The organism is Streptomyces sp. NPDC046887, from assembly GCF_040644755.1.
Lineage (GTDB): Bacteria > Actinomycetota > Actinomycetes > Streptomycetales > Streptomycetaceae > Streptomyces > Streptomyces lichenis.
This window is the reverse complement of record NZ_JBEYXH010000016.1, coordinates 57,672-159,640: the sequence shown is the minus strand read 5'-3', so window position 1 is coordinate 159,640 and position 101,969 is coordinate 57,672. Positions and strand designations below refer to the sequence as shown.

Genomic DNA, 101,969 nt, shown 5'->3' with positions numbered 1-101,969 from the left:
GACCAGCAGGGCGACCGGCCCGGTTGACGACCCGGGCCGGTCCGCGGAAGGGGTGTTACTCGTTGCCGTCGGTGTCGGCGGCGGCCTGCTCGTCGAAGGGGTTTTCGACGAGGGCGTTGGAGTGGGTGGCGGACAGGTGGGCGAGCTGGCCCTGCTCGGCGATCGGGGTGAACACCTTGTTCTGGTCCATGAGTTGGTCCTCCGTCGGTTCGGATGGTTCCGCTGGTGCGGATTCGCGCGGCGGTCGCCGTGCGTCATGAGTGACACTAGTGAAAATGATTGTCATCTTCAATGCCTGGTGCGTCAGGCAGAGGGTGATCCGGGTAACACACCGGCCAGCCGCCCTCCGGATCGCGCCCCACTCGCCCCACCACACCCAGGGCGTCGGCGAGCAGGCGGGGCGTCACCACCTCCTCCGGCGGTCCGTCGGCGACCAGCCGGCCGTCCCGCAGAGCGACGATCCGGTCGGCGAACCGGGCGGCGTGGCCGATGTCATGGAGGACCGTGACCACGGTGAGGTCGCGTTCGGCGCGCAGCCGCACCACCGTCGACAGGACCTCCAGCTGGTGGCGGAGGTCGAGATAGGTGGTCGGTTCGTCCAGCAGCAGCACCCGGGTGTCCTGCGCCAGGACCATCGCCAGGCGTACCCGCTGGCGTTCACCGCCCGACAGGGCGTCCACCGGCCGCTCGGCCCAGTGCGCCACGCCCGCGTCGGCCATCGCCCGGACGCACACCGGGTCGTCGGCCTCGCGGAGCATGCCGAGTGGTCCGCGTACCGCGTACCGGCCCTGGCGCACCAGCTGCCGCACCGTCATCCCGGGCACGGCCGGGGCCGACTGGTGGAGCAGGGCGACCCGGCGGGCGGTGGTCCGGCGGGAGAGCCCGGCGACCGGGTCACCGTCCAGCAGCACCCGTCCGGCGGTGGGTTTCAGCAGCCCGGCGCAGAGCCGCAGCAGGGTGCTCTTGCCGCAGCCGTTGAGCCCGACGAGGGCGAGGAGTTCACCGGGGCGGACGGTGAGGTCCACCCCGCGCAGCACCGGGCGGCCGGGGTAGCCGAAGCGGAGCCCCTCGGTGCGGATGCCGCCGCCGGGCGGGGCCTGGGGCGTGCCGGAGGTGGTCTGGTCGGTCGGTGCGGTGGTCATGGCGTCCTCCCGCCGGGGGCGGATCGGGTACGGGGGCGGGGGCGGATGGGGCGCGCGGCGGAGGCTCATGGGTCGAGCCCTCTCCCCCGGTGGGCGACGGCGAGCAGCAGCAGGGCGCCCACGCCGGTGGTGACCGCCCCGGTGGGCACGGTCAGCCGGTCGGCGTCCAGGGCCCCGGCGGCCAGCCGGGAGAGCCATTGGGCCGCCGCGTCCGCCCAGCCGACGGCGGCCGCGCCGAGCAGGGCGGCGCCGGGCAGCGCGGTGCGCAGATCGGCGCCGAACAGCGCGAAGGCGAGGTGCGGGACGAGCAGCCCGACGAAGCCCAGCGCGCCCACGGCCGGAACGGCCCCGGCGGTGAGCGCCACCGCGCAGACCAGGGCGGCGGCGCGGGCGCGCCCGGTGGCCAGGCCCGCCGCGGCGGCCTGCTCCTCGCCGCAGCGCAGCAGGGTGAGCGGACCGGCGAGCAGCCAGGCGGCGACCGCCCAGACCAGGGTCCAGGGCCAGAGCAGCTGCCAGTGGGCCCAGACCCGGCCCTCGGTGGAGCCGACCAACCACTGCACCACGCTGCCCAGTTCGCCGGGGGCGACCAGCAGCACCACGGCGGTCAGTCCGGAGAGCACCGCGGAAGTGAGGACACCGTGCACGGCGGTACGGGCCGGGTCGGAGCGTTCCCGTCCGGCCAGCGCCCAGAGCAGGGCGGCGCCCGCGAAGCCACCGGCGCAGGCGGCGACCACCACGGCGGCGGGGTGCTCCCAGCCGGCCAGCCCCAGTCCGGTGGCGGTGACCGCGCCGAGCACCGCACCGGGGGTGACCCCGGTGACCTCGGGCCCGGCCAGCGGATTACGCAGCGCGGCCTGGAGCACGGTCCCGGCGAGGCCCAGGGCGGCGCCCGCCACGGCGGCCACCAGGGCGCGCGGCAAACGGAGTTGGAGCAGCACATGGCGGGCCGTGGCGTCGCCGCCGCCGCGCAGTACCTGCCAGACGTCGGCCGGGGCGAGGGCCCGCCCGGCGGTGAGCCCGGCGACCGCGGCCGCCGCCGCGAGCACGGCGAGGGTGGCCAGAAGGGCCGGGGCGGGGAGCGTACGGGCGCGGGCGGCGGCCGCGGCGAGCGGTGCGGCGCTCATCGGGCGGCCCCCTCGCTCCGGCGCCGGCCGCCGAGCAGCAGGGCGCCGGCCGGGACGCCGAGCAGCGCGGTCCAGGCGCCGACCGGGGTCTCCACCGGGGCCAGGGCGAGCCGGGCAGGCAGGTCGGCCAGGAGCACGGTGGCCGCGCCGAGCGCCGCCGACCAGGGCAGCCAACCGACCGCGGTGGCACCGGGCCGCAGCCGCCGCGCCAGATGCGGGGCGAGGAAGCCGACCCAGGCGACCGGCCCGCAGACCGCGACCACCGGGGCGATCAGCAGTGCGGCGAGCGCCAGGGCGGCGAGCCGGGCGCGGCGGACCCTGACCCCGAGGGCCCGGGCGTCGTCGTCGCCGAGGCGGAGCACCGAGAGCACCGGCGCGCACAGCAGCAGGGCGGGCAGGCAGACCACCAGCCAGGGGGTGAGGCCGGTGACGTCGTCCCAGGTGCGGGCGGAGAGGCTGCCCAGCAGATAGCGGTAGACCAGCTGGAGGTCGAGCTGGTCGGCGAGGACCATCAGCACCAGCAGCGCGGACTGGAGGGCGGCGGTGACCGCGGCGCCGGTGAGCAGCACCGCGGAGGGCGAGCGGCCGAGGCCGCCGGCGAGCAGGGTGAGCGCTCCGCCGAGCACGGCCCCGGCGAGCGCGAGCAGGGGTTCGACGGCGGCCGGCAGGGACAGGGCCAGCACCAGGGGGGCGGCGACACCGAGGGCGGCACCGGAGGAGACGCCGAGCAGTTCGGGCACGGCCAGCGGGTTGCGCAGCGCCTCCTGGAGGACGAGCCCGGCCGCCCCCAGGCAGGCCCCGGCGACCAGGGCCAGCACCAGCCTGGGAAGCCGCAGTTCGGTGACGACGACCCCGGCGAGGTCGTCACCGCCGAGCGCGGCGGGGAGCCGGCCCGGCGGGACGAACGGGGTGCCGAGGGTGAGGGCCGCGAGGGCGGCGGCAGGCAGCAGGACGGCGAGGGCCAGGAGGAGGGTGCGCCGCCGCACCGCGACGGGGGCGCGCTGCCGCGCCTCGGCGGGCACGCGCCGCCGTATTCCGGCGACGCGCCGCCGTGCCCCGGAGGGGGCGCCCTGCCGGGTCGTAGCGGGGACCTGCCGCTGGGTCGCGGCGGGCAGGCGCCGCCTGAGGGTCACCGGGCTCGCGGCGGGGACACGCTCCCGTAGCGCACCGCGAACTCGCTCCCCCAGCGCACCACGGGCACGCTCCCCCGGCCCAGCGAGGACGCCCGTGGACCCAGCGTGGGCGCCCTTGCCGGGCTCATCGCGGGGGTGCTCCCCCAACGCACCTCGGGCGCATTCTCTCGACCCGGCACGGGCGCTGTCGCTCGGCTCATAGCGGGCGCTGTCGCTCGTCCATTCTCGGGTGCCTTCGCCCGGCCGATCGCGGGCGCCTTCGCCTGGCTCATCGCGGGTGCTGTCGCTTGGCTGATCGCGGGTGCTGTCGCTTGACTGATCGCGGGTGCTGTCGCTCGGCTCAAAGCGGGCCCCTTCGCCTGGCTCATAGCGGGTACCTTCGCTCGACTCATCACCGGCGCTGTCGCTCGGCTCATCGCGGGCGCGCTCCCTCCCCGTTGCACGGGTACGCCACCTCATCGCAGCGCGGCCCGGGCCTCGTCGAGGACGATGCCGAGCGAGCGGGTGCCGCGGCCCTTGGCCCACACCTCGGGGTCGACCTCGATGACCTTGCCGTTCTTCACGGCGGGGATGCGCTTCCACAGCGGGTTGGCGGCCAGCTTGTCGGAGAGCCGCTCACCGGGCTTGGCGGGGCCGCCGAAGGAGAGGGTCTCCACGAAGAGCACGTCCACGTCCCGGGCGAGGATTTCCTCCATGGCGTAGGAGCCGTCCACGCCCCGGCTCTCCCAGGGGTAGTGGGCCACCTTGGGCAGCAGTCCGGCGGCCACGTCGTTGCCGGGGGTGGCGACGCCGAAGTTCTCGTCGCTGCCGAACATCACCAGCGCGGTCTGGTCGCTGCGGTCCGCCTCGGCGGCGGCCAGCTTCTCGCGGAAGGCCTTCTCGGCCCGTTCGCCCTCCCGGGTCCGGCCGGTGAGCGCGGCCAGGTCGCGCAGATAGCCGACGCTGTCCTGCCACTTCGCGGGCTGCACCGGCCAGAAGGTGGTGGCGCCCTGGAGAGCGGGCGCGAGCTTGCCGTGGGTGTCCTCCAGCCCGATGACGAGGTCCGGCTTGAAGCCCACGATCGCCTCGGCTTCCGGGCTGAGGAAGCCGCCGGGGACGGTCGGGACGGCGGCCGCCTTCTTCGGGCCGAGGAACTTCTCGTGGGCCAGCAGCCGGGAGTTGGTGGCGGTGGGCGTCATACCCAGCTCGGCGAGCATGTCGTCGCAGAGGGCCACCAGGCAGACGATCCGCCGAGGCTGCTGCTTGGTGGTGACGGTGGTGCCCCGGGAGTCGGTGATGGTGCGGGCCGCCTTGATGGGCTTGATCTCGGTGCCGGTACGGGCGGTGGTTCCGGCGGGCTTGCCGTCGCCGGCACCGGTGTCGGCGGCGGTGCCGCAGCCCGCCAGGGTCGAGGCGATGACGGCGCTCAGCGCCAGCCGGCGCAGGGCGTACAGGGTGGTGCGGGACATGTCACTCCAGGGATGCGGCCCGGCGGTCGGGCCGGGGTGGTGAGGGGCAGCGCGATGCGGACGCCGACAGCGGCAGCGGCCGGGGGCATGCCCCGACGGAACGATGCCACATGATAATCATTACCAACAAGCCCTTTCTCACCTGCCTTGGAGGCCCGTCATGGCCACGCCCCTCTCCCCGCCCCTGCCCCCGCGCCTGCTGGTCGCCGATCAGGTGGCCGGCACCCTCACCGTTCTCAACCTCCCCGACGGCAGCGAGAGTTCGTCGCTGCACGGCTGCCACCTCGCCGAGCACGCCGGCTTCCTGGCGCTGCCCGGCGGCCGGGTGGCGTTCGTGGACGACCGGGCTGGGGAACTGCTGGTGCTGGACCCCTACGGCCCGGACCGAGGACGGCCACTGGTGGCGGCGGCCGTGCCGGTGGCGGTGCCCGCCGAGCATCTGGCCGCCGATCCCACCGGGCGGCGGCTCGCGGTCACCACCGGACTCGGCCGCAACGAGGAGCCGTGGTCCGATCTGCTGACCGCCGTGGACCTCGGCGCACCGGAAGGGCCTCAGGCGGTACGGATACGCACCCGCACCGGTGAGCCGGGGGTCACCGTCACCGGCGGGGGCGACCCGCTGGTGGTGCTGCGCCACCGCGAGCCGGGGCAGTTCGCCGCGTACCGGCACCGCGCACTGATGGCAGCCGCCCCGGCCTGCCCCCGGGTCGAGCCGGACGCCGTTCTCGCCCTGCCCGATGACGACGGGCACGGTGACGCCCATGACCCGGTCACCGGGCGGCTGTTCGCGGCGGCCGGCTCCGGGGTGCACCGACTCGCTTACCGTGATGGGCGGTTGACCGCCGAGGAGGCGCTGCCCTGGGGCGGCCCGGGACGCGGCTACTACCTTCGGCTCGACCCGGTGCGGCGGACGCTGTGGTCCTGTGTGCGCGGCGGGCCCGCCGATCCCGGGCGGTGGCCGGAGTGGAGCAACGACGCCTGGTGGTACGGGCTGGACTCCGGCCGCTCCGGCCGCTCCGGCCGCGTACCGCTCGGCCCGGGCCTGGTGTTCCGGCTGGCGGTGACCGCCCGGCACACCGCGTTCGCCCGGGTCCATCCGGACGGCGACGAGCTGGTGCTGCTCGCCGTGGACTCCCCCGGCGACCCCCGGGTGTCCGCGCGGGTGGGGCTGGCGCCGATGGCGGGCGCCCCGAGGGCCGGGGGCACCCCGTGGGACGGGGTCGAGCGGCGGGCGATCGCCGCCTCCCCGGCCGGTTCGCTGGTGGCCGTCAGCCGGGGCGGCCATGGGGAGATCGAGCTGGTGGACGCCGAGCGCCCGGAGTGGCGCCGCACCCTCACCGTGCCCACACCCCTGCACGAGGGCGGCCATCTGGCGCTGGTCCATCCCGACGACCCGGCCGCCGGGGATCCGGTAGGCCGGTGAGCAGGGGGGCGCAGTGAGCGCCGGGGCCGTGAGCGGGGGCCGGGAGCCGAGGGCCGGGGGCGGGGACGGGGAGGCCGGGACCGGGGGCGGGCGGGGGCCGGGACCCGGGGGGGGCAAGGGCCGGGGCGGGGGGCTGTTCGGAGGCTGGGCACGGCCCCATTGACGCTGCAGGTGCCGGCCCGTAGGGCGACTCCGGGTAGAGGGCAGCCGCGGGTGGGGCGCGGCCGGGCTCGGAGGGTGTTGTGCAACTTGTTGCATAAGCGGGTCGGCTCGGCGACACTGGGCGCGACGAACCGCCCGAGGAGGCTCCGTGAACCCGACCCCGACCCCGAACCCGTCCCCGTATCCGCATCTGCTCAGCCCGCTGGACCTCGGGTTCACCACTCTGCCCAACCGGGTGCTGATGGGTTCGATGCATGTCGGGCTGGAGGAGGCGGAGAACGGCTTCGCCCGGATGGCCGCCTTCTACGCCGAGCGGGCCCGCGGCGGGGTGGGGCTGATCGTGACCGGGGGTATCGCGCCCAACGAGGAGGGGCGGCCGTACGAGGGCGGGGCGAAGCTGACCACGCCGGAGGAGGCCGAGCGCCACCGCGAGGTGACCGATGCGGTGCACGCGGCGGGCGGGCGGATCGCGATGCAGATCCTGCACTTCGGGCGGTACGCCTACCACCCCGAGCTGGTCGCGCCCAGCGCGCTCCAGGCGCCGATCAGCCCGTTCGTCCCGCAGGAGCTGACCGACGAGCAGGTCGAGCGGACCGTCGAGGACTATGTGCGGGCGGCGGAGCTGGCGAAGTCGGCCGGCTACGACGGGGTCGAGATCATGGGCTCCGAGGGCTATCTGATCAACGAGTTCATCGCGGCGGCCACCAACCGGCGCACCGACCGCTGGGGCGGCTGCTACGAGAACCGGACGCGCTTCCCGTTGGAGATCGTCCGCCGTACCCGGGAGCGGGTGGGGCCGGACTTCATCATCGTCTACCGGCTGTCCATGCTGGACCTGGTGCCGGGCGGCTCCTCGCTGGAGGAGGTCGTCGCCCTCGCCAAGGAGGTGGAGGCGGCCGGCGCCACACTGATCAACACCGGGATCGGCTGGCACGAGGCCCGGATCCCCACCATCGCCACCTCGGTCCCGCGCGGCGCCTACACCTGGGTGACCCAGCGGCTGATGGGCGCGGTGTCGGTGCCGCTGATCACCTCCAACCGGATCAACACCCCCGAGGTCGCCGAGCGGGTGCTCGCCGAGGGGCGGGCCGACATGGTCTCGATGGCCCGGCCGTTCCTCGCCGACCCGGCGTTCGTCGCCAAGGCCGCCGAGGGCCGGGCGGAGACCATCAACACCTGCATCGGCTGCAACCAGGCCTGCCTGGACCACACCTTCAGCGGGAAGATCACCTCCTGCCTGGTCAACCCGCGCGCCTGCCACGAGACGGAACTGGTCCTCTCCCCCACCCGGCTGCGCAAGCGGGTCGCGGTGGTCGGCGCGGGCCCGGCCGGGCTGGCCTGCTCGGTCGCCGCGGCCGAACGCGGCCATGAGGTCACCCTGTTCGACGCGGCCGAGGAGATCGGCGGGCAGCTGAACACCGCCCGGCGGATCCACGGCAAGGAGGAGTTCGACGAGACGCTGCGCTACTTCCGCGCCCAGCTCGATCTGCACGGGGTGGAGGTGCGGCTCGGTACGTATGCCACGGCCGAGGCGCTCGGCGGCTTCGACGAGGTCGTGGTGGCCACCGGGGTCACCCCCCGGGTGCCGGAGATCGAGGGCGTCGGCCACCGCAGTGTGATCGGCTACCGGGACGCGCTGCACGGCACCGCGCCGGTGGGCGCGCGGGTGGCGGTCCTGGGGGCGGGCGGCATCGGCTTCGACGTGGCCGAGTTCCTCACCGACGGCGGCGAGGGCGCCGGACGGGACGCGGAGACCTACTTCCGGCAGTGGGGTGTGGACACCGGCTACGCGGGCCGCGGCGGACTGCGTACCCCCGAACGGCCCACCCCCCCGCGCGAGGTGCATCTGCTCCAGCGCAAGACGTCCAAGGTGGGCGCCGGACTCGGCAAGACCACCGGCTGGATCCACCGCACCGAGCTGCGGCACCGGGGCGTCACCATGGTCGCCGGGGCGGTGTACGAGCGGATCGACGACGAGGGGCTGCACCTCACGGTGGACGGTGAGCGCCGGGTGCTGCCAGTGGACACGGTGGTGCTGTGCACCGGCCAGGAGCCGCGCCGCGAGCTGTACGACGAGCTGGTGGCCGCCGGGGTGAGCGCGCACCTGATCGGCGGCGCCGATGTGGCGGCCGAGCTGGACGCCAAGCGCGCCATCGACCAGGGCACGCGGCTGGCGGCGCGGCTGTGAGCGGCCGGCACCGTCCCTAGGATGCGGTCATGTCACTGCCGCACGCCATCCTGACCGCCCTGCTGGAGAAGCCGTCCTCCGGGCTGGAGCTGACCCGCCGCTTCGACCGGTCGATCGGCTACTTCTGGTCCGCCACCCACCAGCAGATCTACCGTGAGCTGGGGAAGCTGGAGGAGGCCGGGCAGATCCGGGCGCTGCCGTCCGCGGAGCCGGCCAGGGGCGGGAAGAAGGAGTACGAGGTGCTGCCGGCCGGCCGGGCCGAGCTGGCGGAGTGGGTGGGCCGCAGCGAGGAGCCCAAGCCGATCCGGGACGCGCTGCTGCTGCGGCTGCGGGCCGCCGCGGTGGCCGGCCCGGACGCGGTGGCCGGTATCGAGAAGGAGCTGGGGCGCCATCTGGCCCTGCACGAGGCGCAGCTCGCCGAGTACCTGGACATGGAGCGCCGCCAGTTCGGCCCGGACCAGGACGGCGAGGCGGACCGGCTGCGCTATCTGGTGCTGCGCGGCGGCATCGAGCTGGAGCGGTTCTGGACCGGCTGGCTGACGGAGGCGCTGGCGACGCTGCGGACCCGGTGAGCCACACCTCCCGGGGGGTGAGCCACACCTCCCGGGGGGGGCTCAGGGGCGCATGACGATCTTGACGGCGCCGTCCGCCTTCTCCTGGAACATCTTGTACGCCTCGGCGCCCTCGGCGAGGGGGACGTGGTGGGTGGCGAAGCCGTCGACGCCGAGGGGGTCCTCGTCCACCAGGAGCGGCAGGATGTCGTCCACCCAGCGGCGGACGTTGGCCTGGCCCATGCGCAGTTGGACCTGCTTGTCGAAGAGGGTGAGCAGCGGCAGCGGGTCGGCGGCCCCGCCGTAGACGCCGGAGAGCGAGATGGTGCCGCCGCGGCGGACCAGTTCGACGGCGAGCAGCACGGCGGCGAGCCGGTCGGTGCCGGCCTTCTGGAAGAGCTTGGCCGCCCAGCTCTGCGGCAGCAGCCCGGCGGCCTGCTGGCCCAGGCGGGCGGCGGGGCTGCCGTGCGCCTCGGTGCCGACGGCGTCGATGACCGCGTCCGGCCCGCGGCCGCCGGTGCGGTCGCGGATGGCCTCGACGAGCTCCTCCTGCTGGTCGAAGCCGTTCAGGTCGAAGGTGTCCACCCCGCGCCGCCGGGAGCGCAGCAGCCGCTCGGGCACCAGGTCGACGCCGAAGACCTTCTCGGCGCCCCGGTGCAGGGCGATCCGGCAGGCCATGTCGCCGATCGGGCCGAGCCCCAGCACGGCGACGGTGCCGCCGGGCGGGATGGCGGCGTACTCGACCGCCTGCCAGGCGGTGGGCAGCACGTCGGAGAGGTAGAGGAAGCGGTCGTCGGCCGGGCCCTCGGGGACCTTGATGGGGCCGAACTGGGCCTGCGGGACGCGCAGGTACTCGGCCTGGCCGCCGGGGACCGCCCCGTACAGCCGGGAGTAGCCGAACAGCGCGGCGCCCATCCCCTCGTCGCGCACCTGGGTGGTCTCGCACTGGGTGGGCAGCCCCGAGGAGCACATCCAGCAGTGCCCGCAGGCGATCTGGAAGGGCACCACCACCCGGTCGCCCGCCTTCAGGTCCGGCACCTCCGGGCCGACCTCCTCCACGATGCCCATCGGCTCGTGGCCGAGGACGTCGCCGGGGGTCATGAACGGGCCGAACACCTCGTACAGGTGCAGGTCCGATCCGCACAGCCCGGTGGAGGTCACCCGGATGACCGCGTCCGTGGGCTGCTCGATCCGCGGGTCGGGCACGGTCTCCACCCGTACGTCCCTCTTGCCCTGCCAGGTCACGGCCCTCATCGTCCTCGTCCCTTCGCCGGTTGCCCGCAGCACGCGTGCGAGGGGCGACGAGTACCCAGGGGCGGGCTGGACGAACAGCCGAAGCGCGGTGTGCCGGGCGGGCGTTTCGGCCAGATTCGACGGGCCCCTCTTCCCTAGAGGTTTAGACCAATGGTAGGAGTGTTGTCACCCACACGGCAGGCTCGGCTACGCTGAGCTAAGGACATTGAGGGTTGAACCAATGGCTGAGTCCCGCGTCTCCACGCCGCTTCCGCTCTACCTCCGGGTCGCCGCCTCGCTCCGGGACGACCTGGCCCACCGGCGGATCGCCCCGGGGGCCCGGCTGCCGTCGGAGCGTTCGCTGGCGATCCGCTTCCGGGTGAACCGGCAGACCGTGCGCAGCGCACTGCAACTGCTGCGGCAGGAGGGCCTGGTGGCCACCGAGCGGCGGGGCACCTTCGCCGCCGCGGGAGCGGTGGACATCTCCGGCGGCCCGGTGCTCGTACCGGCACCGGCCGGGATCGCCGGCCCGGCCGGGGCGGCGGACTTCCCGTGTGGACCGGTCACCGCGTCGCTGGACGCGGTGACCGGGGTCTGCTGGGAGCCGGTGCCGGCCGGGCCCGCCGGACGGCTGGGACTGGCGGCCGGCGAGCCGTCGCTGGTGCACCACTACCGGGTGCCGGGCCCCCGCGGCGCAGTCCTCCAGGAGGCGCTGACCCGCTTCTCCCGCCATGCGCTGGCCGAGGTGCCCGAGCTGGCCCGGCTGCGGCGGACGGCGGACCGTCCGGCCGATCCGGACCTGCGTCCGCTGTACCGGTGGATGCGGCGGGCCGGGCTGCGGCTGACCCGGCGGGAGTCGATCGGGGTGGGCACCGGCATCCGTACCGGCACCGGCACCGGTGCGGCGTTCCTCTCGGTCCATCGGGAGGTACGCGACCAGCACGGCCATGTGCTGGAGCTGACCGACCTCCGGTTCGCGCCGGACCACGCGGGTCTGACCTACGAGTTCACCGGCTGAGCCGCCCCTCGGGGCCCCGGGGGGAGGAGGGGGTCAGACGATGCCCTCGGAGATCTCGGCCTGCTCCCGGGCGGAGCCGTACGCGGTGGCGGTGGGCACGCCGTAGGAGCGGCGGGCCACGTACCACCACACGCTGGCCAGGACCAGGACCACGGCCAGCGCGATCACCGCGTAGTTCATCGAGTCCACGGTGACCGGGGACTTCTGCGGCAGGCAGAACAGCACGGTGACGAAGGCGACCCAGACCACCGCGATCCAGCCGATCGGCTTGCTCCAGCGGCCCAGGTGCCAGGGGCCGCGCTGGAAGCGGTCGCCGGCGCGCAGCCGCAGGTAGATGGGGATGGCGTAGGCGGGGGTGATGCCGATGACGTTGATCGCGGTGACCGCGCCGTAGGCGGTGGCGGACCAGAGCGAGGGCAGGGCGAGCAGCGCGGGTACGGCGACCGAGAGCCAGACGGCGGCGACCGGGGTCTGGGTGCGGCTGCTGACCTTGCGCCAGATCTTGGAGCCGGGCAGGGCGTTGTCGCGGCTGAAGGCGAAGACCATCCGGCTGGCGGCGGCCGTCTCGGCGTTGCCGCAGAACAGCTGGGCGACGATGACCACCAGCAGCAGGGCGCTGGCGGCGCCGTCGCCGAGCGCGTCGATGAGGATCTGGGCGGGCGGTACCCCGGTGGCGCTGTTCTGGGTGCCGGCGTAGTCCTGGATGGCGAAGGTCAGCCCGGCGAGCAGGGCGAAGCCGGCGATCCAGGAGACCCAGATGGCGCGGACGATGCCCTTGGCGGCCGCCACCGAGGCGTTGGAGGTCTCCTCGGAGAGGTGGGCGGAGGCGTCGTAGCCGCAGAAGGTGTACTGGGCCAGCAGCAGGCCGATGGCGGCCACGTAGAACGGGTTGGCCCAGCCGGTGTCGTTGACGAACTCGGTGAAGACGAAGCTCGCCGACTGGTGGTGGTCGGGGACGATGGCGAGCGCGCCGACGATCACGGCGACACCGGCCAGGTGCCACCAGACGCTGATCGAGTTGAGCAGGCTGACCAGCCGGACGCCGAAGAGGTTCAGCACAGCGTGTACCAGCAGGATGATCAGGAAGATCACGAAGGTGGAGCCGGGGGTCGGTTCGAACCCGAAGCGCAGGTTGAGGAAGGCGCCGGTGAACAGGGCGGCGCCGTAGTCGATACCGGCGATGGCGCCGAGCAGCCCGAGCAGGTTGAGCCAGCCGGTGTACCAGCCCCAGCGGCGGCCGCCGAGCTTGTCCGCCATGTAGTAGAGCGCGCCGGAGGTCGGGTAGGCGCTGGTCACCTCGGCCAGGGCCAGGCCGATGAAGAGCACGAACAGGCCGACGCCGGCCCAACCCCACATCATGGTGGCCGGGCCGCCGGTGCTCAGGCCGAAGCCGTAGAGGGTCATGCAGCCGGACAGGATGGAGATGACCGAGAAGCTGATGGCGAAGTTGCCGAACCCGCCCATGCGGCGGGCGAGTACCGGCTGGTAGCCGAGTTCTCGGAGCCGCTGCTCCTCGTCCATGGGCGGAGCCTGGGGCTCCGGCCGGGCCGCCTGGATGCGGGACATGGCGCTACCTCCGGGGGTGGTGAGGACATACGGGGACGGGGGGGATGTACGGGGAAAACTGCGGGTCGGGGGCGGGTGCGGGTGGACGGGCGGGCCGTCAGCCGTCGCGGGCCGCCGACAGGCAGCGGGCGCGGGCCCGGGTGAACAGCTCCTCGGCCGCCGCCCGGTCGTCCGGCTCCCGGGTGCGGTACATCCAGGGCTGGGGGGTGTAGTACGGACCGATGGCCTGGAAGACGGGCCCGGCGGCGGCGAACCGCAGCGCACCCCACAGGGCGTGGGCCAGATGGTTGAGGTCGGTCAGCGAACGGGCGGCCGGATCGGCGTGCTGGAACCAGGCGAACAGCGCCCGTTCGGCGTCGCGGGCCGCGTCCTCGGCCACCCAGTGCAGGTCGAGGGCGCGTTCCTGGCCGCGTTCACGGCGGTAGCGCTCGACCCGGGTGTAGAGCGGCAGGGCGTGCAGCGGGGAGCCGGCCGGGGCCGAACCGGCGGCCCACTGGACGAAGTTGACGGCCTCGGAGAGGGACCCGCGCGAGCCCCGTCGGCGGGCGTGCAGGAACTGCAGCATCCGGTGGTAGGCCTCGCGGTTGTACGCGTCGCGTTTGTCGGCCTCGGCGAGCAGCCCCCAGGGCCCGGGCGGCAGCATCGGCCCGGGCGGGCGGACCCGGTGCTCGGCCATCGCCTGGTCCTCGTCCAGGACGGAGAGGGCCAGCAGGCAGATCCAGGGCACCGGGTCGTCGGGGGCGGTGTGCGCGGCGGTGCCGCAGGCGTGCCAGGCGGTCTGCCACAACTCCTGGGTGCGCGGGTGGCGTTCGCGGTGGGCGCGGACCGCGCGCTCGACGGACACCCGGGCCTGCATCACCTGGGCGGCGGTGCTGCCGGGCTGCTCGGTCCGCCAGGCCTCGACCAGGTCGGAGCCCGCGGCCACGGCGGCCAGCACCTGGGTGCGCTGGGTCCACGCCGGCCAGTCGGCGGTGGCGGCGAGCAGCTGGGCCATCGACAGCCAGCGCCCGGCCCGCAGGTCCTGCACGGTGGCGCGCAGGGGGTCGTCATGACCGGCCGGGTGGTAGACCGGCCGGAAGTCGGGGCCGGGCATCACTCCGTTCCCGTCGGCGGGCAGGCGGATCTCGGTGCGCTGGTCATGGTTCCTCGTGCGGGGCGTACAGGCGTGCGGGCGGGGGGTGTGCCGTGCTTGCGGTCGGCGCTCGCGCGAGGCGGCAGGCGTCCGGAACGGACCGCCGGCTACCGGCCGTTGATCGGCGATCACTATAGGGCCGATCGATGGCGCGTTGTGCACTTCGGTTCGACAATTGCCGACATTCGCGCGCGGATTCGGGCCGACACGGCCTGTCGGCTTGCCCGGACGGCCCGGTGAACGGTACGGGCGGATGAACTGCGGATGATTTTCCGTACCGTGGGCGGCACTTGACGGGGGCTCCGGTCTGGACCACTCTTCGAGCGACGATCATGGCCGGGAACGCGGCGGCCGATCACGGCCGGAGCGCGGCCGACGACCATGGCCCAAGGACCGGCGGGCGGGACGGGAGAGCGATGACGACGGGTCCGGTACTGGCCGTCGACCAGGGCACCTCGGGCACCAAGGCCCTGGTGGTCTGCCCGGAACGCGGGGTCATCGGCTCGGGGTTCGCTCCGGTGCGGCCCCGCCACCTACCCGGCGGACGGGTCGAGGTGGACCCGCGCGAGCTGCTGGACTCGGTGCTGGCGGCCGGACGGGCCGCGCTGGCCGGGGCCGGAGAGCCGGTGGCCGCCGTGGGGCTGGCCAACCAGGGTGAGACGGTGCTCGCCTGGGACCCGGCGACCGGTGAGCCGCTGACGGACGCGATCGTCTGGCAGGACCGGCGCGCCGAGGAGGTGTGCGCCGCGCTCGCCCCGAGGGCCGAGGAGCTGCGGACGCTGACCGGGCTGCCGCTGGACCCCTACTTCGCCGCGCCCAAGATGACCTGGATCCGCCGGAACCTCACCCGCGAGGGCGTGGTGACCACCAGCGACGCCTGGCTGGTCCACCGGCTCACCGGGGCCTTCGTCACCGACGCGGCCACCGCCGGGCGCACCCAGCTGCTCGACCTGGACACCGCCGCCTGGTCTCCGGCCGCCCTGGACGCCTTCGGGCTGGCCGGCGAGCGGCTGCCCCAGGTGGTGGACACGGCCGGGGCGTTCGGCTCCACCGGGGCGTTCGGCGCCGAGGTGCCGCTGACCGGGCTGATCGTGGACCAGCAGGCGGCGCTGCTCGCCCATGGGGCGCACCGCCCCGGCGAGGCCAAGTGCACCTACGGTACGGGGGCGTTCCTGCTGGCCCACACCGGCTCCACGCCCCTGCGCGGGGACTCGGGGCTGGTCTCCTGTGTGGCCTGGCGGCTGGCCGGCCGGACCAGCTACTGCCTGGACGGCCAGGTGTACACGGCCGCCTCGGCGGTGCGCTGGCTCACCGATCTGGGCGTGCTCTCCGGGGCGGCGGAGCTGGACGCGGTGGGCGGTACGGTGCCGGACGCCGGCGGGGTGGTGTTCGTCACCGCCCTGGCCGGGCTGGCGGCGCCCTGGTGGCGGGGCGAGGCCCGCGGCTCGCTCACCGGGCTGGGCCTGGACACCGGCGCCGGGCATCTGGTGCGGGCGCTGTGCGAGGGGATCGCCGCCCAGGTGGTGGAGCTGGTCGCGGCGGCCGCCGCCGATCTGGGCGCCCCACCGGCCGCGCTGCGGGTGGACGGCGGGCTGACCCGTTCGGCGCTGCTGATGCAGACCCAGGCCGATCTGCTGCAACTCCCGGTGGAGGTGGCCGCGTTGCCGGACGCCACCGCGCTGGGGGCGGCGGCGCTGGCCCGGATGGGCCTGGACCCGGGGCTGACCCTGAAGGAGGCGGCCCCCGGGGCCGCCCCCTCGGCCGTCTACGAGCCACGGATCGGCGCCGCCGAGGCGGCCGAGCGGATGGCCGCCTTCCGGGCCGCGGTCGCCGCGCTGCCCGACGCCCCGGCGGCCCCCTCCCCCGCCGCGCCGTGACCTCCGGGGAAGGGCGCCGGGCCGGGACCGCCGGGGACGGCTGCCGGGCCGGGATGGCCGAGGAAGGGCGCCGGGCAGGGATCTTTGGTGACGGGCACCGCCCGGGGACGGCCGGGGAAGGACGCCGGGCCGGGACCGCCGGTGAGGGGCGCCGCCTCGGGGTGGCCGGTGGGGGGCGCCATCCTGGGGACGCGGGGGACGGCCGCCGGGCCGGGCGCCCCGGCCAAGGGCACCGCCCCGGGGCCGTGACCCGGCGGGGTTCGCTTTCGGCCACCGGGGTGGACGGTGGTGGCGGGGAGCCGTACGACGTGGTCGTGGTGGGCGCCGGGGTGGTGGGCGCGGCCATCGCCCGCGAGCTGGCCCGCCATCCGCTCCGGATCGCCGTGCTGGACGCGGCCGAGGACGTCGGTGAGGGCTCCTCCAAGGCCAACACCGCGATTCTGCACACCGGTTTCGACGCGGTGCCGGGCACCCTGGAGGCCCGGCTGGTACGCGAGGGGCACCGGCTGCTCACGGCGTACGCGGCCGAGACCGGCATCCCCGTCGAACCGGTCGGCGCGCTGCTGGTCGCCTGGGACGGCACCCAGCTGGCCGCGCTGCCCGCACTGGCGGCCAAGGCCGAGGCCAACGGCCACCGCACCACCCGGCTCATCGACGCCGACGAGCTGTACACCCGCGAACCGCATCTGGGACCGGGGGCCCTGGGGGCGCTGGAGGTTCCCGGGGAGAGTCTGATCTGCCCCTGGACCACCGTGCTCGCCTACGCCGTCCAGGCCGTACGCGCCGGGGCGGACCTGCATCTGAACTGCCGGCTGGAGGGTGTCGCGGAGGACGTCTCCGGGACGGGGCCGGTGCGTGAACTGCTCACCAGCCGTGGCCGGTTGCGGACCCGGTATCTGGTGAACGCGGCCGGGCTGTACGCGGACGAGGTGGACCGGCTCCTCGGCCACCGGGACTTCACGGTCACCCCCCGACGCGGCCAGCTGCTGGTCTTCGACGCCTTCGCCCGCTCCCTGGTGCGGCACATCCTGCTGCCGGTGCCGACCGCGCTGGGCAAGGGGGTGCTGGTCGCGCCGACCGTGCACGGCAAGGTACTGCTCGGCCCGACCGCCGAGGACCTGGACCCGTCCGACAAGACGGCGACCGGGTCGACGGAGGAGGGCATGGCCCGTCTGCGCGAGCAGGGTGCGCGCATTCTGCCGGAGCTGGTCGCCGAGGAGGTCACCGCCGTCTACGCGGGGCTGCGCGCGGCCACCGGCCAGGAGGACTACCGGATCACCGCCCACCCGGGGCGGCGCTATGTCACGGTGGGCGGGATCCGCTCCACCGGGCTGACCGCCTCCCTGGCGATCGCCCGCCATGTGGCCGGGCTGCTGGCGGACAGCGGGCTGGACCTGGACTCTGGCGCGGTGCGGCCGCTGCCGCCGGTGCGGATGCCCAACCTCGGTGAGGCCTTCCCCCGACCGTACGCGGACGCTCGACTCATCGCCGCGGACCCGGCGTACGGGACGGTGGTCTGCCATTGCGAGCGGGTGACGCTCGGCGAGATCCGCGACGCGCTCGCCTCCGAACTGCCGCCCGTCTCACCGGGCGGGCTGCTCCGGCGCACCCGGGCGCTCGCCGGTCGCTGCCAGGGCTTCGCCTGCGGGGCGGCCGTCCGGGCGCTGCTGGAAGGGGCGGCCCGGTGAGGCGGGAGCGGACGGTGGATGTACTGGTGGTCGGCGCGGGGCCGGCGGGGCTGGCCTCGGCGGCCCGGCTGGCCTCGGCGGGAGCGGGTGTGGTGGAGGTGCTGGAGCGGGAGTCCGCGCCCGGCGGTGCCTTGCGGTATCTGCGCTCCCCCGGTCCGGGGCTGCCGCTCGGCGGTCCGGGGTACGCCCGGTGGCTGACCACGGCCGCGCTACGGGCCGGGGCGGTGCTGCGGACCGGGGTGTCCGCCACCGGCTGGGCGGATCTCCCCGGCACGGGAACGGGCACGGGGGCAAGGCCGGGGGCGGTGGAGACGACCGGGCCGGGAGGGCTGGAGCGGATCACCGCCCGGGCGGTGGTGCTGGCGACCGGGGCGCGGGAGCGTCCGCGCAGTGCCCGGCTGGTGCCCGGGACCCGGCCGGCCGGGGTGCTGACCACCGGTGAACTGCTCCGTACGGTCGAGCTGTTCGGGCAGCGGGTGGGTGAGCGGGCGGTGGTGGTCGGGGGCGGCCCGGTGGCGCGGCGGGCGGTCCTGGTGCTGCGCCGCTCGGGCACCGAGGTCGCCGCGGTGGTCGCGGAGGAGGCGGTCGGCGGGTGGCGGCGGTCCGCCGGGGGCCTCGGCGGGCCGGTGCCGCTGCTGCGCGGGGCGCGGGTGACCGGACTGGCCGGGCGGGGGCGGCTCAGCGGGGTCGCGGTGACCGGTCCGGACGGGCGTACGGCGGTGCTGGGCTGCGACACGGTGGTGTTCACCGGGGACTGGGTGCCGGATCAGGTGCTCGCCCGGTACGGCGGGGTGGTGCTGGACCCGGGCACCGGCGGACCGGCCGTGGACGCGGGTTTCCGTACCAGCGCACCGGGGGTGTTCGCGGTGGGCAACACCCTGCACGCGGTGGAGCACGCGCCGAGTGCCGCCGCGGAGGGCCGGGCGGTGGCCGGACCGGTGCTGGACTTCCTTCGCGGGGACCGATCCTGGTCCGTCGCCAGGGTGCCGGTCCGGGTGGCCGGGCCGCTGCGCTGGGCGGTGCCGAACCTGCTGGTGCCGGGCGCCGCCGCACCGGACGCGGTACGGCTGAGGGCGCTGCGGCCGCTGCCCCGGCCGGTACGGGTGGAGGTCCGCCAGGACGGGCGGCTGCTCGCCCGCCACCGGCTGCGCTCGCCCCTCGGACCGGACCGCTCGGGGTCGCTGCCCGGCGGATGGGCGGACCGGGTGGACCCGGCGGGCGGGCCGGTGCGGATCGCGGTCTGCTGAGCCCGGCGGTCGCGGTGAGAGCGGGGGCGGGTCAGCCTACGGGGTCGAGTCCGGCGGCCCGGGCGGCGGTGCGCAGCACCTCGCGGAGCATCTCCGGGGTGAGCCGGCCGGTGAAGGTGTTGCGCTGGCTGACGTGGTAGCAGCCGAACAGCTCCAGCGGCGGGCCGCCGTCGGCCGCCGCCAGGACCGTCCGGGCGCCATGGGCGAAGGCCGGGCGGGGGCGGGGTACCGCCCAGCCCGCCTCGGCGAGCGCGGGCAGCACCGCCTGCCAGCCGAAGGCGCCGAGCACCACCAGCGCGCGGGCGGTGGGCCGCAGCAGGGTCAGCTCGCGGACCAGCCAGGAGCGGCAGGTGTCCCGCTCCCCCGGTGTCGGCTTGTTGGCGGGCGGCGCGCAGTGCACCGGGGCGGTGACCCGGGTCCCGTACAGCTCAAGGCCGTCGTCCGGGCGGACGGCCTCGGCCTGGCTGGCCAGCCCGAGGTCGTGCAGCGCGGCGAACAGCACGTCACCGGAGCGGTCGCCGGTGAACATCCGTCCGGTGCGGTTGCCGCCGTGGGCGGCCGGGGCGAGCCCCACCAGCAGCAGGGCGGCGTCCTCGGGGCCGAAGCCGGGGACGGGCCGGGCCCAGTAGTCCCAGCCCGTGTAGGCGCGCCGTCCCTCCCGGCCCACCCGCTCCCGCCACTCCACGAGCCGGGGGCAGGCCCGGCAGTCGGCGACCAGCTCGTCCAGGTCGGGCACCGAGGCCGCGGTGGGCGCCGCCAGCGCCGGATGGCGGGGATCGTCGGTGCGGTCCTCCGGCGCGCCGGGCGGCGGGGTCGGGGGCGGTACGGGCATGGGCGGCGGGTCTCCCTTGCGAGCTTTCGGGTGGCGGGCGCGGGTATGCGCCTGCCCGGTCCTTCGGCGCCCACGCGGGCGGGCCCGGTCAGCGTGCGGCATGCTCGACCGCATGACGGCGAAGCGAAGCGCGGGCCTGCTGCTGTTCCGTACCCCGCCGGGCGGGGGTCTCCAGGTGCTCATCGCCCATATGGGCGGGCCGTTCTGGGCCTCCCGGGACGAGGGCGCCTGGTCGGTGCCGAAGGGCGAGTACGAGGAGGACGAACCGCCCGAGGACGCGGCCCGCCGGGAGTTCACCGAGGAGCTGGGGCTGCCGGTGCCGGCCGGGGAGACGGTGCCCCTGGGGTCGGTCCGCCAGTCGGGCGGCAAGGTGGTGACGGTGTGGGCCCTGGAGGGCGACCTCGATCCGGCCGAGGTGGTGCCGGGTGTCTTCACCATGGAGTGGCCTCGGGGTTCGGGCACCCAGCGGGAGTTCCCGGAGGTGGACCGGGTGGCCTGGTGCACGCCCGAGGAGGCGGAGCTCCGACTGGTGTCGGCGCAGCGGGTGTTCGTCGAGCGGCTGCGCGAGCATCTCGATGGCGGCCGGTGAGAGCGGGACCGGAGCGTGGCGGCCGCCGGGTGACGTTCGGTCAGGGTGACTGTCAGTGGGGTGCGCGAGAGTGGAGGTCCAACCGGTCGACAGGGAGTGTGGGATGACGGTGGTTCTTGACCCCCGGGAGCGCGCGGCCGCTCAGGCATACGTCAGGCTGATGGAGACGGCCCGGGCCGTGCTCACCGATCCGGACACCGCGCCGATGGCGGGGGTGTATCTGACCTCGCCGATGGCCGAGGCGGACGAGGCGCTGCGCCGCGCCGGGCTGACGGGCAATGAGGAGCGGCTGCTGCGCTGTGTGTCGGCGCTGCGCGGCGCGGATCCGGGTGGTTCGGCGTAGCCGGCGGCGCGGTTCCTGCCGGGGGCGCCCGGCCTGGCGCGGGGGCGCCCATGTGCGCGCCGACGCGCCGATCCGGGCGCCGAGACGGCACCCGGACGGCACTCAAGCACCCGGCTCCCGTGCGCGGGCGGCGGGCCCGGCTGGGGGCGTGGGGCCGCTCGCCGGGTACCCGGCGGCCCGGGGGCGGGGAGCCCCTGGGACCGGGGTCAGGGAGGGGCCGAGCCCAGGGTCAGGGAGCGGCCGGGCCCTGGGGCAGGGAGGGGCCGGGCCCGGGGTCAGCCCTCGACCCAGCCGTGGTCGGCGGCCAGCTCCACCAGGCGGGCGCGCACGCGCTTGACCTGGGCGGCGGTGAGGGTGCCGTCGGCGTCCAGCAGGGCCTCGGTCAGTTCGGCGCGGAACTCCTCGGTGGTCAGCACATCGACCCCGTCGTCGTCCACGTCGTCGTCGCCCGCCCGGGGCACGGCCACCCGGGCCGGCCGGGTGGTGGCCGGCGGCGGGGACACCAACCGGATCTCCGAGGCCTTGGGCCCCTTGTCACCCTCCTCCAGATAGAACTCCACCTCACGCCCGGCCTGGTACAGGTACTTCTCGTCCACCAGGTCGTTCGCGTGCATGAACACGTCCTCGCCCCCGTCGTTGGGGACGATGAACCCGTAACCGCGTACATCGTCGAAGCGCAGGATCTTGCCCACCGTCAGCACAGCCGTACCTCCACACACCACACACCACGGACCAGTCGGCCGGACGCGCCTGCGCGCCACGGCCCGCGAAGAATCTACCGCCATCCGGTGGAGGGCGGGAGGCCGGTGTCCCTCCGGCGCCCGGCGGCGGCCGTGATCCGGGCGCCCCAGGGGTCCGTGTCCGCCCGCAGCCGGGGCGATACCGGCGGCGGGTCATCCGCTCGCCGCGACACGCCGAGGTCGCCGCGCCCCTTCCGGCGAACGGCGGCATGGTGGGGAGGGAGGTGGCCGCCCCGGCGCCTCACCGGTGGCACACCGGGCACACCGAGTCCGAAGGGGACCGACATCATGCCGATGCTGCGCCGCGCCCGCGTCGCCGACCACGCCGCGCTCGTGGAGTGCGTGCACCGCTGGTGGGACGGCGGGGCCGCGCCCGCCGGAAGCCGCCACCCGGTGCCGGCGCTGCCGCGACTGTTCCTCCAGTCCTTCTCGGGGACCAGCCTGGTGGCCGAGGACGGGACCGGGATCAAGGCCTTCCTGGTGGGGCTGCACTCCGCCGACAACGACGAGCACGCCTATATCCACTACGTCGGGGTGGAGCCGGCGCTGCGGGGGCGGGGGCTGGCCCGGGGGCTGTACGCGGCGTTCTTCGACCGCGCGGGGGAGGCCGGGCGCCGGGAGGTGCGGGCCGCCACCTCGCACCGCAACGCCGGGTCGATCGCCTTCCACCAGGCGCTCGGCTTCACCCTGGACACCAGCGAGGCGGAGTGGGACGGGCTGCCGGTGCACCGCGACTACGACGGTCCCGGGCAGCACCGGGTGTGCTTCCGCAAGGCGATCCCCGTCTGAGCCGTCTGAGCCGTCCCCGCCGTCTGAGCCCGGTGCGCGGAGCCGTCAGGAGGCGGCGGTCACCGTCCGCTCCTTGGCGGCGACGGCCGTGCGGACATGCTCCTCGAAGGAGCGCGGGGGCCGTCCGGTGACCCGTTCGACCTCGTCGGTGACCCGGTCCTCGGCCCCCTCGGCGATGGCGCCGTCCAGACCGGCCAGCAGGGCCGCGAACTCCTCGGGCATGAAGGGGGCGTAGCGGGCCGTCATCTCGGCCACCGTGACCGGGCGGTGGCGCACCGGGCGGCCGGTGGCCTCGCCGAGGACCGCGGCCGCCTCGGCGTAGGAGAGGGGGCGGGGCCCGGTCAGCACCCGGTCGGTGTTGTGCGGCACGGGATCGGTGAGGGCGTACGCGGCGACGGCGGCGATGTCGTCGGCGTCCACGAACGCGACCCGGCCCTCGCCGGTCGCGGTCGTCAGCAGCCCGTCCCGGCGGATCGCCTCGGCGTGCTGGTGCTGGCCGGTGAGGTTCTGCATGAACCAGGACGGCCGCAGTACGGCCCATTCGGGGAACAGCTCCGGCAGCACCCGGTGGACGCCGCCGGCGCCCGGCCCGCCGGACTCCACCTGGGAGGAGCTGAGCAGCACCGCCCGGCGCACCCCGGCCCGGCGGGCCAGGTCGAGGAAGGGCAGCATCACGGGGACGGGGTCGAGTGTGCCCGGGGGCGGGATCAGATAGACGGCCGCGGCCCCGTCGACCGCCGGGCGGTGGGTGTCGGGATCGTTCCAGTCGAAGGTGGCGGACTCGGCGCCGGCGGCGGGTCGGGGCCGGCGGGCGGCCGCGCGGACGGGGTGTCCGGCGTCCACCAGCCTGCGGACGAGCCGGCTGCCGGTGGTTCCGGTCGCGCCGGTCACCAGGATCGTGGCGGGACGGGGCATCTGGGGTCTCCTCGGGACAAGGGCCGCTGGGCAGGGTTCAGGGGTGGTGGAGGGTGGGGGCGAAGGCGCGGGGGCCGCGAGCCGACTCCGGGACGGCGAGCGGGTTCCAGTAGTCGCGGTAGTGGGTGATGAGTCCGTCGACGACGGTGACCAGCGCGATATAGGACATCTCATACGGCTCCCCGGTGGCCACCAGACGGCCGGTGGCGCGCATCTCGGCGACGATCGTGCGGGGGTCGGCGGCCGGGGTGATCTCCAGATACGGGATGGCGCGCAGGTCGATGTGGTCCGGATAGCCGCGCATATAGCCGGCGACCGCGGCCCTCCCCTCCAGTCGGCGGGGCCAGCCCTCGGGGGCGAAGGGGAACTCCATCACCCCGTGCTCGTCCCACAGCCCGACCCAGCCGTCGATGTTCCCGGCGAGCAGCAGGTCCAGGCCGTGGCGGTAGAGCTCCCCGGGGTCGGCGGACCGCTCAGCGGTCGAGGGGTGGGGCTGGAGCGGACGGTGGGTCATCGCTGCCTCCTGAGGATGGAGAGGGTGAGGGAGACGAAGAGGAGAGGGGCTGGGGCGCGGATGCGGGGTCGGGGCGGTGGCCGATAGGATGCGGACCGTCGGTCCGTATCGCTGGGATCGACGATACGGACCGGCGGTCCGCTTTGCAACCACCCTCAGTCCGTCGTCCGTCATTCGCCATCCGTCGTCCGTCGTTCGCACCGCAGCCATTCGGCTCTTCAGCCCCTCAGCGCTTCACCGGAGGTCCCCATGTCCGAGCCACGCCGGCGCGCGGACGCCGTACGCAATCGGGAGGCCGTTCTGGACGCGGCCGAGGCCCTGTTCGCCCGGGGTGGCGCGGACGGGGTGAGCATGAACGCCGTCGCCGAGGCCGCGGGGGTCGGCAAGGGCACGGTGTTCCGCGCGTTCACCGACCGCACCGGCCTGCTCCAGGCCCTGGCCGAGCGGCGGTCCGCACCGCTGCGCCAGGCCGTGGAGTCGGGGCCGTCCCCGCTCGGACCCGGCACCCCGCCCCGGGAGCGGGTGGTGGCGGTGCTCGACGCCCTGCTCGGCGTCAAGCTGGACAACCAGGGCCTGTACCAGGCGCTGGAGGAGGCCGGAGGGGCGGCCAGCCCGTATCGGAGCCCCTCGTACGGGTGGTGGCACGACGTCCTGCGGGACGACCTGGCCCGCCTCACCGGAACCGCCGGCCAGGCGGACTTCCTGGCCCATGCGCTGCTGGCCGCCGTCCGGGCCGACCTGGTCGCCCATCTGACCGCCGAGGAGCGGCTGCCGGTCGCGGAGCTGCGGCGGCGGCTCACCGCGTACGCGCACGCGGTGGTCCCGCCCGAGCGGGAGTGAGGGACGGCGTCCCGCCGGACGCGGACCCGGCATCAGCTCCCGTACTGCTCGGCCTGGAGCTGGTACATGCGCCGGTAGCGGGATTCCGGGCGGTCCATCAGCTCCTGGTGGGAGCCGGACTCCACGATCCGCCCCTCGTGCAGTACGTGGATCACGTCCGCCGCCTGGACCCCGGCCATGCGGTGGCTGACCAGCACCACCGTGCGGCCCTCGGCGGCCAGGTCGCGGATGCGGCGGAAGGAGTCGACCTCGGCCTCCGGGTCGAGCGCGGAAGTGGGCTCGTCGGCGATGACCAGGCTGGCCTCGCGGTAGCGCAGTCGGGCCTGTCCTACGGTCTGCCACTGGCCGCCGGAGAGCTCCGAGCCGCCCCGGAACTGGCGCGCCAGCAGGGTGTCGTAGCCCCGGGGCAGCGTGGCGCCGAGCCGGTCCGCGCCGGAGTGGGCGGCGGCCCGCTCCAGGCGGCCGGGGGCCGGGTCGCCGCCGGGCTCGCCGATGGTGATGTTGGTGCGCACGGTGAACGGCCAGCGCTGGAAGTCCTGGTCGAGCACGGCGACATGGCGGAAGACGTCGTACCGGTCCGCCTCCGCCAGATCGGTGCCGCCCCACAGGACCCGGCCGCCGTCGGGCAGGTGCAGCCCGGCCAGGACCTTGACCAGGGTGGACTTGCCGGAGCCGTTGGCGCCCACGAGTGCGACCACGGTGCCGGCGGTCAGGGTGAGGCTGACGCCGCGCAGTGCGGGCTCCTCGCGGTCGGGGTAGCGGAAGACCACGTCCTCGAAGACGATCTTGCCGGGGAAGTCGGGCAGCGGGGTGCCGCCGGCCGGGATGGCCCGCCGGTCGGCCTCGGCGGTGAGCCGGTGCAGGTCCCGGACGTACAGGGACTCCTCGTGCAGGGTGTTGACATGGGCGATCAGCGCGCTGAGGTTGGCCGACCCAGTGCGTACGGCGAGGGCGGCGGTGCCCGCCATGGCGATGTCCATCCGGCCGGTGGCCAGCAGCGCGCCGAGCGCGGCGTAGGTGAGCAGGGTCGCGGCGCCGGAGAAGGCGGCCGCGGTCAGCTCGGTGACGGCCCGTCCGTGGGCCAGCCGGGTCTGCTCGGCCTCGGAGGTCTCCGCCATGTCCCGGTAGCGGTCGAGCAGATAGGGGCCCGCCCGGTGGACGCGGATCTCCTGGGCCGAGCCGCGGTCGGTGATCAGCCCGCTGACCAGCCGGGCGGCGCGCTCGTGCTCGATCCAGTTCATCCGGGAGGCGTAGCGGCGCTGCGCCACGTGCATGGCGCCCCAGCCGCGCGGCAGGGCGATCAGCACCAGCAGCGGCAGCAGGGCGGGATGGAGCACGGTGAGCACCCCGCCGGCGGCGAGGATGCCGAAGATGCCGTTGAGCGCGGCGACGCAGGCACCGACCATGGCACGGGCCGACAGCGCGCCGAACTGGGCGGAGTCCAGCAGCTTGCGGAACTCCCCGTCCTCGATGGCCGACAGCTCCACCGCGACCGCGCGCCGCAGATACCCCTCGGTGGCGAGGCGCTCCACCTTGGGCTCCAGCCGTCCGGTGGCCGCGGTGGAGAGCGAGGCGAGCACCGCGCCGACGGAGGCGAGGACGGCGACCGCGAGAAGCGCGGGCAGCGCGGCGCGCAGCCGTTCGCCGGCCGGGCCGGTGCCGAACAGGGCGGCCAGGATCTCGTTGGTCAGCAGCAGGCCGAAGGCCTGGGCCATGCCCTGGCCGACCTCGGTGAGTCCCACGGTGTACAGCGCGCGACGGTCGGCGTCCCGGGCGATCCGCAGGGTGGTGGCGAGCAGCCGCGGCAGCGCGCGCACGGCGGCGAACGGGGTGAGGTCGAGCATCGCGTACTCGTGCTTCACCCAGCCGAAGTCGTAGCGCAGCGCGCCGCCGAAGAGTTCGCGCTCCCCGGCGGAGACCGCCGGGGCGATCCGCCGGGGCCGGCCTAACGGTCTCCTGGTACGCCTCTCGCCCACGGCCGTCCCCTTCCCCACGCCTGTCATTCCCTGGTCTGTCGCCACGGAGCGCTCCCCCGCCGCCGACCGGGTGAAACGCCGTACGGCGGTGGCTACGCGCGGGCTGCGATCACGGGGCGAGGGGCGGTACCCCCATTGATGTGAGGCGGTTCGGACCATGGGCGCGTCGCTTCCCCCCTCGTGAACCGATGATCTTATTTTCCCGTTATGCGATGGATGGCGGAGAGGGCCCCGCGCCGACTGGGCGCGGTGGCGGCGGTGTGCGCGCTGTGCACCCTGGGCGCGGTGCAGACCATGACGGCCACCGCGGTGGCCGCGCCGATCGGTGACCGGTCCCCGGGAGCGATCGAACGCACGGCGGCCGACGGGGGGTTCGGGATCGTGGTGCGCGGGGACGCGCTGCTGGCCGGAGCCAGGGTGGACGGGGCGGTCGCGGTCGGCGGCGACCTGGCGTTCGGCGCGGACCAGCAGGTCGCCGCGCGCTCGCCCGGCACCTTCACCGCGGCCGGTGACGCCCGGCCCACCGCCCTGCTGGTCGGCGGCGCGGTCGACTTCACCGGCTCCGCCCGGCAGGGGGTGCTGCGGGTGCGGGGCGACGGCTACCTCAAGGTCGGCGATCTGTCGGGGGCTGCGGCGCGTACGGCGGCTACGGCACCCGGTGCGGCGACGACCGCCACCCGGCTGGTGGCGGCCGGGGCCGCGTACGGGTCCACCCCGCGGATCGAGCTGACGGCGGCCCAGCCGGACGCCTCGCTGGCGGCGCGCGGACTGGTCGACCTCGACCGGGTGTTCAGCGCGCACCGCGAGCGGGCCGACGCACTGGCCGGCTGCCCGGGCACCGTCACCCTCCGGGACGGCCGCGGGGCGCCGCTGGCCGAGGGCGCGGCCCTCGCGCCGGGCGCCACGGTGCGGGTGCGGCCGGCCGCCGACGGGACCAGTGTGCTGCGACTGAGCGGCCGGCAGCTCGCGGCCATCGGGCTGCTGGTGTTCGAGCGCCGCCCGACCGCGGCCAACCCGGTGGTGGTCGTGGTCGACACCGCGGACACCGGCTCCCGGCTGAGCTGGCGCACTCCCGCGCTCGCCGGGATCGGCGGGGCGGACGCCGCCTCCCTGCTGTGGAGCTTCGGCGACGCCCGCGAGCTGACCCTCGCCCCGGGCGGTGGCACCCTGGTGGGCGCGGTGCGGGCACCGCGCGCCCGGTTCACCGATCTGAGCCCGTCGGCCATGGAGGGCGAGCTGGTGGTCGGCGAGCTCTCCGCCGGGCGCCTCGCCGGACCGGCCGGGCCCGCCGTGGACGCGGGCAGCTACCGCACCGTCCCGTTCACGGCCCGCCCGGTGTGCGCGGGCGGATCCGGGACGGGGGCGGCGGAGCAGGGCGCCGGTACGGGGACGGGCTCGGCCGTCGGTGGGGAGACGGGGAGCGGTATGGGGACGGGTACGGGCAGCGGTGCGGGAACGGGCTCGGCTGCGGGCAGCGGTACGGGGGTGAGCGCGGCGTCGCAGGGTGGCGTACCCGGGGGCGGGGCGAGCCCTGGCGGCGGCACCGACCCCGTACCCGACGGCACCGATCCCGTACCGAACGGCACGGACCCCGTACCGAACGGCACCGATCCCGTACCGGACGCGACCGGCCCGGCGAAGGGCGGGCCCGCACCGGAGCCGGAGGTCTCGCAGGACGTGCCGCTGGAGAGCGCGCCGGAGTCGGAGGGCATGGAGCTGTCCCCGGAACCGGTCACGCCGGAGGAGGGGCCTGAGCCTGCCGCCACCCCCGTCCCGTCCTCACCACCCGTGGCCGGGGGCAGCAAGCCCGGTGGCCCGGCGGCCGACGGGGACAAGGGAGCCGAGGAGGCCGAGGGGCCCGCCGGTGCGATGGCGGACACCGGCTCACGGCCGGTGCTGTGGGTGGTGAGTGGAGCCGCCGCGCTCTTCGTCAGCACGGGGGTCGCCCTGGTCACGGTCGCCCGCCGCAACCGGCGCGGGCTGCGCGGCTGAGGGGCCGGGGGCGGGGGCCGACCGGATCAGCCGGCCCCCGCCCTGGCCCCCGCGCGCCGCGAGCCCCCGGCAGAGGCAGTCGGTGAGCCGGGCCGCGAGGAATCCGTCGGGGTCGAGGCGGGGGTTGACGATGGTGAGGTCCGGACCGACGGCCTCCGGGTGCCGAGCAGGATGGCGCAGTCGCCGCCGAGCACCACGGGGAAGCGGCTCGCGTCCGGCACGCTCGGCACCGCGTCGGCCGGCCGGGCGGAGTACCCGGCGATGGCGGCGGGGTGGAGCACCCCGGTCGCGGAGTCCCGCTCGGGGTCGTACGGCGGCGCTTCGATCCGGTGGGCGCGTACCGCCCCGTTCCGGGTCGCCGGTCCGGCGCCGAGCAGGGCCACCGGCAGGTCCTGGACGCCGGTGGGCCGCGGTCCGCGTACGGACGGGGCCTCGATGATCGCCGGTTCGCGCACGGTCCGGCTCCCTCGTCCACCGGTGCGGCGCCGGTGCTGCCGCTTGGCCGCCATCGCCGCCGCCATAAAAGACCAGGGCCCGGGTACCCGATCGGCTCTCCGGCAGGCCGACGAGGAGGACGGGACTCTGTGAGGAACTACTCGGAAGACGCCACCCGGCAGGACGGGCCGCGCGAGCCGTCCGGGCTGCGGCTGGCCGGGGGCGGCGAGGTGGCCGGCGACGGCGCCGCTCCGGCACCGCTGGGCGTCCCCGCCGACCCGGGCCCCCTGCCCAGGGACCATGAGCGGGGCCCCGGCACGGTCCTCCCCCGCGGCGGCGGGCACGGCACCGTCCGGGGCGCGGACTTCGGCGGTACGGCCGGCCGACGGGCCGACGCGCGGGCGGACGCGGACGCGGACAGCGAGGCGGACGCGGACGGTCAGGCCGACGCGGACCGGGAGGCCGACGCCGTGCTCGGGGCGGGTGCGGGTGCGGGGGTAGGCGGGCCGGTGGCCGGCGGGCTCGGCCATGTGGAGCGGGCCGCGCATCCGCCGGACCGCACCCAGGCCATCCTGGAGGCCACCAAGCATGTGGCGGGGCTGCTGAAGGCGGCCGGCCATCCGTTCGCGCTGGCCGGGAGTGTGGCCGCCTATGCGCACGGGGTGCCCGCCAGCTTCCAGCACGACACCGACTTCGCGATCACCCGGGAGGACTCCGAGGCGATCACCCGGGACCTGGAGAAGGCGGGCATCCAGGTCCGGGTGCCGCCGGAGGACTGGCTGATCAAGGCGCGCAGCCACGGTGAGGAGATCGACCTCATCTTCGAGCTGGCCCGCCATCCGGTCACCCACGATCTGCTGGACCGGGCCCAGACCCTGCCGGTGGACTCGGTGCGGATGCCGGTACTGGCGCCGACCGACCTGGTCGCCAGTCTGCTGGCCGCCTTCTCCGAGCACCACTGCGACTTCGGGCCGGTGCTGCCGATCGCCCGGGCGCTGCGGGAGAAGATCGACTGGGATCTGCTGCGGGACGAGAGCGAGGGCGCCCCGATGGCGGAGGCGTTCCTCTTCCTGCTGGAGCGCCTGAACATCATCGACGCGCGCACCGGTCCCGGTGCCGGTGCGCGAGAGGAGGCGCCATGACCGCCGCCGACACCGCCGAGTACCGCATCGCCCATCTGCGGGACCGGCTGGCGAGTGAGGACATCGCCGAACTGGGCGTCCGGATCGAGCAGCGCGGCACCGGTGTGGCGCTGTACGGGACCGTCTCCTCCCCCGCGTGCCGGGAGGAGATCCTGCGGCTGGCCGAGGAGGAGCTGGCCGGACTGCCGCTCCACACGGACCTGGTCGTGGTCCGGTCGGACGCCCCCGAGCACCCCGAGGAGCTGACGTGATCCGAGTTGCGGCGGTAGGCGACATCCACCTGGGCCCGGACGGTGCCGGGACGCTGCGCCCGGCCTTCGACACCCTGTCCGAGCGGGCGGACCTGCTGCTGCTCGCCGGGGACCTGACCCGGCACGGCACCGTCGAGGAGGCGGAGGTGGTGGCCGGCGAGGTGGCCGGGCTGGGTGTGCCGGTGGTGGCGGTGCTGGGCAACCACGACTACCAGAGCGACCAGGAGGCCGGGGTGGCCGCCGCCCTGGACCGGGTCGGGGTCACCGTGCTGGAGAAGGAGGGCACCGTCCTGGACATCGGCGGGGTCCGGGTCGGCGTGGCCGGGACCAAGGGGTTCGGCGGCGGGTTCGCCGGGCGCAGCGGGGGCGAGTTCGGCGAGCCGGAGATGAAGGAGTTCATCCGCTACACCCGGCGCTGCGCGGACGGGCTGCGCGACGCACTGGAAAAGCTGGCGGAGGCGGGGTGCGCGGTGCGGATCGCGCTGACGCACTACTCTCCGGTGCCGGACACCCTGGCGGGTGAGCCGTTGGAGATCTATCCGTTCCTCGGCAGCTATCTGCTGGCGGAGGCGGTGGACGCGGCCGGCGCCGACCTGGCGGTGCACGGGCACGCGCACATGGGCGCCGAGCACGGGATGACCAGCGAGGGCGTACGGGTGCGGAACGTGGCGCAGCCGGTGCTGGGGCAGGCGTTCGCGGTGTACCACCTGCCGGTGCGGGCCTCGGACGGTGCCGATCCCGGGGCCGGGACGGAAGCCGTCGCGGGGCGGCCGGCCGGGGTGCGGTAGGCGGTCGGCGCGGCGGAAGGACCGCCGGTACGCCGGTGAGGGGCCCCGCCACGGTGGCGCGGGGCCCCTCACCGCGTACCGCCTCAGGGGCGCCGCCAGTCGTCGCCGCGCAGATGGGAGCCGGCCATCGGGCCCATCCGCAGCATCCCGCCGTCCACGGCGTAGGAGGAGCCGGTGACATAGGAGGCCTCAGGGCCGGCCAGGAAGGCGATGACCGCGGCGACCTCCCGGGCAGTCCCGGGGCGGCCCAGCGGCACGCCGGGGCGGCGCTCCCGGCGTACGTCCCGGTCCTCCTGGCCGGTCATCGGGGTGGCGATCTCGCCGGGCGCCACCGCGTTGACGGTGATCCCGTACTCGGCCAGCTCCAGCGCCATCACCTGGGTGAGCAGCCCCAGTCCGCCCTTGGCGGCACAGTAGGGGGCGGCACCGACCCGGGGCTGGTGTGCGTGGACGGAGGTGACGTTGACGATCCGGCCGCCGTCGCCCTGGGCGATCATCCGCCGGGCGGCGATCTGGGAGCAGAGGAACGGGCCGATCAGGTCCACGTCCACCACGTCCCGGACGGTCTCGTACGACAATTCGAGGAACGGGGTCGCGGTGCCGGTGCCGGCGTTGTTGACCAGGACGTCGATCCGGCCGAGGGACCGGGCCAGCTCCTCGACGGCGCCGGCGGCCTCCGGCAGGTGGGTGAGGTCCAGCCGGGCGAGGGCGGCCCGACGGCCGGAGCCGCGCACCTCCTCGGCCGTCCGGTGGGCGCCCTCCTCGTCGGAGTGCCAGGTGACGCCGATGTCCATGCCCTGCTGGGCGAGGCGTACGGCGGTGGCCCGGCCGATGCCGGAGTCGGAGCCGGTGACGACGGCGACCGGGGTGCCCCGGCCCGCGGGAGTGTCCATCGGTGCCTCCCTGGGGTGGTGTGGATGTCCGGTGGGCGGTACCGCGGGCGGGCGTCGGCAAACACCGGCGTACGAGGGGTTCGGCGTCCGGGACCGTGCTGAACCGGCCATGATCGGGAAGGGGAAGGAGATGCCGGACGTATCAGGCCCCGTGATCAAGCTGGTGCGGCGGACCACCGAGCCCGTGGCGGCGCAGACCCTGCGCTCCACGACCGCCGCGGTGATCTCCTATGTGGTCGCCCTCGCCGTCCTCCCTCCCCAGCCCGCGCCGCTGACCGCCCCGCTCACCGCGCTGCTGGTGGTGCAGGTGACCCTCTACGCCACGCTCACCACCGGTATCCGCCGGGTGAACTCGGTGGTGGTGGGGGTGCTGATCGCCACCGGGTTCTCCACTCTGGTGGGCCTGAGCTGGTGGAGCCTGGGGCTGACGATCTTCGCCGCGCTGATCATCGGCCGGTTTGTGAAGGTCAGCGAGTTCGTCCCGGAGGTGGCGATCAGCGCCATGCTGGTGCTCGGGGTGTCCCAGGCGGCCACCCAGGCCTGGCACCGGGTGCTGGAGACCCTGATCGGGGCCGGGGTGGGCCTGCTGTTCAATCTGCTGTTCGCGCCGCCGGTGTGGGTGCAGACGGCGGGGGCGTCCATCGACGGGCTGGCGCGCGGGATGGGCCGGATGTTCCGGGAGATGGGCGGGGAGATCGGCGAGGGCCATATCTCCTTCCCGCACGCGGCGGCCCGGCTCCATGAGGCGCGGCGGCTGGACCACGACATCGTGGAGGTGGACGCCTCGCTGCGGCAGGCCGAGGACAGCCTGCGGTTCAACCCCCGGGTGCGGGAGGGGCTGCTGTCCCGGGTCGTGCTGCGCACCGGGCTGGACACCCTGGAGATCTGCGCCGTGGTGCTGCGGGTGCTGACCCGCTCGCTGACCGACCTGTCGAAGTTCCGCACCGAGGAGTCGCTGTTCGCCCCGGATGTGGCGGCCTCGCTGGAGGAACTGTTCGGAGAGATGGCCCTGGCGATCGAGTCCTTCGCCCAGCTGATCACCAGTCCGGTGTCGGACAGCGCGGAAGAGGCGGAGGACCTGCTCACCGGGGCGCTGGCGGCGAGCCGGGAGACCCGGGACCGGGTGGCGGACCTGCTCCTGGAGGACGTCCAGGAGCACCCCCGGCAGTGGCAGCTGCACGGGGCGCTGCTGGCCGAGATCGATCGCATCCTGGACGAGCTGGACATCGACAAGCGGACCGAGCGGCTCACCCAGGAGCTGGACCGCAACGCGGCCGAGCTGGGCGAGCGGCACCCGCGGCTGGCCGCGCTGCGCCGACGGCTGCGCGGCGCCGCGCGGGAGCGCCGTACCACCGTGGAGACCGGCTGAGCACGGGCGGGATGGGATCCTGGAGTGATGGACCCTGACACCGAGCCGGACGCCCTGTTCGGTCTGGCCGAGCTGCTGGACGACGGCGGCGCCCCGGCGGACACCCCCGGGGCCGGGACGCGACCGGCCGGCGCGGGGCTGCTGGACGTACGGGAGATCCACGCCGAGCCGGCGGCGGCGCTGTCCCCGCGCGGCCGGCAGGTCATCGCCCGCTTCCCCGGGGCCCGGTTGATCGAGGTCGGCTCGCACTGGAACATCCCGCACCTGCACGGCAACGAGGGCAACGCGGAGCGCTGGGTGCGGGTCAAGCGGCAGACGCTGGTGCTGGGGGTGCGCAAGTCGCTGACCGTACGGCCCAACGGGCGCTCGGCGGACTGGATCGCGCCGGGGGCGTCCAACGGCTGCGCGATGTCCTGCGCCTACTGCTATGTGCCCCGGCGCAAGGGGTACGCCAACCCGATCACCGTCTTCACCAACCTCGGGGACATCACCGGCGCCCTGGAGCGGCACATCGCCGCGCTGGGCCCCAAGGAGGAGCCCAACCAGTGCGACCCCCGGCGCTGGGTGTACGACATCGGGGAGAACGGCGACTGCTCGGTGGACGCGCTGATCAGCGACAACACCGCCGACCTGGTGCGCGCTTTCCGGGCCTGGCCGACGGCCATGGCCTCCTTCGCGACCAAGTACGTCAACCGGGACCTGCTCGACCTGGACCCGCGCGGGTCCACCCGGATCCGCTTCTCCCTGATGCCGCCCGGCGACTCGCGGCTGCTGGATGTGCGGACCAGCCCGGTGGCGGAGCGGATCGCCGCCGCCGGGGACTTCCTGGAGGCGGGGTACGAGGTCCACTTCAACCTCTCCCCCGTGGTGCTGCGCCCGGGGTGGGAGGCGGACTGGGCGGAGCTGCTGCGCCGGCTGGACGACGAGCTGCCCCCGGCGGTGAAGGCGCAGGCGGCGGCCGAGGTGATCATGCTGACGCACAACCGGGAGCTGCACGAGGTCAATCTGCGCTGGCACCCCAGGGCCGAGGACGCGCTGTGGCGCCCGGAGCTCCAGCAGGCCAAGCGCTCGGAGAACGGCGCGCTGAACGTCCGCTACCGCAACGAGGTGAAGCGGGCGGGCGTGGAGCGGCTGACGGAGCTGGTCGCGGCGCACGCGCCGTGGTTGCGGGTGCGGTACGCGTTCTGAGCGGGCCGCGCGTGCGGCGTGCCCCACGGTGCACCGCGGGGTCAGCCCGCGGCGTTGTCCACGCGCATCCGGACCTGGTCCTCCAGGCGCTCCAGGCTGTGGTCGAGCGAGCGGTTCACGGAGCTCTCCCCGGGGTCGTGGCTCTCGTCGAAGAAGGAGAGGTGCACGGTGACCTCGCTGGTGGCGCTGTCCAGCCCGGCGACCTGGAGCCAGCCCGCGTAGCTCCCCTGCTCGCGGGTGCCCCACTCCAGGCGCATCTGGTCCTTGTGGGCGCGCAGCAGGGCGGCGGTGTCCTCGTCGGTGCGGTCCTCGTGGACGGTGACGGCGGGCGGCTCCCCGGCCCGTACATGCAGCTCGCCGGGGAGCCAGGTGCCGAGCTGGTCGACGTTGGCGGCCTGGTCGAAGACGTGCTCGGGCAGGGCGGGCATGGTGCGGGTGCGCTCGTACTCCGTCATGGGATCGGCCCCTTCGCTCGCTCGGTCGTGGGGAGTGGCCGGTGACGAGTGCCCGCCGGGCGGGAAACGAAGCGGTGGCCGCGAGCGGAGCCCGGAAAGGGGAAAGCCCCGGCTGGACGGGGGAACCAGCCGGGGCAGTCTGTGGCGAACGGGGAGGTCCCACCGGATATCCCGGTATCTCCACCCGTTCGATGTATGAACAGTAAACCATCTGGCGGGATTCAGGCCACCTCGGGGGGTGCGGTTCCCGTCACACCGGCGAGGCGGGCGGCCGGGGGCCGGACGCCGGGCCCCGGGCGGCCGGACTCCCGCCGCCACCGGCCTGCTCGGCGGCGGCCTGGGCGGAGAGCGGGGTGGCGATGTCCTCCAGCGACCGCCCCTCGGCCGCGACCGCGAAGAACACCGCGACCAGTCCCCCGGCCACCATCAGCGCCGCTCCGATGCAGAAGGCGAGCACGGTGTCCCCGGGGTTCCCGCTCTCGGTCAGCTCGGAGAAGATCAGCGGACCGGAGATACCGCCGGCCGCGGTGCCCACCGCGTAGAAGAAGGCGATCGCCATCGCCCGGGTCTCCATCGGGAAGATCTCACTGACGGTCAGATAGGCGGAGCTGGCGCCCGCCGAGGCGAAGAAGAGCACCACGCACCAGCAGGCCGTCATGGTGGTCGCGGTCAGCCAGCCCTGGCCGAACATCCAGGCCGTGACGAAGAGCAGGGCGCCGGAGAGCAGATAGGTGCCGGCGATCATGGGGCGGCGGCCCCAGGTGTCGAAGAGCCGGCCGAGCAGCAGCGGGCCGAAGAAGTTGCCCAGCGCGATCACCGCGAAGAAGTAGCCGGTCGAGCCGGTGCCGACGTCGAAGAAGGTCACCAGGATGGCGCCGAACCCGAAGGTGATGGCGTTGTAGAGGAAGGCCTGCCCGATGAAGAGCGCCAGACCGAGCACGGCGCGCTGGGGGTAGGCGCGGAACAGCGTCTTGGCGATCGTGACGAAGCCGACGCTGTGCCGCTGCTTGATGGTGATGGCCTTTCCGGCCTCCGGCAGCGGTCGGCCGATCTCGCGTTCCACCTCCCGCTCCACGTCCCCGACGAGTTTCTCGGCCTCCTCCTCCTTCCCGTGGATGAACATCCAGCGGGGGCTCTCCGGCACATGCCGCCGCACCACCAGGATCACCAGGCCGAGGACGACACCCAGGGCGAAGGAGACCCGCCAGCCGATGTCGATGGGCAGGATGTCGGTGTTGAGCGCGACGACGGAGAGCAGCGCGCCGCCGACCGCGCCGAGCCAGTAGCTGCCGTTGATGATCAGGTCGACCCGGCCCCGGTACTTGCTGGGGATCAGCTCGTCGATGGCGGAGTTGATCGCCGCGTACTCACCGCCGATGCCGAAGCCGGTGAGGAAGCGGAAGAGGAAGAACCACCAGGTGGAGAAGGACAGCGCGGTCATCGCGGTGGCCGCCAGATAGACGGCCAGGGTGACCAGGAACAGCTTCTTGCGGCCGAACCTGTCGGTGAGCCAGCCGAAGAACAGCGCCCCGGTGCAGGCGCCGGCCACATACAGCGCGGCGGCCAGGCCGGTGACCTGGCCGCTGGAGATGTCCAGGCCGCTGCCCTCCTCGGACAGCCGACTGGCCATGTTGCCGACGATGGTGACCTCAAGCCCGTCCAGGATCCAGACGGTGCCCAGACCGATCACGATCATCCAGTGCCACCGCGACCACGGCAGCCGGTCCAATCTCGCGGGGACTTTCGTGGTGACGGTCCCGTCCACCGACTGGCCGAGCTCGCTCATGGTCACCTCCGGGGTGTAGTGGCGGGCGGCGGGTACCCGGCGGCGATTCCCGCGAAACGGGGCATGGGCCGGACGGCCGGGGTACCCGGCCCGCATGAACGACACGGTGCGGCCGCTGGCCGTGGTGACCGGAGCCTCCAGCGGGATCGGCCGCGAACTCGCCAAACAGTTCGCCGGGAACGGGTTCGACCTGGTGGTCTGCGCCGAGGACGCGGAACTGGACGGCGCGGCGGCGGAGCTGCGCGCCCTGGGGGCGCAGGTCACGGCGGTCCGGGCGGACCTCGCCGTCTACGACGGGGTGGAGCGGTTGTACGCCGCGATCGGCGCCACCCATCGCCCGGTCGCCGCAGCCGCGCTCAACGCGGGCGTCGGGCAGGGCGGTGCCTTCCTGGACCAGGAACTCGCCGACGCGGCCCGGGTCATCGACCTCAACATCACCTCGACCGTCCACCTGGCCCGGCGGCTGCTGCCGGACATGGTGGACGCCGACGAGGGCCGGGTGCTGATCACCTCGTCCATCGCCTCGACCATGCCGGGCTCGTTCCAGGCGGTCTACAACGCCTCCAAGTCCTTCCTGCAATCCTTCGCCCAGGCGCTCCAGGACGAGCTGAAGGACACCGGGGTCACCGTCACCTCGCTGATGCCGGGTCCGACCGAGACCGAGTTCTTCCACCGCGCCGGGATGGACGACACACCCGTCGGCAAGCAGCAGAAGGACGACGCCGCCCAGGTGGCGAAGGAGGGGTTCGAGGCGCTGATGCGCGGCCGGGACAAGGTGGTGGCCGGCTCGGTGAAGACCAAGGCCCAGGGGCTGGCCGCCAAGGTGCTGCCCGACCGGCTGAAGGCGGCCGGGCACCGGAGGATGGCCGAGCCGGACGAGGAGTGAGGAGGCCGGCGGCACGCTGCGGGGCGCGGGGTGGGGACACCGGCGTCCGGCCGTGGGGCTCGGGGTCAGAAGCTGCCGAAGCCGCCGCCGCTGAAGCCGCCGCCGTGACCGCCGCCGGAGTCACCGTGGCCCCCGCCGAAGTCACCGCCGACGCCGCCGTAGTCGCTCCCGGAGTGGCCGTGACCGCCGGGCCCGCGAGCCGTGCCGGAACGGGGGCGCTTGGGCGGCCGGGGCGGCACCTCGTGGGAGGAGCGCCAGCGGCGGCGGGTGACGGCGGCCCACCACTCCTCGAACGCCACCGAATCCCCGGCGGCCGAGCACTCCGTCACCACGCTCTCCCGGGTCGGCCGGTCCCAGCGCAGGACGGTGAGGCCCTCGTCGCCGAGCCCCAGCAGCGCCTTCTCCAGTTCGTAGACCGTCAGCGGCTCCGCCGACCGGCGGGTGGCCTCCGGCACCGGGGGCCCGGCGGGCAGATCACCGCGGTAGACCAGGACGGCCGCCCCGTCGCCGTCGACCGCCCAGCCCCACACCCGGCGGCTCGCCAGCTCGTGGCACCGGGCGTGCCGGGCGTGGGCGGCCGCGCGCAGCGCCTCCTGCTCGGCCCGCTCGGCCTCCCAGCGGCGGGTCTGCTCCTCGCGCTCCCGCCGCGCCTCCTCGGCACCCGCGACCAGACGGCGGCCGATCTCCTCGCGTACCGGCGCGTATCCCTCCTCGGCCTCCGCCAGGGCGGCGCGGAAGCGCTCCGCCGCCCGCTCCCTGCGGCGCCGCGCTCCCGGCAGGTGACGGACCGTCGGGCGGCGGGTGTACGACCGGTAGGTGTCCTCCGCGGCGTGTACCGCGCGTGAGAACCGCTCCCCCGCCGCCCGCCACTCGGCCTCCTCGGCCGGGGTCCCCCAGACGGCGTTCCAGCCCAGCATGCCGCTTCTGGAGTGCCCGACCGGGTGGTACGAGTAGCCGGTCCGCCCCAGCGGCTCCGGATAGCACGTCAGCTCGCCCACCTCGATGAGTACCCTCCGCTGCCCTTCGCCGGCCATGGGCGACCACCTCCCCGCGTGGAGCATCCCCCACGGCCCCGTGGTGGGAAACGGCGCCGGGTTCGGCCGGGGGCCGGAGGGTACCCGGCCACGCGCGGGGACGACGGTACGGACGGAGGTGCGGCGATGAGCGAGCCGGCGGACTTCTGGGGCTACTCGACCCCGTCGCAGGCCGAGGGCGAGCGGGAGCCGGAGGGCGGCGAGCACCCCGACGTGGACCGCTCGACACCCTCCCAGGCGGAGGGTGAGCGGACCGCCGACGAGGAGGCGGCACCTCCGCCCGGAGACGCGCCGCGGTAGTCGGGGCGGCCTCCGGCGACAGGCGTCCGGTGCCGCCGACCGGAGACGCGCCGCGGACGGCAGAGCGAGGTGCGGACCGCCCTGGCGAGCGCAGTACGCACGGTGCGCCGGGGCGGGGCCGGGGTGCTCCCTCCTGCGCCGTGTGCGCACTGACCGAGGTGGTGGACGGGCCTTCTGATCTGCCCGGCCGGTCCGCCGGAGGCGGCCGAGACCGCGGCGACCCGCCCCCGGCGGCCCTTCCTCGGCCCTGTGCGCCGGACGGGTGGGCATGCCCGGCGATCACGCGGGCACTCGCACACGGGAGCGGGTTGCCGAGGACCGCCGGGGAGATCACCGGCCGGGCGCCCGCTTCCCGTCTTGGAGGAGCTGTGGCCATCGATGCAGGTGAGGTCGGAGAGGAGCACGGGACTCCCGGGGCACCGGGAACCGTGCCGCACGCGGGCGGCGTACCGGGAGCCCGGCGGGGTCCGGGAGGTGCGCCGTGTGCGGTGTGAGCGGTGAGATCCGTTTCGACGGGGCCCGCCCGGACGTGGCGGCCGTGGAGCGGATGACGGACCGGCTGGCGGCGCGCGGGCCGGACGGCCGGGGCATCTGGTCGCAGGGTGCGGTGGCGCTGGGCCACCGCCGGCTGAAGATCATCGACCTGTCGGAGAGCGGCGCCCAGCCGATGACCGACGCGGCGGCCGGGCTGACCGGGGTCTTCAACGGCTGCGTCTACAACTACCGGGAGCTGCGCGAGGAACTGCGCGGGCTCGGGCACCGGTTCTTCTCCACCTCCGACACCGAGGTGGTGCTCAAGGCGTACCGCGAGTGGGGCACGGACTGCGTGGAGCGGTTCGCCGGGATGTTCGTCTTCGCCCTCGTGGAGCACGAGTCGGGGCGGCTGGTCCTGGGCCGGGACCGGCTCGGCATCAAGCCGCTGTACCTGTCGCAGGAGACCGGCCGACTGCGGTTCGCCTCCTCGCTGCCCGCGCTGCTGGCCGGCGGCGGGGTGGACACCTCGCTGGACCCGGTGGCGCTGCACCAGTATCTGAGCTGGCACGCCACGGTGGCCGCGCCGCGCACGGTACTCAACGGCGTCCGCAAGCTGCCGCCGGCGACCGTGCGGGTGGTCGAGCCGGACGGCACGCACCGCGACCACCGCTACTGGGGGCCTTCGTACACCCGCCGCCCGGAGCACGCCGGGATGGGCGCCGAGGAGTGGCGGGACGCGGTGCTGGACCGGCTGCGCACGGCGGTGCGGCGGCGGATGGTCGCCGATGTGCCGGTCGGGGTGCTGCTCTCCGGCGGCCTGGACTCCTCGCTGATCGTGGCGCTGCTCGCCGAGGAGGGGCAGCGGGACCTGGCGACCTTCAGCGTCGGCTTCGAGTCCGAGGGCGGTGAGGAGGGCGACGAGTTCGCCTACTCGGACCTGGTGGCCGAGCGGTTCGGCACCGACCACCACCAGCTGCTGGTCCCCTCCGACCGGGTCTCCACCGCGCTGGACGGGGCGGTCGCGGCGATGAGCGAGCCGATGGTCAGCCATGACGTGGTCGCCTTCCACCTGCTGTCCGAGCTGGTCTCCAAGGAGGTCAGCGTGGTGCAGAGCGGGCAGGGCGCCGACGAGGTGTTCGCCGGCTACCACTGGTACCCGGACCTGGCCGACGTCCCCCGCGCGGGGGAGCCGGAGCGGTACGCCGAGGTGTACTTCGACCGCTCGCACGCCGACCTGGCCCGGGTGCTGCGGCCGGAGCTGCTGCCGGAGCGGGACGTGGCGTCCGACTTCGTACGGGAGCACATGGCCGCACCGGGCGCCGAGACCGCGCTGGACGCGGCGCTGCGGCTGGACACCCACGTGATGCTGGTCGACGACCCGGTCAAGCGGGTGGACAACATGACCATGGACTGGGGTCTGGAGGCCCGGGTCCCATTCCTCGACCACGAGCTGGTCGAACTGGCGGCGGCCTGCCCGCCGGAGTTCAAGCTGGCCCAGGGCGGCAAGGGCGTGCTGAAGGACGCCGGGCGCAAGGTACTGCCGCGCGAGGTGGTGGACCGGCCCAAGGGCTACTTCCCGGTGCCGGCGATCCGCCATATGGCCGGGCCGGTGCTGGACCGGGTACGGGAGGCGCTGTCGGCGCCCGAGGCCCGGGCGCGCGGCGTGTTCCGCGAGGAGTACGTGGCCGAGTTGCTGTCCGCCCCCGACGATCACCGCACCCGGCGCGGGGCGAACGCCCTGTGGCAGGTGGCGCTCCTGGAGATATGGCTGCAGACACACGGGATCAGCTGACCTGGGCGGCCGCTCCGGCGGCCGTCCCGCTGGCGGACGCGCCCGGCGGACGCGACAACCCCCGTCCGCTCACCGCGCACGCCTGCTGGTATCCCTCGGCGGACCCGGCGGGCGAGCGGATCGCCTTCGTCTGCGACCGGACCGGGGTGCCCCAGCTGTGGACCGGCCCCGCGTCCGGCGATCGGGTACCCGATGGCTCGGACGGGCTGCGGCTGCTCGACGCCGGGCCCGATCCGGTGACCGAGGTGGCCTGGTCACCGGACGGCCGCTGGATCGCGTACACGGTGGCGCCCGGCGGCGGTGAGCTCACCCGGGTGCTCTGCGTCCGCCCGGACGGCACCGGCCGCCGGATCGTGGCGGGCGCCGAGCCGGACAGCTCGGCCTACCTCGGCTGCTGGGCGCCCGACGGCTCCGCGGTCGCCGTCACGGTGGCCCTGCCGCCGGGCGGGGCGGTCCGTCTGCTCTTCGACGCCGGCCGCCAGGACGGTCCGGGCTGGGCGGGGCTGGAGGGCCTGGCTCCGGATGGCGACCGGGACCCGTTCGCGGAGGGCGGGGCCGGGGGCGAGGGCGGCGACCCGTTCGCGGAGGACGGGGCCGGGGCCGGAATCGAGGACGGTGGGCGCGGCCGGGACCCGTTCGCGGAGGACGGGGTCGAGGGCGAGGGCGGCGGGCGGGACCGGCTGGGCGCCTATCTGGTCGATCCGGACGGCGTCCGCTCCCCCGAGCTGCTGGCCGCCGAGCGCGGCGCGGCCACGCTGCGGGTCTGCGACCTCAGCCGGGACGGCCGGTACGCGCTGGTGCGGCGCGGTCCGCGCGGGCGGCGGGAGGCGGTGGTGGTGCGCACCGCCGACCGGGGCGCCGGCTGTGTGCTGCGGGTGGCCGACGGCGACCCGTGGATCGGCCGGTTCTCCCCCGACGCCTCCACGCTGTGGCTGCGCAGCGACCATGAGCGGGAGTTCGCCGCCCTGCTGGCGGTCCGACTGGACGAGCAGGGCCGGTACGCCGGGTACTCGGTGGCCGCCGAGCGGGCGGACTGCGACCTGGAGCTGCTGGCCTTCGCCGGGGACGGCGGGACGGCGGTGCTGGCCTGGAACGTACGGGGGGTGAGCGAGCTGCGGCTGCTTCAGCCGCCCGCCGGGGGCGGCGGCGAGCAGGTCGCGGGCGGCGGCGGCCGGGAGGTGGAGCTGGCGCACGAGGTGGTGGTGCGGATCGCCGCGGCGGGGCCGGGTGGCGCGGTGCTGGCGCTCGCCGGGTCGCAGCGCCGGACCGGGGTGTGGTGGCTGCCGGGCGGCGCCGCGCCGCTACGCACGGCCTGGTCCTCGCGGGACGCGGATGCCGTGCCGCCGGGCTCGGCGCCCCCGGTGCGGCCGGTGGCGCAGAGCCCGGTGGCCCGGGACGGGCTGGTCCTGGGCGGCTGGTACTACCGGGCGCCGGGGCGGGACGGCGACCGTCCGGCGCCCTGTGTGGTCCATCTGCACGGCGGTCCGGAGGACCAGGAGCGGCCGGTGTTCTCCCCGCTCTACCACGAGCTGCTGGGCCGCGGCCTGGACGTCTTCGCGCCCGACGTACGCGGCTCCTCCGGGTACGGCCGGTCCTTCACCGACGCCGACCTGGGCACCGGGCGGTTCGCCGCCCTCTCGGACGTGGCGGACTGCGTGGCCCATGTGGTGCTGGCCAAACTGGCCGACCCGGCGCGGGTGGCGGTGATGGGGCACTCCTACGGCGGCTATCTGACGATGGCCTCGCTGGTCTGGCACCCGGAGCTGTTCCGGACCGGGGTGGCGGTGTGCGGGATGTCCGACCTGGAGACCTTCTTCGCCGGGACGGAGCCGTGGATCGCCGAGTCCGCCGCCCACAAGTACGGGCACCCCGAGCGGGACCGGGAGCTGCTGCGGTCGCTGTCGCCGATGAGCCGGGTGGACGCGCTGCGGGTGCCGCTGCTGGCGGTGCACGGCGAGCACGACACCAACGTCCCGCCGGGCGAGTCCGAGCAGTTCGTGCGCGCCGCCCGGGAGCGCGGGCACGCCGCCGAGCTGCTGGTCCTGCGCGAGGAGGGCCATGAGTTCCGCCGCGCCGACAACCGGCGGCGCTTCCGCCGGAGGGCGGGCGACTGGCTGGAGCGGCATCTGGGCTGAGGGAGCGGGGCCATTGGGGGCTGGGGGTAGGTCTCAGGCCCGGGTGCAGAGCGGGCCGGGGCTGCCTACAGTGACCGCACGGCCGCTTTCCGTATCGGAACCGGGGCGGCGGCCGTACGGTCAGCACCCGGTCCGCACCAGGAGGCGCCGACGATGCACCCCCCGCTCGCCTCGTACGCCGTCGTCGTCCCCACCATCGGGCGGCCCTGCCTCGCCGGCTGCCTCCGCGCGCTGGCGGACTGCTCGGGGCCGGAGCCCAGCCGGATCGTGCTGGTGGACGACCGCCCGGGTGCGCCGGGCGGCCCGCTGCCGCTCGCCGCGCTGGGCCCGCTGGCGGACCGGGCCATCGTGCTGCGCAGCGGGGGCCGGGGCCCGGCCGCCGCCCGCAACACCGGAACGAGGGTGGTCGAGGAGCCCTGGACCGTGCTCCTGGACGACGACGTACGGGTCACCGCGCACTGGCGCGAGCAGCTGGCCCGCGACCTGGCCGAGGCGGGCCCGGACACCGGCGGGGTGCAGGGCGTGCTGGAGGTGCCGCTGCCCGCCGGGCGGCCGCCCACCGACTGGGAGCGCAACACCGCCGGGCTGGCCGAGGCGCTGTGGGCGACCGCGGACATGGCGTACCGCACCGAGGCGCTGCGGGCGGTCGGCGGCTTCGACGAGCGGTTCCCGAGAGCCTTCCGGGAGGACGCCGATCTGGCGCTTCGGGTGGTGGACGCGGGCTGGCGGATCGTCCGCGGTGAGCGGCGCACCGAGCATCCGGTGCGGCCCGCGGACCGCTGGGTGTCGCTGCGGGTGCAGCGCGGCAACGCCGACGACGCGCTGATGGCCCGGCTGCACGGCCGGGACTGGTGGGAGCGGGCGGCGGCGCCGCGCGGCCGGATCCGGCGTCATGCGGCGCTCAGCGCGGTCGGCCTGGGCGCGCTGGTGCTGGCCGGCGCCGGGCGGCCGCGGGCCGCGCTGCTGGCCGCGGCGGTGTGGGCGCTGGGGACGGGCGAGTTCGCCCGGGCCAGGATCGCCCCGGGGCCGCGTACCGCCGATGAGGTGGCCACCATGCTGCTGACCAGCGCGCTGATCCCGGCCGCCGCCACCTGGCACCGGCTCAGCGGACGGTGGCGGCACCGGGCGGCGCCGGCCTGGGAGGGCACGTGGTGACCGGGACCGAGGGGCGGCTCCCGGTGCGGGCGGTGCTCTTCGACCGGGACGACACGCTGGTGGCGGACGTCCCCTACAACGGCGACCCGGCGCTGGTGCGGCCCATGCCGGGAGCGCGCGAGGCGGTGGCGCTGGTGCGCGCCCGGGGGCTGGGCTGCGGGGTGGTGTCCAACCAGTCCGGCATCGGCCGGGGGCTGCTCAGCCACGCCCGGGTACGGGCGGTGAACGCCCGGGTGGACGCGCTGCTGGGGCCGTTCGGCGCCTGGGTGTACTGCCCGCACTCCCCCGAGGACGGCTGCGGCTGCCGCAAGCCGGCACCCGGACTGGTGGTGGAGGCGGCCCGCCGACTGGGGGTGCCGACCGGGGCGTGCGTGGTGATCGGCGACATCGGGGCGGACATGGCGGCGGCCCGGGCGGCGGGGGCGCGGGCCGTGCTGGTGCCGACCGCGCGGACCCTCCCGGAGGAGGTGGCCGCGGCGCCGGCGGTCTGCCCGGACCTGATGGAGGCGGTACGGCTCGCGCTGTCCTACGCCGAGGCGTGGGCTCATCCGGAGTCGGCGGCGGCGTACGCGGAGGGGCGGACCCGGCCGTGAGGGTGCTGGTGGTCCGGCTGGACAGCTTCGGCGATGTGCTGCTCGCCGGGCCCGCGGTGCGTGCCGCCGCGCACCGGGCGGAGAGGGTGACGCTGCTCTGCGGGCCGCTGGGCGCGCCGGCCGCCCGGCTGCTGCCGGGGGTGGACGAGGTGCTGGTGTGGGAGGCCCCCTGGGTGGGCTTCGACCCGCCCGCGGTCGACCGCGCGGAGGTGGACCGGCTGGTGGACCGGCTCGCGGCGGCCCGGCTGGACGCGGCCCTGGTGCTCACCTCCTTCCACCAGAGCCCACTGCCCGCCGCCCTGCTGCTGCGGATGGCCGGGGTGCCGCATATCGCCGCGGACAGTGTGGACGCGCCCGGGGCGCTGCTGGACGTCCGTCATCAGCGGGCCCCGCACGCCCACGAGGCGAAGGCGGGGCTCGACCTGGCCGAGGCGGCCGGGTTCCCGCGCCCACCGGGTGACGACGGCCGGCTGCGGGTCCGGCACGCCGCCGGGGCACCGGAGCTGACCGGCCCCGGCCCCTATGTCGTGGTCCACCCCGGGGCGAGTGTCCCGGCCCGCCGCTGGAGTCCGGAGCGGTCCGCCCAGGCGGTACGGCTGCTGGCCGGGGCCGGGCACCGGGTGGTGGTCACCGGCGGGCCCGGGGAGCGGGAGACCACCGCGCTGGTGGCGGGCCGGGACGGGTTCGACCTGGGCGGCCGCACCGGGCCGCCCGAGCTGGCCGCGGTCCTCGCCGGGGCGGGCGCGGTGGTCACCGGCAACACCGGCCCCGCCCATCTGGCGGCCGCCGTCGGCACCCCGGTGGTCTCGCTGTTCTCCCCCGTGGTCCCCGCCGAGCGCTGGGGCCCCTACGGCGTGCCGCACGTGCTGCTCGGCGACCAGGCGGCGCCGTGCGCCGGCACCCGCGCCCGCCAGTGCCCGGTGCCCGGGCACCCCTGCCTGGACGGGGTGACGGCCGAGGACGTCGTCGCGGCGGTGGAGAAGCTGCTCGGAGCCGGGCGGTGAGGGGGCGGCCTGCGGCCGCGAGGAGTGGGGCGGTGGCCGAGACCGGTGGGCGGCCTGCGGCCGGAAGTGACGGGGCACGGGCCGCCGGGGCCATGACCGTCGGGGGCGAGCGGGCACCGGGGGCGCGGGGGGCGCCGGACGGGGGTGGGTTGGCGGGGGCGGGCGGGGGGCCGGGTGGGGGTGGGGTGCCGGGTGCGGGCCGGGCGGATGGCTCGGTGGGAGGGACGGGTGCGGGGTGGGCTGGGACGACTGTTTCGGTGGGAGGGACGGGTGCGGGCGGTGCGGGGCGGTCTCGGGTGCTGGTGTTGCGGGCGCTGGGGTTGGGCGATCTGCTGGCCGGGGTGCCCGCGTTGCGGGGACTGCGGCGGGGCTTCCCGGGGTGGGAGATCGTGCTGGCCGGGCCCGAGGCGCTGGCCGGACCGGTGGCGGCGAGCGGCGCGGTGGACCGGCTGCTACCCGCCTCGGCGCCCGGGCGGGCGGTGCCGACCCGGTTGGACTGGACCGGTCCCCCACCCGAGCTGGCGGTGGATCTGCACGGCAGCGGCCCCTCCAGTCATCTGCTGCTCGCCCGGCTGCGACCCCGCCGGCTGTGGGCGTTCGCCCATCCGGGCACCCCGGGGATCACCGGCCCGGTGTGGCGGGACGGCGAGCACGAGCGGGAGCGCTGGTGCCGGCTGCTGGGCTTCCACGGGGTCGCCGCCGACCCCGGCGATCTGCGGCTGGCCCCGCCGCCCGGGCCGTCGCCCGCCCCCGGGGCCGTCGTGCTGCACCCCGGCGCCGACGCCGGCTCCCGGCGGTGGCCCGCCCAGCGGTACGCGGCCGTCGCCGGTGAGCTGCTGCGGCGCGGCCACCGGGTGGCGCTGACCGGCGGGCCCGGTGAGGACGGGCTGCTGGCCCGTGTGGTGTCCGCGCTGCCCCCCGGGCCGCGTCCCCTGGTGTACGCGGGCGGGCTGCCGTACCCGGAACTGGCCGCGCTGTTCGCAGGGGCGGCGGCCGTGGTGAGCGGCGACACGGGGATCGCGCATCTGGCGGTGGCCCATGGCACCCCGTCGGTGACCCTGTTCGGGCCGGTCTCGCCGCGCCGCTGGGGGCCGCCGCCGGGGACCCGGCATATCGCTCTGTGGCGACCGGGCCCGGCCGGGGAACCGCCCGGCGACCCGCACGGGCAGGAGCCGGACCCGCGGCTGCTGCGCCTCCATCCCGAGGACGTACTGAAGGCGCTGGACGAGCACCCGGAGGTGGCGCGCCCGTGATCGGTCGGCCTGATGACGCCCCGAGCCTGCCCGACCGGCGCACCACCGTCGTGGTGCTCACCCACAACCACCGGGACGCGCTGCTGCGCACCCTGAGCCTGCTCACCGCGCTGCCCGGGCGGCCACCGGTCGCCGTGGTGGACAACGCCTCGACGGACGGCGGGCGGCTACCACCCGGCGCTGTTCGTCGGCGGCGAGGAGACCCTGCTCGCCTACGGCCTGGCGGCCCGGGGCTGGGGGGTGTGCCACACCCCTGAGGTGGTGGCGGTGCACGCGCCCTCCGACGGCGGGGAGCGGGCCGGGCGCCGCGCGGTGACGCGGCGCAACACGGTGCTCCCCACCTGGCTGCGCCGCCCGCTGCGCAGGGTCGTGCCGCCCGCGGTGGAGGCCCGGCTCGGCGCGCTCGCCGAGCCCCAGCCCACGTCCGCGGCCCGACGCTACGTGGGGTGACGGTCGGGGGCCGGATCCGGTCGTCGTTCGGGTGGGTTGCGCGCGGGTTTCCGGCGCATTCCGTATCGGTTCGGAAGGACGTCGGGGGGTACCCGCACCTCATGATCACCATCGGGGTCGAGGAAGAGTACCTGCTGCTCGATCCGGCGACCTGCCTCCCCGTACCGCTCGCCGACGAAGTGCGGGCGGACGCCGGCCTGGAACCCATCGTCGGCGCCTCCGAAGTGCAGTCCGAGCTCCTCCAGGCCCAGGTCGAGGTCGCCACCCCGGTCTGCACCGACCTGGAGGAGGTCGGCGGCCATCTGCTACGGCTCCGCCATGCGCTGGGCGCGGCCGCCGAACGCAACGGCTGCCGGATCGCCGCCTGCGCCACCGCGCCCTTCCGTGAGCCCGCGCCGGTGCCGGTCACCCCCAAGGCGCGCTATCTGGCCATGCGCTCCCAGGCCCCGCAACTGGTGGCGGAACAGCTGGTCAACGGCATGCACGTACACGCGGCGGTGCCGGACCGGGAAATGGGCGTGGCGGTATTGAGCCGCATCCGGGTGTGGCTGCCGGTACTGGTCGCCATGTCGTCCAACTCACCGCTCTGGGACGGCAAGGACACCGGGTTCGCCAGCTGGCGCACGGTCGTCTTCGGCCGCTGGCCGGTGAGCGGCCCGCCCCCCGCGTTCGCCTCGCTGGCCGACCACGAGCGCCGGGTCCGCAACCTGCTGGACACCGGGATCATCACCGACACCGGGCAGCTCTACTGGCAGGCCAGGCTCTCCGACAAGTACCCGACGGTCGAGGTGCGCTGCGCCGACGTACAGCTGCGAGCCGACAGCGCGGTGATGTTCGCCGGGCTGGTGCGGGCGCTGATCGCCACCGCGATCCGTGAGGAGAAGGCGGGCGCGCGGGTGCCCGAGTGCACACCTGAGCTACTCCAGGCGGCCAACTGGCACGCGGCCCGGCACGGACTGAGCGGGCAGCTGATCGACCCCGGTGGTACGGCCCGCCAGTCGGGGGACGTGCTGGCGATGCTGCTCGGTCATCTGATGCCCGCGCTGGAGGAGTCGGGGGACGCCCGGGAGGTGTCGGCGCTGGTGCACCGGCTGCTCCAGCAGGGGACGTCGGCCGACCAGCAGAGCCGGGTGCTGGCCGAGGGCGGGCGCGAGGCGCTGGCGGAACTGCTGACGGGCGAGACGGTGGCGCCGTAGCGGTCTGCGCACGCTGCTCGGCGGTGTCCGGGCCTGCCCGCTGCCCGGTGGGTCCTCCCCCAAGGACTTCGTCCAGGGGCAGAGGCCACCGGCCCCGGACCGGTCAGCGGCGGCGCAAGCCGCCCACCTCATAGGCCGGTGACCTTGGCGGCGGCTGAGACCTCGTGGACCAGGGTGAGTGTGCGGTGGCCGCCCGGGGGGAGGGTGACGGCCCAGTGGGCGATGCCTTCGGGGTCGACGGCGTCCGGCACGGGGGCGCAGGCCTCTTCGCGGAGGCGGGTCTCCACGGAGGCGTGCTCGGAGACCGGGACCCGTTCCCGGACCACGATGACGCGGTCGTCGTCCTCGCCGGGCGCGGAGAACCGGGAGAGGTGGAGGCGGACCGTGCGGGTGATCACGGTGCGCTGGGTGAGCCCGGAGGTGCCGCGGGCCTCCTCGACCTGGCGGATCACCCGGTAGTCGTCGCGGCTGCCGAAGGACAGCTCGACGGGGGCGCCGGCGGCGGTGAAGTCCAGGGTGGCACGGCCCGTGTATCCGCCGCCGAGGATCAGGTCCACGGGGCCGGCGAGCAGCGCGTGGCCGGAGCGGTTCTCGGAGCGGGCCACCCGGGTGACCACCGGGGACAGCTCGGGGGCGCAGATGAGGTCGAGGCGGGCGGGGGCGGTGGACGTGGTGAGCGGGACGCTGTGGGCGCGGCCGTCGGCGGGGATCGAGACGGGGGCGGTGGGGCGCAGGATCCGGGTCTCGCCGCCGTCGTCTACGGAGGGCAGGCCGAGGACGGGAGTGGGCCCGAGGGTCGCGGTGTCCTCCTCGCGGAGTTCGACGTCGACGGTGCGGCGCTCGGCGGCGGGGCGGTCCTGGAGGGTGAGGCGGTCCTCGTGGAGGCGCGGGGGTTCGGTGGCCGAGGCGGAGCGGGCGGTGGAGAGGGTGAGCTGGACGCCGGACCAGTCCTCGCCGGTGCGCTGCCAGACCATGGCGTCGGTGTCGAGGGTGAGCCGGTCTCCGTGGAGGGTGGCTCGGTAGGCGGGGCGCCAGAGGGCGCAGGGGGTGAGGTGAGTGAGGCGGAGGCGGGCCGGGCCGGTGGCGGCGGATTCCACGGTGAGCTCGACGTGGGCGGTGAGTTCGAGAGGCTCGTTCTCGGCGAGGCGCAGGGCCTGGCGGGCCTCGTCGAGTTCGGTGTCGAGGGTGGTGAGGCGGGCCCGTACGGTGCGGAGCTGTTCGGCGGAGGTGTCGCGTTGGGCATCGAGGCGGTCCAGTTCGCGGGCCCAGCGGTCCGGATCGGCCTCGCCGGAGCCGGCGCCTTCGGCGATGTCACGGAGGAGGTCGGTGGAGAGTCGGCCGAGCAGGTCGAGACGGGCGGCCAGGCGGTCGCGTTGGTGGTGGAGGGCGGTGCGGTCCTGCTTGAGGGTATGGATGCGGTGGCGGAGGAGGGAGTCGGCCGGGGCGGGGGACGGTGCGCGGGGGGTCCAGGTGCGGAGGATGCGGGTGTCGAGGACCTGGACGGGGTGGTCGGCGGTGAGTTCGGCGTGCAGGCTGCGGTCGACGGCGAGGGGGCTGATCGGGCCGAGGCGCAGGCGCTGGACGCCGGGGGTCAGGTCGAGCGGGGTGGTGCGCTCGATGTGGGCGCGGTCCTCCAGGCAGGTGACGGCGGTGACGGGGAGGGGGGTCGGCTGCTCGGGGGACATGGTCAGCTCCTGCGGTTGCCGCCGGTGAGGGCCTTGCCGGCCGGGATGCGGATCTCGTAGCCGCCGTCGAGGGCGGTGGTGGCGCCGGGGGGCAGGTCGAGGCGCCAGAGGCGGGTGCCGGGGGCGTGGTGGTCGGGGCCGGTGGCTTCGGGGGGTGTGATCCAGTCGGCGTGTTCCTCGATGCGGATGTCCGGGTCGGTGGTGACCGGTACGCGTTCGTGGATCTCGACGGTGACGGGGCGGGGGAAGCGGTTGGCCAGTTCGACGTGGACGCGGTGGTCGAGCACGGTGACGTTGTTGCGCAGACCGGTGGTGGACTCGCGCAGGGTGGTGCGGCGGACGACCTTGATGTCCTCGGCCGGGCCGAGGCCGAGGCGGCGGACGGCGCCGGGGGCGAGGGTGGGGAGGGCCGCGGTGAGCAGGTGGTCGTCGTCGACGGTGACCTCGACCGGTCCGGCGAGCAGGGCCTGGGCGGTGGCGTTGGAGAGCAGCAGGGTGGCGTAGACGGCCGGTTCGGCGGAGGGCGCGGTGAGGTACTCGGTGCGCAGGCCGACGGGGACGGTGGTGAGGGTGACGGTGTGCCAGGTGCCGTCGGAGGGGATGTCGGCGCGGGCGGCGGCATCGAAGCAGTGGTCGAAGGAGCCGGCCGACTCCCGGGGGCGTACCGCGTGTCCGGGCAGGGGCAGGGCGGTCACCGCCTCGGCGCGGCGGCGGTACTCGTCGGCCACCGGGTCGGCGGTGGCGGGGAAGAGGCGGCCCCGGCGGTCGCCCGGTTCCTGCGGGCCGCTCAGGACGAGGGAGGTGTAGTCGAGTTCGGGGGTGGTGGGGTGGGGCGGGGTGGAAGGCGGGGGTGGTAGAGCCGGTGCGGGTGGGGGTGGGGTGAAGGCGGAGAGTGGGGGTGCGCCGGGGGGCATGGCCATGGCCGGGGCGGCGCTCCGGGCGCGGGGGGCGCCGGGGCGGGTGGGGGCGGCGCCGGCGAAGGGAGGTGGCGGAGGTGCGGTCGGGGGGCCGCCGTAGGCCGCGGGGGCGGGGGTGGGCGCGGCACCGCCCACCGCTTCGGCGGGCGGGGTGGGGCGGGGGCCGGCGGCTTCGTAGCCGGTGAAGAGGTCGGTGAGGCCGGTCGGGGGTTCGCGCCAGCCGGAGGGGGCGGGCGGGGGCTGGCGGCGGCCGATGCGCAGGGAGCGGAGCGTGGGCAGGTCGGTGCGGCGCCGGAGGTCGGCGGTGGCCAGGGAGAGGCGTACGCCGGTCCAGTCCTCGCCGGTCCGCTGGGCGACCGAGGCGCGCATCAGGAGTCGGCCGCCGCCGTCGCCCTGGCGGTAGGAGAGGCGGTAGGCGGGGACCCAGACGGCGCCCGGGACGCCGTACTCCAGTTCCAGTTCCGCCTCGGTGGCCTGGGTGTCGAGGGTGAGCAGCGCGGAGACCTCGGTGCGCAGGTGGGCGGAGGGGGTGGCGGTGGAGGCGCGTTCCAGGCGGTCGACGGCTGTCTCGTAGCGGTGCTCGGCCTCGCGGTACTCCCGCTCCAGGGTGGTGAGGCGGGTGTGCAGGGCGGTCAGTCGCTCCTCGGTGAAGTCGGCGAGGGCCAGCCAGGCGTCGACCGGGGTGCGGCGGTGGGGTTCGTCGCGCTTCTTGGCGGGCGGGGTGGGGCGGAGGGCGGAGACCTCGTCGATCAGGCCGCGTTGCCGGTCCCGGCGTTCTTCGGCGGCACGGTAGGCGTCGTGCAAGCGCTCGGTCTCGTGGCGCAGGGCGTCGGCAGGGTCGGCGGCGGTCTCGGTGGGCTCGGCCTGGATCTCGATGCGGGCCTCGGTGACGCGGGTCCCGTCGGGGGTAAGGGCCCGGACGCGCAGTGAGCCGGGGTCCAGGGCGCGGGGCAGCCCGGTCACCCGGACCCGGCCGTCGGGCGGGACGGTGCCCCGGGCCCGTCGGCGGCAGAGGGCGCCCTGGGCGTACACGGTGACCGCGTCGAGGGTCGAATACCAGCTGACGGCCTGTGTGGTGGTCATGTCGACGCCCCCCGTGGTGTCCATGGTGGGCGCAGCCTACGGGGTTCGGTGGGTTGGGCCGCACGGAGGGTCACCACACCAACGGCGTACACCACCGCGCCGCCCGTCCCCGTTCGGACCAGCCTGGGGGCAGACCGCAGGGGCACTGGTCCGTCGTCCGGGATCGCCGGCTCGGCGCACCGCGTCGGCGCCCGGCCCCGCGTACGTCAGGAGATCCGCATGGACACCGCTTCAGCCTCGGCGGCGGAACACCGCTGGGAACATGTCGTCGTGACCGGTGGCGCCGGCTTCGTCGGTTCGCATCTGTGCGCCACGCTGCTGGCCTCGGGGGCGGCCGTCACCTGTGTGGACGACTTCAGCACCGGGCGGCGGGAGAACATATCCGCGCTGCTGGAGCGGCCCGGGTTCGTGTTGGTGGAGGCGAACGTCTCGGAGCCGTTCTCGGTGGGGCGGCGGCCGGATCTGGTGCTGCACTTCGCCTCGCCCGCCTCGCCGGCGGACTATCTGCGGCTGCCGCTGCACACGTTGGAGGCCGGCAGTTCGGGCACCCGGCGCGCGCTGGAGCTGGCGCATGAGAGCGAGGCCCGGTTCCTGCTGGCGTCGACCTCGGAGGTGTACGGGGACCCGCAGCAGCATCCGCAGAACGAGCGGTACTGGGGCAACGTCAACCCGGTGGGGCCGCGCAGTGTGTACGACGAGGCCAAGCGGTTCGGGGAGGCGCTGACCACGGCGGAGGCGGAGGCGCACGGCACCGACGCGGGGATCGTGCGGCTGTTCAACACCTACGGTCCGGGGATGCGCGGCCATGACGGGCGGGCGGTGCCCACCTTCGTACGGCAGGCGCTGGCCGGTGAGCCGCTGACGGTCACCGGGGACGGCAACCAGACCCGTTCGCTCTGCTATATCGACGACACCGTGGGGGGTGTGCTGAGGGCGGCCGCGGCGCGGCTGCGGGGGCCGGTGAACATCGGCAACCCGGATGAGCTGACCATGCTGGAGCTGGCGCGGCTGGTGATCGGGCTGACCGGTTCGGCGTCGGACATCCGCTTCATCGACCGGCCGGTGGACGACCCGGCGGTGCGCTGCCCGGACATCACCCTGGCGCGGGACAAGCTCCAGTGGGAGCCCCGGGTGAGCGCCGAGGAGGGGCTGCGGCGCACCATCGCCTGGTTCCGCGAGCACCCCGAGGGCCGCTGAGCCCGACCCCGTACTCCCCCATCCGCCGTCAGGCACCCGCCGTCGGGCACCCGCCGTCAGGCATTCGCCGAAAGGCCAGGGACTTATGCGCATCCTCGGAATCAACGCCCTCTTCCACGACCCCGCCGCCGCGCTGGTGATCGACGGGCACACGGTGGCCGCCGCCGAGGAGGAACGTTTCTCCAGGCGGAAGCACGGCAAGCGCCCGGTGCCGTTCTCGGCCTGGGAGCTGCCCGAGCAGGCGGCGGCCTGGTGTCTGCGGCGGGCCGGGCTGCGGCCCCAGGACCTGGACGCGGTCGCCTACTCCTTCGACCCGGAGCTGGCGCGTCCGGCCGGGGAGCTGGGACTGGACGACCCCTGGGACCATCTGCGGCAGGAGTACGCGCGCCAGGCGCCGGACTTCCTGCGCACCGCGCTGCCGGGGCTGGACCCGGGGATCGTGCGGTTCGTGCCGCACCATATGGCGCACGCCGCCTCGGGCGCGTTCGCCGCCGAGGGCGCGGACACCTCCTCCGTCCTGGTGCTGGACGGGCGCGGTGAGTGCGCCTCGCATCTGGCGGCGCGCCGGGTGCACAGCCGGCTGGAGCCGCTGTACGCGCAGGAGCTGCCGCACTCGCTGGGCCTGGTGTACGAGGAGCTGACCGAGCATCTGGGGTTCCTGCGCTCCTCGGACGAGTTCAAGGTGATGGCGCTGGCCTCGCACGGGCGGCCCCGGATGCTGGCCGAGCTGCGGAGGTATGTGCATCCGACCGGGGACGGCGGCTTCCGGGCGGCCGGGGTGCCGTGGGCGGAGTTCTGCGCGCGGCGGGGGCCGGAGGAGGCCTGGACCCAGGACCACGCGGATGTCGCGGCCAGCGCCCAGGCGGTGCTGGAGGAGACCCTGCTCGACCTGGTGCGCTGGCTGCACGGCCAGACCCATGACCGGCTGCTGACCATGGCGGGCGGGGTGGCCCTGAACTGCGTGGCCAACGCCCGGATCGCGGCCGAGGGGCCGTTTCACCGGGTGTGGGTGCAGCCCGCGGCCGGGGACGCCGGGACGGCGCTGGGCGGGGCGCTGCTGCTGGCGGCGCGGGAGGGCGACGAGCCGGAGCCGATGCCGGGCGCGGACCTGGGCCGGGACTGGACCGACGCGGAGCTGGGGGCCTGGCTGAAGACGGCGGCGGTGCCGTTCGACCGGCCGCCGGACATCGCGGCCACGGTCGCCGAGACCCTGGCGGACAACGGCATCGTCGCCTGGTTCCAGGGGCGTTCGGAGTTCGGGCCGAGGGCGCTGGGGCACCGCTCGCTGCTGGCGCACCCGGGCCACGCGGGCAATCTGGAGCGGCTGAACGACGTCAAGGGGCGGGAGCAGTTCCGGCCGGTGGCGCCGATGGTGCTGGCCGAGCGGGCCGGTGAGCTGTTCACCGGGCAGATCCCCTCGCCGTACATGCTCTTCACGCACGGGGTGGCCGACGGGTGCCGGGAGCGGATCCCGGCGGTGGTCCATGTGGACGGCACCGCCCGGATCCAGACCGTGGACGCGCGCACCGAGCCGCTGGTGGCGCGGATGCTCACCGAGTTCGAGCGGCGCACCGGGCTGCCGGTGGTGGTGAACACCAGCCTCAACACGGCCGGCCGGCCGATGGTGGACGACCCCCGGGACGCGCTGGAGTGCTTCGGCTCCTCGCCGGTGGACCTGCTGGCCATCGGCCCGTACGCGGTGCGGCGCGGGGACTTCTTCCGCTCCGACGACACCGACGACGCCTCACGGCGCCGGGGGGTGTGAGCCGTGGACATCCTGCTCTGGCATGTGCACGGGTCGTGGACCACGGCCTTCGTCCAGGGGCCGCACCGGTATCTGGTGCCGGTGACCCCGGAGCGCTGCCCGGACGGGCTGGGCCGGGCCCGGACCTTCGCCTGGCCGGACTCGGTACGGGAGGTGCCCCCCGAGGAGCTGCGGGACGCACCCGTGGACCTGGTGGTCCTCCAGCGGCCGCACGAGCTGGAGCTGGCCCAGCGGTGGCTGGGCGGGCGGCGGCCCGGGCGGGACGTGCCGGCGGTGTACCTGGAGCACAACGCGCCCGACGGGGACGTGCCGGAGACCCGGCACCCCTGCGCGGACCGCTCCGATCTGACGCTGGTGCATGTCACCCACTTCAACCGGCTGTTCTGGGACTGCGGGACGACCCGCACCGAGGTCGTCGAGCACGGCATCGTGGATCCCGGGCACCGCTACACCGGGACCGTGGAGCGGGCCGCGGTGGTGGTCAACGAGCCGGTGCGGCGCGGCCGTTACACCGGTACGGATCTGCTGCCCGTGCTGAGCGAGGCGGCGCCGCTGGATGTGTTCGGGATGCGGACCGAGGGGCTGGCCGCGCATCTGGGGCTCGGCGAGGACCGGGTGCGGACCGCCGACCTGCCGCAGCGGGAGCTGCACGGGGCGATGGCCGAGCGGCGGCTGTATCTGCACCCGGTGCGCTGGACCTCGCTGGGCCTCTCCTTGTTGGAGGCGATGCACCTGGGCATGCCGGTGGTGGCGCTGGCCACCACGGAGGCGGTGGAGGCGGTGCCGGCCGGTGCCGGGACGCTCTCCACCCGGCCCGAGGTGCTGGCCCGGGCGGCGCGCCGGTATCTGCACGAGCCGGAGGCGGCCGCCCAGGACGGCGCCCGGGCCCGGCAGGCGGCACTCGAACGGTACGGACTCAAGCGCTTCCTGGCCGACTGGGAGCGTGTGATGACGGAGGTGTGCTCATGACCTCGCTCGAACCGGCTTCCGCGGCCCGCCCGTTCGGGGCGGCCACGCTGGGGCGGCCCCCGGTCGGCGGCCCGGGCGGGCGAAGGCTGCGGCTCGCCCTGGTCTCCGAGCACGCCAGCCCGCTCGCGGCGCTCGGCGGGGTGGACGCGGGCGGTCAGAACGTGCACGTGGCCCGGCTGGCGAGCGCGCTCGCCGACCGGGGCCACCAGGTGGCCGTCTACACCCGCCGGGACTCCCCCGACCTGCCGGAACGGGTGGCGCTGCGTCCCGGGGTGGAGGTCCGCCATGTGCCGGCCGGGCCCGCCGAGCCGGTGCCCAAGGACGAACTGCTGCCGCATATGGTGGAGTTCGGCGACTGGCTGGCCCGGCAGTGGCGGGAGCGCCCGCCGGACCTGGTCCACTCGCACTACTGGATGTCCGGGGTCGCCTGCCTGCGCGCGGTGCGGGCCACCGGACTGCCGCTGGTGCACACGTACCACGCGCTCGGCGCCGTGAAGCGGCGCCACCAGGGCGAGGCGGACACCAGCCCGCCGGAGCGGGTGGAGCGCGAGCGGGAGGTGGGGCTCGGCTGCGACCGGATCGTGGCCACCTGCCATGACGAGGTGTTCGAACTGACCATGATGCGGCTGCCGGTGGAGAAGACCGGGGTCGTGCCGTGCGGGGTGGACACCGAGCAGTTCCGCCCGGACGGTCCCTCCGCGCCGCGCACCGGGGGCCTGCCGCACCGGCTGGTGCAGCTCGGCCGGCTGGTGCCCCGTAAGGGCGCCGGGGTCTCGCTGGCCGCCCTGGGCCGGCTGCCGGACACCGAGCTGCTGATCGTCGGCGGCCCGCCCGCCGACCGGGTGGAGGCCGATCCGGAGGTCCGCCGGCTGCGGGAGGCGGCCCGGCTCGCCGGGGTGACAGACCGGGTCCGCTTCACCGGGGGCGTGGCCCCCGACGCGGTGGCGCCGCTGCTGCGCAGCGCGGATGTGGTGCTCTGCCCGGCGGACTACGAGCCGTTCGGCATCGTCCCGCTGGAGGCGATGGCCTGCGGGCGGCCGGTGGTGGCCAGCGCGGTCGGCGGCCAGCTGGACACGGTGGCCGATCCGGCGACCGGCCGGCTGGTGCCGCCGCGCGATCCAGAGGCACTGGCCGCGGCGGTCGCCGCGCTGCTGGCCGACCCGGCGCGGCGGGCCGCGTGCGGGGCGGCGGGCCGGCGGCGGGTGCTCAGCCGCTACGGCTGGGGGCGGGTGGCGGCGGCCACCGAGCGGGAGTACGCCGCAGTGCTGGCGGCCCGTCCCGCGGTCACCGGGGTCACCGGGGTCACCGGGGCGGCGTGAGCCCCGGGCCCCGATCCCGTCCGACGGCCGCTCCCGCCGGACGCCGGCTTCCCGCCAGAGGTGGATTCCCGTCCGACGCCCGCTTCCCGTCCGACGCCGACTTTCCGTCGGAGGCCGACCTCCTGTCGGAGGCCGACTCCCCGTCCGACGCCGACTCCCCGTCCGACGCCGACTTCCCGCCCGACGCCGACTTCCCGCCCGACGCCGACCTCCCGCCGGGGGCCGGCTCCCCGCCCGACGCCGACTTCCTGCCGGAGGCCGACCTCTCGTCGGAGGCCGACTTCCCGTCGGAGGCCGACCTCCCGCCGGAGGCCGGCTCCCCGCCCGACGCCAGCTTCCCGCCGGAGGCCGACTTCCCGCCCGACGCCGACTTCCCGCCGGAGGCCGGCTCCCCTCCCCCGAGCCCTCTCCCCCTCCCTCGACTTCCCTCTCCTGGTCCCGCCCGGTTGTGCTCCGTCGACGTCCGAAGGAGGTGCGGGCCGCCTCGCCCCGAAGGGCAGGCCGCGCCCGAACGCCATGACAGATCCCCACGCACCGACCGGCCCTGCCGCCGGTCCCCCGCTCGCCGCGGCGCAGGCGCACTGCCGGGCGCTGATCGACGCGCTCACCGTCTTCCGGGAGCGGCACCTGGACACCGTCGACCGGTGGGGCGCCCATCTGGCGGCCGTACTGCCGGTCGGCGGGCGGCTGCTGGCGGCCGGCAACGGCGGCAGCGCGGCGCAGGCCCAGCATCTGACGGCCGAGCTGGTGGGCCGCTACCAGCGGGAGCGGCCGGCGTTCTCGGCCATCGCGCTGCACGCCGAGACCTCCAGTGTGACCGCGATCGGCAACGACTACGGCTTCGACCAGGTGTACGCGCGGCAGGTCGCCGCGCACGGCCGCCCCGGTGACGTCCTGGTGCTGCTGTCCACCTCGGGCCGCAGCGCCAACCTCGTCCTGGCGGCGGCGACCGCCCGCCGGGCCGGGCTGCGGGTGTGGGCGGTGACCGGCCCCGGGCCCAACCCGCTGGCGGAGGCGGCCGACGAGGCGCTGTGCGTGGAGGCCGCGACGACGGCGACCGTGCAGGAGGCCCATCTGGTCGCCGTCCATCTGCTGTGCGAGAGCTTCGACGCCGCGGTGGCGGCCGGTCCGCCGGCCCGCGCGGTGGGTGCCGCCTCGCCCGTCCTGGCCCATCGGAGGATGTCATGAGCGTACGCAAGCCGCTGGTCGTCGTCGGCGACGTCCTGCTGGACGAGGACATCGAGGGCGTCTCCACCCGGCTGGCGCCGGACGCGCCCGCGCCGGTGGTGGACGTCACCGGTGACCAGCGCCGCCCGGGCGGTGCCGGGCTCGCCGCGGCGCTCGCCTCCCGGGGCGGGCGGGACGTGGTGCTGGTGACGGCGCTGGGCGACGACCCGGCGAGCGACGCGGTGCGCCGCTCGCTGCGCGGCCGGGTGCGGGTGGTGGAGCTGCCGCTGCACGGCACCCTGCCGGTGAAGACCCGGGTGCTGGCGGGCGGCCGTCCGCTGGTGCGGATCGACCGGGGCGGCGGTGACCCGGGCGAGCCGGACCAGGCGGTGCGCGACACGCTGGCCGACGCCCAGGCGATCCTGGTGGCCGACTACGGACGGCATACCGCGAGCGCGGTGCGGGGGCCGCTGGCGGAGGTGGCGCCGAAGGTGCCGCTGGTGTGGGACCCGCATCTCAAGGGCGACGCGCCGGTGGCCGGGGCCCGGCTGGTGACCCCGAACGCGGCCGAGACCCGAGCGCTGTGCCGGGGCGGCGGCGAGTCGCTGCGGGACTACGCGGGGCGGGGCGCCCAGCTCGCCGAGCGGTGGAAGGCCGCGGCGGTGGCGGTGACGCTCGGCGAGCGCGGGGTGCTGCTGACCCGGCCGGGCACCTCCACGCCGATGCTGGTGCCCGCGCCCTACCGGGCGGACGGCGACTCGTGCGGCGCGGGGGACGCCTTCGCGGCGGCGACGGCGGCTGCACTGGCCGACGGGGCACTGCCGGAGGAGGCGGTGCAGCGGGCGGTGGAGGAGGCCGCGGCCTTCGTGGCGGCCGGTGGGGCGGGCAACCCGTCGCTCTGGCGGGCCCCGGCCCCGTCCCGTACCGAGGCGCCGGTGTCCGATCCGTTCGTGCTGGCCGAGCGGGTGCGCTCGCGCGGCGGCACGGTGGTGGCCACCGGCGGCTGCTTCGACCTGCTGCACGCCGGCCATGTGGGGCTGCTGGAGAGCGCCCGCCGGATCGGTGACTGCCTGATCGTGTGTGTGAACTCGGACGAGTCGGTGGAGCGGCTGAAGGGCCCGGGCCGCCCGCTCAACCCGCTGAGCGACCGGGTGCGGGTGCTGGCCGGGATGGGCAGTGTGGACGCGGTCGCCGTCTTCGACGGGGACACCCCGGCGGAGCTGCTGTCCCGGCTGCGGCCGGATGTCTGGGTGAAGGGCGGCGACTACTCGGCCGAGGACCTTCCGGAGGCGGAGGTGCTCCACGGCTGGGGCGGCCAGGCGGTGGTGCTGCCGTATCTGGACGGCCGCTCGACCACCGTGCTGGCCCGCCGGGCCGCCGAGGCCGCGGCGCCGGTCCGTCCTCCGGGGCGCTGAGCGGGCCCGCCGCGGGCGGGGATCACCCCAGTGCACGCCGGGTGCGGACGCGAGACGGCCGCACCCGGCGTACGGCTGTGTGCGGACGCCCGGCCGCCCGGTGGTACGTGACGGGGTGCCGGAGGCGCCGGATGCAGCGTCGCCCGGTGGGGTACGGGGCGCCCGGTGCTGGTCAGACGGCCGCGCCGACGGGGACGGGTTGCCGGGGTCCGTCGGGCGGGGCGTGGCGGGGCGCGGGGAGGGTCACGGTGAGCGGGGCGGCCGCGATCGAAGGGGCTTCCGGCAGGGGTGCGGGGTGCGTGCGGCGGCGGTGCAGCAGGTGGCCGGCCAGGACGGAGGCGGCGATGAGCAGTCCGCCGGCCACCAGGGCGCCGCGGGCCCCGGCGTACTCCATCAGCAGGCCCAGGGCGGGCGGCCCGGCCAGGCCCCATCCGGTGCGGACGCTGCCCCACACGCCGAGGACCCGGCCGCGCAGCCGGGCCGGCGGGTCGGTCTGCAGCACGGTGGTGCCCGCGGTGTCGGAGATCGACTCGACCACGGCCATCGGCAGCACCAGGACCAGCAGCATGGCCAGTGACGGGGAGACCCCGGCCACCACCTGGAGCAGGCCGCCGGCCGCGGCGAGGGTGCCGACCAGCCGTACCGAGGGCCTGCGCAGCCGGGCGCCGAGGACGGCGCCGAGGATCCCGCCGACCGCGAGCACCGTGGAGACGGTGCCGAAGGCGCCGGCGCCCCCGGCGAGCGGGCCGGTGACCAGGACGGCCAGGGTGAGCCCGTAGTTCCGGCCGAAGACGGCGCTGATGCCGGTGACCCCGGCGAGGGCGAGCAGCCGGGGGCTGCGGGCGAAGTAGCGCAGCCCCTCGCGCATGCTCAGGTCGTCCTCGTCCGGCGCCGGAGTCCTGGCCGGGGTGGGCGCGCGGGCGGGGAGGGCGCCGGGGGCGGGGCGGAGGAACGGGATGACGGCGGTGACGAAGAGGAACGACAGCCCGTTGGCGGCGTATGCGGCGGCGGTGCCGAGCACGCCGACGGTGATCCCGGCGAGGGCGGCGCCGATCAGCCGGCCGGCGCTGTGCACCAGGGAGCCGACGCCGATGGCAGACGGTACGTCCTCCGGTGGCACCAGGTCGTTGCCGAGCAGCGAGCAGGCGGGGCCGTCCACGGTGGCGATCAGTCCGGTGACGGCGGCCAGCGCCATCAGCACGCCCACGTTCAGCTGGTCGAGGGCGACCAGCACCGCGGTGGTGAAGGCGACCGCGCCCAGCAGTGCCTGGCTGACCGCGGCGGTCAGCTTGCGGGGCCAGCGGTCCACGGCGGCGCCGCCCGCCAGGCTCATCAGCAGGCCCGGCGCGGCCTGCACGGAGAGCGAGAGCCCGGTGGCGGCGGCGGAGCCGGTGATCTGGAGGACCAGCAGGTTTTGCACGGTGAGCTGCATCCACGTCCCCGCGTTGGAGACGAGGTTCGCGGCGGACCACCACCGCATGCCCGGGTGGCGCAGGGAGCGCCAGGGCGAGTGCCCTCCGGTGGGCCGTCGACGGGAGAAGCGCCGGGGGCGGTGGTCGGTGGCGGAGGGGACGGGCGTGGCGGGCGGAAGGGAAGAAGGCACGGTGCGGGGGGGGGTGGGTCGTACGGGCGCGGCGGTGGCCGGGGCACCCGGTTGGCGGCATCCGGGGCGCGGGGCCGCGGGCGCCGGCGGCGCCGTACGGCGGGGGCCACCGGATCGGACGGACGCCGGGCCCCTTCCCGAGGGAGGGCGGCCCGGCGGCGCGGACCATCGTGGCAGAAGTGCCCCGGCCGACGGTGCCCGGGGACGGCCCGGCACCGGGCCGGAGGGGCCCGCGGCCCTTGCGCCGTCTGGCCTCCGCGGTCCCCGGTGGGGTTGCTCACAGGAACCGTCCGGGGTGCCGGACGGGGTGGCCCGGGCCACAGTTGGGGGAGGTCCGGCGGTGGACCGGGAGCGGAGGCGCGGCGGGTATGGACAGTGGTGTGCGGGTGGATCTGCGGGGCCGGCAGGCGCTGGTGACGGGCGCGGCCCGGGGGCTGGGCGCGGCGATCGCCCGCCGGCTGGCCGGGGCGGGGGCGTCGGTGCTGGTCGCCGACGTCCGCAAGGAACCGGCCCGGGAGTTGTGCGAGGAGCTGGCCCGGGGCGGGGCCGAGGCGCGGTTCGTGGAGCTGGACGTCACCGACGCGGCGGCGGTGGCGGGGGTGTTCCGGGAGCTGGAGGAGGCCGGGCGGGCGGTGGACGTGCTGGTCAACAACGCCGCGGTGGACGTCTCCAAGCCGATCGAGCATCTGGCGGCGGCGGAGGTGGAGCGGGTGGTGGCCACCAATCTGCTGGGGCCGGTCTATCTGTGCCTGGAGGTCTACCGGCGGATGATCGCCCGGGGCGGCGGGCACATCGTGAACATCCTGTCCACGGCGGCGAACCGGACGTGGACGGAGGCGGGGCCGTACTCGGCCGCCAAGTCGGGGCTGCGGGCGTTCACCCACACCCTGTTCAAGGAGGCCCAGCGGGACTGCCCGGGCATCGGGGTGACCGGGATCATCGCGGGCGGAATGGAGACCCCGTTCATCCTGGAGCGGTTCCCGGACGCGGACACCTCGATGCTGCAGAGCCCGGAGATCGTGGCGGACACGGTGCTGTACGCGCTGTCGGTCCCGGCGGGCAGCGCGGTGGGCGAGCTGGTGGTGGTGCCGCGCCGGGAGCCGTCCTGGCCGTGAGCCGGACGGCGCCGCGCCGGGCCGGGGCGTCTCAGGTCAGGGCGTTGACGAACAGGAAGCCGACCACGATCAGGAACACCACCCCGACCACGCGCTGGATGGCGTAGCCGCGGGCGTTGGGCTCGGTGGCGTCGTAGTCCTTCACAAAGGGCTTCTGGAGCGGGCGGTTGAGCCGCCACAGCAGCTGCGGGCGGACCACCTGCACCACGCCCATGACGAAGAACAGGGCGAGGAAGGCGTAGAAGAAGGGGCTGGTGCCGCCTTCGGAGCCGGCGGCGAGCGGTATCTGACCTGGCATCATGCCCATCCGCTTACCCCCGAACGGCCCTGCGACGCGGGCCCGTTCAGTCCGCCGGCCGGCCGGTGCGCAGCATCCGCAGCACGGCGCGTTCGGCGGGGCCCTGGGTGGCCGGGACGCCGGGGGTGCCCTCGCCGCCGAGGCGGGGCAGCGCGGCGGCGACGGTGACGCCCTCCTCGTACAGCTCGATGACGCGCGGGTTGATGTAGGAGGCGCGGCAGACGGCGGGGGTGTTGCCGAGGTAGTGCGAGACCTCGCGGGCGGCGCGGGCGATGGCGCGCTTGCGGGCGCTCTCGCTCTGCGCGGCGCCCTGGGAGACGGCCAGCGCGACGGCGGCCATCACGGTGGCGTGCCAGGTGCGGAAGTCCTTGGCGGTGACGTCCAGGCCGGCGACCTCTTTGAGGTAGGCGTTCACGTCCTCGCCGTTGACGTCGTGCCAGTTCGGCCGTTCCCAGTAGGCGAGCAGGCGGTCGCCACCGCCGCGGCGGCGGTTGAGGGCGGTGAGGGTGCGGCGGGCCGTCGGGTCGACCACGGCGTGCACCTGCTCCTTGCCGTGCTTGCCGGGGTAGGTGAGGGTCACCTCGCCGGCCCGGCTCTCGGTATGGGCGCGGGTGAGGGTGGTCAGTCCGTAGCTGTTGTTGAGTTCGGTGTAGCGCTCGCCGCCGATCCGGAAGAAGCCGAGGTCGAGCAGGCGTACGGCGGTGGCGAGGACCCGCTGCCGGGTCAGTCCGCGGTCGGAGAGGTGCCCTTCGACGGTCTCCCGTACGGCGGGCAGGATCTCCGCCACATCGAGGACGTGCTCGTGTTTGGCGGCTTCCTGCTCGGCGCGGAACTGCGGGTGGTAGAGGTACTGCCGCCGTCCGGCGGCGTCGGTGCCGACGGCCTGGAGGTGGCCGTTGGCCCGGGTGCAGATCCACACCTCGCGCCAGGCGGGCGGGATGACCAGGGCCTTGATCCGGGCCAGTTGGGCCTTGTCGCGCAGGGGTGAGCCACCGGGGGTGAGGTAGCGGAAACCCCGGCCGTGGTGCCTGCGCCCGTAGCCGGGGTCGGTGGGGCGGCTGTGGTGGAGGCGCAACGCCTGCTCCTGAGGTGAGGCCACGGGCCGCCGGGGTACCGCGTGGACGTCGCGCCTGGGGGCGCGGCGTCCGGTCCGGACGCTCTGCGGTGGTGGGTGCCGGGGGGCGGGGGCGGGAGGGGGATCAGGCCGGTTTCAGCGGGTCGTGGCCGATGTCCATCAGCCCATGGCGCCAGTCGGCGCCGCCGGCCTTCGGATCGAGGGAGGAACCGCGCTGGGAGCGGACGATCTCCACCACCCGCTCCATGGTCTCGACGTCGCCGGAGGTGAGGTCGGTGCGGCGCTTGCCGAGGATCTCCAGGACATGCCGCCCGGTGGGCTTGCCGGCCCGGTCGGGCACCTCCTCGGTCGTCTCGCCCGCGGACTCGGTGGCCAGCCACTCCTGGAGTTCGCGGGAGGTCATGTTGACCACGGTGTGGAACTCGTCCCAGAGTGTGTCGCTGATCTCGGACACCGCCATGACGGCCTCCTTGTCGCTGTCGCTCCGTGCGTGGGCCGGTGGTACCGCCCGTTCGGCGGGTTGCCGCCGGTCGGTCGCGTGCCGGGTTTCCTGCCGGAGCCGGGGCAAACACGGGCCGGGGCGCGGTCAGCCGCCGTGGCCTCGGGACGCGGTCAGCCGCCGTCCGGGGGCGTACCGGCCGCGGCGCCGTCGCCCGGGGAGTCCTCGTCCGGGGAATCCCTGTCCGGGGAGTCCTCGTCCGCCAGGGGCTGCTCGGCCCAGATGGTCTTGCCGGTGGGGGTGTAGCGGGTGCCCCACTGCTGGGTCATCTGGGCCACCAGGAACAGCCCCCGGCCGCCCTCGTCCTCGCTGCCGGCCCGCCGCAGGTGCGGGGAGGTGTGCCCGGTGTCGGAGACCTCGCAGATCAGGGTGCGGTCGCGGATCAACCGGAGCTCGATGGGGCCGGAGGCGTAGCGGATGGCGTTGGTGACCAGTTCGCTGACGACCAGCTCGGTGGTGAAGGCGAGTTCGCCGTCCAGGCCCCAGTCGCCGACCTGCCCGGTGGCCAGGGCGCGGGCCCGGCCGACCGCCTCCGGGTCGTCGGCCAGTTCCCAGACGGCCACCTCGTCGCGGTCCAGCACCCGGGTGCGGACCAGCAGCAGGGCGGCGTCGTCCTCGACCGGGCCGGGCAGCAGGGTGGCGACGACCCGGTCGCCGAGGCTCTCCAGCGGGCGGCGGTGGTCGGCGAGCACGGCGTGCAGCGCGGCGACCTCGGCGTCCCGGTCGCGGCCCCGGCCCTGCACCAGGCCGTCGGTGTACAGGGCGAGGACGCTGCCCTCGGGCAGAGCGAACTCGGCGCTCTGGAAGGGCAGTCCACCGAGGCCCAGCGGGGGTCCGGCGGGGATCTCGGGGTGGTGCACGGCGCCGGTGGCCGGGTCGACCAGGGCGGGCGGGGGGTGCCCGGCGCGGGCCATGCTGCACCGTCCGGTGACCGGGTCGTAGACCGCGTAGAGGCAGGTGACGCCGAGCGCGTCGTCCTCGCCGCCGTCCGGGACGGCGGTCCGTTCGTGGGCGTCCTGGGTGACCAGCTCGTCCAGCCGGGTGAGCAGTTCGTCGGGCGGCAGGTCGAGCCGGGCGAGCGCGCGGACGCTGGTACGCAGCCGTCCCATGGTGGCGGCGGCCCGTACGCCGTGGCCGACGACGTCGCCGACGACCAGGCCGACCCGGGTGCCGGAGAGCGCGATGACGTCGTACCAGTCGCCGCCGACCCCGGCGCCGGAGTCGGCGGGCAGATAGCGGTGGGCGACCTCGGCGCCCGTGACCCGGGGCAGATGGCGCGGGAGCAGGCTGCGCTGGAGGGTGAGCGCGGCGGTGTGCTCGCGGGTGAAGCGGCGGGCGTTGTCGATGCAGACGGCGGCGCGCGCGACCAGTTCGTCGGCGACCGGCAGGTCCCCGGAGCCGAAGGGGTCGGGGTGGCTCTCCCGGCAGAAGGTGACGACGCCGAGCGCGGCGCCCTCGGTACGCAGCGGGACGGCGAGCCGGGAGCGGACGGTGTCGTCGGGGCCCGGTTCCTGGAGCAGCGGGTGGCCGGCGGCGAGGCAGCGGGCCTGGAGGCTGTCGGGTGAGAGGTCGACGGGGTCGCGGCGGCGGGCGGGCCGGGTGGTGGCCGGGCCGGGGCCGTCCCAGACCCGCACCAGCCGGCGGGCGGGCGCGGTGCCGGGGGCGGGCTGGTCGCCGGCGAGGACGGCGTCGAGCAGGTCCACGGCGACGGAGTCGGCGAACTGCGGCACGATGACGGCGGCGAGCTCCTGGGCGGTGCGGTCCATGTCGAGGGTCTTGCCGACCATGCCGCCGGCCCGTACCAGCAGGTCCAGGCGCTGCTGGGCGAGGTAGCGCTCGGTGATGTCGACGCTCTCCTCGCAGACGCCGAGGGTGGTGCCGGCCGGGTCGGCGAGGCGGTAGTAGGAGCAGGACCAGACATGGTCGTGGGCCAGGTCGGAGGGCGGGCGTCCGCTGTAGTGCAGGTCGGTGACGGGCTCCCCGGTGGCGAGGACGCCCCGCATGGTCTCCTCCAGGGTGGACGGGCGGCCGGGGGTGAGCACCCGCCCGTCGGCGGCCTGCTCGTCGGGGCCCATCCCGGTGTACTGGCCGTCGCCGCCCTCCTCGAACAGGGCGCGGTTGGTCCACACGACACGCAGCGTGGTGTCGTAGATGGCGAGGCCGACCGGGGACTGGGTGGCCAGTCCGCGCAGCATGGACTGCAGCGCCTCCCAGCGGTCGTTCTCGTCGGCGTCGGCGACCACCAGCAGCCGGCCGGGGCCGCCGCCGCGGGTGGAGGCCAGCGGCAGGGAGGCTGTGGCGACCCGGACGATCCGTCCGTCCCGGTGGCGCATATGGAGGACCTGGCGGCGGGCCTGCGCGGCGCCGGGCAGGTCGGTCGGCATCCGGTAGTGGCCGGGGCGCTCCACCACGAAGGAGCCGACGGTACGGCCGGCGGCCTCGTGCGGGCGGTAGCCGAGCAGCGCCTCGGCGGCCGGGCTCCAGCCGACGATGGTGCCGTCGTCGTCCAGCACGGCCGTGGCCGCGCGGGTGAGGTCGAGGGGGCCGCGGAAATCGGCACCCTCGTCCGCGTACACCGCGCCCATGGCACCTTCCTTCCCGTGTCCCCTCCCGTGTTCCCTCATCGTCGGACCGCTGTCCGGCGGGCACAACCGCGGTCCGCGGTGGGTGAGCGGGGTCATCGCGGGTCACTCCCGGGGGTGGGGCGGGTCGGCGGGGTCATCACGGGTCACTCCCGGGGGTGGGGCGGGTCGGCGGGATCATCACGGGTCACTCCCGGGGGTGGGGCGGGTCGGCGGGGTCATCACGGGTCACTCCCGGGGGTGCGGTGGATCGGCGGGTCATCACGGGTCACTTCCGGGGCGCCGGGTCTCGCCGGTGCGGGCGGCGAGCAGCAGGGCGATGTCGTCGGGGCGGGCGGTGGCGGTCCTGGCCTGCCGGATCAGCCGGTCGGCGGTGCCGGCGAGGGTGGTGCCGCGGATGGCGGACAGGGTGTCGCGCAGCCGTTCGATGCCCTGGTCGATGTCGGTGCCGGGCTGTTCGACCAGTCCGTCGGTGAACAGCGCGAGGACGGCGCCGGGCGCCATGGTCAGCTCGGTGACGGGGTACGGGGCGGTGGCGTCGATGCCCAGGACCATGCCGCCGGGCAGGTCGAGCACCTCGGTTCGGCCGTCCGGGTGGCGCAGCAGCGGCTGGAGGTGCCCGGCCCGTACCGCCCGGGTGGTGCCGGTGGCCGGATCGAGGTCGATGTAGCAGCAGCTGGCGAACTGGCCGGGGTCGAGGTCGATCAGCAGCCGGTTGGTGCCGCTGATGACGGCGGCCGGGTCGTGGCCGCTGAGCGCGAAGGCCCGGACGGCGCTACGGAGCTGGCCCATGGTGGCGGCGGCGGACACCCCGTGGCCCTGGACGTCGCCGATGACCAGGGCGATGCTGCGGCCGGTCTCGATCACGTCGTACCAGTCGCCGCCGACGTCCATGCCCTCGGTGCCGGGCAGATAGCGGCCGGTGGTGTCCACGCCGGGGAGCCTGGGCAGCCGGTGCGGCAGCAGCGCGGACTGGAGCCCTCGGGCGAGGGCGGCCTCGGAGTCGTAGCGGCGGGCGCGCTCCAGGGCCTGGCCGATGAGGCCGGCGAGCGCGGTGAGGACGGTGCGCTCCTCGGGGCTGAAGCCGCGAGGCCGGTCGAAGCCGAGGATGCAGGAGCCGACGGGCCGCCCGGAGGCGATCAGCGGCAGGAAGGCGCGGGCGCCGACATGGGCGTCCATGGGGATGCCGGGGTAGGCGGCGGCGAGGTGCTGCATGGACTCGAAGAAGATCGGGCGGCCGGTGGTGAGGGTTTCCACACCGGGTAGCCGGGAGTCCAGTCCGACGCCCTCGAAGCGGTCCAGGAAACCCTGGGGGAAACCGGTTTCCCAGGCGAGGTGCAGCTGGCGTTCGTTGTTGAGGACGTAGATGGCGAGCTGGCGGCCGCCGAAGGCGGGCAGCAGCTCGTCGGTGACGACGGCGGAGACCTGGCGGGCGGTGACCGCCTCGGTGAGGGCGATGGCGAGGGCGACCGGCCGGTAGAGCACGGACGCCCGGTCGGCCGGGGAGCCGAGTCCGCTGCCGGGCGAGACGGCCGAGCCGGGCGCGTAGGCGGGCTTCTCGGCGGTGGCGAGGGTGACGGTGAGCCCGTCGTGGCCGGGGTAGAGCGACACCGACAGCCAGGTGCCGGAGTCGCGGTGGGCCAGGAAGTGGACGGGCTCCCCGGAGAGCAGGGCGGCCCGGAAGCTGTCCTCGTAGGCGGGGTGCCCGAACCAGGGGAGCACATCGAACATCCGCCGCCCGATCAGCTCCGGCCGCCCCCGGCCGAGCAGGGTCTCGGCGCTGCGGCTGACGAAGGTGACGCGGCCGAGCCGGTCGATGGAGAAGATCCCGCGCGGCAGCCGGTCGGCGACGGCCGCGGCCACCGGGCCGGTCCCGGGATCCACCAGCGATCCCCGCACATGCCCGTCGGCCGGCGGCTCCTCCCCCGGCGCGGCGGGCCGGGTGGACAACTCCATCAGAAACGGCCGCCCCTCGCTCCCCCGCACCCAGATCCGCCGGGACGCCGGCCGCTCGGCGTCCGTCAGCTGCTGGGCCACCGTCCACAGCCCGTAGCTGTCCTCCGGCTCCAGCACCCCGGCCAGCGCGGCGGCGTCCAGGGGGCGGGTGGGGGCGCCTGGTCCGCCGGGTATGGCCCGGCCGTCGGGGGCGCCGTCCGTCGGCAGGGCGCCGTCCCCGGGCGGGGCGCCTGCGGGGCCGCGGGCGCGGTACCCCGGCGGGGCGCCGTCCTCGGGCACGGCGCTCCTCCCGGCCGGGATGCCGTCCTCGGGCAGGGCGCTGCTGCCGAGGATGCCGTCCCCCGGCACGGCGCCGCCCTGGCTGTGGGCCCCGGTCGGAGTGCTGCTGCCACCGGGGGTGCGGTCCTCAGGCGGGGAGCCGTTACGGAAGAGGGTGCCCTCGGGCCCCGGGGGGCCGTCTGTGGGCGGGGGCTCCGGCGGCGAGGTGCTGTCCTCGGGCGTGGTGCCTCCAAGGCCGGGGGTGCGGTCCCAGGGCGGGGCGTCGTCGGCGCCGGGGGCGCGGCGGTCCGTGGGCAGGGTGTCGTCAGGTCCCGAGGCGGGGTCGGCGGCAGCCGACTCGTCCTCTTCGACGAGCGGCACCGCGGGCTCCAGGGGGTCGGTCAGCTCGACCGGATCCGTCAGCTCCACCGGCCCGGGACGCCGGAGGGGCCCGGACCCTGGCCGGGGTTCGGCTTCGCCCGGTGCCCCCGGCCGGGTCGGGTCCCCCGGTGCGGCTGACACTGCCGGCTCCCGGTGAGGGGGCGATTCGGTCGACCGCTCACTGACGCCTGCCCGCTCCCCCTGCTCGGTGAGCCCGATCCGCCCCGGTGGGCCGGCAGGGGCTTCCGGGTCGGTCAGTTCGACGGGGTCGGCGGGGTCGGCGGGCTCGGCCGGGCCGGCGGGGGCGGCGGACGAGGGGCGTACGGGGTCGGGGGCCCGGTCCTGCGGGTGGGGGCGCGCCGGGAGAGGACCGTCCCCCGCCTGCTCCCCGTCCGGGTCGGGGCCGAGGAGGGTGCGGCCTTCCGGGGCGGGGCCCTCGGAGGCCACCACCTCGGGGGCGGGCGGATCGGGTGGGTCGGGAGGGGCCGCGCGGCCGGTGAGCATGGCGCGCAGGGCGGCGTCCGCGGTCAGGGCGCCGGTCGCCGGGGTCCAGTCCATCCGGCCGACGCGGAACGGCGGGGTGTTGCCCGCCGGGAGCTGGACGCCGAAGGGCTCGCCCTCCCAGGTCACCGGGGTACCGTGCAGCATCAGGTCGGCGAGGGCCGCACCGAGCCGCCCGGCGGCGTGGTGGGCCCGGCGGCGGTCGGCGGCGGCCACCGGGCGCCCCGGTGTGGGGGCGCGCAGCACCGCGAGCACGCCGTAGACGGACTGGCCGTGCACCACCGGCACGTACATCGAGCCGAAGGGGTACGGCATGCCGGCCATCAGCTGCGGAAAGCGCCGCATGGCGTCCTCGGCGTCGGCGAGGTGCACGCCCTCCCGGCCGCGGTAGGCCACGGCGACCGGAAAGGGCCGGTTGGCGTGCATCCGCCACCAGGGGCGGAACAGCCGGGCCGGCAGCCCGGCGAGGACGGCCAGCCGCAGCAGCCCCGGGGTGCCGCTGCGCAGATAGACGCCGCCCGCGAAGCCTCCGGTCGCTTCCACGGCCTCCACGGTGGCCCGGGCCAGCACCAGCGGCAGTCCGTCCGGTACGGGGCCGTCGGTGTGCGGTTTCCCTGGCATCGTCCCCCAGCCTTGCTCGGCGGCGGGTCGCGGCGCCGCGCGGTGCGGCGCCGGAGCTCATAGCCAGGATGCTCCCGGGCCGCGGGGTCACGCATTCCGAGCTCGGGGGGGGCGCCGGGCCAGGTGGACTATGTTGAGCACGAGCGGGACGAGAAGGAGGCACACCGGTGCCATCAGGTCAGCAGGCACGCGCCCAGTCGGCGGCGATCAGACCGGGCCGGGCCGGCCCGGCGGCGAAGGCCCCGCCCCCCGCTCCCCCGGCCGACCCGCCGGCCCGGGTGCGGGCGCTGTTCGGCGAGCACCGGCTCTCCCCCGCCCAGCGCCGTATCGCGCAGTATCTGATCGACCACCTCACCGAGGCCGCGTTCCTCTCCATCACCGACCTCGCCGAGCGGGTGGGGGTGAGCCAGCCCTCGGTGACCCGGTTCGCGACGTCGCTGGGGTACAGCGGCTATCCGGCGCTGCGCGAGGCGCTCCAGCCGATCGCGCTGAGCGCGGTGGCCGCCGCGCCCGACGCGGCCCGTGAGGAGCCGCGCCGCAACGAGTTGCAGGCCGCGGTGGACGCCGAGATCGAGAACCTGGAGCAGCTGCGGCGGCTGGTGGCCGATCCCGGGCCGATCGTCACGGTGGGGCGGGAGCTGGCCGCCTCGGTGCCGCTGACGGTGGTGGGGCTGCGGATCTCCGCCTCGCTCGCCGAGTACTTCGCGTATGCGGCCCGGCGCATCCACCCCGATGTGCGGCTGGTGACCCGGGGCGGGAGCGTGGCGTACGACGCGCTGCTCCAGTCGGGTGAGGCGGGGGGCGGCTGGGTGCTGGCGTTCGCGATGCCGCGGCACGCCAAGGAGACGCTGGCGGCGCTGCGGGCGGCCCGGCGCAGCGGGCAGCGGGTGGCCCTGATCACGGACCTGGCGCTGGGCCCGCTGGTGGACGAGGCCGATGTGACGCTCACCGCCGGGACCGGGTCGCGGCTGGTCTTCGACTCGTACGCGGCACCGGGGCTGCTGGCGGCCTCGCTGCTCCAGGCGATGGCGGACGCCAGCCCGGAGCGCACCCAGCGGCGGCTGGAGAAGTACGAGCAGGCCGCGGAGCAGCACGACTTCTTCCTGGAGGAGTAGGCCCCGGGGTCCCACGGCTCCCCTGGCTCCCACGGACCCCGTGAGGCAGGCGGCGCAGGGCGGGAAATCCATCCGAGAGGCCGGTATCAAGAGGATTTTCGGCCGTTTTCACGCCCTTCGTCGGCATGAAATTTTTCATGCCCTTGCTTACTCGACGGTAAATATATTTACTGCTCACACACCCCGGCGCAACGCGCCGGGAACGAACCGTGCCTCTCCCCCGAGGGGCAGGTACAGAGCACCGTGCACGGCACTCCCTCCTCGTGCCGTCCGGTGCCTGGCCGGGAGCCCGCCTTTGTGCGAGCCCCCGTGGCGGCCCCGGTCAACCCCTGGGCCGGGGCCGCCGAAAACATCCCTCCGCCGGCAGCGGCGTCAGCCCGTGGGGGCGACCACGGCGGGGGCGAGCGGGGTGGCGCTCACACGGACGTCCGGCGCGGCCACCGTGGCGGCGGCCGTGGCGGCGAGTCGGGCGCGGGCGGAGGCCAGCGCATGGTCGAGGTCCCGCGTTCCGGTGGTCACACAGAGCGTGTACGTCACATCGTCCAGCCGGCGCTGCATCTCCGGCGCCAGGACCAGCCCCTGGGCGGCGGTGCAGAGGGATTCGTAACGGGCGACGAGCTCGCGAAGCACAGCGGGATGCGCCAACAGCATGAACGTACCTGCCTTTCCCACGCCACGGGGCTACGGATGGGGAAGCCGGCGCCGTGGCGGGGCCGCGTACACCGCGGGCGGCTGCCGCCACCGGACCGTCCTCCTGGAGCCGGGCGATGGGCCGGGCCCCGGACCGGGGACCGCCCTCCCGCACATGGGTGTGCCCGCGCCTTCCGGCCCTCACACGACATTGTGATGCAACCGTGACGGATCCGCTCTGCGTGGACACGCTGCGTACGGGCAGAAGCGGTCCCCCGCGCGGGCGCCTTGCTCCGTTGTCGTGACGCTGCCCGGCGCCGGTATCGCGCCTGGGGGCCGGTGGTACGCATCGCACCATGGCTGTGAACCCGATTGAGATGCAGAAGGCCCTCGGAGGCGTCAACTACCCGGCATCGAAGGAGGACATCGTCGAGCAGGCGTCGAAGCACCAGGCCGGCCAGGAGGTCATGGACGCCCTGGGCTCGCTGCCCGACAAGGAGTACGACTCCCCCGCCGCCGTCAACAAGGAGGTCGGCAAGGGCTGAGCCGCGCGTACGGGCCGAGCCGCCGGCCGGGGCCGAGCCTCGCTGAGCGGCCCGCCGCCGTACCGGCTCATCCCGCCCCGCCGCACCGGTCCTCCCGGGCGGCGGGGCGGTCCGCGTCCGGCCGGGGCGCGCTCCACCGCACCTCACCCGGACGGACGACGCCGGGCGGTGGAACGGGCCGATCAGGGCTGGGCTGGAGGGGCCGCCGGGGGTTCCCGGCACGGGCGGGATGAGCCGACTCGCTCGGGAAAGTCGGAAAAGTCGGGCACCGCGGCAGGCAACCCGGTCCGGCACGCGGCCATCCTCTTCCAGTGGCAGGCCCGGAAAGTCCTGGCCGTGGCCCCGATCCCACTCCTGGAGTGAGCCAGCCCATGGTCCAACTTTCGGTCGTCGTCCCGTGCTTCGACGAGAGCGAGGTGATAGACGCCTTCCACACCGCGCTGCTCGACGCGCTGGCACCCACGGGGGTGTCCTTCGAGGTCTGCTACGTGGACGACGGCAGCAGGGACGGCACGGTCCAGCGGCTGCGCGCGCTCGCCTCCGCGGACCCGCGGGTGCGCTTCACCTCCTTCAGCCGCAACTTCGGCAAGGAGGCGGGACTGCTGGCGGGCATGCGGATGGCCAAGGGGGCCGCGGTGGTGCTGATGGACGCCGACCTCCAGCACCCGCCGGAGCTGGTGCCGCGCATGCTGGAGCTGCACCGGCAGGGCTACGACCAGGTGGTCGCCGTACGCGACCGGACCGGTGAAGGAGCCGTGCGCAAGGCGTTCAGCCGGGCCTACTACCGGCTGGTGCGGCGCTTCATGGACGTGGAGATCGCGGACGGGGCCGGGGACTTCCGGCTGCTGTCGCGGCGCGCGGTGGACTGCCTGCTGGCGCTGCCGGAGAGCAACCGCTTCTCCAAGGGGCTGTTCTCCTGGATCGGCTTCGACACGGTGAACTTCGCCTACCGGAACGTGGAGCGGGCCGCGGGCACCTCCAAGTGGCGCGGCCGCCATCTGCTCAACTACGGCATCGACGGGCTGCTGTCCTTCAACAGCCGCCCGCTGCGCCTGGCCATCCACGCCGGGCTGTGGCTGTTCCTCTCCGCGGTGCTCTACGCGCTGTGGATCGTGGCGAACGTGCTGCTGGACGGGGTGGAGACGCCCGGTTACGCGACGCTGATCACCGCCATCGTGGCGCTCGGCGGCATCCAGATCGCGATCCTCGGGGTGATCGGCGAGTACGTGGGCCGGATCTACCACGAGGCCAAGCGCCGGCCGCACTATGTGATCCGGGAGACCGAGGGGTCCACCGGAACGGTGCGGCGGGAGGAGCGCCGCCCGGCGCGTACCCTCTCGGGGCGCCCCGAGGCGCGGCTGGAGGCCGCGGGACGGGCGCGGCCCAAGCCGTGAGGACCGTCTCCGCCGCCACCGTCCGCCAGTTCGCCGTCTTCGCGCTGATCGGACTGGTCAACACCGCCGTCTACTACGCGGTGTACGCCACGCTGAACATCTGGTGGCCGTATCTGGCCGCGCATGCCGTGGGCTACACGGTCAGTGTGCTCGGCTCGTTCCTGCTCAACTCGTATCTGATGGTCCGCACCCGCCCCACCTGGCGCGGGCTGGCCCGCTATCCGCTGTCCGGCGCGGTCAACCTGGTCGGCAGCGGGGTGCTGCTCCACCTGGGCGTGAGCCGGCTGGGGATGGACGAGAACATCGCCGCGCTGGCCGCCGGTGTCGCGGTCACCCCGCTGTCCTTCCTGCTGGCCCGGTGGGCCATCACCAGCGGCGCGGGCGGCGGGCGGCGCGGGGCCGGCCGTGAACGGCCGGCCCCCTCCCCCGCCGAGCCGGTCAGGGAAGCCGCGTCCCGCGAGTGACCTTGTCCAGGTGGTAGTAGTCGGCGACGCACTGCGCCGGCCAGATCCGCTTGCCGCCCGCGGCGAAGGGCTCCAGCATCGAGCCCACCTTGGTCGGGGTGTACGGCATGACCCGCTCCCCCGCCGCCGCGCCCGCGCGCAGCACCGCGTCCTGGCGGTCCCAGCGCTCGGCGCGTACCCGCATCTTCCCGCCCAGCTCGGACAGCGGCAGGGCGAGCCCCACCACGGTCACCGCGCACAGCGCGGCGGCGAGCGCGGCGGGCAGCGCGCCGGCCGCCCCGTGCCGGCGCAGGGCCCGGCCCAGCAGGGCGCCGGCCGCGACCAGCAGCACCACCCACACGATCAGATAGTCGTTCCAGGTCCGCTCGGTGGTGATGACCCGGGCACCGAACACCGGGTAGGTGATCACGGTGCAGAGATAGCCGCTGACCAGGAAGACCAGGGCTCCGGCGCCCAGCAGCAGCCCGGGGCGGGCGGGCTCCAGGACCCGGTGGGCGCCCGGCCGGGGGCGGGCCAGCAGGCCGACCAGCACACCGGCGGCGACGGCGCCCAGGTAGGTCCAGGTGGTCAGGACCGTACCGAGGATGTGGACGAAGGCCTTGGCCGCGTCGATCAGGGTGTCCGGGGCCAGCATCGAGGCGGAGTCGGCGCCGAAGCGGGAGCGCCGGTGCCGGGACCCGGGCGAGGTGACCAGGATGAGGGTGCCGACCGCGACCCCGGCCATCCCGGCGGCGGCCCAGAGCCGGGCGTAGCGCCGGACCGGGGCGACCAGCAGCCGGTGGGCCAGCAGCACGAGGGCGGCGAGCACCACCAGGGCGACGACCGAGGCCTCTTCGGACAGCGTGCCCATGAAGACGCCGACCGCGAAGACCACCGCCAGGGCGACCGTACGGCCGCGCCGCCCGGAGGCCCGCAGCAGCGGGATGGCCGCGGCGGCGGCGAGCACCGGGGCGACGGTGTGCGAGACGGAGGCGGCCGGCCAGTAGAAGGTCTTGTACGTGTTGGGGGTGGCGAACAGGATGGCCGCGGTCGCCATGGCGGCGGCCAGCAGGGGGACGCCCCGCGGCACCGACTGGCCCGCCCGGCGCAGCACCAGCGAGGTGAGCGCCCACAGCAGCCCGAGCACCAGGACGCCGCTGACCAGCCCGTACCACTGGTGCCCGGCGACCGGGAACTCGGCGTAGGCGCCGACCAGCAGCCCGTTGCCGACCCGTCCGTTGTCGGTGAAGTAGAACTTGTGGACCAGGCCGAGCATGCCCTCGTCGCGGACGACGGGCAGGAAGCACCACTCGTCGGCGCTGGGCCGGACGTACCGGCCGAGGTAGGCGGCGGCGGCGAGCAGGGCGAGTGGCAGGGCGGCCAGGGCGTACGGCCAGAGACGGCCGGGCAGGGAGCGCGTGCCGCCGTCCGGGCCGGGCCCGGGCGCGGGTCCCTCGCCCGGGTCCTTCGGGACGGTGACACTCGATGCGCCGACGGCCATGTCTTCTCCACTGCCTTTCGCCGAAACCTCCGTTTGCGGTACCCAAGAGGGGTTTCCGGCCCTTCGCGTTGTGTGCCCGGGCTGTGATTTCGGCGCACGCGCCGTGCTCACCCACCGGCTCACCCGCCGGGTCGTCCACCGGTCTCCCACTGGACCGGTCCGGGCACGGGTGCGCAACCGGTCGCCGCCCAGGCGGCGGATCGGCGGGCACGGTGTCCCGGGTGTCGGGGGCGGTCAGCGGCGGTGGGCGGTGACCAGCCGGCAGCGGGGTGAGCCGTCGGGGCGGCGGCCGAGCGCCTCCAGGGCTGCCAGCTCCACGGTGAACCCGGCGGCCTGGAGATCCCGGGCCACGTCGGGGAGGCGGAAGGTGCGGTAGTACATCGTGAACGGGGGCCGCCACACCAGGTTGCGCAGCCGCATCGCGGTGTCGAAGCCCCACAGCTGCCAGTAGGGGGCGGAGCCGACCGGCGGGGGTGCGGCGACCGGGAAGGCGAACCGGCCGCCGGGCCGCAGCACCCGGTGGACCTCGGCGAACAGCCCGGGCCGCTCGGCGGGCAGGAAGTGGCCGAAGGCGCCGAAGCTGACCACCAGGTCGGCGGTGGGGCTCAGCGGCAGGGCGCGGGCGTCGCCGCGTACCCAGTGCAGCCGGGGCCCGGAGCGGGTGGGCGGGTGGTTGGCGCGGGCGCGCCGCAGCATGCCGTCGCTGAAGTCGAGTCCGGTGACCCGGTCGGTGCACAGCCCGCGCAGCACGCCGATGCCCGCTCCGGTGCCGCAGCACAGGTCCAGTCCGGTGCGGAAGGGCCCGTGCGGGCGCAGGGCCTCGGCGACGGCGTCCAGGACGGGGCCGGGGGTGCGGTAGGCGGTGCGGTCGAACGTGGGGGCGAGCAGGTCGTAGCCGCGGCGGGTGGAGGACAGCGCCTGGCGGGCGCGCTGGAGGAGGAGGGTGCCGGGGAGGGTGCGGCCGGATCCGTTCGAGCGGGGCATGGCGGTCAGCCTACGGTCCGGGCCCGGTCGGCCGCCCCGGTCTTCGACCTGCTCCTCCGCGGCCGGCCGGTCGTCAGATCATGCCGGCGTTCATGATGTCGAAGGGCAGGGCGCCGTCGGCGGCGGCGGATCCGCCGGGGCCGGGGGCGGCGAGTTCGGCCCAGATGACCTTGCCCTGGGGGGTGTAGCGGGTGCCCCAGCGGTCGGCGAGCTGGGCCACGAGGAACAGTCCGCGGCCGCCCTCGTCGGTGCTGGCGGCGTAGCGCAGGTGCGGGGAGGTGCTGGAGCGGTCGGCGACCTCCACGGTGAGGCCGCGGTCGTGCAGCAGCCGGACGCGGATGGGGGCGGCGCCGTAGCGGATGGCGTTGGTGAGCAGTTCGCTGAGGACCAGTTCGGCGGCGAAGCCGAGGTCGTCCAGTCCCCACTCGGCCAGCCGGGCCATGGCGGCGGCGCGGATGCGGCCGACGGCCTCCGGTTCGGCGGGCACGTCCCAGTCGGCGACCCGATCGGGGCCGAGGACCCGGGTGCGGGCGACGAGCAGCGCCACATCGTCCTTGGGGTGGGCGGGCAGCAGCGCGTCCAGGACGATGCGGCAGGTCTCCTCGGGGGTGGCGGCGGGGCGGCCGAGGGCCTTGGCGAGCAGGTCCAGGCCGACGTCGATGTCCCGGGTGCGGTCCTCGACCAGGCCGTCGGTGTAGAAGGCGATCCGGCTGCCCTCGGCGAGTTCCAGTTCGGTGGTCTCGAACGGTATGCCGCCCAGGCCCAGCGGCGGCCCGGCGGGCAGGTCGGGGAACTCGACCCGGCCGTCGGGGTGGACCAGGGCGGGCAGCGGGTGGCCGGCCCGGGCCAGCTGGCAGCGCCGGGAGACCGGGTCGTAGACGGCGTAGAGGCAGGTGGCGCCGACCATGCCGGTGCCGCCGTCGGCGGCGTCCAGGCCGGTCGAGTCGGCGCCGTCCTGGTAGGGCTGCTCCTCGTCCTGGTCGATGCGGCCGACCAGGTCGTCCAGCCGACCCAAGAGCTCGTCGGGCGGCAGGTCGAGGGTGGAGAAGTTGTGCACCGCGGTGCGCAGCCGGCCCATGGTGGCGGCGGCGTGCAGTCCGTGTCCGACGACGTCGCCGACGACCAGGGCGACCCGGCTGCCGGGCAGCGGGATGACGTCGAACCAGTCGCCGCCGACGCCGGACTGGGCGGGCAGATAGCGGTGGGCGACCTCCAGGGCGCTCTGCTCGGGCAGCGCGCGGGGCAGCAGGCTGCGCTGGAGGGTGACGGCCATGGCGTGCTCGCGGGTGTAGCGGCGGGCGTTGTCGATGCTGACGGCGGCGCGGGCGACCAGTTCCTCGGCGAGGACGAGGTCCTCGCCCTCGAAGGGTTCGGGGCGCTCCATGCGCCAGAAGTTGGCGACGCCGAGCACCACCCCGCGGGCCTTCAGCGGGCAGGCGATCAGCGAGTGGATGCCGAAGTCGACGATCTGCGCGGCCCGCTCGGGGTCCTGGGCGTGCCAGCCGAGGGCCTCGGAGAGGTACGGGACGAGTTCGGCGCGGCCGGTGCCGAAGCCGCGGGCCTGCGGGGTGGAGGGGACGAAGCCGATCATCTTGCCGCGCGGGTAGAGCGGGTGGTCGTCGCGGACCCCGGCGACGGCGGTGCGGCGCATGTCGGCGGCGGTGCCGGTGGGTTCCTCGCCGCGCAGTACGGGGTCGGCGAGGTCGACGGTGACGAAGTCGGCGAACCGGCCGACGGTGACGTCGGCGAGCTCCTCGGCGGTGCGGACCACGTCCAGGGTGGTGCCGATGCCGACGCCGGCGTCGTACAGCAGGTTGAGCCGGCGGCGGGCGCCCTCGGCGCGGCCGGTGAGCGCGTTCAGCTCGGTGGTGTCGCGGATGGTGGCGACGGTGCCGGCGGGGCCGCCGTGCCGGTCGGTGTGGCGCTGGTTGACGGCGAGCAGCCGGTCGGCGGCGGGGACCACCTCGTCGGTGGCGACCCGGCCGGAGCCGAGGAGTTCGGCCATGACGGGGTCGAGTCCGGGCAGCTCGCGGATGGCGCGGCCCTCGGCGTCGGTGGGCAGGCCGAGGAGGCGTTCGGCCTCGTCGTTGGCGAGCAGCAGCCGGCCGTCGCCGCCGACGATGACCACGCCCTCGCGGACGGCGTGCAGAACGGCGTCGTGGTGTTCGTACATCCGGGTCATCTCGGCGGTGCCGAGGCCGTGGGTCTGGCGGCGCAGCCGGCGGGCGACCAGGGCGCTGCCGGCGGTGGCGATGGCCATGCCGGCGGCGGCGGTGCCGAGGATGACGGGCAGCTGGCGGTTGACCACCCCGGTGACGTTGCGGACCTCCAGTCCGGCGGAGACCAGTCCGACGACGGCTCCCTTGTCCCCGCGGACCGGGACGATGGCCTGGACCTCCTCGCCGAGCGGGCCGTCGACGCTCTCCACGTGGACCTCACCGCGCAGGGAGGGCTCGATGGTGCCGACGAACCGCCCGCCGATGCGTTCGGGCTGGGGGTGGGTGTAGCGGATGCCTCGGGTGTTCATGACGACGATGAAGTCCACCCCGGCCGCCTTGCGGGCGCTCTCGGTGAGCGGCTGGAGGATGGCGCTGGGGTCGTCGTCCTGGAGCGCCTCGCGGATGCCGGGGGCGTGCGCGAACGATTCGGCGACCGCGACGGAGCGGTTGCGGGCCTCCCGGTCGCTGTCGCCGCGCGACTGGAGGACCAGTGCCAGGACGGCGCCCAGTACCAGCAGGACCACGAGGGTGACCTGCAGGAGGAAGACCTGTCCCGCGACGCTCCGCGGGCGGCGTCCGCGCCGGTCGGCCGGTGACCGAACCGAACTGCCGCGGAGTCGGTCGAAGAAGGGGGCCACGATCCCCTTTCTAACACCGCTCGGCCCACCGCGACCATGAGTCGCCCTCGGTGCCCGGACGGGTACGGCCCGCTGTCGGCGGCCGGGGCGCGGGAAACGCTCCGGGCGATGCCGGGAAACACCCCGGGCAACGCCGGGGAAACACCCCGGGATCAGCGCACTCCGTGCGGGCGGAACTGGACGCTGACGCGGGGGCCCGCGCCGCGCCGGGTCTTGGGGACGGCGTGCTCGAAGGTGCGCTGGCAGGAGCCGCCCATCACGATCAGGTCGCCGTGGCCGAGCGGGACCCGGCGGGCGGGGCCGCCGCCGGTGGGGCGCAGGGCCAGGTCGCGGGGTTCGCCGACGGAGAGGATGGCGACCATGGTGTCCTCCCGGCCGCCGCGGCCGACGCGGTCGCCGTGCCAGGCCACGCTGTCCCGGCCGTCGCGGTAGTGGCACAGCCCGGCGGTGGTGAACGGTTCGCCCAGTTCGGCGGCGTAGTGCGCGCTGAGCGCGGAGCGGGCCTCGTCCAGCACGGGGTGCGGCAGCGGGTCGGCCGCCCGGTAGAAGGCCAGCAGCCGGGGCACGGCCACCTCGGCGTCGTACATCCGGCGCCGTTCGGCCCGCCAGGGGACCTCGGCGGCGAGCCGCTCGTAGAGGGCGTCGGCGCCGCTCAGCCAGCCGGGCAGCAGATCGATCCAGGCCCCGCGGCCGAGGTCGGTGCGGCGGATCCCGGCGAGGGGGCCGAGGCGGATCTCGTCGGTCTGGTCGAACAGGGAGCTCTGGAGGTGCGCCGGCATGCTCCCAGCGTACCTCCGCATTCGAACGTACGAGCTAATCGATGCGTTCGCCCGGCCGGGGCCGTTCGGGTCATACGGGGGCCTGGTGGTCCCTCAGTCGGCCCACCTCCAGCCCCCGGGCGCGGCAGTCGGCGATCAGCCCGGGCAGGGCGCCCAGGGCCGCCCGCCAGGAGCCGGGGGCGCTGGTGGCGTCCGTGTCGTGCAGCAGCACGGTGCCGCCGCCGCGCAGCGAGCGGGCCACCTCGGCGCGGACCCCGTGGGCGGTGGCCTCGGCCGTCCAGTCCCGCCCCCAGGCGGACCAGAGCACCGTGCGCAGCCTGGCGGCCCGGGCGGCGGCCCAGCGGCCGCCGGTGAGGATGCCGTAGGGCGGGCGGTACCAGAGCGGCCACCGCCCGGCCGCCTCGGCGACCAGCGCCGCGGTCCGGGCCACCTCCCGCCGGTCGGCCACCGGGCGGGGCCGCCAGGGCCGCTCGTGGAGCCAGCCGTGCACCGCGAGTTCATGGCCCTCGGCGGCGATCCGCCGGCCCAGCTCCGGGTGGCGGGCCAGCCGCTCCCCGAGCAGGAAGAAGGTGGCCCGGACCCCGAGGCCGTCCAGGGCGCTCAGGAAGTGCGGGGTGCTCTCCGGGTCGGGGCCGTCGTCGAAGGTGAGCGCCACCCGCCCAGGGTCGCCCCGGCCGTCCAGCGCGGGCCACAGCACCGCCCGCGGCCCGGGCAGCCAGCTCGCGGCCGGCCCGATGTGCGCGGCGGCCACGGCGAGCAGGGCCGCGCTGCCGAGGGCGGTTCTGCCGGCCGCGGACCGGTGTGCGGGGCTGGCGGCTCTCACCAGTGGTCCTGGCGGGCGGTCGGGTCGGCCTCCTCGCCGGGGGCGGCGGAGTCCTCGGTGACCAGGGGCGAGCGGGCCAGTTGGACGCAGCCGGCCACCAGCAGGGCGAGGGCCAGCGCCTCGGGGGCCACCCGCCAGCCCAGATGGACGTCCTCGGCGAACAGGCAGACCCCGAGCACCACACTGAGCAGCGCGTCGCCCAGGGTGAGTGCCGGCTGCGAGGCGACCAGGCTGCCCGCCCGCAGGGTGACCTGGAGGAGCAGGAAGCTGCCGAGGCCGACCACGATCGCCGCGTACGGCATCCAGCTGGTGAGCACGGCGTCCACCCCGTCCGGCAGTCGGCCCAGCGCGTCCTTGAGCAGGGCGGCGGTGACGGCGAAGCCGGTGGCGGTGGCGGTGCCCAGCACGGCGGCCCGCGCGGAGGGCGGCAGCCGCGTCGAGACGGCCCCCAGCACCGCCATGAAGAGGCCGGCGCCCAGGGCCGTCCAGAGCCAGGCGGCCATGGGCACGGTGGCGCGCCCGTCGGTGGGGTCGGCCAGCGCGAGGAAGGCGCCGAGGCCCACCGCCATCGCGGCGAACGCCCAGCGGGTGCGGGCGTCGGGGCGGCGGTGGAACACGAAGCCGCCGACGACCAGGGTGAACATCAGCTCCGTACTCATCACCGGTTGCACCACCGACAGCGGCCCGGTGGCCAGCGCCAGTGCCTGCAGCACCCCGGAGACGCCGAGTAGCGCCGCGCCCCACACCCACACCCGACGGTGCACCAGACCGGTGAGCCAGGAGCCGTGGGCGGCACCGGCCGGGTCGGGGCCGAGCTCGGCGGCGGCGCGCCGCTGGAGGACGGAGGCTCCGGCGTTGCCGAGGGCGGCCAGCAGCGCCAGGCCGATGGACAGGGCGAGCACGGGGTCAGCCGAACCGTTTGGCCATGGCCCGGAAGAAGCCCGGGACCGCCCCGTGCAGCCGGGCGGGCAGGCCCAGCCAGGCGGGGACGAACACATCGGCGCGGCCCCGTACGGCGGCCCGCCACACGGTGTCGGCGACCTGGGCGGCGGGCACCGGGCGGGGGTGCTCGCGGTGGTACGGGACGCCGCGCCGACCGAAGAACGGCGTGTCCACCGCGCCGGGCAGCACCACCGTCACCCCGACCCGGGTGCCGGCCAGTTCGCAGCGCAGGCTGTCGGCGAAGGCCAGCAGTCCGCCCTTGGTGGCGGCGTACACCGCCTCGCCCGCCACGCCGACCCGCCCGGCCATGGAGCCGATCAGGACGATCTGCCCGGTGCCGCGTTCGGCCATCGGGGGGAGCAGCAGCCGGACCAGGTGGAGTACACCGGTGAGGTTGACGGCCACCAGCCGGTCCACCGCCTCCTCGGGCATCGCGCCGACCGGCCCGGCCCAGCCCACTCCGGCGGCGGCCACCAGGGCGTCGACCCGGCCGGCCCGGTCGAGCGCGTCGGCGGCCAGCTTCGCCACGCCCGCGCTCTCCGCCAGGTCGCCGGGGAGCGCGGTGCCGCCGGTGCGCGCGGCCACCGCGTCGAGCCGCGCCTCGTCCCGTCCGGCGAGCAGCAGCCGGCAGCGCCCGTCGGCGGCGAACCGGTCGGCGACGGCCGCGCCGATCCCGGAGGACGCTCCCGTGACGAGCGCCACCGGCCGGATGGCGGACGGTGGGTCCGTACGGGGGTGCGTGGGCGGCATGGCGGACCTCCGGGCTGTCGACGGCCGTGCCCTTCCAGCGTCCCGGTTTCCGGCGGCTCCGCCTCTCGGCGGGGTCCGCGTGGTGCCCTGTTCCCCTCGGGACCGCCTCGCGGAGGCGGCGGCGGAAGGCGGAGGAGGCCGCTGGCCCGAACGGATGGCGTACCCACCCGAACGGCTGGCGGTCGGCCCCTCCGGGCGGCGCCGGGCGGCACCGGTCCCCACGCTGGCGGGTCCTGCCGCGCGACGGGCGCGACGGCCGAGCGAAGGGGCCTTTGATGGGGCGGCGATGCCTGGTCCTGACCGCCGGTATGGGTGCCGGGCACGACGCGGTGGCCGGGGAGCTGGCCCGGCGGCTGCGGGCGGCCGGGCACCAGGTGCTGGTGCGGGATGTGCTGACGCTGCTGCCGCCGGGCACGGGGCCCGCGCTGCGCGGCTTCTACCGGTGCGCGGTGCGGCGGGTGCCCTGGGTGTACGCGCTGGTCCACCGGGTCTTCCTGGCCCCGGCGCGGGCGGGTGGTCGGCGGCGCAGGCCCGGTACCGGGCCGCTGGCGGCGCTCGCCGAGCGTCCGCTGCGCGCGCTGGTGGACCGGTGGCGGCCGGATGTGGTGGTCTCCACCTTCCATCTGGCCGGGCAGATCACCGGCCGGCTGCGGGAGCGCGGGGCGCTGGAGGTGCCGTGCGCGGTGTATGTCACGGACTTCGCGGTGCACCGGGCCTGGCCGGCCCCGGGCAACGACCTCTTCCTCTGTGTGAGCGAGCCGGTGGCCCGGCGGGTGCGGGCGGGCACCGGGCGGCCGGCGCTGGCCACCGGTCCGGTGGTGCCGCCCGCGTTCGGCCGGTCCGGGCCGCCCGGCCCGGCGGCCCGGCTGGCCATCGCCCGGGCCGCCGGGCGTCCGGTGGTCCTGCTCTCGGCCGGGGCCTGGGGGGTGGGCCCCGGACTGCTCCCGGCGGCGCGGGCCCTGGCGGGCGCCGGCTGCCTGCCGGTGCTGCTCTGCGGACGCGATGAGGGCCTGCGGCGGCGCGCCGGCCGGCTGCCCGGGGTGCTGGCCCTGGGCTGGGCGCACGATCTGCCGGGCCTGATGGGCGCGGCGCGGGTGCTGGTGGACAACGCGGCCGGGCAGACCGCGGTGCAGGCCCTCGCCGCCCGGCTGCCGGTGGTGGGCTTCCGCCCCATCGCCGGGCACGGCGCGGCCGGGGTACGGGAGATGGCCGCGGAGGGCCTGACGGTGTACGCCCCCGGCCTGCCCGCCCTGCTGACCGCCGTCGCCACCCTGGCCCCACCCGGCCCGCCCCGCGACCGCCTGGTACGGGCCGGGGCGGCCCTGTTCCAGGAGGACGCGGCGGCCGCGGTGGCCCGGCTGGCGGGGGCGCCCGCCACGGGTTGAGGTGCGGCGGGTGGTGGGCCCGGAAGCCCCGGCTGGGCCACCGGCGTCGTACGGCCGCGACGGCAGCGGTACGGGGAGGGGCGGGCCGACCCCGACCCCGTACCGGTACGGCAGCCGTCCGGGTCAGTCGACGGTGAGGACGATCTTGCCGGTGGTGCGGCCCTGCTCGCCCAGCTGGTGGGCCTTGGCGGCCTCGGACAGGGGGAGCACGGTGTCGACCACCGGGCGCAGCCGGCCCTCCGCCACCAGGGCGGCGATCTCCAGCAGGCCCTGGTGGTCCGGCTCCACCAGCATCCAGTCGGTGCGGACGCCGTCCGCCTCGCCGGGCACGTCGTCCGGGCTGGGCAGGGTCACCAGATGGCCGCCGGGGCGCAGCACCTTCAGGGAGCGGGACCCGGTGTCGCCGCCGACGTTGTCCAGCACCACGTCCACCTCACCGACCGCGTCCTCGAAGGCGCCGGCCCGGTAGTCGATCAGCACGTCGGCGCCGAGGGAACGCAGCAGTTCGTGCTTGGCGGCGCTCGCCGTGCCGATCACGTAGGCGCCGCGCGCCTTGGCGATCTGCACCGCCAGGTGCCCGACACCGCCGGCCGCCGCGTGCACCAGCACCCGCTGCCCCGGGGAGACCCGGGCGGTGTGCACCAGCGCCTGCCAGGCGGTGAGCGCGGCCAGCGGCAGCGCGGCGGCCTCCTCGTGGCTCAGCGCGGCCGGCTTGGGCGCGAAGTGGCGCGCGGGGGCGGTCACGTACTCGGCGTAGGCGCCGGCCTGCTTCGGGAAGCTCGGCATGCCGAAGACCTCGTCGCCGGGGCGCAGGACCGTCACGCCGGGGCCGACCGCCTCCACGGTGCCGGAGACGTCCCAGCCGACGATCGGGGTCTCGGCCCAGTCGACCAGCGCGCCACTCGCCCGGGTCTTCCAGTCCGCCGGGTTGACCCCGGCCGCGCGTACCCGTACCAGCACCTCGCCCAAGCCCGGTTCGGGTCGCTCGATCTCGCGCTCGACGAGCACCTCGGGGCCGCCCCACTCGCTGACGACGACGGCACGCATGGCAGGCATGGCTGGTTCCTCCTGATGTCGGTCGCCACCGGTTCGTTCCGGCGGCGTGCCTCCAGCATCGGTGGAGCGGGGCCGGTACGGTGCTGGCCGAACGGCCACTATGTGACAGAATTCGGCCATGCACCGTGTCGCCGTCCTCGCCCTCGAAGGCGTCCCCCCGTTCGAGCTGGGCATCCCCTCGCGCGTCCTCGGCAACGCCTGGGACGAGACGGGCCGCCGGCTGTACGAGGTGACCGTCTGCACCGCCGACGGTGCCCCGGTCACCAGCGACGCCGGCTTCACCGTGGCGGTGACGGCGGGTCCCGAGGCCCTGGAGCGGGCGGACACCGTGGTGGTGCCGCCCACCCACGCCATGGACGAGCTGACCCAGGGCGCCCCGCTGCCGGCGGCACTCGCCGAGGCGCTGGCCCGGATCCGGCCCGGCACCCGGCTGGTCTCCATCTGCACCGGCTCGTACGTCCTGGCCGCGGCCGGGCTGCTGGACGGTCGCCGCGCCACCACCCACTGGTACTCGGCGCCCGAGTTCCGCCGGGCCTTCCCCCGGGTGGTGCTGGACGAGGACGTGCTGTTCATGGAGGACGGCCATGTGCTCACCTCCGCCGGGGTGGCCGCGGGGGTGGACCTCTGCCTGTATCTGATCCGCCGCGACCATGGCACCGCGGTCGCCAACCGGGCCGCCCGGATGTGTGTCGTACCGCCGTGGCGGGACGGCGGCCAGGCCCAGTACATCGACCGGCCGGTGCCCGAGCCCACGGTCGCCACCACCACGGCGACCCGGGCCTGGGCGATGGAGCGGCTGGACAGCCCGCTGTCGGTGGACCGGCTCGCCCGGCACGCGCGGATGAGCGTGCGCACCTTCAGCCGGCGGTTCCGCGACGAGGTGGGGATGACGCCCGTCCAGTGGCTGACCGCGCAACGGCTGGACCTGGCCCGCCAGTTGCTGGAGACCAGCGACCTGGCGGTCGATCTGGTCGCCCTCCGGGCCGGGTTCGGTTCGGCGAACTCCCTGCGCCAGCACATGCGCAGCACCCTGGGCGTCTCACCGATCGCCTACCGGCGCACCTTCCGCACCGACGGGCTGGTCCTGGCCGGCGACTGACCGCCTCCGAGGTCAAGACCCACCCGGCGGCGCCGGAGCTCAGGTCATCGACGGGTCGCCCTTGAGCAGGGCGAAGACGGCACCGGCCGGGTCCTTGACCATGGCCAGGCGCCCGACGCCGGGTACGTCCATGGGCGGGATGAGGGTGCCGGCGCCGTGGCCGGTGGCGGCGGCGAAGGCGGCGTCGCAGTCGCGGACCCCGAAGTAGGGGTGCCACTCGGAGCCCGATCCGGCGGCCAGGTGCTCCGGGCCGAGCTGGAGCACCCCGCCGTGGGCGCTGTCCTCGCCGTCGCCTCCGCCGGGCGCGGAGAGCAGGGAGTACGTCGAGCCGTCGCCGGCGTCCATCTCCTGGTACGTCCAGGAGAACACCGAGCGGTAGAACTCCTGGGCGGCGGCCAGGTCGGTGGTGTACAGCTCCGTCCAGATCAGGGTGCAGGGCTCCATGACGGTGTCCAGACCGGTGATGCCGCCCGGCTCCCAGACGGCGAAGTCGGCGCCGGTGGGGTCGGTGAAGGCGGCCAGTCGGCCGGCGCCCGGGACCTCGTCCGGCTCCGTGCGGACGGTACCGCCGGCCTGCTCGACGGCCCGACGGGTGGCGTCGGCGTCGGAGGTGTGGAAGTAGACCGTCCAGGAGGGGGTGGCCCCGTGCTCGCTGAGCGGGCCGACGGCCGCCACGATGCCGCCGTCCCGCTGGAAGAAGCCGTAGCCACCGTCGCCGCCGGGCGCGGCGGACTGGTAGGTCCATCCGAAGACAGCCGCGTAGAAGGCGACGCTGGCGTCGATGTCGGGTGAGCCGAGGTCGATCCAGTTGGGTGTGCCGGGGACGGGACGGGTCGTCAGCATGGCGTGAACCTCCGGTGTGTGCGGGACCAGCGGGGGGCTTCCGGGGCGGACTTCCGGTGTGGCGGGCGGGCGGCCGGTGCCGTGGCGGGGTCCGGCGGGCGCCCCTTCCAGTAGAACGCGCACGGTGCGGCCCCGCGAAACGGCCGGTGCCGCGACGGTGGACGGGGTTCCCCCATCCGCGCTTCCCGGATGGCGCAATCTTCGCGGATGTCCTTTAGATGGTGCAGACCGCGCGCCAGTAGAGCGCGGAACAGGCGACACGGTGTGTGCCTCACCGGAGTCCGGCGAACGGAGCCACGCCATGACCACCGAAGATCCCACAACTCCCCCGAATCCAGGACCCGGTGACCGGTCCAGGCCGCCCGACGTGGGACCGGCCCTGCCGTCGTACCCGCCGTTCACCCCACCGCCGCCCCCGACGGCCGCGCCGCCGCGGGGCGCCGCGGCGGCGGGCAGCGCGGACGTCGGCCACTGGCGGGAGGAGAGCGGACCCGAGCGGATCGCGCCCCAGGAGCCGGGAGGGCCCGGCACCGCGTGGGCCGCGGCGTACCCGGGTGCGGAGGCGCTCGTCCCGGCGGGCGCGCCGGAGCCGGCCGGTGACACCCGGTCGGTCACCGGCCCGGCGTACGGCGTGATGCCGCCCGCCGAGGCTCCGTACGAGCCCGCGGGCCCCTTCCCGTACGGCCCCGCCGACCCGTTCCCGCGCGACCCGGCGGGAAGCCCCGCGCCCGGCGGACCGGTGGACCCCTTCCCGAACGACCCGGCCGGCCGGCTGCCGTGGGAGCCCGGCCGACCGCTGCCGCAGGAGCCCGGGACGGAGCCCCGCTCCGGGGTCGGCGACCGGTTCACGGCACGGGAGCCGAGGACCTTCGTCCTGCCGCCCGAGCGCGCGGCGGGCCCGCGTAGCGCCGCCCCCTTCGACGCCCTCACGCCGGGCGAACAGGCCGCGTTCGAGGCCGCGTTGGGCCCGGACCCGCTGATGGAGCCGCCCTCGGCGGCGGTGCCCGCGGAGTTCTCGGCGCCCTCGGTGGAGGTCGCGCTGCGGCAGTCCGCGGTGCGCCCCGACCGGCGCCCGCCGCTGGAGCCGGTGCCCCCGGCCGGCCGCCCCGAGTACCCGCCGCCCCGCGAGGCGGCGCCAAGGCTCGGCGGGCACCCCGGGAACGGGACTGCGGGCTCCGGCCTGCCGTACCCGGACGGAGCCCCGGACGCCGGGCGTGCCGCCACGGCGCGCCCGGCGGCCCCGGCAGCCGGTGCCGGCACGGCGCCGGACCCGGTCGCCGGAACGGATCCGACCGCGTCGCGGTACGAGGAGACTGCCTCCGCGGGAACCCGCGGGACGCCCGGATTCGCCCCGCTCACGGCCGACCTGGGCGCGGCCGGCGGTACCGCCCCTCCGGACGGGCCGCGCGACGGAGCCACCGCCACCACTCCCCCGACCCCCGCGCCGGTGCCGAGCGGCGCCCAGGAGGGTGCTGGGGACGGGGGCAGTGGGCCTTCGGCCGGTGGGTACGCGACCGGTGGCGGGTTCGAGGCCGGTGGCGGATACGAGGCCGCCGCGCCCCGGACCGCCGTCCACGAGCCGGATGCGCGCAGGGCCGGTGCGGACGAGAGCGGCACGTACGAAGGCGGTGCGCAGGAGCCCGGCACCTACCGGCCCGGTGCGGACGAGAGCGGTGCGCACCAGGGCCGTACCGGCGAGCCCGACGCGTACGAGAGCGGTCCGCACGAGCCCGGCGCGTACGGGTCCGACGCGGACAGCCCCGCCGTGCACGAGAGCGGCGCGCACCAGAGCCGTCCGGACGAAGGCGGTGCCCGCGAGCCCTGGGCGTATGAGACGGACGCGCACCGGGCCGCCGGGAACGCGGCCGACGACGCGGCGGCCCCGGTGCCCGGGAGTGGCGCGGCGGGCGGGACGGATGACGCGGCCCGGGCCGTCGCCGACTTCGTCGGCCTCGCGGACTCCGGTGACGTGGACGAGATGAGCGACGAGCGCATAAGGACGATCATCTGGACGGCGGCCACCTACCGCCCGCTGGAGGAGGTCGCCGCGCTGGTGACCATGCTCAAGCGGACCGGGGCCGTGTCCAATCCGGGCGACGAGGCGCTGCGCGCGGCCGCGGTGGCCCGGCCGCTGGAGGAGGTCCGGCAGCTGGTGGCCATGCTCAACGAGGCCGGCCACCCGATCGACGAGTCCGACACCACGCTGCGGGCGGCCGCGGTGGGCCGGCCGATCGAGGACGTGGTGCAGCTGGTGAGCATCCTGGGCACCGCGAAGGGCGGCGGGGCAGCCGCCGGGAAGCCGGTCGTCGACCCGGTGGGTCCGGGCGCGGCTCCGGCACCCGAGCCGGCGGCGGCCGTGCCTCCGGCACCGCCCACCGAACCGGTGGCCGCCACCGCGGCGAAGCCGGCCGCGGCGGCCTCGGCCCCCTCGGTCCACGTACCGGAGAACCCCAACGTCCGCCCGCCGCGCTCGGTCACCGCCTCGGCGGCCCCGGCGGAGCCGAAGGTCCTCGTCCCCGAGGAGCCCGCGGACCGGGCCGGGCGGGCCGGGCACAGCGCTCTGCGCTGGCCGGCCGCGGCGGCGCTGCTGGCGTGCGGGCTGATCCATCTGCCGGTGGATCTGGCGGGGGTGCGCTCGGGCGGCGGCGGCATGGTGTCGCTGGCGGTGACCGCGCTGTGCATGGTGACCGCGGTGGTGCTGGTGATGCGGGAGTCGGCGCGCGCCTGGATGGCCTCGGCGGTGACGGCGGTCGGGGTGTTCCTGGTGCACACGGTGGCCGGTGCGGACACCTTCGCGCTGCTCGAACGGAGTGTGGGCGCGGCGTTCGCCTGGTCCGGGACGGCGGCGCTGGTCGCCTCGGTGCTGGTGGTGCTGATGGCGGGCAGGGTCCTGCTGCGGCAGCGCCGGGAGCCCGACCCGGCCGAGGAGGCCTGACGGACCGGGTTCCGCGCCCTCGCGGACCACCGCGAGCCGAGGAAGCTCCGCCACGACGGGAGCCGCTCGACCGAGCGGCTCCCGTCGGCGTGTTCGGCGTTCCTCGCGCGGGGGGTGAAATCAGCTCCTCAACCTCGTCGCCAACTACCTTGTGAGCAGGCGCACTTGACGGCCGATGCGGGCGGGAGACGCGGGGCCGGCGGCGATTGGCGGGCACAAGTCCGTTTCATCCTCCGTTCAGCGGCGACCCGAAAGGACGAATCCAGTCCACCACCCCGACGAACCAGGAGAGTTCCATGAGTGACTGGCGCCACCGGGCCGTCTGCCGCGACGAGGACCCCGACCTGTTCTTCCCCATCGGGAACACGGGTCCCGCGCTGCTCCAGGCGGAGGAGGCCAAGGGCGTGTGCCGGCGTTGCCCGGTGCGTGAATCGTGCCTGGAGTGGGCGATCGAGTCGGGCCAGGAGGCCGGGGTCTGGGGCGGGATGACCGAGGACGAACGCCGGGCCCTGAAGCGGCGCACCGCGCGGCGGCGGCAGCGCAGCCACGCCTGACTCCGGCCGCGGGGCGGTCACCGGGTGTGACGGACGGTGCCCCGATCGAGGCTGGCCAGGGCGGCTGCGGGCGTTTTACGGTGGTCTGACGGTCATCGACCCTTCCGGAGCCCCATGCCCAGACCCCGTACCGCCCCCGCGGCCGCCGTGCTGAGCGCGGCCGCCCTGCTGCTCGCCGGTTGCGGGGCCGTCGGGGGCGGCGGTGCCGCCGAGCGGTTGTCCGCCGGCCCCGCCGGGGCACCCTCCGCCACCTCGGTCGTCTCCCCGGCCGCGTCCCCGGCCCTCGCGAGCACCACCGCAAGACCCCCGGCCGTCGCGAGCGCCACCGCGGAGCCGCCGGGCACCGCCTCCGACAACCGGCCGCCCCCGGTCACCGCCGAGCCGGCGCCGGACGATCCCGCGCGTACCCGGCCCGCGGTCCTGGCCATCCCGTCGATCGGGGTCGAGGAGCTGCGGGTGGTCCCCTACCAGGGCACCACCGACGACTGGCCCGGAACCAGGATCCAGGACCGCGGGGTGGCCGCCAGCCCGTACGGGGAGAAGGGCGGAGTGGGCCCGGGCGAGGTGGGGAACTACCTGGTCACCGCGCACCGCCTGTCCGCCGGGGGCCCGCTGCGCGCTCTGCCCGAGCTCCGGCCCGGCGACACGGTACGGGTCACCTCCGGCGGCACGGTCCACGCGTACCGGATCACGGAGACCCGTCAGACCTCCTTCCGTTCCGAGCGCTCCCTGGCCGAGCAACGGGCCGCCGTCCCGGGCGAGCCCGGCGAGCGGGCCACCCGGGCGATGATCACCCTCTCCACCTGCGCCACGCCGGAGGACGACGCGGCCGGCAACCACTGGCGGGACGAGAAGGGCAATCCGGAGCACCGGATCGACAAGATCGGCGTGCTGGTCTCCTCGAAGAAGGCCTAGCCGGGGTACGCCGCACCGGCGCGGGAGCGGTCGCCACGGGCGTCAGGGGAGATCGGCGCCCCGGTCACCCTGGCCACTCTCGTGGCCCTGGCCGCCGGCGTCCTGGCCCTGAGCGCCCGCCTCCTGGTCCTGGCCGGCCCCTTCCTCGGAGCCCTGCCCCAGTCCGCCCTGGTCCTGGCCTCCCTGATCCTGGCCGCCCTGCCCCTGGTCCTCCTCACCGGCACCGCCCTGGTCCTGGCCCTCCTGGCCGCCCTGGCCCTGGCCCGGGGGCTGCTCGCCGTCGCCGATGGTGGCGCCGACCGCGGCGAGGGCGGTGGTCACCGGCTGGAAGAAGGTCTCGCCACCGGCGTCGCAGTCACCGCTGCCGCCGGAGGTGAGGCCGACGGCGTCCCCGTCACGGGTGAAGAGCGAGCCGCCGCTGTCGCCGGGCTCGGCGCAGACATCGGTCTGGATCAGGCCGGTGACCGTGCCCTCCGGGTAGTTGACAGTGGCGTTCAGCCCGGTGACCTGACCGTCGCGGAGGCCGGTGGTGCTGCCCATCCGGAACACCTGCTGGCCGACCGCGGCCTCGGCCGCGCCCCTGATGGCCAGCCGCTGCCCGTCGCCGAGGTCCACCTCGTCGGGCGCCTCGGCGGCCGGGTCGTCGTAGGTGACCAGTCCGAAGTCGCCCTCGCCCGGGAAGACGGACTCCTGGGCCGAGCCGAGGACGGCGCCGTTCCCGTCGGACCACTGCTGGGCGGCCACCGTGCAGTGCCCGGCGGTGAGGAAGCCGCGGGCGCCGTCCGAGGTGGTCACGTTGAAGCCGAGCGAGCAGCGGGCGCCGCCGCCGAAGATGGCGTCCCCGCCATCGGCGAAGGGCCGGAACTCGCCCTTCGACCTGCGGATCTCGGCCACGCCCTCGCCGAGCCCCCGGACGGTGGACTCCAGCCGGTCCCAGCGGGCGCCGGTGACCGTGCGGTCGGCGGTGACCAGCACCTGGTTGGTGCGCGGGTCGACGGCCCAGGCGGTGCCGGGGACCCCCGCCTTGGCCGACAGGGTGCGGGTGGCGCCGGCCAGCGCGGCCGCCCCGTTCCGTACGGTCTTCGCGACGGCCCCGGCCGCCTTGACGCGTTCGGCGAGGGCGGGGTCCTTACCGGCCACGTTGACCACCAGCCGGCGGGTGCCGGCGTCGTAGTAGGCGCCACCGTAGGAGTCGCCGAGGGAGCCGGCGAGCTGCTTGGCCGTCTGTGCGGCCGAGGCCGCGGTCATGGTCCGGACGGTCGGCCGGTCGTCGTCCTGGCCGGACTGGGAGGCGTTCGCCTGGGGCAGCAGGATCGCCGCCGCGGCGATTCCCACCGCTCCCGCACCCGCCAGTACCGCTTTCCGCTTGGGTATCCGCCTGTGACTCAACTCCACCGCTCCTGCCGCTGGTTCGGACTCCGGTCGCCGACGGCGACCGGGGGGACGCGTCCGCTCTCAGGTACGGGCGGGGCGGGTGCGGCGTTCAGCCGGTGCGGGGATGATCGGCCCGGTGCGCCGGCCGGGGCGTCATCGGTGCGTATCTCGATGAGTACACATGGGTACGGAATGGTAAAAATATGACATGAGTGGACGGAGCGGACGGTCCGGGCACGCCCTCCTCGGGGTGCGCACCGTGGCCGGTCAGGTGCTCCTGCTCCAGGTGGTGGCCGCCGTCCTGCTGATCGCGGCGGCGGTGGCGGCGGTGGTGTGGCAGACCCGCGCCGACGGCGAGGACGACGCCCGCAACCGCTCGCTGGCCGCGGCCGAGGCGTTCGCGGACGCTCCCGGGACGGCGGCGGCGCTCGCCTCGCCGGACCCGGGCGCCGCGCTGCAGTCCTCGGTGGAGCGGGCCACCCGGCACACCGGGGTGGACTTCGTCACCGTGCACGCCCCGGACGGGGTGCGGTACGCGGACGAGGACCGCTCGCTGGTGGGGCAGCGCGCCGAGGGGCTGGAGGAGGCGGCCGGGCGGCCGGCGTACACCGAGATCTTCACCGGCTCCCCGAACGACGCGGCCCGGGCGGTGGTGCCGGTCACCGGCCCGGACGGGCGGGTGGTCGGGCTGGTCACGGCGGGGGTGACCATCGCCAGCGTGGGGGACGCGGTGGACCGCCACCTTCCGGTGCTGCTGGGGTCCGCGGCGGCGGCGCTGGCCCTGGCGGTGGGCAGCTCGCTGCTGGTGAGCCGGCGGCTGGGCCGGCAGACCCGGGGGCTCGGGCCGTCCGAGATGACCCGGATGTACGAGCACCATGACGCGGTGCTGCACGCGGTACGCGAGGGGGTGCTGATCATCGGCGGGGACGGCCGGCTGACGCTGGCCAACGACGAGGCCCGCCGGCTGCTGGACCTGCCGGCCCGACCGGAGGGCCGCGAGGTCTCCTCGCTCGGGCTCGACGAGGGCACCGCCGAACTGCTCTCCTCGGGCCGGATCGTCACCGACGAGGTGCTGCTCGCCGGTGACCGGCTGCTGGCGGTGAACACCCGGCGGACGGCGCCGCACGGCAGGGCCGGCGGCACCGTCGCCACCCTGCGGGACACCACCGAGCTGCGCGCCCTGTCCGGAGTGGCCGAGGGGGCGCGGGAGCGGCTTCAGCTGCTGTACGAGGCGGGGGTGCGGATCGGCACCACGCTGGATGTGGTGCGTACCGCCGAGGAGCTGGCGGAGGTGGCGGTGGGGCGGTTCGCCGACTTCGCCACGGTGGAGCTGCTGGACCCGGTGCTGCGCGGCGAGGAGCCGACGGGTGAGCGGACCGAGATGCGCCGGGCGGCGGTGCGCGGGGTGCGCGCCGACCACCCACTGCAACCGGTGGGCGATCTGGTGCGGTGCGCGCTGCCGACGACGCCGATGGCGGCCGCGCTGGCGAGCGGGCACGCGGTGCTGGAGCCGGACCTCTCGCTGGCCGACGGCTGGCGGGCACAGGACCCGGCGGGCGCGGACGCGGCGCTGGCGTACGGGGTCCATTCGCTGCTCGCGGTGCCCTTGCAGGCCCGCGGGGTGGTGCTGGGGATGGCGAACTTCTGGCGGTCGGAGCAGCCGGCGCCGTTCGAGGCGGAGGATCTGGCCTTCGCCGAGGAGCTGGCGGCGCGGGCCGCGGTGGCCATCGACAACGCGCGCCGCTACACCCGTGAGCACGCGATGGCGGTCACCCTCCAGCGCAGTCTGCTGCCGCACAGCCTGCCCGAGCAGGACGCGGTGGAGGCGGCCTACCGGTATCTGCCCGCCCAGGCGGGGGTCGGGGGTGACTGGTTCGACGTGATCCCGCTGCCCGGTGCGCGGGTGGCGCTGGTGGTGGGGGACGTGGTGGGACACGGGCTGCACGCGGCGGCCACCATGGGGCGGCTGCGGACCGCGGTGCACAACTTCTCGGCGCTGGACCTGCCGCCGGACGAGCTGCTGGGCCATCTGGACGAGCTGGTGTCCCGGATCGACCAGGAGGAGGGCGGCGCGGGGGTGGCCGCGGTGACGGGCGCGACCTGTCTGTACGCGGTGTACGACCCGGTGTCCGGGCGGGCCTCGGTGGCGACCGCCGGGCACTTCGCACCGCTGGTGGTGGGGCCGGACGGGGCGGTGCGCAGCCCGGAGGTGCCGGTGGCCCCGCCACTGGGGCTGGGCGGTGCGCCGTACGAGACGGTGGAGCTGGACCTGGCCGAGGGCAGCCGGCTGGTGCTGTACACCGGCGGGCTGGTCGAGCACCGGGAGCAGGATGTGGAGACGGGTCTGTCGATGCTGCGCTCGGCGCTCGGCGGCCGTCCGGAGCGTTCTCCGGAGGAGACCTGCCGGGCGGTGGTGGAGGCGCTGGTGCCCTCGCGGCGGCGGGACGACATCGCGCTGCTGGTGGCCCGTACCCGGCTGGTGGACCGCTCCCGGGTGGCGGACTTCGACGTGGCGCCGGATCCGGCCGCGGTCGGCGAGGTGCGGGCGGCCTGCGGGCGGCAGCTGGAGGCGTGGGGGCTGGCGGAGATCGGCTTCACCACCGAGCTGATGCTGAGCGAGCTGGTCACCAACGCGATCCGCTACGGCTCGGCGCCGATCCATGTGCGGATGCTGTACGAGCGGTGGCTGACCTGCGAGGTGTCCGACGGCAGCAGCACCTCCCCGCATCTGCGGCGGGCCTCCGACACGGACGAGGGCGGGCGCGGGCTGTATCTGGTGTCGCAGTTCGCCCAGCGCTGGGGCACCCGCTACACCGCGCAGGGGAAGGTCATGTGGACCGAGCAGTCCCCGGCGGACGGTGACCGGCAGCCGGTGGACGCCCTGCTGGACGACCTGGCCTGGTAGCCGCGGGCCGTCCGGGACAGGCGCACCGATCTGTCCCTTTTGACAGCTGGCGCACCTTTGGGGCTTTAGATCCCTATGGGTCAAGTTAGGGAAACATAGACTGACTTATCCCACCGAGGGCGGACCCGTGATGTCCATCACCGCCCGGAAATGACATGCGCATTTCCGAAATTGATCCAATGCTTATACGGCAGCGCATTTGACGGGCCGCCAGAAAAGGCGGGGAGATCCAATTCCCGGAATTCGCCGACTACCGGCCGTGCGGCGGTAGATCGGCGCTTGTTCTGCCCCGATTCCCTCGCCTACGGTCACGCTCATTCCGGGTGGAACGCCGAATCCTGCCGCCGTCCGGACACGCACCCACTCACCCACACGCACGGCAGGAGCGGGGGACCCAGGTAAGCGCCGGACCGCACAGCCGCGGAACGGCTTGGGGTGAAGTCGCGGAATTCCGCGGCCGGGCAACTCCAGCCCGAACCCGACAGCTCACCTCGTAGGCGCCGGAGAGGAAAGCACCATGCCCGCAATGGGTAAGCACCGCCGTGTCCGCAACAGCGCCCTGGCCCGCCGCGTTCTCGCGGTCGGCACCGGTGGCGCCGCGCTCGCCCTGCCGGTGATCGGCGCGGCCACCGCCCACGCCGCTCCCGCCGCCGCCCCGGCCGCGGCCGTCGTCCAGGCGAAGACCGCCGCCCCCGCCGCCGCCAAGGCCGCCCCCGCCACGTACTCCGTGGTCCTCGGCGACACCCTGTCCACGATCGCCCGCTCCCATGAGGTGGCCGGCGGCTGGAAGAGCCTGTACGAGGCCAACCGCGCCGCCGTCGGCGCCGACCCCTCGCTGATCCGCCCGGGCCTGAAGCTCAGCGTCGCCCAGGCCGCCGCCGCGACGAAGCCGGAGGCCGTGCCGGCCGTCGCCAAGGCCGCCCCGGCCGCCGCGAAGCCCGCCGCCGCCAAGACGGCGTACGCCGACAACCTGGACGGCTGGATCCGCGAGGCCCTGGACGTCATGGCGCAGAACGGCATCCCCGGCAGCTACGAGGGCATCCACCGCAACATCATGCGCGAGTCCTCCGGCAACCCGCTGGCCATCAACAACTGGGACGTCAACGCCGTCAACGGCACCCCGTCCAAGGGCCTGCTCCAGGTGATCGACCCGACCTTCCAGGCGTACCACGTGGCCGGCACCTCGACCGACAGCTACGACCCGGTCGCCAACATCGTCGCCGCCTGCAACTACGCGGCCGACCGCTACGGCTCCATCGACAACGTCAACGGCCCCTACTAGGCCGATGGCAGGCGGCTCCCCGTGTCAGGCGGTACGGGGAGCCACCGCCGTGAACCTGCCGGAAGGCCGGCCGCCCCGCGCGGCCGGCCTTCCGGCATGAGCTGACGGGGGTCTCACTCCGGGCGCTCGGCCGTGACCAGCCAGGCGGTGGAGCGCAGTCGCAGCGGGCCGTCCCCCTTCTCGTACCGGCGCAGCGCCCCGGTCAGCCGCCGGCCCGCCTCCTCGCGCGCCTCGGGCCCCACCTGCGACAGCAGATGCCGCCCCGGCCCCATCCCCAGCATGAACGCGGCCACCTCCTCGGCGTCGGCGCCCCACTCCCCGTACGCCTCCACCCGGTGGACACCGGGGTTGGCGTAGCCGCCGGCGGCGAGCACCGACCGGATGGCGGCGGGATCGGCCAGGGAGAACATCCCCGGCTTGCCCGCGGCCCCGAAGCCGCCCATGGGCACGATGTCCTTCAGCGAGGTGAGGGCGGCCAGCCACTCGTTCGCCTCGGGCTCCGCCGGGCAGACGAAGGCCAGCCGCCCGCCGGGGCGCAGCGCCCGCCCGATGTTGCCGAAGCCGGCCGCCGGATCGGCGAAGAAGGTCAGCCCGAAGCGGCTGATCGCCCGGTCGAAGGAACCCGGCTCGAACGGGTACACCTGGGCGTCGCCGCGGAGGAACTCCGCGTTCCGGATCCCCTCCCGCTCGGCGGTGGCCCGGGCCCGCTCCAGCATGGGGGCGGACAGGTCCAGGCCGGTGGCGCCGCCGGTCGCGGCGCGTTCGGCGGCGAGCCGGGTGGTGCGCCCGGAGCCGCAGCCGACGTCCAGCACCCTGTCTCCCGAACCGATCGCGGCGGCGTTGAGCAGCGGTGCGCAGTACCCCTCGTTGACCGCGTCCCAGCGGCCTTGGTGGCGGGCCCAGTGCTCGCCCTCGTAGCCGTTCCAGGCCTCGGCCTGCTCGGTGTTGGCGATGGGCGGCTCGGTCGGGGTCGGGTTCACGGCGGCACTCCTCGGGAGGGGGCGGGGCGGTGCCGGGTCCCGGTGGGGGACGCGGCCCGGGCGGTACGGAGCGCCCGCCCGGGCCGACGGGTGCTCCGTACCGTGGTTACCCGGTGTCCACCGCGTCGGGCTGCGCCAAAGGGGTGCCGCGCGTCCGCTCCCGCCCCCTCGGCTCACCCCTGGGGCACCCGGCGGCGCCGGAGCGCGGGCCGGGAGGCGGCCGGGGCGGCCCCGGTGGCGGCCAGATGGGCGGCCAGGGCGGCCGGGGTGGGGTGGCGGAAGACCTCCCGAAGGGTGAGGTCCCGGCCCAGCTCGGCGCGGACCCGGTTGAGCAGCCGTACCGCCAGCAGGGAGTGTCCGCCGGACCGGAAGAAGTTGTCGTCCGGCCCGACCGGCCGACCGCCCAGCACCTCGGCGAAGAGTGCCAGCAGCAGGGGAAGCGGCCCGCCGGGGTCGTGGGCCGGCCGCTGACCCGGGGCGCCGGCATCCCGAGACTCCCGGCCGGGGGTGCGCACGGTGGCCGGGACCGCGTACTCGGGCAGCCGGTCGGCCGCCCAGGCACGCAGCTCGTCCTCGTCCACGTCTCCGCTCACCTCGGCGACCAGCCGCTCCCCCTCCGCCCGGACCTCGGCGGCGGTCACCTGGGGGTGGGCGGCGAGGACCCGCTCGACCTGGCCGATGTCCACCCGGTAGCCGTCGATCAGGGGGCGCTCGCCCCGGTGGCCGGGGCCGGCCGGCAGGGTGGAGAGGCGGGCCGAGGGATCCGCCGCGAAGGCGGCCAGCGCGCCGGTGAGCGCGGTCGTGAGCCGCCGGGCCCCCTCGGCCGTCCACAGATCGGTGGCGTACTCCAGGACACCGGCGAGACCGCCCTCCTCCCCCGCCTCGGTGAGCCGCTCGTTGAGCTGCTCGTTGAGCTGCTCGGTGAACTGCTCGGCGAGTCGCTCGGTGAGGGCGAAGGTCAGATCGGCCTTGGCGGTGGCGGAGCCGTACGGGAGGGTCCCGCCCGCGAGCGGATGGCCGCCGTCCCGGTCCGGGCCCGCCGGCGCGGCCCGGTGCACCTGGAGCATGATCTGCGCCAGCGGGTGGTGGGCGGCCGAGCGGTGCGGGTTCAGCCGCTCCACCAGCAGGTCGAAGGGGGTGTCCTGATGGGCGTAGGCGGCCAGGTCGGCCTCCCGGACCCTGGCCACCAGCTCGGTGAAGCACGGGTCGCGCGAGGTGTCGGTGCGCAGTACCAGGGTGTTGACGAAGAAGCCGACCAGCCGGTCCAGCGCCTCGTCCTCCCGCCCGGCGACCGCCGTGCCGAGAGCGAGGTCGGTGCCCGCGCCCTGACGGGTGAGGACAGCCGCCAGGGCGGCCTGGACGACCATGAAGAGGGTGGCGCCCGCCTCCCGGGCGATCCGGGCCAGTCCCCGGTGCACCTCGGCGGGCACCGCGAAGGGCAGCAGCGCTCCACGCCCGGAGGGCTCCGGCGGGCGGGGGTGGTCGGTGGGCAGGTCGGTCAGCGGCGGAAGTCCGGCCAACGCCGTCTCCCAGTAGCCCGGTTGATCAGGGACGGTGTCGAGTCGGGCGCGCTGCCAGAGGGTGTAGTCGGCGTACTGGACCGGCAGCGGCTCCCACCCCGGCGCCTGACCGGCCGCGCGGGCGGTATAGGCGTGCCCGAGGTCGTCGAGCAGCCGGCCGGTGGAGTGGCCGTCGGCCGCGATGTGGTGCACCAGCACCACCAGGGTCTGCTGACCGCAGCCGTCCACCGGGAGGAAGAGCCAGGCCCGGAAGGGCAGTTCACGGGTGAGGTCGAAGACATGGGCGGCCGCCTCGTCCACCGCGGCGGCGGTGTCGGTGGGGAAGCCCAGCTCCAACGGGGGCCGGGCGCCCGGCCGTACCTCCTGGTAGGGCTCCCCGTCGGCGACCCCGTACCCGGTGCGCAGCACCTCGTGGCGGTCGGCCACATCGGTGAGGGCGGCGGCCAGCAGCGCGGGGTCGAGCGGCCGGTCGAGCCGGCGGACCAGGGCGATGTTGTACGCGGCCGAGGATCCGGCCAGTTGGTCGGTGAACCAGAGCCGGCGCTGGGCGTAGGAGAGCGGCGCGCGAGCGGGGCGGCCGGGCACGGGGCGGAGCGGGAGCCGGGACCCGGCGCCGCTTCCGGCGGCCGTCTCGGCCTCGGTGAGCCGGCGGTGCAGGGCGGCGGGGGTCGGGGCGAGGAACAGATCGCGTACCCCGGTCTCGGCGCCGAGCACCGCGCGGACGCGGTTGACCAGCCGGCTGGCGAGCAGCGAATGGCCGCCGCAGCGGAAGAAGTTGTCATGCGGGCCGATCCGGTCCCGGTCCAGCACCTGGGCGAAGAGGGCGCAGAGGATCTCCTCGCGGGGTGAGGGGGCCTTGGCGGATGGCGCAGTGGGCCGTTCGGCGGGGGGCGCGGCTGCCCGAAGGGCGT

84 protein-coding genes, 1 pseudogene and 1 riboswitch (1 of these 86 only partly in view) are annotated in these 101,969 nt (G+C 75.6%); of the genes and pseudogenes, 46 read left to right on the top strand and 39 right to left on the bottom strand.

The annotated features are described in order from the left end of the window. Nucleotides 1-55: 55 nt before the first annotated feature. The 5 genes from amiA to ABZ945_RS17555 all read right to left on the bottom strand — a co-directional run bounded on the left by amiA (nucleotide 56) and on the right by ABZ945_RS17555 (nucleotide 4,847). A complete protein-coding gene (gene amiA / locus ABZ945_RS17575) occupies nucleotides 56-190 on the bottom strand; it encodes a streptamidine family RiPP (RefSeq protein WP_248636915.1) in 135 nt (44 codons plus the stop codon). Nucleotides 191-266: 76 nt separating this feature from the next. Then, nucleotides 267-1,142, bottom strand: coding sequence for an ABC transporter ATP-binding protein (locus ABZ945_RS17570; RefSeq protein WP_361269891.1), 876 nt, complete (start codon nucleotides 1,140-1,142; stop codon nucleotides 267-269). Nucleotides 1,143-1,207: 65 nt separating this feature from the next. After that, complete coding sequence (locus ABZ945_RS17565) at nucleotides 1,208-2,266, bottom strand: iron chelate uptake ABC transporter family permease subunit (RefSeq protein ID WP_361269889.1); 1,059 nt, start codon at nucleotides 2,264-2,266, stop codon at nucleotides 1,208-1,210. After that, the gene (locus ABZ945_RS17560) at nucleotides 2,263-3,252 is read right to left on the bottom strand and encodes an iron ABC transporter permease (protein ID WP_361269907.1); all 990 of its coding nucleotides are present in this window, start codon (nucleotides 3,250-3,252) and stop codon (nucleotides 2,263-2,265) included. Before ABZ945_RS17560 ends, ABZ945_RS17565 begins: the two co-directional genes overlap by 4 nt. A 602-nt stretch (nucleotides 3,253-3,854) precedes the next feature. Then, complete coding sequence (locus tag ABZ945_RS17555) at nucleotides 3,855-4,847, bottom strand: ABC transporter substrate-binding protein (RefSeq protein ID WP_361269887.1); 993 nt, start codon at nucleotides 4,845-4,847, stop codon at nucleotides 3,855-3,857. 160 nt (nucleotides 4,848-5,007) lie between these two features. On the opposite strand from ABZ945_RS17555, the gene ABZ945_RS17550 reads away from it, so the two are divergent. From ABZ945_RS17550 to ABZ945_RS17540, 3 genes are all read left to right on the top strand, one after another. Further along, complete coding sequence (locus tag ABZ945_RS17550) at nucleotides 5,008-6,270, top strand: hypothetical protein (RefSeq protein WP_361269885.1); 1,263 nt, start codon at nucleotides 5,008-5,010, stop codon at nucleotides 6,268-6,270. 310 nt (nucleotides 6,271-6,580) lie between these two features. After that, complete coding sequence (locus ABZ945_RS17545; protein WP_361269883.1) at nucleotides 6,581-8,620, top strand: NADPH-dependent 2,4-dienoyl-CoA reductase; 2,040 nt, start codon at nucleotides 6,581-6,583, stop codon at nucleotides 8,618-8,620. A gap of 29 nt (nucleotides 8,621-8,649) precedes the next feature. Further along, nucleotides 8,650-9,192, top strand: coding sequence for a PadR family transcriptional regulator (locus ABZ945_RS17540; RefSeq protein WP_361269880.1), 543 nt, complete (start codon nucleotides 8,650-8,652; stop codon nucleotides 9,190-9,192). Nucleotides 9,193-9,234: 42 nt separating this feature from the next. Here ABZ945_RS17540 and ABZ945_RS17535 read toward each other — a convergent pair whose 3' ends face one another. After that, complete coding sequence (locus ABZ945_RS17535; protein ID WP_361269877.1) at nucleotides 9,235-10,425, bottom strand: zinc-dependent alcohol dehydrogenase; 1,191 nt, start codon at nucleotides 10,423-10,425, stop codon at nucleotides 9,235-9,237. Nucleotides 10,426-10,645: 220 nt separating this feature from the next. On the opposite strand from ABZ945_RS17535, the gene ABZ945_RS17530 reads away from it, so the two are divergent. Next, nucleotides 10,646-11,422: a GntR family transcriptional regulator gene (locus tag ABZ945_RS17530; RefSeq protein WP_361269875.1), complete on the top strand. Its 777-nt coding sequence runs from the start codon at nucleotides 10,646-10,648 to the stop codon at nucleotides 11,420-11,422. Nucleotides 11,423-11,455: 33 nt separating this feature from the next. Here ABZ945_RS17530 and ABZ945_RS17525 read toward each other — a convergent pair whose 3' ends face one another. After that, nucleotides 11,456-12,988 carry an amino acid permease gene (locus ABZ945_RS17525; protein ID WP_361269872.1) on the bottom strand — a complete coding sequence of 511 codons (1,533 nt, stop codon included), beginning with the start codon at nucleotides 12,986-12,988 and terminating at the stop codon, nucleotides 11,456-11,458. A 97-nt stretch (nucleotides 12,989-13,085) separates the two neighbouring features. Continuing rightward, nucleotides 13,086-14,081, bottom strand: coding sequence for a hypothetical protein (locus ABZ945_RS17520; RefSeq protein ID WP_361269870.1), 996 nt, complete (start codon nucleotides 14,079-14,081; stop codon nucleotides 13,086-13,088). Nucleotides 14,082-14,536: 455 nt separating this feature from the next. Between ABZ945_RS17520 and ABZ945_RS17515 the strand changes: the two genes are divergently transcribed. The 3 genes from ABZ945_RS17515 to ABZ945_RS17505 all read left to right on the top strand — a co-directional run bounded on the left by ABZ945_RS17515 (nucleotide 14,537) and on the right by ABZ945_RS17505 (nucleotide 18,932). Beyond that, complete coding sequence (locus ABZ945_RS17515; RefSeq protein ID WP_361269868.1) at nucleotides 14,537-15,997, top strand: FGGY family carbohydrate kinase; 1,461 nt, start codon at nucleotides 14,537-14,539, stop codon at nucleotides 15,995-15,997. A gap of 245 nt (nucleotides 15,998-16,242) precedes the next feature. Next, nucleotides 16,243-17,685 carry an NAD(P)/FAD-dependent oxidoreductase gene (locus tag ABZ945_RS17510; protein WP_361269866.1) on the top strand — a complete coding sequence of 481 codons (1,443 nt, stop codon included), beginning with the start codon at nucleotides 16,243-16,245 and terminating at the stop codon, nucleotides 17,683-17,685. Next, nucleotides 17,682-18,932: an FAD-dependent oxidoreductase gene (locus tag ABZ945_RS17505; protein WP_361269863.1), complete on the top strand. Its 1,251-nt coding sequence runs from the start codon at nucleotides 17,682-17,684 to the stop codon at nucleotides 18,930-18,932. Before ABZ945_RS17510 ends, ABZ945_RS17505 begins: the two co-directional genes overlap by 4 nt. Nucleotides 18,933-18,963: 31 nt before the next feature. Here the strand turns inward: ABZ945_RS17505 and ABZ945_RS17500 are convergent, their stop codons facing one another. Further along, nucleotides 18,964-19,764, bottom strand: coding sequence for a uracil-DNA glycosylase (locus tag ABZ945_RS17500; protein ID WP_361269861.1), 801 nt, complete (start codon nucleotides 19,762-19,764; stop codon nucleotides 18,964-18,966). Nucleotides 19,765-19,876: 112 nt separating this feature from the next. On the opposite strand from ABZ945_RS17500, the gene ABZ945_RS17495 reads away from it, so the two are divergent. Together ABZ945_RS17495 and ABZ945_RS17490 are read left to right on the top strand one after the other, a co-directional pair. After that, the gene (locus ABZ945_RS17495) at nucleotides 19,877-20,353 is read left to right on the top strand and encodes an NUDIX domain-containing protein (protein ID WP_361269858.1); all 477 of its coding nucleotides are present in this window, start codon (nucleotides 19,877-19,879) and stop codon (nucleotides 20,351-20,353) included. Nucleotides 20,354-20,456: 103 nt separating this feature from the next. Continuing rightward, nucleotides 20,457-20,696, top strand: coding sequence for a hypothetical protein (locus tag ABZ945_RS17490; protein ID WP_361269856.1), 240 nt, complete (start codon nucleotides 20,457-20,459; stop codon nucleotides 20,694-20,696). 275 nt (nucleotides 20,697-20,971) lie between these two features. Here ABZ945_RS17490 and ABZ945_RS17485 read toward each other — a convergent pair whose 3' ends face one another. Continuing rightward, nucleotides 20,972-21,397: a cold shock domain-containing protein gene (locus tag ABZ945_RS17485; RefSeq protein WP_361269854.1), complete on the bottom strand. Its 426-nt coding sequence runs from the start codon at nucleotides 21,395-21,397 to the stop codon at nucleotides 20,972-20,974. Nucleotides 21,398-21,724: 327 nt separating this feature from the next. On the opposite strand from ABZ945_RS17485, the gene ABZ945_RS17480 reads away from it, so the two are divergent. Next, on the top strand, nucleotides 21,725-22,225 hold the full coding sequence (locus tag ABZ945_RS17480; protein WP_361269851.1) for a GNAT family N-acetyltransferase: 501 nt from the start codon (nucleotides 21,725-21,727) through the stop codon (nucleotides 22,223-22,225). 45 nt (nucleotides 22,226-22,270) lie between these two features. On the opposite strand, the gene ABZ945_RS17475 is transcribed toward ABZ945_RS17480, so the two are convergent. Next, entirely contained in the window at nucleotides 22,271-23,140 is an 870-nt protein-coding gene (locus ABZ945_RS17475; protein WP_361269848.1) for an NAD(P)H-binding protein, read from the bottom strand. A 37-nt stretch (nucleotides 23,141-23,177) separates the two neighbouring features. After that, nucleotides 23,178-23,654, bottom strand: a complete 477-nt coding sequence (locus ABZ945_RS17470) for a nuclear transport factor 2 family protein (protein ID WP_361269845.1) — start codon at nucleotides 23,652-23,654, stop codon at nucleotides 23,178-23,180. A 249-nt stretch (nucleotides 23,655-23,903) separates the two neighbouring features. On the opposite strand from ABZ945_RS17470, the gene ABZ945_RS17465 reads away from it, so the two are divergent. Beyond that, complete coding sequence (locus ABZ945_RS17465) at nucleotides 23,904-24,494, top strand: TetR/AcrR family transcriptional regulator (RefSeq protein WP_361269842.1); 591 nt, start codon at nucleotides 23,904-23,906, stop codon at nucleotides 24,492-24,494. Between the two features lie 32 nt (nucleotides 24,495-24,526). Here the strand turns inward: ABZ945_RS17465 and ABZ945_RS17460 are convergent, their stop codons facing one another. Further along, nucleotides 24,527-26,470, bottom strand: a complete 1,944-nt coding sequence (locus ABZ945_RS17460) for an ABC transporter ATP-binding protein (RefSeq protein WP_361269839.1) — start codon at nucleotides 26,468-26,470, stop codon at nucleotides 24,527-24,529. Between the two features lie 207 nt (nucleotides 26,471-26,677). Between ABZ945_RS17460 and ABZ945_RS17455 the strand changes: the two genes are divergently transcribed. Then, complete coding sequence (locus tag ABZ945_RS17455; RefSeq protein ID WP_361269837.1) at nucleotides 26,678-28,462, top strand: collagen-binding domain-containing protein; 1,785 nt, start codon at nucleotides 26,678-26,680, stop codon at nucleotides 28,460-28,462. A 26-nt stretch (nucleotides 28,463-28,488) separates the two neighbouring features. Here ABZ945_RS17455 and ABZ945_RS17450 read toward each other — a convergent pair whose 3' ends face one another. Further along, nucleotides 28,489-28,917, bottom strand: a complete 429-nt coding sequence (locus ABZ945_RS17450; RefSeq protein WP_361269835.1) for a hypothetical protein — start codon at nucleotides 28,915-28,917, stop codon at nucleotides 28,489-28,491. 489 nt (nucleotides 28,918-29,406) lie between these two features. On the opposite strand from ABZ945_RS17450, the gene ABZ945_RS17445 reads away from it, so the two are divergent. From ABZ945_RS17445 to ABZ945_RS17435, 3 genes are read left to right on the top strand one after another with little or no spacing between them, the layout of a single operon-like run. Continuing rightward, nucleotides 29,407-30,039, top strand: coding sequence for a nucleotidyltransferase family protein (locus ABZ945_RS17445; RefSeq protein ID WP_361269904.1), 633 nt, complete (start codon nucleotides 29,407-29,409; stop codon nucleotides 30,037-30,039). Then, complete coding sequence (locus ABZ945_RS17440) at nucleotides 30,036-30,290, top strand: hypothetical protein (protein ID WP_361269833.1); 255 nt, start codon at nucleotides 30,036-30,038, stop codon at nucleotides 30,288-30,290. Before ABZ945_RS17445 ends, ABZ945_RS17440 begins: the two co-directional genes overlap by 4 nt. Beyond that, nucleotides 30,287-31,078 carry a metallophosphoesterase gene (locus ABZ945_RS17435; protein WP_361269831.1) on the top strand — a complete coding sequence of 264 codons (792 nt, stop codon included), beginning with the start codon at nucleotides 30,287-30,289 and terminating at the stop codon, nucleotides 31,076-31,078. The genes ABZ945_RS17440 and ABZ945_RS17435 overlap by 4 nt, the downstream gene beginning before the upstream one ends. Nucleotides 31,079-31,161: 83 nt before the next feature. Here the strand turns inward: ABZ945_RS17435 and ABZ945_RS17430 are convergent, their stop codons facing one another. After that, nucleotides 31,162-31,971 (bottom strand): SDR family oxidoreductase, encoded by an 810-nt coding sequence (locus tag ABZ945_RS17430; protein WP_361269828.1) that lies wholly within the window; start codon nucleotides 31,969-31,971, stop codon nucleotides 31,162-31,164. Nucleotides 31,972-32,101: 130 nt separating this feature from the next. Between ABZ945_RS17430 and ABZ945_RS17425 the strand changes: the two genes are divergently transcribed. Both ABZ945_RS17425 and ABZ945_RS17420 read left to right on the top strand, forming a co-directional pair. Beyond that, nucleotides 32,102-33,340, top strand: coding sequence for an aromatic acid exporter family protein (locus ABZ945_RS17425; protein ID WP_361269826.1), 1,239 nt, complete (start codon nucleotides 32,102-32,104; stop codon nucleotides 33,338-33,340). A 27-nt stretch (nucleotides 33,341-33,367) separates the two neighbouring features. Continuing rightward, entirely contained in the window at nucleotides 33,368-34,528 is a 1,161-nt protein-coding gene (locus ABZ945_RS17420) for a spore photoproduct lyase family protein (RefSeq protein ID WP_361269823.1), read from the top strand. Nucleotides 34,529-34,569: 41 nt separating this feature from the next. Here the strand turns inward: ABZ945_RS17420 and ABZ945_RS17415 are convergent, their stop codons facing one another. Further along, complete coding sequence (locus ABZ945_RS17415; RefSeq protein WP_361269821.1) at nucleotides 34,570-34,983, bottom strand: SRPBCC family protein; 414 nt, start codon at nucleotides 34,981-34,983, stop codon at nucleotides 34,570-34,572. A gap of 250 nt (nucleotides 34,984-35,233) precedes the next feature. Beyond that, nucleotides 35,234-36,769, bottom strand: coding sequence for an MFS transporter (locus tag ABZ945_RS17410; RefSeq protein WP_361269901.1), 1,536 nt, complete (start codon nucleotides 36,767-36,769; stop codon nucleotides 35,234-35,236). Between the two features lie 94 nt (nucleotides 36,770-36,863). Between ABZ945_RS17410 and ABZ945_RS17405 the strand changes: the two genes are divergently transcribed. After that, a complete protein-coding gene (locus ABZ945_RS17405; protein WP_361269818.1) occupies nucleotides 36,864-37,655 on the top strand; it encodes an SDR family NAD(P)-dependent oxidoreductase in 792 nt (263 codons plus the stop codon). Nucleotides 37,656-37,720: 65 nt separating this feature from the next. Here ABZ945_RS17405 and ABZ945_RS17400 read toward each other — a convergent pair whose 3' ends face one another. Continuing rightward, complete coding sequence (locus ABZ945_RS17400; protein ID WP_361269816.1) at nucleotides 37,721-38,689, bottom strand: hypothetical protein; 969 nt, start codon at nucleotides 38,687-38,689, stop codon at nucleotides 37,721-37,723. A 126-nt stretch (nucleotides 38,690-38,815) separates the two neighbouring features. On the opposite strand from ABZ945_RS17400, the gene ABZ945_RS17395 reads away from it, so the two are divergent. The 10 genes and pseudogenes from ABZ945_RS17395 (at nucleotide 38,816) to ABZ945_RS17350 (ending at nucleotide 49,041) form a co-directional block, all read left to right on the top strand. Beyond that, nucleotides 38,816-38,989 carry a hypothetical protein gene (locus ABZ945_RS17395; protein WP_361269813.1) on the top strand — a complete coding sequence of 58 codons (174 nt, stop codon included), beginning with the start codon at nucleotides 38,816-38,818 and terminating at the stop codon, nucleotides 38,987-38,989. Nucleotides 38,990-39,470: 481 nt separating this feature from the next. Next, complete coding sequence (locus ABZ945_RS17390) at nucleotides 39,471-41,255, top strand: N-acetylglutaminylglutamine amidotransferase (protein ID WP_361269810.1); 1,785 nt, start codon at nucleotides 39,471-39,473, stop codon at nucleotides 41,253-41,255. Then, nucleotides 41,228-43,390 (top strand): alpha/beta fold hydrolase, encoded by a 2,163-nt coding sequence (locus tag ABZ945_RS17385; protein WP_361269807.1) that lies wholly within the window; start codon nucleotides 41,228-41,230, stop codon nucleotides 43,388-43,390. Before ABZ945_RS17390 ends, ABZ945_RS17385 begins: the two co-directional genes overlap by 28 nt. A 153-nt stretch (nucleotides 43,391-43,543) precedes the next feature. Beyond that, nucleotides 43,544-44,545 carry a glycosyltransferase gene (locus tag ABZ945_RS17380; protein ID WP_361269804.1) on the top strand — a complete coding sequence of 334 codons (1,002 nt, stop codon included), beginning with the start codon at nucleotides 43,544-43,546 and terminating at the stop codon, nucleotides 44,543-44,545. Then, the gene (locus tag ABZ945_RS17375; RefSeq protein ID WP_361269802.1) at nucleotides 44,542-45,138 is read left to right on the top strand and encodes an HAD family hydrolase; all 597 of its coding nucleotides are present in this window, start codon (nucleotides 44,542-44,544) and stop codon (nucleotides 45,136-45,138) included. The genes ABZ945_RS17380 and ABZ945_RS17375 overlap by 4 nt, the downstream gene beginning before the upstream one ends. Further along, on the top strand, nucleotides 45,135-46,142 hold the full coding sequence (locus tag ABZ945_RS17370) for a glycosyltransferase family 9 protein (protein ID WP_361269799.1): 1,008 nt from the start codon (nucleotides 45,135-45,137) through the stop codon (nucleotides 46,140-46,142). The genes ABZ945_RS17375 and ABZ945_RS17370 overlap by 4 nt, the downstream gene beginning before the upstream one ends. 92 nt (nucleotides 46,143-46,234) lie before the next feature. Beyond that, complete coding sequence (locus ABZ945_RS17365) at nucleotides 46,235-47,395, top strand: glycosyltransferase family 9 protein (RefSeq protein ID WP_361269898.1); 1,161 nt, start codon at nucleotides 46,235-46,237, stop codon at nucleotides 47,393-47,395. Next, complete coding sequence (locus ABZ945_RS17360) at nucleotides 47,392-47,652, top strand: hypothetical protein (protein ID WP_361269797.1); 261 nt, start codon at nucleotides 47,392-47,394, stop codon at nucleotides 47,650-47,652. The genes ABZ945_RS17365 and ABZ945_RS17360 overlap by 4 nt, the downstream gene beginning before the upstream one ends. Next, a pseudogene (locus ABZ945_RS17355) lies at nucleotides 47,555-47,755 on the top strand (glycosyltransferase family 2 protein); the annotation flags it as partial. The gene ABZ945_RS17360 and the pseudogene ABZ945_RS17355, both read left to right, overlap by 98 nt. 191 nt (nucleotides 47,756-47,946) lie before the next feature. After that, the gene (locus tag ABZ945_RS17350) at nucleotides 47,947-49,041 is read left to right on the top strand and encodes a glutamate--cysteine ligase (RefSeq protein WP_361269795.1); all 1,095 of its coding nucleotides are present in this window, start codon (nucleotides 47,947-47,949) and stop codon (nucleotides 49,039-49,041) included. A 128-nt stretch (nucleotides 49,042-49,169) separates the two neighbouring features. Here ABZ945_RS17350 and ABZ945_RS17345 read toward each other — a convergent pair whose 3' ends face one another. Both ABZ945_RS17345 and ABZ945_RS17340 read right to left on the bottom strand, forming a co-directional pair. Next, complete coding sequence (locus ABZ945_RS17345; RefSeq protein ID WP_361269792.1) at nucleotides 49,170-50,726, bottom strand: mucoidy inhibitor MuiA family protein; 1,557 nt, start codon at nucleotides 50,724-50,726, stop codon at nucleotides 49,170-49,172. Between the two features lie 2 nt (nucleotides 50,727-50,728). After that, the gene (locus ABZ945_RS17340; RefSeq protein WP_361269789.1) at nucleotides 50,729-52,726 is read right to left on the bottom strand and encodes a DUF4139 domain-containing protein; all 1,998 of its coding nucleotides are present in this window, start codon (nucleotides 52,724-52,726) and stop codon (nucleotides 50,729-50,731) included. A 219-nt stretch (nucleotides 52,727-52,945) separates the two neighbouring features. On the opposite strand from ABZ945_RS17340, the gene ABZ945_RS17335 reads away from it, so the two are divergent. From ABZ945_RS17335 to rfaE2, 6 genes are all read left to right on the top strand, one after another. Next, entirely contained in the window at nucleotides 52,946-53,923 is a 978-nt protein-coding gene (locus ABZ945_RS17335) for an NAD-dependent epimerase/dehydratase family protein (RefSeq protein ID WP_361269787.1), read from the top strand. An 85-nt stretch (nucleotides 53,924-54,008) separates the two neighbouring features. Further along, nucleotides 54,009-55,688, top strand: a complete 1,680-nt coding sequence (locus ABZ945_RS17330; RefSeq protein ID WP_361269785.1) for a carbamoyltransferase C-terminal domain-containing protein — start codon at nucleotides 54,009-54,011, stop codon at nucleotides 55,686-55,688. Nucleotides 55,689-55,691: 3 nt separating this feature from the next. Beyond that, nucleotides 55,692-56,657, top strand: coding sequence for a glycosyltransferase (locus tag ABZ945_RS17325; protein WP_361269782.1), 966 nt, complete (start codon nucleotides 55,692-55,694; stop codon nucleotides 56,655-56,657). Then, nucleotides 56,654-57,976, top strand: a complete 1,323-nt coding sequence (locus ABZ945_RS17320; protein WP_361269780.1) for a glycosyltransferase — start codon at nucleotides 56,654-56,656, stop codon at nucleotides 57,974-57,976. The genes ABZ945_RS17325 and ABZ945_RS17320 overlap by 4 nt, the downstream gene beginning before the upstream one ends. A 516-nt stretch (nucleotides 57,977-58,492) precedes the next feature. Continuing rightward, on the top strand, nucleotides 58,493-59,164 hold the full coding sequence (locus ABZ945_RS17315; RefSeq protein WP_361269777.1) for an SIS domain-containing protein: 672 nt from the start codon (nucleotides 58,493-58,495) through the stop codon (nucleotides 59,162-59,164). After that, a complete protein-coding gene (rfaE2, locus tag ABZ945_RS17310; protein WP_361269775.1) occupies nucleotides 59,161-60,558 on the top strand; it encodes a D-glycero-beta-D-manno-heptose 1-phosphate adenylyltransferase in 1,398 nt (465 codons plus the stop codon). Before ABZ945_RS17315 ends, rfaE2 begins: the two co-directional genes overlap by 4 nt. A 172-nt stretch (nucleotides 60,559-60,730) precedes the next feature. Here the strand turns inward: rfaE2 and ABZ945_RS17305 are convergent, their stop codons facing one another. Then, on the bottom strand, nucleotides 60,731-62,161 hold the full coding sequence (locus ABZ945_RS17305; RefSeq protein ID WP_361269773.1) for an MFS transporter: 1,431 nt from the start codon (nucleotides 62,159-62,161) through the stop codon (nucleotides 60,731-60,733). Nucleotides 62,162-62,529: 368 nt separating this feature from the next. Here ABZ945_RS17305 and ABZ945_RS17300 point away from each other — a divergent pair, with 368 nt between their 5' ends. After that, the gene (locus ABZ945_RS17300; RefSeq protein ID WP_361269771.1) at nucleotides 62,530-63,276 is read left to right on the top strand and encodes an SDR family oxidoreductase; all 747 of its coding nucleotides are present in this window, start codon (nucleotides 62,530-62,532) and stop codon (nucleotides 63,274-63,276) included. A gap of 31 nt (nucleotides 63,277-63,307) precedes the next feature. Here ABZ945_RS17300 and ABZ945_RS17295 read toward each other — a convergent pair whose 3' ends face one another. The 5 genes from ABZ945_RS17295 to ABZ945_RS17275 form a co-directional block, all read right to left on the bottom strand. Continuing rightward, entirely contained in the window at nucleotides 63,308-63,577 is a 270-nt protein-coding gene (locus tag ABZ945_RS17295) for a DUF6199 family natural product biosynthesis protein (protein ID WP_361269768.1), read from the bottom strand. A 43-nt stretch (nucleotides 63,578-63,620) separates the two neighbouring features. After that, nucleotides 63,621-64,649 (bottom strand): DNA topoisomerase IB, encoded by a 1,029-nt coding sequence (locus ABZ945_RS17290; RefSeq protein ID WP_361269895.1) that lies wholly within the window; start codon nucleotides 64,647-64,649, stop codon nucleotides 63,621-63,623. A gap of 124 nt (nucleotides 64,650-64,773) precedes the next feature. Next, the gene (locus ABZ945_RS17285; RefSeq protein ID WP_361269765.1) at nucleotides 64,774-65,109 is read right to left on the bottom strand and encodes a DUF3140 domain-containing protein; all 336 of its coding nucleotides are present in this window, start codon (nucleotides 65,107-65,109) and stop codon (nucleotides 64,774-64,776) included. 152 nt (nucleotides 65,110-65,261) lie between these two features. Next, complete coding sequence (locus ABZ945_RS17280) at nucleotides 65,262-67,733, bottom strand: SpoIIE family protein phosphatase (RefSeq protein ID WP_361269763.1); 2,472 nt, start codon at nucleotides 67,731-67,733, stop codon at nucleotides 65,262-65,264. 258 nt (nucleotides 67,734-67,991) lie between these two features. After that, nucleotides 67,992-71,447 (bottom strand): SpoIIE family protein phosphatase, encoded by a 3,456-nt coding sequence (locus ABZ945_RS17275; protein WP_361269760.1) that lies wholly within the window; start codon nucleotides 71,445-71,447, stop codon nucleotides 67,992-67,994. Between the two features lie 167 nt (nucleotides 71,448-71,614). On the opposite strand from ABZ945_RS17275, the gene ABZ945_RS17270 reads away from it, so the two are divergent. Beyond that, nucleotides 71,615-72,562, top strand: a complete 948-nt coding sequence (locus tag ABZ945_RS17270; protein WP_361269758.1) for a MurR/RpiR family transcriptional regulator — start codon at nucleotides 71,615-71,617, stop codon at nucleotides 72,560-72,562. 372 nt (nucleotides 72,563-72,934) lie between these two features. On the opposite strand, the gene ABZ945_RS17265 is transcribed toward ABZ945_RS17270, so the two are convergent. Beyond that, the gene (locus ABZ945_RS17265; RefSeq protein ID WP_361269756.1) at nucleotides 72,935-73,213 is read right to left on the bottom strand and encodes a DUF5133 domain-containing protein; all 279 of its coding nucleotides are present in this window, start codon (nucleotides 73,211-73,213) and stop codon (nucleotides 72,935-72,937) included. Between the two features lie 335 nt (nucleotides 73,214-73,548). Here ABZ945_RS17265 and ABZ945_RS17260 point away from each other — a divergent pair, with 335 nt between their 5' ends. From ABZ945_RS17260 to ABZ945_RS17250, 3 genes are all read left to right on the top strand, one after another. Continuing rightward, a complete protein-coding gene (locus ABZ945_RS17260) occupies nucleotides 73,549-73,737 on the top strand; it encodes a DUF2795 domain-containing protein (protein WP_361269754.1) in 189 nt (62 codons plus the stop codon). 371 nt (nucleotides 73,738-74,108) lie between these two features. Beyond that, nucleotides 74,109-75,131, top strand: a complete 1,023-nt coding sequence (locus ABZ945_RS17255; RefSeq protein ID WP_361269752.1) for a glycosyltransferase family 2 protein — start codon at nucleotides 74,109-74,111, stop codon at nucleotides 75,129-75,131. Continuing rightward, entirely contained in the window at nucleotides 75,128-75,595 is a 468-nt protein-coding gene (locus ABZ945_RS17250) for a GtrA family protein (protein WP_361269749.1), read from the top strand. Before ABZ945_RS17255 ends, ABZ945_RS17250 begins: the two co-directional genes overlap by 4 nt. Here the strand turns inward: ABZ945_RS17250 and ABZ945_RS17245 are convergent. The 7 genes from ABZ945_RS17245 to ABZ945_RS17215 all read right to left on the bottom strand — a co-directional run bounded on the left by ABZ945_RS17245 (nucleotide 75,570) and on the right by ABZ945_RS17215 (nucleotide 84,210). Then, a complete protein-coding gene (locus ABZ945_RS17245; RefSeq protein WP_361269746.1) occupies nucleotides 75,570-77,075 on the bottom strand; it encodes a DUF6056 family protein in 1,506 nt (501 codons plus the stop codon). The two genes, ABZ945_RS17250 and ABZ945_RS17245, sit on opposite strands and share 26 nt — an antisense overlap. A gap of 234 nt (nucleotides 77,076-77,309) precedes the next feature. Further along, entirely contained in the window at nucleotides 77,310-78,059 is a 750-nt protein-coding gene (locus tag ABZ945_RS17240) for a class I SAM-dependent methyltransferase (RefSeq protein ID WP_361269744.1), read from the bottom strand. Between the two features lie 73 nt (nucleotides 78,060-78,132). Next, entirely contained in the window at nucleotides 78,133-80,802 is a 2,670-nt protein-coding gene (locus ABZ945_RS17235; RefSeq protein WP_361269741.1) for a SpoIIE family protein phosphatase, read from the bottom strand. Nucleotides 80,803-81,068: 266 nt separating this feature from the next. Next, nucleotides 81,069-81,695, bottom strand: coding sequence for an alpha-ketoglutarate-dependent dioxygenase AlkB (locus ABZ945_RS17230; protein WP_361269738.1), 627 nt, complete (start codon nucleotides 81,693-81,695; stop codon nucleotides 81,069-81,071). A 70-nt stretch (nucleotides 81,696-81,765) separates the two neighbouring features. After that, complete coding sequence (locus tag ABZ945_RS17225; RefSeq protein WP_361269735.1) at nucleotides 81,766-82,518, bottom strand: polysaccharide deacetylase family protein; 753 nt, start codon at nucleotides 82,516-82,518, stop codon at nucleotides 81,766-81,768. Then, nucleotides 82,515-83,420: a DMT family transporter gene (locus ABZ945_RS17220; protein WP_361269733.1), complete on the bottom strand. Its 906-nt coding sequence runs from the start codon at nucleotides 83,418-83,420 to the stop codon at nucleotides 82,515-82,517. The genes ABZ945_RS17225 and ABZ945_RS17220 overlap by 4 nt, the downstream gene beginning before the upstream one ends. A 4-nt stretch (nucleotides 83,421-83,424) precedes the next feature. Continuing rightward, nucleotides 83,425-84,210, bottom strand: coding sequence for an SDR family NAD(P)-dependent oxidoreductase (locus ABZ945_RS17215; protein WP_361269730.1), 786 nt, complete (start codon nucleotides 84,208-84,210; stop codon nucleotides 83,425-83,427). Between the two features lie 275 nt (nucleotides 84,211-84,485). Between ABZ945_RS17215 and ABZ945_RS17210 the strand changes: the two genes are divergently transcribed. Next, nucleotides 84,486-85,595 (top strand): galactosyldiacylglycerol synthase, encoded by a 1,110-nt coding sequence (locus ABZ945_RS17210; RefSeq protein ID WP_361269727.1) that lies wholly within the window; start codon nucleotides 84,486-84,488, stop codon nucleotides 85,593-85,595. A 123-nt stretch (nucleotides 85,596-85,718) separates the two neighbouring features. Here the strand turns inward: ABZ945_RS17210 and ABZ945_RS17205 are convergent, their stop codons facing one another. Beyond that, nucleotides 85,719-86,642 carry an NADP-dependent oxidoreductase gene (locus tag ABZ945_RS17205; RefSeq protein WP_361269893.1) on the bottom strand — a complete coding sequence of 308 codons (924 nt, stop codon included), beginning with the start codon at nucleotides 86,640-86,642 and terminating at the stop codon, nucleotides 85,719-85,721. Between the two features lie 127 nt (nucleotides 86,643-86,769). Here ABZ945_RS17205 and ABZ945_RS17200 point away from each other — a divergent pair, with 127 nt between their 5' ends. Beyond that, entirely contained in the window at nucleotides 86,770-87,750 is a 981-nt protein-coding gene (locus tag ABZ945_RS17200) for a helix-turn-helix domain-containing protein (RefSeq protein ID WP_361269724.1), read from the top strand. Between the two features lie 39 nt (nucleotides 87,751-87,789). On the opposite strand, the gene ABZ945_RS17195 is transcribed toward ABZ945_RS17200, so the two are convergent. After that, nucleotides 87,790-88,593 (bottom strand): VOC family protein, encoded by an 804-nt coding sequence (locus ABZ945_RS17195; RefSeq protein WP_361269722.1) that lies wholly within the window; start codon nucleotides 88,591-88,593, stop codon nucleotides 87,790-87,792. 367 nt (nucleotides 88,594-88,960) lie between these two features. On the opposite strand from ABZ945_RS17195, the gene ABZ945_RS17190 reads away from it, so the two are divergent. From ABZ945_RS17190 to ABZ945_RS17180, 3 genes are all read left to right on the top strand, one after another. Then, a complete protein-coding gene (locus ABZ945_RS17190) occupies nucleotides 88,961-91,528 on the top strand; it encodes a hypothetical protein (protein ID WP_361269719.1) in 2,568 nt (855 codons plus the stop codon). A 296-nt stretch (nucleotides 91,529-91,824) separates the two neighbouring features. Beyond that, the gene (locus tag ABZ945_RS17185) at nucleotides 91,825-92,082 is read left to right on the top strand and encodes a WhiB family transcriptional regulator (protein ID WP_361269716.1); all 258 of its coding nucleotides are present in this window, start codon (nucleotides 91,825-91,827) and stop codon (nucleotides 92,080-92,082) included. Between the two features lie 114 nt (nucleotides 92,083-92,196). After that, nucleotides 92,197-92,997, top strand: coding sequence for a sortase (locus ABZ945_RS17180; protein WP_361269714.1), 801 nt, complete (start codon nucleotides 92,197-92,199; stop codon nucleotides 92,995-92,997). A 42-nt stretch (nucleotides 92,998-93,039) separates the two neighbouring features. On the opposite strand, the gene ABZ945_RS17175 is transcribed toward ABZ945_RS17180, so the two are convergent. After that, the gene (locus tag ABZ945_RS17175; protein WP_361269711.1) at nucleotides 93,040-94,386 is read right to left on the bottom strand and encodes a S1 family peptidase; all 1,347 of its coding nucleotides are present in this window, start codon (nucleotides 94,384-94,386) and stop codon (nucleotides 93,040-93,042) included. 193 nt (nucleotides 94,387-94,579) lie between these two features. On the opposite strand from ABZ945_RS17175, the gene ABZ945_RS17170 reads away from it, so the two are divergent. Together ABZ945_RS17170 and ABZ945_RS17165 are read left to right on the top strand one after the other, a co-directional pair. Then, nucleotides 94,580-97,276: a SpoIIE family protein phosphatase gene (locus ABZ945_RS17170; protein WP_361269709.1), complete on the top strand. Its 2,697-nt coding sequence runs from the start codon at nucleotides 94,580-94,582 to the stop codon at nucleotides 97,274-97,276. Nucleotides 97,277-97,595: 319 nt separating this feature from the next. Further along, a riboswitch (cyclic di-AMP (ydaO/yuaA leader) is annotated at nucleotides 97,596-97,791 on the top strand. A gap of 2 nt (nucleotides 97,792-97,793) precedes the next feature. Next, nucleotides 97,794-98,558 (top strand): LysM peptidoglycan-binding domain-containing protein, encoded by a 765-nt coding sequence (locus ABZ945_RS17165; protein ID WP_361269707.1) that lies wholly within the window; start codon nucleotides 97,794-97,796, stop codon nucleotides 98,556-98,558. A gap of 113 nt (nucleotides 98,559-98,671) precedes the next feature. On the opposite strand, the gene ABZ945_RS17160 is transcribed toward ABZ945_RS17165, so the two are convergent. Together ABZ945_RS17160 and ABZ945_RS17155 are read right to left on the bottom strand one after the other, a co-directional pair. Then, nucleotides 98,672-99,538, bottom strand: coding sequence for a class I SAM-dependent methyltransferase (locus ABZ945_RS17160; RefSeq protein WP_361269705.1), 867 nt, complete (start codon nucleotides 99,536-99,538; stop codon nucleotides 98,672-98,674). A 173-nt stretch (nucleotides 99,539-99,711) separates the two neighbouring features. Next, on the bottom strand, nucleotides 99,712-101,969 hold the end of the coding sequence (locus ABZ945_RS17155) for a condensation domain-containing protein (RefSeq protein ID WP_361269702.1). 3,055 nt of this gene lie beyond the right edge of the window; only the last 2,258 of its 5,313 coding nucleotides appear in the window; its start codon lies off the right edge, out of view — the gene reads right to left on this strand; it ends in the stop codon at nucleotides 99,712-99,714.

Excerpts from the sequence above, each read along its gene's own strand:
- amiA (WP_248636915.1), bottom strand. The coding sequence starts at position 190 with ATGGACCAGAACAAGGTGTTCACCCCGATCGCCGAGCAGGGCCAGCTC.
- ABZ945_RS17570 (WP_361269891.1), bottom strand. The coding sequence starts at position 1,142 with ATGACCACCGCACCGACCGACCAGACCACCTCCGGCACGCCCCAGGCC.
- ABZ945_RS17565 (WP_361269889.1), bottom strand. The coding sequence starts at position 2,266 with ATGAGCGCCGCACCGCTCGCCGCGGCCGCCGCCCGCGCCCGTACGCTC.
- ABZ945_RS17555 (WP_361269887.1), bottom strand. The coding sequence starts at position 4,847 with ATGTCCCGCACCACCCTGTACGCCCTGCGCCGGCTGGCGCTGAGCGCC.
- ABZ945_RS17550 (WP_361269885.1), top strand. The coding sequence starts at position 5,008 with ATGGCCACGCCCCTCTCCCCGCCCCTGCCCCCGCGCCTGCTGGTCGCC.
- ABZ945_RS17540 (WP_361269880.1), top strand. The coding sequence starts at position 8,650 with ATGTCACTGCCGCACGCCATCCTGACCGCCCTGCTGGAGAAGCCGTCC.
- ABZ945_RS17535 (WP_361269877.1), bottom strand. The coding sequence starts at position 10,425 with ATGAGGGCCGTGACCTGGCAGGGCAAGAGGGACGTACGGGTGGAGACC.
- ABZ945_RS17530 (WP_361269875.1), top strand. The coding sequence starts at position 10,646 with ATGGCTGAGTCCCGCGTCTCCACGCCGCTTCCGCTCTACCTCCGGGTC.
- ABZ945_RS17525 (WP_361269872.1), bottom strand. The coding sequence starts at position 12,988 with ATGTCCCGCATCCAGGCGGCCCGGCCGGAGCCCCAGGCTCCGCCCATG.
- ABZ945_RS17520 (WP_361269870.1), bottom strand. The coding sequence starts at position 14,081 with ATGCCCGGCCCCGACTTCCGGCCGGTCTACCACCCGGCCGGTCATGAC.
- ABZ945_RS17515 (WP_361269868.1), top strand. The coding sequence starts at position 14,537 with ATGACGACGGGTCCGGTACTGGCCGTCGACCAGGGCACCTCGGGCACC.
- ABZ945_RS17500 (WP_361269861.1), bottom strand. The coding sequence starts at position 19,764 with ATGCCCGTACCGCCCCCGACCCCGCCGCCCGGCGCGCCGGAGGACCGC.
- ABZ945_RS17495 (WP_361269858.1), top strand. The coding sequence starts at position 19,877 with ATGACGGCGAAGCGAAGCGCGGGCCTGCTGCTGTTCCGTACCCCGCCG.
- ABZ945_RS17490 (WP_361269856.1), top strand. The coding sequence starts at position 20,457 with ATGACGGTGGTTCTTGACCCCCGGGAGCGCGCGGCCGCTCAGGCATAC.
- ABZ945_RS17480 (WP_361269851.1), top strand. The coding sequence starts at position 21,725 with ATGCCGATGCTGCGCCGCGCCCGCGTCGCCGACCACGCCGCGCTCGTG.
- ABZ945_RS17475 (WP_361269848.1), bottom strand. The coding sequence starts at position 23,140 with ATGCCCCGTCCCGCCACGATCCTGGTGACCGGCGCGACCGGAACCACC.
- ABZ945_RS17470 (WP_361269845.1), bottom strand. The coding sequence starts at position 23,654 with ATGACCCACCGTCCGCTCCAGCCCCACCCCTCGACCGCTGAGCGGTCC.
- ABZ945_RS17465 (WP_361269842.1), top strand. The coding sequence starts at position 23,904 with ATGTCCGAGCCACGCCGGCGCGCGGACGCCGTACGCAATCGGGAGGCC.
- ABZ945_RS17455 (WP_361269837.1), top strand. The coding sequence starts at position 26,678 with ATGCGATGGATGGCGGAGAGGGCCCCGCGCCGACTGGGCGCGGTGGCG.
- ABZ945_RS17440 (WP_361269833.1), top strand. The coding sequence starts at position 30,036 with ATGACCGCCGCCGACACCGCCGAGTACCGCATCGCCCATCTGCGGGAC.
- ABZ945_RS17430 (WP_361269828.1), bottom strand. The coding sequence starts at position 31,971 with ATGGACACTCCCGCGGGCCGGGGCACCCCGGTCGCCGTCGTCACCGGC.
- ABZ945_RS17425 (WP_361269826.1), top strand. The coding sequence starts at position 32,102 with ATGCCGGACGTATCAGGCCCCGTGATCAAGCTGGTGCGGCGGACCACC.
- ABZ945_RS17420 (WP_361269823.1), top strand. The coding sequence starts at position 33,368 with ATGGACCCTGACACCGAGCCGGACGCCCTGTTCGGTCTGGCCGAGCTG.
- ABZ945_RS17415 (WP_361269821.1), bottom strand. The coding sequence starts at position 34,983 with ATGACGGAGTACGAGCGCACCCGCACCATGCCCGCCCTGCCCGAGCAC.
- ABZ945_RS17410 (WP_361269901.1), bottom strand. The coding sequence starts at position 36,769 with ATGAGCGAGCTCGGCCAGTCGGTGGACGGGACCGTCACCACGAAAGTC.
- ABZ945_RS17405 (WP_361269818.1), top strand. The coding sequence starts at position 36,864 with ATGAACGACACGGTGCGGCCGCTGGCCGTGGTGACCGGAGCCTCCAGC.
- ABZ945_RS17400 (WP_361269816.1), bottom strand. The coding sequence starts at position 38,689 with ATGGCCGGCGAAGGGCAGCGGAGGGTACTCATCGAGGTGGGCGAGCTG.
- ABZ945_RS17395 (WP_361269813.1), top strand. The coding sequence starts at position 38,816 with ATGAGCGAGCCGGCGGACTTCTGGGGCTACTCGACCCCGTCGCAGGCC.
- ABZ945_RS17385 (WP_361269807.1), top strand. The coding sequence starts at position 41,228 with ATGGCTGCAGACACACGGGATCAGCTGACCTGGGCGGCCGCTCCGGCG.
- ABZ945_RS17380 (WP_361269804.1), top strand. The coding sequence starts at position 43,544 with ATGCACCCCCCGCTCGCCTCGTACGCCGTCGTCGTCCCCACCATCGGG.
- ABZ945_RS17365 (WP_361269898.1), top strand. The coding sequence starts at position 46,235 with ATGACCGTCGGGGGCGAGCGGGCACCGGGGGCGCGGGGGGCGCCGGAC.
- ABZ945_RS17350 (WP_361269795.1), top strand. The coding sequence starts at position 47,947 with ATGATCACCATCGGGGTCGAGGAAGAGTACCTGCTGCTCGATCCGGCG.
- ABZ945_RS17345 (WP_361269792.1), bottom strand. The coding sequence starts at position 50,726 with ATGTCCCCCGAGCAGCCGACCCCCCTCCCCGTCACCGCCGTCACCTGC.
- ABZ945_RS17340 (WP_361269789.1), bottom strand. The coding sequence starts at position 52,726 with ATGACCACCACACAGGCCGTCAGCTGGTATTCGACCCTCGACGCGGTC.
- ABZ945_RS17335 (WP_361269787.1), top strand. The coding sequence starts at position 52,946 with ATGGACACCGCTTCAGCCTCGGCGGCGGAACACCGCTGGGAACATGTC.
- ABZ945_RS17330 (WP_361269785.1), top strand. The coding sequence starts at position 54,009 with ATGCGCATCCTCGGAATCAACGCCCTCTTCCACGACCCCGCCGCCGCG.
- ABZ945_RS17320 (WP_361269780.1), top strand. The coding sequence starts at position 56,654 with ATGACCTCGCTCGAACCGGCTTCCGCGGCCCGCCCGTTCGGGGCGGCC.
- ABZ945_RS17315 (WP_361269777.1), top strand. The coding sequence starts at position 58,493 with ATGACAGATCCCCACGCACCGACCGGCCCTGCCGCCGGTCCCCCGCTC.
- rfaE2 (WP_361269775.1), top strand. The coding sequence starts at position 59,161 with ATGAGCGTACGCAAGCCGCTGGTCGTCGTCGGCGACGTCCTGCTGGAC.
- ABZ945_RS17300 (WP_361269771.1), top strand. The coding sequence starts at position 62,530 with ATGGACAGTGGTGTGCGGGTGGATCTGCGGGGCCGGCAGGCGCTGGTG.
- ABZ945_RS17295 (WP_361269768.1), bottom strand. The coding sequence starts at position 63,577 with ATGATGCCAGGTCAGATACCGCTCGCCGCCGGCTCCGAAGGCGGCACC.
- ABZ945_RS17285 (WP_361269765.1), bottom strand. The coding sequence starts at position 65,109 with ATGGCGGTGTCCGAGATCAGCGACACACTCTGGGACGAGTTCCACACC.
- ABZ945_RS17280 (WP_361269763.1), bottom strand. The coding sequence starts at position 67,733 with ATGGGCGCGGTGTACGCGGACGAGGGTGCCGATTTCCGCGGCCCCCTC.
- ABZ945_RS17275 (WP_361269760.1), bottom strand. The coding sequence starts at position 71,447 with ATGCCAGGGAAACCGCACACCGACGGCCCCGTACCGGACGGACTGCCG.
- ABZ945_RS17265 (WP_361269756.1), bottom strand. The coding sequence starts at position 73,213 with ATGCTGTTGGCGCATCCCGCTGTGCTTCGCGAGCTCGTCGCCCGTTAC.
- ABZ945_RS17260 (WP_361269754.1), top strand. The coding sequence starts at position 73,549 with ATGGCTGTGAACCCGATTGAGATGCAGAAGGCCCTCGGAGGCGTCAAC.
- ABZ945_RS17255 (WP_361269752.1), top strand. The coding sequence starts at position 74,109 with ATGGTCCAACTTTCGGTCGTCGTCCCGTGCTTCGACGAGAGCGAGGTG.
- ABZ945_RS17245 (WP_361269746.1), bottom strand. The coding sequence starts at position 77,075 with ATGGCCGTCGGCGCATCGAGTGTCACCGTCCCGAAGGACCCGGGCGAG.
- ABZ945_RS17240 (WP_361269744.1), bottom strand. The coding sequence starts at position 78,059 with ATGCCCCGCTCGAACGGATCCGGCCGCACCCTCCCCGGCACCCTCCTC.
- ABZ945_RS17230 (WP_361269738.1), bottom strand. The coding sequence starts at position 81,695 with ATGCCGGCGCACCTCCAGAGCTCCCTGTTCGACCAGACCGACGAGATC.
- ABZ945_RS17215 (WP_361269730.1), bottom strand. The coding sequence starts at position 84,210 with ATGCCGCCCACGCACCCCCGTACGGACCCACCGTCCGCCATCCGGCCG.
- ABZ945_RS17210 (WP_361269727.1), top strand. The coding sequence starts at position 84,486 with ATGGGGCGGCGATGCCTGGTCCTGACCGCCGGTATGGGTGCCGGGCAC.
- ABZ945_RS17205 (WP_361269893.1), bottom strand. The coding sequence starts at position 86,642 with ATGCGTGCCGTCGTCGTCAGCGAGTGGGGCGGCCCCGAGGTGCTCGTC.
- ABZ945_RS17200 (WP_361269724.1), top strand. The coding sequence starts at position 86,770 with ATGCACCGTGTCGCCGTCCTCGCCCTCGAAGGCGTCCCCCCGTTCGAG.
- ABZ945_RS17195 (WP_361269722.1), bottom strand. The coding sequence starts at position 88,593 with ATGCTGACGACCCGTCCCGTCCCCGGCACACCCAACTGGATCGACCTC.
- ABZ945_RS17185 (WP_361269716.1), top strand. The coding sequence starts at position 91,825 with ATGAGTGACTGGCGCCACCGGGCCGTCTGCCGCGACGAGGACCCCGAC.
- ABZ945_RS17180 (WP_361269714.1), top strand. The coding sequence starts at position 92,197 with ATGCCCAGACCCCGTACCGCCCCCGCGGCCGCCGTGCTGAGCGCGGCC.
- ABZ945_RS17170 (WP_361269709.1), top strand. The coding sequence starts at position 94,580 with ATGAGTGGACGGAGCGGACGGTCCGGGCACGCCCTCCTCGGGGTGCGC.
- ABZ945_RS17165 (WP_361269707.1), top strand. The coding sequence starts at position 97,794 with ATGCCCGCAATGGGTAAGCACCGCCGTGTCCGCAACAGCGCCCTGGCC.